The organism is Lysinibacillus sp. DFXJR4 (genome assembly GCF_057196045.1).
Genome location: NZ_JBXUNW010000016.1, coordinates 1 through 105,985 on the forward strand (window position 1 = coordinate 1; position 105,985 = coordinate 105,985).

Annotated in this window: 98 protein-coding genes and 8 tRNA genes; 86 read left to right on the plus strand and 20 right to left on the minus strand. The window is 36.5% G+C overall.

The genetic code is table 11. From position 1 onward, the window contains the following. Window positions 1–278: 278 nt before the first annotated feature. The 15 genes from AC2CGN_RS20900 to AC2CGN_RS20970 all read left to right on the plus strand — a co-directional run bounded on the left by AC2CGN_RS20900 (window position 279) and on the right by AC2CGN_RS20970 (window position 16,794). Window positions 279–1,664: an MATE family efflux transporter gene (locus tag AC2CGN_RS20900; RefSeq protein WP_484516026.1), complete on the plus strand. Its 1,386-nt coding sequence runs from the start codon at window positions 279–281 to the stop codon at window positions 1,662–1,664. Then, window positions 1,665–2,495 (plus strand): putative RNA methyltransferase, encoded by an 831-nt coding sequence (locus AC2CGN_RS20905; RefSeq protein ID WP_484516028.1) that lies wholly within the window; start codon window positions 1,665–1,667, stop codon window positions 2,493–2,495. A gap of 94 nt (window positions 2,496–2,589) precedes the next feature. Further along, a complete protein-coding gene (locus AC2CGN_RS20910; protein ID WP_484516030.1) occupies window positions 2,590–4,509 on the plus strand; it encodes a 3'-5' exonuclease in 1,920 nt (639 codons plus the stop codon). Window positions 4,510–4,594: 85 nt separating this feature from the next. Next, on the plus strand, window positions 4,595–5,203 hold the full coding sequence (locus AC2CGN_RS20915; RefSeq protein ID WP_286923290.1) for a lysophospholipid acyltransferase family protein: 609 nt from the start codon (window positions 4,595–4,597) through the stop codon (window positions 5,201–5,203). Window positions 5,204–5,310: 107 nt separating this feature from the next. Next, window positions 5,311–5,775 (plus strand): low molecular weight protein-tyrosine-phosphatase, encoded by a 465-nt coding sequence (locus AC2CGN_RS20920; protein WP_484516032.1) that lies wholly within the window; start codon window positions 5,311–5,313, stop codon window positions 5,773–5,775. A gap of 394 nt (window positions 5,776–6,169) precedes the next feature. Continuing rightward, window positions 6,170–6,889: a YebC/PmpR family DNA-binding transcriptional regulator gene (locus AC2CGN_RS20925; protein WP_054771039.1), complete on the plus strand. Its 720-nt coding sequence runs from the start codon at window positions 6,170–6,172 to the stop codon at window positions 6,887–6,889. A gap of 762 nt (window positions 6,890–7,651) precedes the next feature. Next, on the plus strand, window positions 7,652–8,947 hold the full coding sequence (locus AC2CGN_RS20930) for an arsenic transporter (protein WP_484516034.1): 1,296 nt from the start codon (window positions 7,652–7,654) through the stop codon (window positions 8,945–8,947). Window positions 8,948–9,278: 331 nt separating this feature from the next. Beyond that, the gene (locus tag AC2CGN_RS20935; protein WP_429986246.1) at window positions 9,279–11,021 is read left to right on the plus strand and encodes a methyl-accepting chemotaxis protein; all 1,743 of its coding nucleotides are present in this window, start codon (window positions 9,279–9,281) and stop codon (window positions 11,019–11,021) included. A gap of 86 nt (window positions 11,022–11,107) precedes the next feature. Further along, window positions 11,108–11,683, plus strand: coding sequence for a YdcF family protein (locus tag AC2CGN_RS20940; protein WP_429983274.1), 576 nt, complete (start codon window positions 11,108–11,110; stop codon window positions 11,681–11,683). 68 nt (window positions 11,684–11,751) lie between these two features. Then, window positions 11,752–13,449 carry a M3 family oligoendopeptidase gene (locus AC2CGN_RS20945; protein WP_484516037.1) on the plus strand — a complete coding sequence of 566 codons (1,698 nt, stop codon included), beginning with the start codon at window positions 11,752–11,754 and terminating at the stop codon, window positions 13,447–13,449. A 186-nt stretch (window positions 13,450–13,635) separates the two neighbouring features. Further along, window positions 13,636–14,745, plus strand: coding sequence for an AI-2E family transporter (locus AC2CGN_RS20950; protein WP_286923297.1), 1,110 nt, complete (start codon window positions 13,636–13,638; stop codon window positions 14,743–14,745). Window positions 14,746–14,756: 11 nt separating this feature from the next. Beyond that, on the plus strand, window positions 14,757–15,377 hold the full coding sequence (locus tag AC2CGN_RS20955) for an NUDIX hydrolase (RefSeq protein ID WP_286923298.1): 621 nt from the start codon (window positions 14,757–14,759) through the stop codon (window positions 15,375–15,377). 111 nt (window positions 15,378–15,488) lie between these two features. Beyond that, window positions 15,489–15,953, plus strand: coding sequence for a hypothetical protein (locus AC2CGN_RS20960; RefSeq protein WP_429983272.1), 465 nt, complete (start codon window positions 15,489–15,491; stop codon window positions 15,951–15,953). 22 nt (window positions 15,954–15,975) lie between these two features. After that, window positions 15,976–16,167, plus strand: a complete 192-nt coding sequence (locus tag AC2CGN_RS20965) for a hypothetical protein (RefSeq protein ID WP_286923300.1) — start codon at window positions 15,976–15,978, stop codon at window positions 16,165–16,167. 18 nt (window positions 16,168–16,185) lie between these two features. Beyond that, the gene (locus tag AC2CGN_RS20970) at window positions 16,186–16,794 is read left to right on the plus strand and encodes an alpha/beta hydrolase (RefSeq protein ID WP_429983271.1); all 609 of its coding nucleotides are present in this window, start codon (window positions 16,186–16,188) and stop codon (window positions 16,792–16,794) included. Between the two features lie 46 nt (window positions 16,795–16,840). On the opposite strand, the gene AC2CGN_RS20975 is transcribed toward AC2CGN_RS20970, so the two are convergent. The 3 genes from AC2CGN_RS20975 to AC2CGN_RS20985 all read right to left on the minus strand — a co-directional run bounded on the left by AC2CGN_RS20975 (window position 16,841) and on the right by AC2CGN_RS20985 (window position 20,960). Further along, window positions 16,841–18,952 carry an MMPL family transporter gene (locus AC2CGN_RS20975; protein ID WP_429983270.1) on the minus strand — a complete coding sequence of 704 codons (2,112 nt, stop codon included), beginning with the start codon at window positions 18,950–18,952 and terminating at the stop codon, window positions 16,841–16,843. Window positions 18,953–19,302: 350 nt separating this feature from the next. Next, window positions 19,303–20,319, minus strand: a complete 1,017-nt coding sequence (locus AC2CGN_RS20980; protein WP_484516041.1) for an anion permease — start codon at window positions 20,317–20,319, stop codon at window positions 19,303–19,305. Between the two features lie 20 nt (window positions 20,320–20,339). After that, window positions 20,340–20,960, minus strand: a complete 621-nt coding sequence (locus AC2CGN_RS20985; protein WP_283869854.1) for a DUF47 domain-containing protein — start codon at window positions 20,958–20,960, stop codon at window positions 20,340–20,342. Window positions 20,961–21,334: 374 nt separating this feature from the next. On the opposite strand from AC2CGN_RS20985, the gene AC2CGN_RS20990 reads away from it, so the two are divergent. Both AC2CGN_RS20990 and AC2CGN_RS20995 read left to right on the plus strand, forming a co-directional pair. Beyond that, window positions 21,335–22,021: an ABC transporter ATP-binding protein gene (locus AC2CGN_RS20990; protein WP_429986746.1), complete on the plus strand. Its 687-nt coding sequence runs from the start codon at window positions 21,335–21,337 to the stop codon at window positions 22,019–22,021. A gap of 1 nt (window position 22,022) precedes the next feature. Then, window positions 22,023–23,342 carry an ABC transporter permease gene (locus AC2CGN_RS20995; RefSeq protein ID WP_484516044.1) on the plus strand — a complete coding sequence of 440 codons (1,320 nt, stop codon included), beginning with the start codon at window positions 22,023–22,025 and terminating at the stop codon, window positions 23,340–23,342. Between the two features lie 58 nt (window positions 23,343–23,400). Here AC2CGN_RS20995 and AC2CGN_RS21000 read toward each other — a convergent pair whose 3' ends face one another. Further along, complete coding sequence (locus AC2CGN_RS21000) at window positions 23,401–24,561, minus strand: class I SAM-dependent methyltransferase (RefSeq protein ID WP_429989462.1); 1,161 nt, start codon at window positions 24,559–24,561, stop codon at window positions 23,401–23,403. Between the two features lie 162 nt (window positions 24,562–24,723). Between AC2CGN_RS21000 and putP the strand changes: the two genes are divergently transcribed. From putP to AC2CGN_RS21060, 12 genes are all read left to right on the plus strand, one after another. Beyond that, on the plus strand, window positions 24,724–26,208 hold the full coding sequence (gene putP / locus AC2CGN_RS21005; RefSeq protein ID WP_429983267.1) for a sodium/proline symporter PutP: 1,485 nt from the start codon (window positions 24,724–24,726) through the stop codon (window positions 26,206–26,208). A 124-nt stretch (window positions 26,209–26,332) separates the two neighbouring features. Further along, on the plus strand, window positions 26,333–27,616 hold the full coding sequence (gene hflX, locus AC2CGN_RS21010; protein ID WP_369593949.1) for a GTPase HflX: 1,284 nt from the start codon (window positions 26,333–26,335) through the stop codon (window positions 27,614–27,616). 375 nt (window positions 27,617–27,991) lie between these two features. Then, complete coding sequence (locus AC2CGN_RS21015; RefSeq protein ID WP_283869849.1) at window positions 27,992–29,479, plus strand: peptide MFS transporter; 1,488 nt, start codon at window positions 27,992–27,994, stop codon at window positions 29,477–29,479. A gap of 244 nt (window positions 29,480–29,723) precedes the next feature. Further along, window positions 29,724–30,869, plus strand: coding sequence for a M20 peptidase aminoacylase family protein (locus AC2CGN_RS21020; protein WP_369593947.1), 1,146 nt, complete (start codon window positions 29,724–29,726; stop codon window positions 30,867–30,869). Beyond that, a complete protein-coding gene (locus AC2CGN_RS21025) occupies window positions 30,869–31,693 on the plus strand; it encodes a GNAT family N-acetyltransferase (protein ID WP_429986241.1) in 825 nt (274 codons plus the stop codon). Before AC2CGN_RS21020 ends, AC2CGN_RS21025 begins: the two co-directional genes overlap by 1 nt. Window positions 31,694–31,715: 22 nt before the next feature. Further along, window positions 31,716–32,822 (plus strand): o-succinylbenzoate synthase, encoded by a 1,107-nt coding sequence (gene menC / locus AC2CGN_RS21030; protein ID WP_484516048.1) that lies wholly within the window; start codon window positions 31,716–31,718, stop codon window positions 32,820–32,822. A 97-nt stretch (window positions 32,823–32,919) separates the two neighbouring features. Further along, window positions 32,920–33,972, plus strand: coding sequence for a YkvI family membrane protein (locus AC2CGN_RS21035; RefSeq protein ID WP_429988209.1), 1,053 nt, complete (start codon window positions 32,920–32,922; stop codon window positions 33,970–33,972). A gap of 288 nt (window positions 33,973–34,260) precedes the next feature. Further along, a complete protein-coding gene (locus tag AC2CGN_RS21040; RefSeq protein ID WP_286923314.1) occupies window positions 34,261–35,211 on the plus strand; it encodes an ABC transporter permease in 951 nt (316 codons plus the stop codon). Continuing rightward, window positions 35,204–36,157 (plus strand): iron chelate uptake ABC transporter family permease subunit, encoded by a 954-nt coding sequence (locus tag AC2CGN_RS21045; protein ID WP_429983261.1) that lies wholly within the window; start codon window positions 35,204–35,206, stop codon window positions 36,155–36,157. The genes AC2CGN_RS21040 and AC2CGN_RS21045 overlap by 8 nt, the downstream gene beginning before the upstream one ends. After that, window positions 36,154–36,915 carry an iron ABC transporter ATP-binding protein gene (locus AC2CGN_RS21050; RefSeq protein WP_283869842.1) on the plus strand — a complete coding sequence of 254 codons (762 nt, stop codon included), beginning with the start codon at window positions 36,154–36,156 and terminating at the stop codon, window positions 36,913–36,915. The genes AC2CGN_RS21045 and AC2CGN_RS21050 overlap by 4 nt, the downstream gene beginning before the upstream one ends. Before the next feature lie 63 nt (window positions 36,916–36,978). Beyond that, window positions 36,979–37,986 carry a siderophore ABC transporter substrate-binding protein gene (locus AC2CGN_RS21055; RefSeq protein WP_484516051.1) on the plus strand — a complete coding sequence of 336 codons (1,008 nt, stop codon included), beginning with the start codon at window positions 36,979–36,981 and terminating at the stop codon, window positions 37,984–37,986. A gap of 1 nt (window position 37,987) precedes the next feature. Further along, complete coding sequence (locus tag AC2CGN_RS21060; protein WP_429989466.1) at window positions 37,988–38,302, plus strand: antibiotic biosynthesis monooxygenase family protein; 315 nt, start codon at window positions 37,988–37,990, stop codon at window positions 38,300–38,302. A 146-nt stretch (window positions 38,303–38,448) separates the two neighbouring features. Here AC2CGN_RS21060 and AC2CGN_RS21065 read toward each other — a convergent pair whose 3' ends face one another. After that, the gene (locus tag AC2CGN_RS21065; RefSeq protein WP_429989467.1) at window positions 38,449–39,105 is read right to left on the minus strand and encodes a hypothetical protein; all 657 of its coding nucleotides are present in this window, start codon (window positions 39,103–39,105) and stop codon (window positions 38,449–38,451) included. Between the two features lie 357 nt (window positions 39,106–39,462). On the opposite strand from AC2CGN_RS21065, the gene AC2CGN_RS21070 reads away from it, so the two are divergent. The 6 genes from AC2CGN_RS21070 to AC2CGN_RS21095 all read left to right on the plus strand — a co-directional run bounded on the left by AC2CGN_RS21070 (window position 39,463) and on the right by AC2CGN_RS21095 (window position 45,621). Further along, on the plus strand, window positions 39,463–40,365 hold the full coding sequence (locus tag AC2CGN_RS21070) for a polyprenyl synthetase family protein (RefSeq protein ID WP_484516053.1): 903 nt from the start codon (window positions 39,463–39,465) through the stop codon (window positions 40,363–40,365). A 12-nt stretch (window positions 40,366–40,377) separates the two neighbouring features. Further along, a complete protein-coding gene (comX, locus tag AC2CGN_RS21075) occupies window positions 40,378–40,536 on the plus strand; it encodes a competence pheromone ComX (protein WP_286923321.1) in 159 nt (52 codons plus the stop codon). A 17-nt stretch (window positions 40,537–40,553) separates the two neighbouring features. After that, on the plus strand, window positions 40,554–42,833 hold the full coding sequence (locus tag AC2CGN_RS21080) for a sensor histidine kinase (RefSeq protein WP_484516099.1): 2,280 nt from the start codon (window positions 40,554–40,556) through the stop codon (window positions 42,831–42,833). Window positions 42,834–42,843: 10 nt separating this feature from the next. After that, window positions 42,844–43,431: a response regulator gene (locus tag AC2CGN_RS21085; RefSeq protein ID WP_484516055.1), complete on the plus strand. Its 588-nt coding sequence runs from the start codon at window positions 42,844–42,846 to the stop codon at window positions 43,429–43,431. A gap of 434 nt (window positions 43,432–43,865) precedes the next feature. After that, entirely contained in the window at window positions 43,866–44,765 is a 900-nt protein-coding gene (locus AC2CGN_RS21090; protein ID WP_484516057.1) for a hypothetical protein, read from the plus strand. Between the two features lie 250 nt (window positions 44,766–45,015). Then, window positions 45,016–45,621 carry a phosphatase PAP2 family protein gene (locus tag AC2CGN_RS21095; RefSeq protein ID WP_429983256.1) on the plus strand — a complete coding sequence of 202 codons (606 nt, stop codon included), beginning with the start codon at window positions 45,016–45,018 and terminating at the stop codon, window positions 45,619–45,621. 69 nt (window positions 45,622–45,690) lie between these two features. Here the strand turns inward: AC2CGN_RS21095 and AC2CGN_RS21100 are convergent, their stop codons facing one another. From AC2CGN_RS21100 to thrC, 3 genes are read right to left on the minus strand one after another with little or no spacing between them, the layout of a single operon-like run. After that, window positions 45,691–46,374: an MtnX-like HAD-IB family phosphatase gene (locus AC2CGN_RS21100; RefSeq protein WP_484516060.1), complete on the minus strand. Its 684-nt coding sequence runs from the start codon at window positions 46,372–46,374 to the stop codon at window positions 45,691–45,693. 53 nt (window positions 46,375–46,427) lie between these two features. Then, window positions 46,428–47,321: a homoserine kinase gene (thrB, locus tag AC2CGN_RS21105; protein WP_484516062.1), complete on the minus strand. Its 894-nt coding sequence runs from the start codon at window positions 47,319–47,321 to the stop codon at window positions 46,428–46,430. Then, the gene (gene thrC, locus AC2CGN_RS21110; RefSeq protein ID WP_286923326.1) at window positions 47,318–48,370 is read right to left on the minus strand and encodes a threonine synthase; all 1,053 of its coding nucleotides are present in this window, start codon (window positions 48,368–48,370) and stop codon (window positions 47,318–47,320) included. Before thrC ends, thrB begins: the two co-directional genes overlap by 4 nt. Before the next feature lie 204 nt (window positions 48,371–48,574). Between thrC and AC2CGN_RS21115 the strand changes: the two genes are divergently transcribed. Both AC2CGN_RS21115 and AC2CGN_RS21120 read left to right on the plus strand, forming a co-directional pair. Further along, a complete protein-coding gene (locus AC2CGN_RS21115; protein WP_429988202.1) occupies window positions 48,575–49,804 on the plus strand; it encodes an MFS transporter in 1,230 nt (409 codons plus the stop codon). A 401-nt stretch (window positions 49,805–50,205) separates the two neighbouring features. Continuing rightward, a complete protein-coding gene (locus AC2CGN_RS21120) occupies window positions 50,206–51,069 on the plus strand; it encodes a MurR/RpiR family transcriptional regulator (protein ID WP_429983251.1) in 864 nt (287 codons plus the stop codon). Window positions 51,070–51,166: 97 nt separating this feature from the next. On the opposite strand, the gene AC2CGN_RS21125 is transcribed toward AC2CGN_RS21120, so the two are convergent. Further along, complete coding sequence (locus tag AC2CGN_RS21125) at window positions 51,167–51,970, minus strand: GNAT family N-acetyltransferase (RefSeq protein ID WP_286923329.1); 804 nt, start codon at window positions 51,968–51,970, stop codon at window positions 51,167–51,169. 412 nt (window positions 51,971–52,382) lie between these two features. Here AC2CGN_RS21125 and AC2CGN_RS21130 point away from each other — a divergent pair, with 412 nt between their 5' ends. Beyond that, window positions 52,383–53,306 (plus strand): manganese-dependent inorganic pyrophosphatase, encoded by a 924-nt coding sequence (locus tag AC2CGN_RS21130; RefSeq protein WP_429988201.1) that lies wholly within the window; start codon window positions 52,383–52,385, stop codon window positions 53,304–53,306. Window positions 53,307–53,343: 37 nt separating this feature from the next. Here the strand turns inward: AC2CGN_RS21130 and AC2CGN_RS21135 are convergent, their stop codons facing one another. Continuing rightward, window positions 53,344–54,723 carry an FAD-dependent oxidoreductase gene (locus tag AC2CGN_RS21135; RefSeq protein WP_429989470.1) on the minus strand — a complete coding sequence of 460 codons (1,380 nt, stop codon included), beginning with the start codon at window positions 54,721–54,723 and terminating at the stop codon, window positions 53,344–53,346. 129 nt (window positions 54,724–54,852) lie between these two features. Between AC2CGN_RS21135 and AC2CGN_RS21140 the strand changes: the two genes are divergently transcribed. From AC2CGN_RS21140 to AC2CGN_RS21150, 3 genes are all read left to right on the plus strand, one after another. Next, window positions 54,853–55,560: a DsbA family oxidoreductase gene (locus AC2CGN_RS21140; RefSeq protein ID WP_484516101.1), complete on the plus strand. Its 708-nt coding sequence runs from the start codon at window positions 54,853–54,855 to the stop codon at window positions 55,558–55,560. Window positions 55,561–55,720: 160 nt separating this feature from the next. After that, window positions 55,721–56,347 (plus strand): FMN-dependent NADH-azoreductase, encoded by a 627-nt coding sequence (locus AC2CGN_RS21145; protein ID WP_484516065.1) that lies wholly within the window; start codon window positions 55,721–55,723, stop codon window positions 56,345–56,347. Window positions 56,348–56,653: 306 nt separating this feature from the next. Then, window positions 56,654–59,014 (plus strand): bifunctional 2',3'-cyclic-nucleotide 2'-phosphodiesterase/3'-nucleotidase, encoded by a 2,361-nt coding sequence (locus AC2CGN_RS21150; RefSeq protein WP_484516067.1) that lies wholly within the window; start codon window positions 56,654–56,656, stop codon window positions 59,012–59,014. Between the two features lie 24 nt (window positions 59,015–59,038). On the opposite strand, the gene AC2CGN_RS21155 is transcribed toward AC2CGN_RS21150, so the two are convergent. Together AC2CGN_RS21155 and AC2CGN_RS21160 are read right to left on the minus strand one after the other, a co-directional pair. Further along, window positions 59,039–59,407, minus strand: coding sequence for a DUF2500 domain-containing protein (locus tag AC2CGN_RS21155; RefSeq protein WP_286923334.1), 369 nt, complete (start codon window positions 59,405–59,407; stop codon window positions 59,039–59,041). A gap of 34 nt (window positions 59,408–59,441) precedes the next feature. Beyond that, entirely contained in the window at window positions 59,442–59,969 is a 528-nt protein-coding gene (locus tag AC2CGN_RS21160; protein WP_429983247.1) for a YceI family protein, read from the minus strand. Between the two features lie 427 nt (window positions 59,970–60,396). On the opposite strand from AC2CGN_RS21160, the gene AC2CGN_RS21165 reads away from it, so the two are divergent. The 12 genes from AC2CGN_RS21165 (at window position 60,397) to AC2CGN_RS21220 (ending at window position 72,235) form a co-directional block, all read left to right on the plus strand. Beyond that, entirely contained in the window at window positions 60,397–60,702 is a 306-nt protein-coding gene (locus tag AC2CGN_RS21165; protein WP_054771027.1) for a winged helix-turn-helix transcriptional regulator, read from the plus strand. 202 nt (window positions 60,703–60,904) lie between these two features. Further along, complete coding sequence (gene murB, locus AC2CGN_RS21170) at window positions 60,905–61,819, plus strand: UDP-N-acetylmuramate dehydrogenase (protein WP_429983246.1); 915 nt, start codon at window positions 60,905–60,907, stop codon at window positions 61,817–61,819. Between the two features lie 54 nt (window positions 61,820–61,873). Further along, on the plus strand, window positions 61,874–62,629 hold the full coding sequence (locus tag AC2CGN_RS21175) for an exodeoxyribonuclease III (RefSeq protein ID WP_484516069.1): 756 nt from the start codon (window positions 61,874–61,876) through the stop codon (window positions 62,627–62,629). Between the two features lie 185 nt (window positions 62,630–62,814). Further along, window positions 62,815–65,178 (plus strand): penicillin acylase family protein, encoded by a 2,364-nt coding sequence (locus AC2CGN_RS21180; protein ID WP_484516071.1) that lies wholly within the window; start codon window positions 62,815–62,817, stop codon window positions 65,176–65,178. Between the two features lie 180 nt (window positions 65,179–65,358). Further along, complete coding sequence (locus AC2CGN_RS21185) at window positions 65,359–65,733, plus strand: ArsR/SmtB family transcription factor (protein ID WP_286926290.1); 375 nt, start codon at window positions 65,359–65,361, stop codon at window positions 65,731–65,733. After that, complete coding sequence (locus AC2CGN_RS21190; protein WP_484516073.1) at window positions 65,711–67,837, plus strand: heavy metal translocating P-type ATPase; 2,127 nt, start codon at window positions 65,711–65,713, stop codon at window positions 67,835–67,837. Before AC2CGN_RS21185 ends, AC2CGN_RS21190 begins: the two co-directional genes overlap by 23 nt. A 170-nt stretch (window positions 67,838–68,007) precedes the next feature. Beyond that, window positions 68,008–68,307 (plus strand): late competence development ComFB family protein, encoded by a 300-nt coding sequence (locus AC2CGN_RS21195; protein ID WP_376781256.1) that lies wholly within the window; start codon window positions 68,008–68,010, stop codon window positions 68,305–68,307. Window positions 68,308–68,493: 186 nt separating this feature from the next. Beyond that, complete coding sequence (mntR, locus tag AC2CGN_RS21200) at window positions 68,494–68,910, plus strand: transcriptional regulator MntR (protein WP_283869818.1); 417 nt, start codon at window positions 68,494–68,496, stop codon at window positions 68,908–68,910. A gap of 42 nt (window positions 68,911–68,952) precedes the next feature. Beyond that, on the plus strand, window positions 68,953–69,810 hold the full coding sequence (locus AC2CGN_RS21205) for a CvfB family protein (RefSeq protein WP_283869817.1): 858 nt from the start codon (window positions 68,953–68,955) through the stop codon (window positions 69,808–69,810). A gap of 165 nt (window positions 69,811–69,975) precedes the next feature. Next, window positions 69,976–70,890 (plus strand): DUF1002 domain-containing protein, encoded by a 915-nt coding sequence (locus AC2CGN_RS21210; protein ID WP_286926292.1) that lies wholly within the window; start codon window positions 69,976–69,978, stop codon window positions 70,888–70,890. A 109-nt stretch (window positions 70,891–70,999) separates the two neighbouring features. Continuing rightward, window positions 71,000–71,281: a GNAT family N-acetyltransferase gene (locus AC2CGN_RS21215; RefSeq protein ID WP_054771020.1), complete on the plus strand. Its 282-nt coding sequence runs from the start codon at window positions 71,000–71,002 to the stop codon at window positions 71,279–71,281. A 642-nt stretch (window positions 71,282–71,923) separates the two neighbouring features. Then, complete coding sequence (locus AC2CGN_RS21220) at window positions 71,924–72,235, plus strand: hypothetical protein (protein WP_283869815.1); 312 nt, start codon at window positions 71,924–71,926, stop codon at window positions 72,233–72,235. A gap of 16 nt (window positions 72,236–72,251) precedes the next feature. Here AC2CGN_RS21220 and AC2CGN_RS21225 read toward each other — a convergent pair whose 3' ends face one another. The 3 genes from AC2CGN_RS21225 to AC2CGN_RS21235 all read right to left on the minus strand — a co-directional run bounded on the left by AC2CGN_RS21225 (window position 72,252) and on the right by AC2CGN_RS21235 (window position 76,006). Further along, entirely contained in the window at window positions 72,252–73,394 is a 1,143-nt protein-coding gene (locus tag AC2CGN_RS21225) for an MFS transporter (protein ID WP_429983242.1), read from the minus strand. Window positions 73,395–73,515: 121 nt separating this feature from the next. Beyond that, entirely contained in the window at window positions 73,516–75,036 is a 1,521-nt protein-coding gene (scpC, locus tag AC2CGN_RS21230; RefSeq protein WP_286926294.1) for a succinyl-CoA:acetate CoA-transferase ScpC, read from the minus strand. Between the two features lie 319 nt (window positions 75,037–75,355). Beyond that, the gene (locus AC2CGN_RS21235) at window positions 75,356–76,006 is read right to left on the minus strand and encodes a LytTR family DNA-binding domain-containing protein (protein WP_054609424.1); all 651 of its coding nucleotides are present in this window, start codon (window positions 76,004–76,006) and stop codon (window positions 75,356–75,358) included. A gap of 504 nt (window positions 76,007–76,510) precedes the next feature. Between AC2CGN_RS21235 and AC2CGN_RS21240 the strand changes: the two genes are divergently transcribed. The 4 genes from AC2CGN_RS21240 to AC2CGN_RS21255 all read left to right on the plus strand — a co-directional run bounded on the left by AC2CGN_RS21240 (window position 76,511) and on the right by AC2CGN_RS21255 (window position 79,667). Then, the gene (locus AC2CGN_RS21240; RefSeq protein ID WP_283869812.1) at window positions 76,511–77,305 is read left to right on the plus strand and encodes a helix-turn-helix transcriptional regulator; all 795 of its coding nucleotides are present in this window, start codon (window positions 76,511–76,513) and stop codon (window positions 77,303–77,305) included. A 177-nt stretch (window positions 77,306–77,482) separates the two neighbouring features. Continuing rightward, on the plus strand, window positions 77,483–78,244 hold the full coding sequence (gene yidC / locus AC2CGN_RS21245; RefSeq protein WP_283869811.1) for a membrane protein insertase YidC: 762 nt from the start codon (window positions 77,483–77,485) through the stop codon (window positions 78,242–78,244). Between the two features lie 55 nt (window positions 78,245–78,299). Then, entirely contained in the window at window positions 78,300–78,551 is a 252-nt protein-coding gene (locus tag AC2CGN_RS21250; RefSeq protein ID WP_429983241.1) for a hypothetical protein, read from the plus strand. 342 nt (window positions 78,552–78,893) lie between these two features. Next, window positions 78,894–79,667 (plus strand): M15 family metallopeptidase, encoded by a 774-nt coding sequence (locus tag AC2CGN_RS21255; protein ID WP_429986230.1) that lies wholly within the window; start codon window positions 78,894–78,896, stop codon window positions 79,665–79,667. Window positions 79,668–79,719: 52 nt separating this feature from the next. Here the strand turns inward: AC2CGN_RS21255 and cls are convergent, their stop codons facing one another. The 3 genes from cls to AC2CGN_RS21270 form a co-directional block, all read right to left on the minus strand. Further along, the gene (cls, locus tag AC2CGN_RS21260) at window positions 79,720–81,177 is read right to left on the minus strand and encodes a cardiolipin synthase (RefSeq protein ID WP_286926297.1); all 1,458 of its coding nucleotides are present in this window, start codon (window positions 81,175–81,177) and stop codon (window positions 79,720–79,722) included. Window positions 81,178–81,316: 139 nt separating this feature from the next. Further along, window positions 81,317–82,108, minus strand: coding sequence for a YwqG family protein (locus AC2CGN_RS21265; protein WP_429983239.1), 792 nt, complete (start codon window positions 82,106–82,108; stop codon window positions 81,317–81,319). A 184-nt stretch (window positions 82,109–82,292) separates the two neighbouring features. Beyond that, entirely contained in the window at window positions 82,293–83,453 is a 1,161-nt protein-coding gene (locus tag AC2CGN_RS21270; protein ID WP_429983238.1) for an MFS transporter, read from the minus strand. A gap of 445 nt (window positions 83,454–83,898) precedes the next feature. Between AC2CGN_RS21270 and AC2CGN_RS21275 the strand changes: the two genes are divergently transcribed. Further along, window positions 83,899–84,036 carry an Lmo0850 family protein gene (locus AC2CGN_RS21275; protein WP_166672133.1) on the plus strand — a complete coding sequence of 46 codons (138 nt, stop codon included), beginning with the start codon at window positions 83,899–83,901 and terminating at the stop codon, window positions 84,034–84,036. A 73-nt stretch (window positions 84,037–84,109) separates the two neighbouring features. On the opposite strand, the gene AC2CGN_RS21280 is transcribed toward AC2CGN_RS21275, so the two are convergent. Then, a complete protein-coding gene (locus tag AC2CGN_RS21280; RefSeq protein WP_286926301.1) occupies window positions 84,110–85,297 on the minus strand; it encodes an FtsW/RodA/SpoVE family cell cycle protein in 1,188 nt (395 codons plus the stop codon). A 219-nt stretch (window positions 85,298–85,516) separates the two neighbouring features. Between AC2CGN_RS21280 and AC2CGN_RS21285 the strand changes: the two genes are divergently transcribed. From AC2CGN_RS21285 to AC2CGN_RS21320, 8 genes are all read left to right on the plus strand, one after another. Further along, complete coding sequence (locus AC2CGN_RS21285; protein WP_429986228.1) at window positions 85,517–86,269, plus strand: hypothetical protein; 753 nt, start codon at window positions 85,517–85,519, stop codon at window positions 86,267–86,269. Window positions 86,270–86,402: 133 nt separating this feature from the next. Then, window positions 86,403–87,482 (plus strand): D-alanine--D-alanine ligase, encoded by a 1,080-nt coding sequence (locus AC2CGN_RS21290; protein WP_429986227.1) that lies wholly within the window; start codon window positions 86,403–86,405, stop codon window positions 87,480–87,482. Between the two features lie 11 nt (window positions 87,483–87,493). Beyond that, window positions 87,494–88,858 (plus strand): UDP-N-acetylmuramoyl-tripeptide--D-alanyl-D-alanine ligase, encoded by a 1,365-nt coding sequence (locus AC2CGN_RS21295; protein WP_429989477.1) that lies wholly within the window; start codon window positions 87,494–87,496, stop codon window positions 88,856–88,858. A 62-nt stretch (window positions 88,859–88,920) separates the two neighbouring features. Beyond that, the gene (locus tag AC2CGN_RS21300) at window positions 88,921–89,610 is read left to right on the plus strand and encodes an alpha/beta hydrolase (RefSeq protein ID WP_484516081.1); all 690 of its coding nucleotides are present in this window, start codon (window positions 88,921–88,923) and stop codon (window positions 89,608–89,610) included. 354 nt (window positions 89,611–89,964) lie between these two features. Then, the gene (gene cshA, locus AC2CGN_RS21305; RefSeq protein WP_283869800.1) at window positions 89,965–91,482 is read left to right on the plus strand and encodes a degradosome RNA helicase CshA; all 1,518 of its coding nucleotides are present in this window, start codon (window positions 89,965–89,967) and stop codon (window positions 91,480–91,482) included. Between the two features lie 180 nt (window positions 91,483–91,662). After that, complete coding sequence (locus tag AC2CGN_RS21310) at window positions 91,663–92,142, plus strand: PH domain-containing protein (protein WP_484516083.1); 480 nt, start codon at window positions 91,663–91,665, stop codon at window positions 92,140–92,142. After that, the gene (locus tag AC2CGN_RS21315) at window positions 92,135–93,607 is read left to right on the plus strand and encodes a PH domain-containing protein (RefSeq protein ID WP_484516085.1); all 1,473 of its coding nucleotides are present in this window, start codon (window positions 92,135–92,137) and stop codon (window positions 93,605–93,607) included. Before AC2CGN_RS21310 ends, AC2CGN_RS21315 begins: the two co-directional genes overlap by 8 nt. Before the next feature lie 113 nt (window positions 93,608–93,720). Beyond that, window positions 93,721–94,296, plus strand: coding sequence for a GNAT family N-acetyltransferase (locus AC2CGN_RS21320; RefSeq protein WP_429983233.1), 576 nt, complete (start codon window positions 93,721–93,723; stop codon window positions 94,294–94,296). A gap of 77 nt (window positions 94,297–94,373) precedes the next feature. Here AC2CGN_RS21320 and AC2CGN_RS21325 read toward each other — a convergent pair whose 3' ends face one another. Then, complete coding sequence (locus tag AC2CGN_RS21325; RefSeq protein ID WP_429986224.1) at window positions 94,374–94,997, minus strand: rhomboid family intramembrane serine protease; 624 nt, start codon at window positions 94,995–94,997, stop codon at window positions 94,374–94,376. A gap of 64 nt (window positions 94,998–95,061) precedes the next feature. Here AC2CGN_RS21325 and acpS point away from each other — a divergent pair, with 64 nt between their 5' ends. From acpS to AC2CGN_RS21425, 20 genes are all read left to right on the plus strand, one after another. Beyond that, window positions 95,062–95,415 (plus strand): holo-ACP synthase, encoded by a 354-nt coding sequence (gene acpS / locus AC2CGN_RS21330; protein WP_286926309.1) that lies wholly within the window; start codon window positions 95,062–95,064, stop codon window positions 95,413–95,415. Window positions 95,416–95,632: 217 nt separating this feature from the next. Next, window positions 95,633–96,697 (plus strand): LolA family protein, encoded by a 1,065-nt coding sequence (locus AC2CGN_RS21335; RefSeq protein WP_484516089.1) that lies wholly within the window; start codon window positions 95,633–95,635, stop codon window positions 96,695–96,697. Window positions 96,698–96,905: 208 nt separating this feature from the next. Beyond that, a complete protein-coding gene (alr, locus tag AC2CGN_RS21340) occupies window positions 96,906–98,027 on the plus strand; it encodes an alanine racemase (RefSeq protein ID WP_484516091.1) in 1,122 nt (373 codons plus the stop codon). A gap of 239 nt (window positions 98,028–98,266) precedes the next feature. Next, window positions 98,267–98,554 carry a hypothetical protein gene (locus tag AC2CGN_RS21345; RefSeq protein WP_484516103.1) on the plus strand — a complete coding sequence of 96 codons (288 nt, stop codon included), beginning with the start codon at window positions 98,267–98,269 and terminating at the stop codon, window positions 98,552–98,554. A gap of 4 nt (window positions 98,555–98,558) precedes the next feature. Next, window positions 98,559–98,909: a type II toxin-antitoxin system PemK/MazF family toxin gene (locus AC2CGN_RS21350; protein ID WP_004232054.1), complete on the plus strand. Its 351-nt coding sequence runs from the start codon at window positions 98,559–98,561 to the stop codon at window positions 98,907–98,909. Window positions 98,910–99,207: 298 nt separating this feature from the next. Then, the gene (locus tag AC2CGN_RS21355; RefSeq protein ID WP_286926312.1) at window positions 99,208–99,609 is read left to right on the plus strand and encodes an anti-sigma regulatory factor; all 402 of its coding nucleotides are present in this window, start codon (window positions 99,208–99,210) and stop codon (window positions 99,607–99,609) included. A gap of 9 nt (window positions 99,610–99,618) precedes the next feature. Then, complete coding sequence (locus AC2CGN_RS21360; protein ID WP_484516094.1) at window positions 99,619–100,617, plus strand: SpoIIE family protein phosphatase; 999 nt, start codon at window positions 99,619–99,621, stop codon at window positions 100,615–100,617. A 74-nt stretch (window positions 100,618–100,691) separates the two neighbouring features. Further along, window positions 100,692–101,024 carry an STAS domain-containing protein gene (locus AC2CGN_RS21365; protein ID WP_286926314.1) on the plus strand — a complete coding sequence of 111 codons (333 nt, stop codon included), beginning with the start codon at window positions 100,692–100,694 and terminating at the stop codon, window positions 101,022–101,024. Then, the gene (rsbW, locus tag AC2CGN_RS21370; protein WP_283869792.1) at window positions 101,024–101,494 is read left to right on the plus strand and encodes an anti-sigma B factor RsbW; all 471 of its coding nucleotides are present in this window, start codon (window positions 101,024–101,026) and stop codon (window positions 101,492–101,494) included. Before AC2CGN_RS21365 ends, rsbW begins: the two co-directional genes overlap by 1 nt. After that, window positions 101,472–102,257 carry an RNA polymerase sigma factor SigB gene (sigB, locus tag AC2CGN_RS21375; RefSeq protein ID WP_429983230.1) on the plus strand — a complete coding sequence of 262 codons (786 nt, stop codon included), beginning with the start codon at window positions 101,472–101,474 and terminating at the stop codon, window positions 102,255–102,257. The genes rsbW and sigB overlap by 23 nt, the downstream gene beginning before the upstream one ends. Window positions 102,258–102,406: 149 nt before the next feature. Further along, a complete protein-coding gene (locus AC2CGN_RS21380; RefSeq protein WP_484516096.1) occupies window positions 102,407–104,581 on the plus strand; it encodes a Tex family protein in 2,175 nt (724 codons plus the stop codon). A gap of 65 nt (window positions 104,582–104,646) precedes the next feature. Beyond that, window positions 104,647–105,108: a SprT family protein gene (locus tag AC2CGN_RS21385; protein WP_286926317.1), complete on the plus strand. Its 462-nt coding sequence runs from the start codon at window positions 104,647–104,649 to the stop codon at window positions 105,106–105,108. Window positions 105,109–105,199: 91 nt separating this feature from the next. Continuing rightward, window positions 105,200–105,276: transfer RNA gene (locus tag AC2CGN_RS21390), tRNA-Asn, on the plus strand. 1 nt (window position 105,277) lies between these two features. Then, window positions 105,278–105,349 (plus strand) — tRNA-Glu (locus tag AC2CGN_RS21395). A 36-nt stretch (window positions 105,350–105,385) separates the two neighbouring features. Further along, window positions 105,386–105,461: transfer RNA gene (locus AC2CGN_RS21400), tRNA-Asp, on the plus strand. A gap of 5 nt (window positions 105,462–105,466) precedes the next feature. Then, window positions 105,467–105,541 (plus strand) — tRNA-Gln (locus tag AC2CGN_RS21405). 15 nt (window positions 105,542–105,556) lie between these two features. Continuing rightward, a tRNA-Lys gene (locus AC2CGN_RS21410) sits at window positions 105,557–105,629 on the plus strand. A gap of 66 nt (window positions 105,630–105,695) precedes the next feature. Further along, window positions 105,696–105,781 (plus strand) — tRNA-Leu (locus tag AC2CGN_RS21415). A 25-nt stretch (window positions 105,782–105,806) separates the two neighbouring features. Continuing rightward, a tRNA-Arg gene (locus AC2CGN_RS21420) sits at window positions 105,807–105,883 on the plus strand. A 26-nt stretch (window positions 105,884–105,909) separates the two neighbouring features. Then, window positions 105,910–105,983, plus strand: a tRNA-Gly gene (locus AC2CGN_RS21425). The last annotated feature ends 2 nt before the right edge of the window (window positions 105,984–105,985 follow it).

A 105,985-nucleotide genomic window follows, 5' to 3' on the forward strand; every position in this document is an offset into this window, starting at 1 on the left:
GAGTGAAGCGGCTCATCGGACGCCCCCAGGAAAGCACTCAGTCGGAACGGAGATCAACCCCTCGTTTTGAAAAAAGGATATACTTTTTAATTTGTCACCTTGATGTCATTGACATAATAGTATTTCAACAACAGGAACCCCTTTCACATGATGTGGTGAAAGGGGTTTTTAAGTGGATAGGCTGTTTTATTTTTTATTACACTAGAAAATTCTTTACAGTCACGAAATCTATGATAAGATACTATTTATTTTAATGGAAATAGGAGAAGTGAAATGTATTGGCAACTACAGTAAGAGAAAGTGATAGTAAAGACACAAACAAGTTAAGCTTATTTCATTTAACTTGGCCGATTTTCTTAGAAGTATTTTTATTTATGTTAATGGGCCTTGCTGATACTTTTATGCTAAGTGCTTTATCTGATAATGCTGTATCTGGGGTTGGTGCAGCTAATCAATATATTCATATTGCGATTTTAATACTTGAAGTAGTTGGTAACGGTGCATCGATTGTTGTATCTCAATATTTAGGCTCAAGGCGCTTTTTTGAAGCTGCGAAGATATCAGCTTTGGCAGTTACGATGAACATGGTTGTAGGAATCATTATGAGTGTGCTTTTTTTCTTCTTCGCAAGTCATCTAATGACAATGATGAACTTACAGGGAGAAGTACTTAAATATGCCCAAAGCTATTTAGTCATTATAGGAAGCTTTATTTTTTTACAGGCAATTATCAATGCATTAGCAGCAATAATTCGCGTGCATGGTTGGACGAAACAAACAATGTATGTATCACTAGGAATGAATGTGCTGCACGTTATTTTAAATTACGGTTTAATCTTTGGTAACTTAGGATTACCTGAGCTAGGTGTAAAGGGAGCAGCTATATCTTCTGTTATCAGCCGTGGATTAGCAGTTCTAGTATATTTCTGGCTGCTGTATCAGGTGATGGAGGTAAGAGTGAAGCTAGAATATTATTTTGAGTATTCAAAGGACTATATTCGAAAAATATTAAACATCGGTTTCCCTTCTGCATTTGAGCAGGTGCTTTATCAATTCTGTCAGATAGTTTTCCTATACTATGCAACATATTTAGGGGCAGAGACATTGGCAGCGAGACAATATGCAATGAATATTTCAATGTTTACGTATTTATTTGCCATTGCAATTGGTACAGGAACAGCCATTATTATTGGCCGTTATGTTGGAGCTGGCAATAAGGATCAGGCCTATCAACAGCTTTGGAAAAGTGTACGTGCAGCCTTTGTATTTACATTTGCAATGGTGGCGATTGTGACAATCTTCCGTAAGCCATTAATGCATGTTTTTACGAATAATACAGAGGTTATTGCTATTGGTGCCTCTGTATTAGCTTTAAGTGTTTTGCTTGAGACAGGACGTACAATGAATATTGTGGTTATTAACTCATTACGTGCCTCCGGTGATGCTAGATTTCCTGTGAAGATTGGCTTTTTATCAATGGTTTGTATGAGTCTTCCTTTGGGGTATTTATTCGTCTTTGTTTTAGATTGGGGTCTAGTAGGTATTTGGCTAGCGATATCAGCAGATGAATGGATGAGAGCGATTATCGTATACTTTAGATGGAAAAGTCGTAAATGGGAGCGTTATGCGCTTGTTTCGCCGACAGAACAAAAGGAGGAACATTAAATGGGGGCACTTTCTAAACGAGCTGCTGGAGCGGCTTTAATGAATAATAATCTATCACTTTTTGCCTGTCCAATTTGTCAGGAATCTATGACGATACAGGAGCAAGGGAGAATGGTATGTTCAGCCAATCATTCTTTTGATATTGCCAAACAAGGCTACATTAATATGCTGACACATGGAGCTGCTTCAAAATATAGCAAGGAGCTCTTTGAGTCTCGTAAGATGGTTATTGACAGTGGCATTTATGATGAAATTGAAGATAAAATTATAGAACTAATTGCTCCTGCACAAACCGTGCTTGATACTGGCTGTGGGGAGGGCTCACATTTAGCCCGTATAATGGCTGAGAAAAAAGGCATTGGTGTGGGGATTGATATTGCGAAGGAAGGAATACTTGCTGCATCTAGACATTATCCAGAGCAGATTTGGTGTGTGGGTGATTTGGCGAAAAGTCCATTTGCAAAATCGAGCTTTGATGCCATTTTAAATGTGCTATCACCCGCAAATTACGAAGAATTTAAACGTTTACTAACTCCAGGTGGTTGTGTAGTAAAAGTTGTCCCTCAAAGTAGGTATTTGCATGAGCTTCGAGCACAATTATATGCGGATTCGGACAAGGAGTCCTATTCAAATGACCAAATAGTTGCTCGTTTTAAAGAAAGCTTTATGGAAGTAAGTGTGAAGCGCATCACCTATACGACACCATTTGCTACTGAACTAATCCCCGCATTGCTTGAAATGACGCCAATGGGGTGGCATAAAAAAGAAGGCGCTGCTATCCGTTTAAATGAAATTACGATTGATGTTGATATATTAGTGGGCCGTGTATAACTTTGAAGAAATTTGGAAACTCCTGTGAAAAAAACAGGAGTTTTGTCGTTTCTGGAGAAGAAGTAAGTGAGGTAATAGAGATGGAGGTGTGCGTATGGCAATGACCATGCCGGAAACAATACGTTCCACTGCAACAATTGGTGAACGCTTACTTTTTCGAACATTAAAGGAATATTTGCCTGATGATTATATTGTTTACTATGAGCCTGAAATTTTAGGAAGAAGGCCGGATTTTGTTATTTTAGGTCCTGATTTAGGGTTAATTGTACTTGAGGTGAAGGATTATACTAAGCACACCTTATTGCATGTCAACCAGGATACTTGGATGATTCGTTCTGCTAAAGGAAATCAAACAACGGTTAAAAGTCCATATAAGCAAGCAAAAGACTATATGTTCCATTTATGTGATGCACTTAAAAAGGATAAAGGTCTTGTGCAATTGGAAGGTAAATATCAATTTAAACTTAAATTCCCCTGTGGAGCAGGTGCGGTATTTACAAGAATGACACAAAGTGATTTTATTGAACATGATCTTTATAGTATAGTAGAGCCCAATTTTTGTTTAACTAGAGATGAAATTGATCCAGACTATGAAGGCTTTTCAGAGGAAAATCTCTTTGAAAAAATTATGAATATGTTCAGCATGCCATTCCGATTAAAGGAACCTCTATCTCCAGAGGATATCAATAGAATACGCTATCACCTATTCCCAGAGGTTAGAATAAGTGCGGAATTTAAAGCACCTGTCCCTTATCAAGATCAGTTATTGCTGTCATTGCATGATATCAAAACAATGGATTTACATCAGGAAAAATTAGCTAAGCAGATAGGTGATAAAAATCGACTAATCCGTGGAGTGGCTGGGAGTGGTAAAACTTTAATTTTGGCAGCTAGAGCCAAGATTTTAGCAAAGCAGCATCCTGATTGGAAAATACTCATTTTGTGCTACAATATTTCTCTCGCTAGGGCAATAGAGCAAATGATTTTTCATATGATGCACACCCCTGATAGTTTGTTTGATTTTGATTTTTCACAGGGAATAGATGGCCTCCAAGAGAAATCTCATCAAATACAAGTCCGCAATTTTCATGCATTTTTAAGACAGGATTTAAAAACCTCTGAGGAAAGAATACCACTTTTACTAGAAAAGTTAGAAAAGGGCGAAGCTATATTACCAAAATACGATGCTATTATGATTGATGAGGGGCAAGATTTTGAGAGTCAATGGTTTAAATTAGTGGCAAATTTACTAAACCCTGATACCATGTCACTACTCTTAGTTGAGGACCGTGCTCAATCAATTTATAAACGAGCACGCTCTTATATTCAAGATACGGGTTTAAACTTCCAAGGTCGATCAAGGGTATTAAGTATTAATTATCGTAATACAGCCCAAATTGTGAAGTTTGCCTGGGATTTTTATCAACATTTCTCCATACTTAAAAATAAGGTTGTGTCAAAGGAGATAGAGGGCGAAATTATTGCTCCGCAAAGTACAAGACGTAAAGGAGAAGAACCAGCCATAATACGACGTAATAATTTCTTTGAAGAGGCTCAAATTGTAGCATTACAAATCCGGAAATTGCATGTTGAAAAGAAGATCCCATATCATGAAATCCTTATTTTATACAGGGTACGAAAGAGTAAGGGACAGGATTATGTAGCCATTTTACAGCAAAAGCTACGAGAATTAAATATTCCGTATTATTGGATTGCGGAATCGGCTGACAGCAAACGTGCCTTTGAGCGCAATGAAGAATCGGTAAAAATTAGTACAATTGATAGCAGTAAAGGCTTGGATTTTCAAGTAGTATTTATTGTGAATCTTGATAATACACCTTGGTATCTAGAGGAAGATTTAGAACAGGAAGCTTCACGTCTTTATATTGGTATGACACGTGCAAAGCAATATTTATGTTTATCTTATTCAGGTGATTCTGCCTATACACAATACTTTGATGAAATTGTTTTGACAAGAAGAAAGATAGATAATAAAGATAGCTATAGCGGATAGCGTTGAATGGACTTATGCAATTGCAGTATACTGGTCTTTTCGATTACAATGGGGATAACTATTGAAATAAGGTAGGAATGAAACAGTGTATAAATTAGCAGCAAATGTTGTCAAAGTGTTTTTAAAATTAATGGGCTCAAAGGCTCGGGTATATGGGGAAGAAAACTTACCAGAAGAAGGTGGGTATATTATTGCATGTACCCATACAGGCTATGTTGATATTTTAAATTTAGGGGTTGCGATGTATCCTAAAGAAATTCATTTTATGGCTAAAAAGCAATTATTTGAAATGAAGGGACTTGGCTGGCTTATTAAACGTTTAAATGCTTTCCCCGTTGACCGCGATAATCCTGGTCCTAGTGTTATTAAAATTCCCTCTCAATTATTGAAGGAGGGGAAAATTGTTGGTATATTTCCTTCAGGTACTAGAAGTGCAGAAGGTACAGATTTAAAGCAGGGTGCTATTACAATAGCACAACTGTCCAAAGCACAAATCGTACCAGCCGCATACGTGGGTGCGCGTAATGTTGGTGATGTTTTTAAACGTGGAAAAGGTTATCTAATTTATGGTGAACCCTTTTATGTTACGGGGAAAGGCAAAGAAGGACGCGATGAATTCACACATCGATTAGAGCATGAACTAATGTCTTTAACAGAGGAATTAGAACAGCGCATTGCAGTTGTGAAAAAATAAAGTCACTGTTATTTTGAGAAGATTTACTGAACGTTAGTATATTCAATTAAAAGAGCACTCAGAATCACGTTTGATTTTGGGTGCTTTGTTGTAGGAGGATATGGAAAATGATTCATGTACTTTTTGTATGTTTGGGGAATATTTGTCGCTCTCCAATGGCGGAAGCAGTTATGCGTAATTTGATTGAGAAGGAGAGCTTGACTCATAAAATAGCAGTGGATTCAGCCGCTACAAGTTCTTGGCATATTGGTGAACCTCCTCACAAAGGAACTCAAGAGAAGCTTAAAGAATACGGCATCTCCATAAAAGGAATGCAAGGACGCCAATTGCACAAGACAGACTTTGAAAAATTTGATTACATTATTGGTATGGATGAAAGTAATATACGAAATATTCGAGCAATGCTAGGCAATCCGGATTCGTCAAAGATTTTTCGTTTTTTAGATTTAACGATCCATCAAAAAGATGTACCTGATCCATACTATACAGGGAATTTTCAAGAAACCTATGATTTAGTTTTAGAGGGCTGCTATGCTTTACTAGAAAAAATCAAAGGAGAACAAAAACTGTAGGAAATTGATGGTCAGCCGCCTTAATAACGCAAAATTTCATAATTTATTTTTAGTGTTAAACATTGGTACACCTAGCTTTGCAAGCGTATTTTGTGTTATTATTTGCAGAGTAAAGATACGATAAGTATTTAACTTCTTTCAGCAGAAGTTTCCCACCTCTATAGGTGGTGAGATGAATACGAATTTTATTTACTTTTTAGAGGGTGTCCAAACACCCGCTGAAAGAAGTTAAAGCCTCCGGCGGATGTCACGGAATCGAAAAGGAATTCTTTGTGTAGCACAAAGCCGATTCCAGACGCAATTATGCCTAGGCATAATTGATTTACCATATACAGATGTGTAATTTCGCATCTATGATTTTGATAAACTTACATGTTGAAAGAGAGTGGAAACAATGGGTCGTAAATGGAACAATATTAAAGAAAAGAAAGCGTCTAAAGACCAAAGTACGAGTCGCATTTATGCAAAATTTGGACGTGAAATTTATGTGGCAGCTAAATCGGGCGAACCAGATCCTGAATCAAACCGTGCGCTTAAAGTTGTTCTTGAACGAGCAAAAACATATAGTGTTCCTAAGCATATTATTGAAAAAGCAATTGAAAAAGCAAAAGGCGCTGGCGATGAAAGCTATGATGAATTACGTTATGAAGGATTCGGACCAGCAGGTACAATGATTATCGTTGATGCTTTAACTAATAATGTTAATCGTACTGCTTCTGATGTACGTGCAGCATTTGGTAAAAATAATGGGAATATGGGTGTAAGTGGGTCAGTTGCTTACATGTTTGATTCTACGGCCGTAATCGGTTTAGAGGGCAAGTCAGCAGATGAAGTTCTTGAAATTTTAATGGAAGCGGATCTTGATGCACGTGATATCCTAGAAGAAGAGGATACAGTTATTATTTATGCAGAGCCAGATCAATTCTTTGCTACACAAGAAGCTTTAAAAGCTGCTGGTGTACAGGAATTCACTGTGGCAGAGCTGTCCATGCTTCCACAAACAGAAGTAGCATTAACGGGTGACGATATAGCGAAATTTGAAAAATTAATTGATGCATTAGAAGATTTAGAAGACGTACAAAATGTTTTCCATAATGCAGATTTAGGTGAATAATTAAGAAAACCAGTAGCATAAACGCTACTGGTTTTCATAGTGTTGAAAAACTAAATGGTCAAGGGACCCTTTGTGAATATTTAGTCAAAATGAAGGTGATTTCCGTTCCAGGCTACTCGCTTTCCTGTGGGCGAGCGACGAGCCGCTTCCTGCGCTGACGCTCCGTGCAGGGTCTCGTCTGTCTCGCTATCCCACGGGAGTCGAGTAGCCTTGCACTCCAATCAGCAATAGTGTAGAACTTTAAATATTTTCTTCCCTCAAAAGTAAAGTAAAAGCATATTACTCACCAACATTAAATGGATAGAATAGTGATACAATTCTATAGCTGTCAACCTACATTTTTGTACATAAAACTACTTTATAAATAAACATAAAGCTACTTATTGCTGGACTGCTTTCGCATAGAAAAATGTTATCAGCTTCATTTTTGCGAAAAATAGTGATGGCTAAGACTTCAATTTATCACTATACATTTATGTGAAATGCCAATGAAAATACTATGAGCAGTGGTTGATTGGAGTGTAGACTGAGTGACTCCTTGGGGATTCAGCGTCACAGATGAGACCCTGGAGCGAGCATGCGAGTGAAGCGGCTCATCGGACGCCCCCAGGAAAGCACTCAGTCGGAACGGAGATCAACCCCTCGTTTTGAAAAAGGGCATACTTTTTAATTTGTCACCTTGATTTCATTGACATAATAGTATTTCAACAACATGAAAACCAGTAGCATAAACGCTACTGGTTTTTAATTAGGGGGAGACTTGTGCAAACGGTTTTAGCAATTGTTTTATTTTTAATAACGTTATTTTTTGTTATAGTCCAGCCACGCCAATTATCTATAGGTTGGTCTGCCTGTATAGGAGCTCTGTTAGCATTGGCTTTAAAGATTGTTACTTGGCATGACGTTTTAGAGGTTACAGGGATAGTTTGGAATGCCACTTTATCATTTATTGGCATTATTTTAATCTCTCTTATTTTAGATGAAATCGGTTTTTTCGAGTGGGCAGCTCTACATATGGCACGACTTGCTAAGGGCAGTGGTATTCGGTTATTTATTTATATTACCTGTCTTGGAGCCATTGTTGCAGCTTTATTTGCGAATGATGGAGCAGCATTGATACTAACCCCGATTGTTTTAGCTATGGTTCGTAAGCTCCATTTAACTGAAAAAATGATTTTCCCATTCATTATTGCGAGTGGCTTTATAGCAGACACGACTTCATTACCCTTAGTCATTAGTAATTTAACAAACATTGTGTCAGCAGATTATTTTGATATAGGGTTTATGGAGTATGCCTTACATATGTTTCTGCCCAATATCATTTCTTTACTGATAAGCATTGTTGTACTTTATATTGTTTTTCATCGTTCCATTCCTAAAGCCTATTCTCTAGAGGCAGTTGAAAACCCGAAACTGGCAATTCGTGATCAAAAATTATTTTCACTTTCGTGGTATGTAATAGCTATTCTATTAATTGGTTTCTTTACGAGTGAGCTTTTAACAATTCCAGTATCCCTTATTCTATGTGGTGTAGCGGCAATCTTTTTCTGGCTTGCGCGCAAAAGTGATACGGTAGATACAAAGCGGGTTGTAAAAGGAGCACCATGGAATATTGTGTTCTTTTCTATTGGGATGTATGTGGTGGTTTACGGCTTGAAAAATGTAGGGATGACGGGGTTGCTTGCAGATTTATTAGATCATGCTATTCAGCAGGGATTAGTTGTCTCGACAATTACGATGGGGCTTGTTGCAGCGGTATTGTCAGCTATCATGAATAACTTACCTACTGTCATGATTGATGCGTTAGCTATTGCAGATACAAATGCTACAGGGATTATAAAAGAAGGGCTAATTTATGCAAATGTCATTGGCTCCAATTTAGGTCCAAAAATGACACCGATTGGCTCACTTGCAACATTATTATGGCTTCATATATTGGCGCAGAGGGATATTCAAATAAGCTGGGTACAATATATGAAAATAGGGATAATTCTAACAATCCCCACTCTTTTCGCTACTTTACTAGCTTTAGTTGCGTGGATAACCCTAATATCATAGAAATGCTGTCGAAATAGTTAAAAGGCTAGCACAATGAGTAAGTAATGCCGATCAAACGAATTTACTAGCATTAACATGGAACGAAGGAAGTAATAGAGAAGCAATCAATACATGTAAGTTAGCATAAAAGTCAAAAAACTATCTTTCAATGGGGACTTCCCCTGTGGAAAGATAGTTTCTTTATTAGCATAAAAGTATGAATATAAGCATATTTGTGTAAATAATCAAATAATTCGTGCATAAATGCGTTTTACCCATTGTGAAAATTTTCAAACCATAACATAATATATAATAATACATCTGATGAGCGAGAAAAAAAGGGGGTCAAAGCATGAAGTTTTTACGTTCGATACAGGGGAAACTGATTATCATTTCACTAGCATTATTAATAATACCTAGTTTAATTATAGGTTTAGTTAGCTACGGTAAAGCTAAAAATGGTATGGAGGATATTGGGGAACAAGTTATTAAAAATAGTGTTGAATCTGCTTTGCAATTAATTGAGCTCGCAAATGAAAGTGTAGAAAAAGGAGACATCCCTTTGGAGGTGGCTCAGGAGCGAGTGCGTGAGGCATTTCTCGGGCCAAAGGATAGTGAGGGAAAGCGGCCAATTAATTATCCTGGAGATTTAGGAGAGTACGGCTATATTTATGTCTTAGATGATAAGGGGACATTAACAACTCATCCAACTAGAGAAGGGGATAATCTATGGGAGGATCAGGATAGCAGCGGTAATTATTTTATTCGTGAAGTAACAGAAAAAGCACTTGCGGGAGGAGGTTTTACGGAGTATGAATTCGAGCTACCTGGTCAAGATGTATTAGCCGATAAAATTATTTATTCTGCTAAGGATCCTAATTGGGGATGGATCATAGCATCAGGTACATATATGCAAGACTTTAATAAGGAAGCTCATTCATTATTATTTGTTATTGGCATAACATTATTGGGGGCCGCCATTATTGGAACTGCAGTTGTCATAATGGTTTCTAGACATTTAGCCGTACCTGTTCAAAAGCTATCTAAGCGTGTGCGTGAAGTAGCTAAAGGGAATCTAACAGTAGAAATTGAAAATTTACAACGCTCAGATGAAATTGGGCAGTTAAATGAAGGCTTCAATGAAATGGTCGATCAATTAAAAACGTTAATTACGGATGTAGAAGAAGCCATTGTAGAGATTCAATCAACATCATCAAATTTAACATCTGTCGCTGAGGAAACAAATGCTTATGGGGATGAAATAGTAAAAGCAATTAATGAGGTTTCAAAAGGGGCTGTAAAGCAAGCTTCGGATTCTGAGGATACAAATCGAACGGCTATTAATTTTGCGCAGCAGATTGAAGTACTGCATGATAAGAATGAATTAATATTTGACGCCTCCCAACATATGAAACAATCCAATCAGGAAGGGCTTGTCAACTTAAATAGGTTAAAAGAGAAATCACAAGAATCTTCAACATTAATTTACACTGTACAATCAGTGTTCAGTAGTTTAATTGAGAAGGTAAGAGAAATTGAAGGAATTGTCGGTACGATTACGGAGATTTCGGATCAAACAAATCTTCTTGCATTAAATGCATCCATTGAGGCAGCTAGAGCTGGTGAACATGGTAAGGGATTTGCAGTTGTGGCTGAGGAGGTAAGAAAGCTTGCTGACCAAACATCTGTTGCAACTGAACTAGTTCGAACAACTTTAAAGGGAATTGAAAGCGAAACCAATTTAGTAAACGACGAGATGAAGAAAACAAATGTCATCGTTCATCAGCAAAATGACTCTGTGGCTATTACTGAGTCCTCCTTCAAGGAGATTGAATTAGCGGTAGAGAAAATAATTGCAGTCATTGGGGATATGACTGAGGGCGTAGCGTATTTGAATAGCTCGAAGAATCACATTATGCACTCTATTGAAAGTATTGCCTTGATAAGTGAGAAAAATGCCGCTGCATCAGAGGAGGTAACAGCCTCAGTGGATGAACAACAGCGTGCGATTCAATTGGTTAGTGAATCTTCTAATGATTTAACAGACGAAATAACAGCATTACAGGAATCGATTAGACGCTTTATATTAAGATAATTGAACAGGATGTTTGTACCGTAGCACCGGACAAGCATCCTTTTTTCTTTCCTAAACGTTAATAAAAGGTAGGGGAGGAAAATATCATGAAAAAATGGGTGATGAGACTAGGCTTATTAAGCATTGTCATAAGTATTGGCATGTATATTTGGCTAGGTGAAGAGATGAAGGAAGGCGTTCAGCCAGCTGCAAACGGAAAAGCTGCGTATATGATTGTGCTAGGTGCAAAGGTAAAACCAGGGGGCATTCCATCGCTTTCATTGAAAAATAGATTGGAAGAGGCTGTGAGGTATCTAAAGAAATACCCTCATGTCCAAGTAATTGTTTCTGGCGGACAAGGGTCCGATGAAGATCAGACTGAGGCTTCAGTTATGCTTGAATATTTACTAAACAATGGCATCGAAGCTAGCAGAATAATAGCAGAAGATCGATCTACATCAACCTATGAAAATTTACTATTTTCAAAGGAACTACTACCGAAGGAAACGAAGCATGTTACGATTGTCTCCAATGATTTTCATTTAAAGCGAGCAAAATATTTAGCTGAAACATTGGATCTAGAGGTAGATGTGGTGGCGGCCAAAACACCAAAATCAGTAGAAGCAAAGTTAAAGCTACGTGAAAGAGCAGCATTATTAAAAACATATATAATTGGCTATTAAATTGTTTCTTAATACTAGATATTTGGCATATAATAGAAATATAACGGTGTATGAAAGAGGGGACTTCTATGAAAACGTTTAAAGACTATGAATACCGTCGACCAAATATTGAAGAAATGAAAGAGCAGCAATTATCTTTAATTGAGCAATTTAAACGTGCGCAGACGATGGACGATCAAAGTAGCATCATTCAGCAACTCAACGCTTTAAGTAATGATTATGCTACAATGGCGAATTTAGTGTATATACGTGCATCAATTGATACAAATGATGAATTTTATCAAGCAGAGCGTGATTATTTCGATGAGGTGGGTCCCGAGCTAGAAGAGGTAACTACAGAATATTATAAAGCATTGATAGCTTCACCATTTCGTGAACAATTAGAGAATAAATGGGGTCAGCAGCTATTCGATTTAGCAACTTATCAAATTAAAGGCTTTTCACCAATAGTCATTGATTTAATGCAAAAGGAGAACAAGCTTGTATCTGAATATAATAAACTAGTAGCCTCCGCACAAATTGATTTTAATGGGGAAACATTAACACTTGCTCAGCTTGGACCATTTGCAGAGTCCACTGATCGTGAAATACGTAAATCAGCAACAGAAGCACGCTTTGGCTTTTTTGCTGAGCATGAAGAAGAATTTGATCGACTCTATGATGAGCTTGTAAAGGTACGTCATGAAATTGCCGTTAAACTAGGCTATAAAAATTATGTGGAGCTAGGCTATGTTCGCATGAACCGCATTGATTATAATGCAGATATGGTGAAGAAATTCCGCGATCAGGTTCGCGATTTAATTGTACCAGTTGCTTCTGAGCTGTATGAGCGTCAGGCAAAGCGAATTGGTATTTCTGATTTTAAATTCTATGATGAAGCATTAAACTTCTTATCAGGAAATGCAACTCCAAAGGGTGATCCAGCTTGGATTGTAGAGAACGGTAAAAAAATGTATGAGGAATTATCACAAGAAACGGGTGAATTCTTCAATTTCATGATTGATCATGAATTAATGGACCTAGTCGCGAAGAAAGGGAAAGAAAGCGGTGGGTATTGTACATTTATCGAAAACTATCATTCACCATTTATCTTCTCAAACTTTAATGGTACTTCAGGTGATATAGATGTATTAACACATGAAGCTGGACATGCCTTCCAAGTGTATTCAAGTCGTGACATCGGTATTCCAGAATACTTATGGCCAACATTTGAATCTTGTGAAATTCACTCAATGAGTATGGAATTCTTCACATGGCCTTGGATGGAGCTGTTCTTTAAAGAGGACACAGAGAAATATAAATTTACACATTTAAGTAGTGGTCTATTATTCTTACCATATGGTGTTGCGGTAGACGAGTTCCAACATGTAATATACGAAAATCCAACAATGACACCTGCTGAGCGCAAGTCAGCATGGAAGAAAATTGAGGAAACGTATTTACCACATCGTGACTATGATCATAATAATTACCTTGAAGCAGGAGGAATTTGGCAACGTCAGGGTCATATTTATGCAAGCCCGTTCTACTATATTGATTACACGCTAGCACAAATTTGTGCCTTCCAGTTCTGGAAGCGCTCAAGAGAAGAGTTTGAGGAAGCGTGGAAGGACTATTTACATTTATGCGGCTTAGGAGGTTCTATGTCCTTCACAAAGCTTGTAAAAGAGGCTGGCTTAATATCACCATTTGAGGATGGCTGTGTCGAATCAGTTATTGGTGAAATCAAGGCGTACCTAAATTCAGTAGACGACGCGGCACTATAAATCTTATACACACTTGATTATTTAAATTCGTGACACTTTCACTGAGTAAATACTTGTGAAAGTGTGCGAATTTTTTAGTTGTGAATGTATGTATAGTAAATTTTATTTTAACAATCAATACTAGGATACTTGCGAAATGGTTAATATATCAGTAGTATTTTCAGTAACTGTGAAAAAAGGAAGTGAATGAGAGTGACAAGAAAAGTTTGGTTTCAAGTAGGCGTAGGGATATTATTAACACTACTAATCATTAAATATTTTGTGGAGATTCATTGGATTTTTTCACCGCTAGTTATCCTATTAAAAGCGATTTTTGTGCCTCTATTACTTGGTGGTGTTTTATACTATGTGACAGAGCCAATTCAGCGATTTTTGGAAAAACGTAAATTCCCGCGGTGGGCAAGTATATTAACAATTATTATAGGGTTGATTGCTATTGCAGGCATCTTTGGATGGATTGTAGGAAATCCGATTGCAGAGCAGGTCAATAAATTAGTAAAGAATGCACCTATGATTAGTGCGAATATAAGTGCAAGTATTAGCACAAGTATTCAAGATGCAACGGACTATCTGTTGCAAAATAAGGATAACTTCCCAACACAGTTAAAAGATATTATTGATAAAATGGCAAATTCTGTACAGGATATTGCTGTAGTTGCGAGTAAAGGGCTTGTCTCCTTCTTACAATCTATAGTGTCTGTCTCCTTATTAGCTATTTTAATTCCATTCTTCTTTATTTTTATGTTGAAGGATCACGAAAAATTTGCGCCTTCGATTTATAAATATTTCAGTGGTGAACGTCGTGAATGGATTAAAAAAACGTTAAGTGAAATTGATGATGTTCTACGTAGCTATATTCAAGGACAGCTGCAAATTAGCTTTTTATTAGCGCTTATTATGTACGTTGGGTATTTAATTATTGGTTTAGAGTATTCATTGCTCCTTGTCATATTCGCTTTCTTTATGAATATGATTCCGTTTATTGGACCTTGGATTGCCTTTACACCAGCTTTAATTGTTGCAGTAATACAGGATCCAGTTCTTGTAATATGGGTATCAGTTGTAACACTTGTTGCGCAGCAAATTGATAGTAACTTTATAACACCAAATGTTATGGGAAAAACACTAGATATACATCCATTAACAGTTATTACGATAATTTTAGCAGCAGGTAATATTGCGGGCTTTATCGGAATTATTATTGCTGTGCCATTTTATGCCGTATTAAAGGTTATCGTATCCAATATTTATGATCAACGTAACGCAATTAAGAAAAGGGCTACGAAGTCAGTATAGGAGTCGAAAAAATGGAACAAGAAATTGTGAAGGTTTTTAATGAGCAGCATGAACAAATTGGAACAGCAACGAGAGCTGAGGTACATGAGAAAGGGCTGTGGCATGAAACATTCCACTGTTGGCTTGTCAATGAGAATTATATCTATTTTCAAATCCGTAGTGCACAGAAAAAAGACTACCCAGGCTTGCTGGATATAACAGCAGCAGGGCATTTATTAGCCGTTGAGACAGTTGAATCAGGAATTCGTGAAGTAAAGGAAGAGCTGGGTCTTGCTATCAATGTAGATGATGTTGTAAAAATGGGCATGACATCCTGTAGTATAGTTTCGGAAAATATGATCGACAATGAATTTTGCCATGTTTACATATATCCATTCAAACATGATTGGGATTCTTTTGATCTTCAATATGAGGAAGTGTCAGGGGTTGTAAGAGCCGATTTAAATGAGGCAGAGGCCTTCTTTTTAGGAAAAACAGCCACTCTTAATATTGAAGGCTATGAATACTTCCCTGACGGTCAACGAGCAAAAATTGTGCGTCCAGTTAGTGCTGCACAGTTTGTTCCATATCGAGAACTATATGTAGCACATGTGATTCAGTTTGTAAAAGACAAGATGTTTAAAACAACATAAGTAAAATAGGACAAGAGCTATTCATTAATAGTGCTTGTCCTATTTCGCTTCGTTATAACAGAAAAAATAAGTTATACTGTAGGAAGATTGTATAGAAAAGGAGCATTTTATATGCTAACATTTGAACAAAAACAAGGTATCATCGAATCATTTTCTGAGCTTACTAAGAAGGAAATTTCTTTAAAGCGCTTAAATTATCATTTCATGGACAGCCTGTATGAAAAGACCATTGTTGTAGAAAAGCTTCATCCAAATGGCAACGGATTTGTCTTTGTTGGAGATTTATTGCGTTATGAGGAAGAGGCGAATGATAAAGGCTTAGTGAATATACGTGATTATGATGAGCAACGACTTCGTGAAATTATTGAAGATGCTATTCAATATTTATCAGAGGAAGAGGATGAACAAGAGCCGATTGTTGAGATATGGCAAAGTAGAGATAATGTACAATTAACATTAGCCTTTGAGCAGCGTTCTTGGAATGTTTATCATGGAGAAAATTTAGAAGAAGCTTTTGGTACGTATGATGCTGCAAAAGAATATTTACTAGAAGAAGGTTTTCGTAATAAGAAATAAGTAGTTCGGGGGAACAGGGTCAATGAATGGGAAAAAATTAGTGGGAATAGTAATTGTAGTTGTTGTTGCAGCTTGTTTATTTTCAGTTTTCACGATTACTAAATTTTACAAAGACCACGAGAAACAGCCAAATAGTGAAAATCGTGAAATAAATAAGTCAAAGAGCTTGAATTTAATTTTACCACAAGCTACAATTATCTCGAATTCAAGATAATTGGAAGGTGGACTGTTTATGCAGCACGTTTTTTATAAAGGAACAGATGAAACAAAGCCTGTATTGTTGTTACTACACGGTACAGGTGGAAATGAGGAGAGCCTAATTGGTCTTGCAAGGGAAATTGATGAAACTGCAAGCATTTTAAGCGTTCGTGGGAATGTGTTAGAGAATGGCATGCCACGCTTCTTTCGTCGTTTAGCGGAGGGTGTTTTTGATATGGAGGATTTAATCTTCCGCACAAAGGAATTATATGACTTTTTATCAGAGGCAGCACAGCAGCATGGATTTGATCGCCAACTAGTTGTAGCTATTGGCTATTCAAATGGTGCAAATATTGCAGCAAGCCTATTATTCCATTATGAGAATGCTTTAGCAGGTGCTATTCTTCATCATCCGATGGTACCAAGAAGAGGCATAGAACTTCCGAAACTTTCATCTATTCCTGTCTTTATCGGTGCTGGTACAAATGATCCGATGTGTACTGCACAGGAATCAGAGGATTTAGGGGCACTTTTAACTTCAGCGGGTGCAAATGTGACAACTAAATGGTTTAATTTTGGTCACCAGCTGACTATGCCAGAAGTAGTAGCAGCAAAAGAATGGTATAACAATATTTATGCATAAAAGGAAAAATCCGCAGCCCATACACAGGAAGCGGATTTTTTTGATCTTACTTATTTTTTTTAGCAAAGGGTAGCCACCAGTTCCAGTCACCGAACAGCTTCATGAGACTAGGTACAAGCATAAGACGGATAATGGTCGCATCAATTGCAACGGCAATGGCTATACCTACACCAATTTGTTTAACAGGCATTACATCCGTAAAGGCAAAGGCACCTGTAATAACAATCATAATAAGTGCTGCAGATGTAATAATACGACTAGTAGAAGTAAGTCCATCAATTGTGGCACGTGTATTATCTACGCCTTTTAAATATTCCTCTTGAATACGTGAAATTAAGAAGACTTCATAATCCATACTTAAGCCAAACACCAGACAGAAAACAATGACTGGAATAATCAGGACAATTGAACCTGCATCGATACCAAAATGTCCATATTGGAAAATATAGACGAGTATTCCGAAGGCAGAAGAAAGACCAATAATATTCATAATAATCGCTTTTAGTGGAATTAATACGGATCTGAAAGCGAGCATTAAAATAAAAAATGTTGAAATAAGAATAATAGAAATAGCCAATACAATTTTATTGGCAATTTCATCGAAGATTTCTTGATTGAATTTTGCCTGCCCACCGAGTGCAAAATCAACGCCTAAATCCTTATCTTTCCATGTTCGAGCAAATTTTTGCGCAGTAGATGAAGAACCGGCTGCATCTAATGTAATTGGGATAAATAGCTGAGTTTCTTTAGTAAACGTACTTAGAACGGGCTGTAATTGCTCTGCTACCTGTGGAATTTCCAAGGAAGCATTCAGTTCCTCAGGTGTGTTGATGTTAGCAGCCGTATAAATCGTTGACACATTCGTTACTAATGGATCAGCAAGTAGCTTTTCCTGAATCGTATAAATAAGCTCTCTCGCCTCATGATTCTCCCAACCTTCCTTTCGATCAGCGAGTAAGTATAATGTCGAGGTTTCACCAAGCCCAAATGTGTCATCTAATTTATCATAGGCTGTACGTGCATCATATTTAGTCGGTAATGAATCCACTTGAGGTATTTTAAGTTCAATATCCTTCAATGGAATCATACCAATACCTAGTAGGAATAATGCTGCAATAACAATCGTTACTGGATACTTCATAACAAAGCCTGCAAAGCCGCGCCATCGATTAGCTCCACCGGGCTTTACACGTATTAAACGCCATTTATTTAAGCGATCTCCTAAGAGCATCATCGTAGCAGGTAGTAGCGTAAGGCCAGATAACACTGCCAGTAATACCACAATAGTGCCACCTAATGCAATGTTATGGAAAATTTCAACGTCTATAACTATCATCGCTCCCAAACCAATCATCACACATACGGCTGAAAAAATAATAGATCTTCCAGCGGTTTGTATAGCGATTTGTATGGCCTCAGGGATGGAAGTATGAGCCCGTTCCTCACGATAACGGTTAATAAACAATAGAGCAAAATCGATACTTAAAGCTAGTCCAAGCATAGGTACTATATTTAATACAAAAATAGATAAGTTAACATTACCGCTAAGCAATGTCATAACGCCAAATGCAGTGACAACTGTGACAACACCAATAATAATTGGTAGTATAGAGGCTACAACAGTCCCAAAAGCAAGTAATAGGACTATAATTGCAATTGGCAAGCCTATTGCTTCTGCGGACGCTAAATCTTTTTGACTGGCTGTATTAATGTCTGCAGAAATAACGGGTCCACCTGTTACAGTAACACCGTCTTTTTCAATCAAAGAACGAATATCCTCTACAATATCAGTTTGATTATCAATATTATTTTTCAGATGAACCATAGCATAGGCAATGCCGTTCTTTTGTAAAGAGGCATCATCAAGTGGTGACTGAATGGAGTGGATTGCCTTGATGGTATCCAACTTCTTTAAAGTATCTTGAATTTCCTTATCTTTAGCTGGATCGAAAACAACCAAAATTGTATCTGAAGGCAAATCAAAATTTTCGGCTAGCTCTTTTGTGACATAGGTATGATCTCCTTCCACAAAAAAGCCATCTCCTTGCAACTTACTTGGCAATTGTATGGCAAAAACGGCCATAGCAATAAAAATCACAAGCCAAATAGCTACAATGGCTTTTGCATGTGCTGTTATAAAAGCTGAAAAAATTTTCATAGTTGTGTAGCATCCCCCTTTTCAAATAGTGTAAAGGATGTGTCTCATTTTGTCGTGTGACAATGTTAAGACTCCTGTCTACTAGCGAACAGGAGTCTTAAAGTGTTGAAAATCAAAATGGTCAGTGATACCTTTGTGAGTATTTAGTCAACATGAAGGTGAATCCCGTTCCGAGCTACTCGCTTTATTGCTGTCCCTTCGCTTTCGCACGGAGCAAAGCTTCCAGTGGGAGGCAACATGAGTGAAGAAAGCATTAAGTCGGAACGGAGATAGACCTTTCGTTTTGAAAAAGGGCTATACCAACAACAAGAGACTCCTGTCCACCAATGAACAGGAGTCTTAGATGTAATTTAAAAGAATAAAGATAATAATAAGTAAATAACAGCAGCCATTACTGCAGAAATTGGCATTGTAATAATCCAAGTAGTGATTATTTTACGAGCCATTCCCCAGTTAACACCTCGTACACGTTGTGCAGAGCCTACGCCCATAATTGAGGAAGAAATTACGTGAGTTGTTGATACTGGTAGATGGATTAAAGTAGCGCCAAAAATTACAGATGCAGATGCTAAATCTGCAGCTACCCCGTTTACAGGGCGGATCTTCATAATTTTACCGCCGACTGTTTTAATAATTTTATAACCGCCTATAGAGGTACCAAGACCCATAGCAGTTGCTGCCGCTGCACGTACCCAAAAAGGAATTTCATCCCCTGTATGTATGCCTCCAGCAATTAAAGCCATGGTCATAATTCCCATTGCCTTTTGAGCGTCGTTTGTCCCATGTGTAAATGATTGAATAGCTGCTGTGAAAATTTGCATCGTACGGAATCCTTTATTTGTACGATATAAATTCAAATTTTTAAATAATAGTTTAAATAGTGTCATCATCAGAAAGCCGGCACAAATAGCAAGGATTGGCGAAAAGACCAATGCCATGATAATTTTAGTAAAACCGCCATAGTTTAAAACGTTGAAACCCGCAGATGCTACAGCAGCCCCTGCAATGGAACCGATTAATGTGTGTGATGAACTAGAAGGGATTCCAAAATACCATGTTAGTAAATTCCAGATAATTGCCGAAATTAATGCAGCTAAAATAACAATTGAGCCTGTTGTGTCTCCTTGAAAGGCATTTAAAGAGAAAGGATCTACAATGTCTTTTGTAAGAGCTTTTGCCACACCAACAAAAGTAATAGCCCCGATAAAATTCATCGTTGCTGCCATTAAAATGGCTGCTCGTGGTGGTAATGCTCTAGTGGAAACCGAAGTTGCGATAGCATTTGCTGTATCATGGAAGCCGTTGATAAAGTCAAATGTTAGGGCAAAGATGACGACCAGTACGGTTAGTATAATGATTGTGTTCATTGTAAGTGCCCATCTCCTAATTACGCGTTACGCATGATAATTGTTTCCATTGTGTTGGCAACATTTTGACAATAATCAGCGATATCTTCTAATTGTTCATATATATCTTTAAATTTAATAATTCGAATTGGATCTTTCTCATTTAAAAATAATTGTTTGATGGATGAACGTTGTACTTCATCACATTCACGCTCATAATCTTTAATTAGAATTGCGTGTGGACGCATACCAATAAGATTCTTTTTCTTTAACTCTTCTGTTGCTTTAACAATTTCATCAGCACTTTTTGAGATGTATCCTAAGAAGATACGCATTGATTCATCGACTTCTGTTAGGGAGAACATTTCAAAATGAGCGATACAATGCTCCGTACCATCTAATACATCATCCATACGAATCGCAAATTCTAAGATGTCTTCACGCTCGATAGGTGTCATAAATGATTTATTTAGCATGACGATTAGATCATGAATGAGCTTATCGCCAGCCGTTTCGTAATTTTTCATAGTAATGCTAATCTCTTTCAGGTCAGCTACACTGTTGATACGAAAATCATTTGCGTAATGTACGGCCTCTCTCATATTTTCAGCAATTTTATGCAGGGCAATAAAGAAAGGGTCTTGTTTTTTTGAGTTAAGCATGCAAATCGAATCCTCCTGGATATAAATAAATTAATCGACCTCTAAACTTTACTATCATAACAAAATCTTTAATTTTTCTACATAAAATTCATACATTCTACACAAAACTTTACATTCCTGTAATATACAAAATGTTCACAAAATATAAGCTGGAAACTGGAAATAGTAATAAAAGAGCTTTTAAATAGGGGATTATAATAGCCAGTATTATACAAAGAACTTTCAATCGTCAATGTAATTGTAAAGATAATGTAAAGAACGGCTTTCTATTTAGTGTGCCCTTTTTCTTAAGAATATCTTCATTTTTATCCTTTAACTTTTTTAAGAATTTTTTTCTACAATAGAAAGAGAATGAGAAAGGGGCGTTAATGACAATGATTCAAGTCGAGAACTTACAACATACATTTTTAATCGGAAAAAAGGGCAAGGAAAAACAAATTCCTGTATTGAAAGGAGTTAACTTTGAGGTTAAGGAAGGAGAGATTGTTGCAATTGTTGGCAAAAGTGGGTCTGGGAAATCAACCCTATTACAAGTTTTAGCGGGATTCATGAAATCTGAGCAAGGCTCTATCAAGATTAATGGAAAGGAAACAGCTCATCTTACAGAAGCAGATAGTGCAGCTTTTCGTTTGAGCCAATTTGGCTTTATTTTTCAAAACTTTCAATTAATGCCTGGATTATCTGCGTTTGAAAATATTGAACTTCCTTTAAAGTTACAGGGTGCTAGGAAGGCTGTGCGAAAGGAAAAGGTTAAAAAAATAATGGACAAGGTTGGCTTATCAGAGGTATCAGACCATTATCCAAATGAATTGTCTGGTGGGCAGCAACAGCGTGTAAGTATTGCTAGAGCTTTGATCACTAATCCACCTATTCTGTTGGCAGATGAACCTACAGGAAGTCTTGATTCGGAAACTGAGCAAGATATTTTGTTGCTTATCCAAAGCTTAAATCGTGAGCTTGGTTTAACATTTGTCATCATTACTCATGACGAAGAAGTAGCAACAATAGCGCATAGACGTTTCCGTATGTACGACGGTGAGCTTGTTAAGGAGGAGGCTTAACATGTTATTTAAAGATCAGATAGATTTTGTTACACAACATATTAAGAAAAATAAATTACGTGTCTTTATGACGGTGCTAGCAGCAACAATGGGCTGTGCATTTTTAATTGTCCTTGCATCTGTAGGATTTGGTCTACAGGATTCATTACGCAATGATATATTATCAAATGAAAAGGTAACAAAAATTCAAGTATTCGATAATGAGCCATTTACGGATGAGCAAATACAGGAAATAAAAGGGGTTGAACATGTAGAAACTGTATTAGAAACGATTTCAGTGAATGCATCTGCACACTCATTTTTTGAGGGGCGAGATACAAGCTCTACCCTCTATATTGCGAATATGCAGGATTTTGAGCAAGTAAATGGCAAGCTTTCAGAAGGGAAGTATCCATCAAAACCAAATGAAATTATTGTTGGCTATCATTTTGCTCAAACCTTATTAAATGATGCTGAGCGTAAAATTATTGAAGAAAAAAATAAAGAAGCCGAGGTAGAAGGCACAGATTATGATGGTAAAGAAGAAGGGTATAAGGAATCTTTAATTGGCAAAGAAATCGAATTGTCACTCGCACCTAACCTTAGTGCAGCTAAAGAGACAGAGAAAATGAACTATACAATTGTGGGTGTGATGAAGGAGCCCTCCTATGATTGGATGATTAATAACGCTGTCTATATGGACATAGAACAAAAGCCAGTATTAGCATCTAATTTGGCTACAAAGGTAGATGTTAAAGAGGATGAAATGTTTTTCTCGGAATTTAATATTTTTGCTGATACGTTAGAAAATGTGAAGCCTATATTAGATAGTCTTAAAGATAAAGGCTATAGCGTGTATTCTATTACTGAACAATTAGATCAAATGAATGTATTTTTCCTTGTTCTAAAGATTGGTCTTATATTTGTTGGAACAATTGCCGTATTAATTGCATCAATTGGTATTTTCAATACTATGACAATGGCCGTAACAGAGCGTACTCGTGAAATTGGTGTGCTAAAGGCCATTGGTGCTAGTCCTAAGCTTATCCAACGATTATTTTTAATGGAAAGTACGTTCATTGGTCTCGTGGGTACTGTTATTGCAGTAGCAATATCATATGCTATAAGCTTCGTAGCTAATGCCGCATTACCGTTAATTTTAAAGGCTGCAACAGGTGAAGATGCTTTTAGTAATAACAATATTATATTTTCCTTAATTCCTTGGCAGCTTGTTGTTATTGCAGCAGCTATCAGTATTGGAGTGGCTATGATTTCAGGCTATCGTCCAGCACGTAAAGCCACTAAAATCGATGTTATCCAAGCGTTACGACAAGAACTATAATAGAGAAGGCGATCCAAATATATTGGACCGCCTTTTTTTCTGTGTTTACTATAAAAAATTATAAGTATGTTTCTAATTCTTTCGCTAAGAATGGCTGGGCATTTAGTAAGGCTAAAAAATTATCGTAACGAGCACGCTGCTCGGAGCTCGTTTTTTTACCAGTGTGATAAGCACGGATAAGAATGTTTTTTGGTGTGTTTTCCATGTCAATAAACTCCAGTAATTGTGCCTCATAGCCAACAAGAGATAAAATTTCGGCTCGAATAGCATCCGTAGCAAGTGCAGCAAATCGTTCGCGTACAAGTCCATGCTGAAGCATGATGTCAAGTGCTGGTGTATTTAATTGGCGATTTAATTCATGCTGACAGCAAGGAACGCTTAAAATAACTCTTGCTCCCCATTTCACAGCACGTGCTAAAGCCATATCTGTAGCAACATCACAGGCATGTAATGTCACTACCATATCTACATTTGACTCATTATTATAATCATTAATATCCCCTACTAAAAACTCAAGCTGCTCGTAACCTAAATCACTTGCGATTTTGGAGCATTCTTCAATGACTTCTTTCTTCAAATCTAAGCCTGTAACACGAATATCTAAACCCTTTTCAACTTTTAAATAATGGTAAAGCGCAAAAGTTAAATAGGATTTTCCAGAGCCAAAATCTAAAATACGCACCTGACGATCCTTTGGTAAATAAGCAAGGGCATCATCAATAAATTCAATAAAGCGATTAATTTGTTTGAATTTATCATATTTTTGTTTTTTAATTTTTCCTTCTTCTGATTGTACGCCAAGACGGATTAAAAATGGATATGGTTGCTCCTCTTTAAGTAGGTAGTTTTTTTGGCGATTATGAGCTAAATTAATTTGCTTGGGAGTGACTGATTTATCTGATTTCCATAGTACTTTATTCTTTTTGGATAGTTGAATTTGTACTTTTTCGTCTATAAAATCAATATGCGCTTGACGGTATTCATTAAAAAATAATGCAAGTCTTTGTGGAAAATTTTCTAGATGGACATTTTCATGTTTTAAAATTCGTTCAAATTGGTATTCAATTTGTATATGATAAACATCCTTAAGCAAAATAGGCTTTAGCTTGATACGCTTAACTTCATTTGATTTCATTCGTGGTTGACTAATGGTCGCGGTCACAAGTTGCTGCTGTAAAATTCTCTCTGTCAGTTGAGTTTTCATTTCTTCAAATATCATACTTTTTCGCCTTCTTTATTCTGTAATAGATGGCACTAGTTTAACACAGTTTATATAGAGCGATGATACTTTAAGTACTATACAAAATTTAGGGATATAAGTATATTTATGGTATATCTACTTTAAGTAGAATAGATGAAAAAGCCACAAGGAGGAGAAAATATGTCAGGTAACATGTATCAATTACTGGCGATTGTTATTTATATGGTAGCAATGCTAGGAATCGGCTGGTATGCATTCGTTAAAACGTCCAATTTAACAGATTATATGCTTGGTGGTCGATCACTTGGCCCTGCTGTAACAGCCCTTAGTGCAGGAGCAGCGGATATGTCAGGCTGGCTCTTAATGGGCTTGCCAGGAGCCATTTATTTATCTGGTTTGGTGGAGGCTTGGATTGCTATTGGGTTAACCGTAGGAGCCTATTTGAATTGGTTGATTGTCGCTCCACGACTGCGTGTCTATACACAAGTAACAAATGACTCCATCACCATTCCAAGTTATTTGGATAATCGTTTACGTGACCATACAAAGCTGATAAGAATTGCATCTGGTATTATTATTTTAATATTTTTTACATTTTATGTATCATCGGGAATGGTAGCAGGGGGTAAGTTTTTTGATAGTTCATTCGGCTATGACTATCATACAGGTTTATTAATTGTGTCTGCAGTTGTTGTAGCTTATACACTATTCGGGGGTTTTTTAGCGGTTAGTTATACCGATTTTTTACAAGGACTCATTATGTTTTTGGCACTCGTAACTGTACCATTATTTGGTCTATTTTTAACGGGGGGTCTAGGGGATACGATAGCATCTATTAAAGCGGTAAATCCTGAGCATTTAAATTTATTGCCAGCAACTGCAACAGCAGCAGGAGTTATTTCTTCGCTCGCATGGGGGTTAGGTTATTTTGGACAGCCACATATTATTGTTCGTTTTATGGCCATTAGCTCAGTGAAAGAGACGAAGCAGGCTCGACGTATTGGTATTGGCTGGATGATGCTTAGTCTATTTGGTGCGATTGGGACTGCGCTGGTTGGTGTAGCCTATTTCGAACAAAATGCTAGTGAGTTAAAAGATGCTGAAACCGTATTTATTGTGCTTGGTCAAATTCTATTTCATCCCTTTATTGCGGGGATTATGCTAGCCGCCATATTAGCTGCGGTAATGAGTACAATTTCATCGCAATTAATTGTTACTTCTTCAGCACTTGTAGAAGATATTTATAAGGCATTATTTAATAAAACAGCAGAGGATAAGCATTATGTATTTGTTGGGCGTATTGCTGTTTTAGTTGTAGCCATTGTAGCCGCCATTTTAGCTTGGAATCCAGAAAGTTCTATATTGGACTTGGTTGGCTTCGCATGGGCTGGCTTTGGTGCTGCTTTTGGTCCCGTTATATTGCTTTCATTATACTGGAGAAAGCTAACAAATTTCGGGGCGTTAAGTGGAATGGTAGCAGGAGCTGCAACAGCCTTTATTTGGGGTAAGATTAAAGTTTTAAGTGGTGCACTGTATGAAATTGTACCAGGCTTCGTTGTTTGTTTAATCGTTGCTGTTATTGTCAGTATGTTGACATATAGACCAAACAAAGAAATAGAAGAGGAATTTGAACGTACCGAAGAATTACTAAAACAAGAGAAATAAACAAAATGCGCCTTTTACAGGGGCGCTTTTTGCTATGAAAAAAACGGCATGATTTAGGGCATTATATGGTAAGATGAAGAAAATTTATCGTAAGAAGCACCAGGTATTGGTGGGAGGATTGTGGATGAATAGAATCAAGGATGTCGATATATTGTTAGAAAAGGCCATATTAGTTGGCGTCAATTTACGAAATGATGAGCATTTTGATTATTCAGTGGAGGAGCTAAAAAATTTAGCAGAAGCTTTAAATGTTGAGGTAGTAGGGGTTATTACTCAAAATTTAGAGCGTATTACGCCATCTCATTATGTAGGCACAGGCAAAATTCAAGAAATAAAAAGCTTTTATGATGAAGCAAATGCTAATTTAATCATTTTCAATGATGAATTGTCTCCTTCACAAATTCGTAATTTAGAGCGTGATTTGGAGACTAAGGTCATTGATCGGACAATGTTAATTTTAGATATTTTTGGACGCCGAGCTAAAACACGAGAATCACAGTTACAAGTAGAGTTAGCGCAGTTACAATATATGCTGCCTCGATTAGTTGGCTTACATGCCTCTTTGAGTCGCCAAGGGGGTGGCACAGGCGGTGGCTTTAAAAACCGTGGAGCTGGTGAAACGAAGTTAGAGCTAGACCGTCGAAAAATTGAGGATCAAATTGCAAAAATTAAGAAAGAACTAGAGCAAGTAAAGGAACAACGAGAGACGCAGCGTAAACAACGACGCAAAAATGCTGTCCCTGTCGTTTCTATTGTTGGCTATACAAATGCTGGTAAATCCACTATTATGAATCAACTACTCGCTAAAATCGGGCAGGAGGATCATAAACAAGTATTTGAAAAGGATATGCTATTTGCTACGCTTGAAACATCTGTCCGTCAAATAGAACTACCTGATAGAAAGAATTTTTTATTAACAGATACAGTTGGGTTTGTTAGTAAATTGCCACATCATTTAGTAAAGGCGTTCCGTTCTACGCTGGAGGAAGCGCGTGATGCAGATTTATTGCTACATGTGGTAGATGTATCAAATGCAGAGCATGGTTTTATGATGCAGGTAACGAATGAAACACTTAAAGCTGTGGGTGTTGAAGGAATACCAACAATTTATGTTTACAATAAAGCTGATTTGGCAAACGTTCCATACCCAGTTGTAAGTGGAGATAATATTTGGATCTCTGCAAAGCAGGGAGTTGGTTTAGAGGAATTACTACAATTGATACGACAACATATTTTCGCTAACTATGTGACGTGCAAAATGCTCATACCTTATGAACAAGGGAATATTGTGTCCTATTTAAATGAACATGCTTCTGTCTATGACACAGAATATGAAGAAAATGGAACACTGCTTACTCTTGAGGTCAAGGAAGCTGATTATACGAAATATGAGGGATACGTAATTTAATCGCCATACTGATGTAAAAGCATGCTATTTCTAGCATGCTTTTTATCATGGCACCGTTCGAAATGCTTTGTGGATAATCCTAGCATATATGTTAAAACTATAAAAAATCTGATTATAAAATATTTTAGAATAATTTAATAACTATTTATAGTTTTATTGTAATGGAAGAGTAAGAAAACTTAGATATATCAAAGGATTTAATATTATTATATAAAAATAAGTCTGAAATTATAGAAAAATGATAAATTTTCAACATTTTTTAAAACTCTTGATAAAGTTTTTAAAACGCTTTAGTATGATGAAACAAAGTTTTTTATTCATGATAATGGGTAATAATATTTTTGTTGAATAATGAAATCGGGAGAGGATATTGTTATGTCTACTAAAGATGAAATTGTAAAATCCGTCCCTCAAAATGGCTTTGTTGGACACCCTAAAGGGCTCTTTACATTATTTTTTACAGAATTTTGGGAACGATTCTCCTACTATGGTATGCGAGCAATTCTCATTTTCTTTATGTATTATGAATTGAACCAAGGCGGACTTGGTTTAGATCGTGGAACAGCAAACTCTATAATGGCTATTTATGGTTCACTCGTATATATGTCGGGGATCATTGGGGGCTGGATTGCCGATCGACTGTTAGGTACACGTAAAACAATCTTTTATGGTGGCGTGTTAATCATGGTTGGTCATTTACTGCTAGCATTACCAGGTGGTATAGCCATGTTATTTACTTCAATGGCCTTTATTGTTATGGGGACAGGCCTATTAAAGCCAAACGTTTCAAGTATTGTTGGCGATATTTATGCAGAAACGGATAGCCGTCGTGACGCAGGGTTCTCAATTTTCTATATGGGTATTAACATGGGGGCATTCATTGCACCATTTATTGTCGGAACAATTGGACAAAAATATAATTTCCACCTTGGCTTCGGTTTTGCTGGGTTAGGTATGCTAATTGGTTTAATTGTTTATAAATTAACAGAGAAAAAATATTTGGGGTTAGCAGGCTTACAAGTCAATAATCCGTTAAAGCCAGAAGAACGTAAAAAAGTCTTTACACAATTCGGTATGGCAGCATTAATTATTATCATTTTAGGTGCAATCGGCATTAAAACGGGTGTACTGACAATGAATGTATTCAGTTTAATCATTACAGCTTTAGGAATTATCATTCCAACGCTGTTCTTTTTCTTCATGTATCGTAGTAAAAAAACAACACAGGATGAGAAATCTCGTCTGCTTGCCTATATTCCATTGTTTTTATCTGCAGTTATGTTTTGGGCAATTCAGGAGCAAGGTGCTACTATTTTAGCAACATACGCAGATTCGCGTACACAGTTGAATATTGGTGGCTTTCACATTCAATCTTCATGGTTCCAATCATTAAACCCATTATTCGTTATTACGATGGCTCCGTTATTTGCAATGCTATGGTTAAAATGGGGAGATAAACAACCAACTACTCCTCGAAAATTTGCCTATTCTTTATTCTTTGCAGGGCTATCATTCCTAGTAATGATGATTCCGGCATATTTATCAGGTGGAGAAGCATTAGTAAGTCCATGGTGGTTAGTCTTATCTTTCTTTTTAGTCGTTGTCGGAGAGCTTTTGTTATCACCAGTAGGGTTGTCAGCTACGACAAAATTAGCACCAAAGGCATTCGCTGCACAAACAATGTCTCTATGGTTTTTAACTAGTGCCGCAGCGCAAGCGATTAATGCACAACTTGTTAGGGTATATGAAGTTGTAAGCGAATTCACGTATTTCGGCTTCTTAGGTTCTTTATCAATTGTTATCGGGATTATTTTATTAGTACTTTCGCCAATCATTTCAAAAGCTATGCGAGGTATTAACTAAATTAAGGGATGTAAGTACAGTTTAATCGATGACTGTACTTACATCTTTTTTTATTGATTTTGATAGGGAAGCAGAAGTGAAGGATAGAAGTATCAAAGTGGAGGATAAAACACATAAAGTGACTGATAGGAAAGAGCTGTCGCTATCGTTTTATTTGCTAAATGTGGGTATAAGCTTCTATGAAAAGATTTTTTTTTAGTTATAATAATCTTACTAGTATGAAAATTAAAGGGGGCTGGTTGCTGTGAAGGAAGCATTGGATCGTTTGAGGCCAAGATTAATGGAAATTTTCACATATTTACATGCAAACCCAGAAGTAAGCTGGCATGAGGTTGAAACCACCAATTATATTTTTGATTTATTAACAAATGAAGGATTTTCACCTATACGCTTTAAAAACAGTACAGGACTTTATGTTGACGTAGGAAAAGGCAGTCCCAAGGTTGGCTTGCGAACAGACATAGATGCGTTATGGCAGGAGGTAGATGGTGTTTTTCGAGCAAATCACTCCTGTGGGCACGATGGACATATGACGATGGCTATTGGTGCTCTGTTGCTGTTAAAAGAGCAGGCTCAGTCGTTAAAGGGTACCATTCGTGTAATATTCCAGCCCGCTGAAGAAAAAGGAACAGGTGCTTTATCTGTTCTAAAGGAGGGAGTTATTGATGATTTAGACTTTTTATTCGGTGTCCATGTAAGACCGGTGCATGAACTTGAAGATGGTACATATTGTGCTGCATTGTATCATGGTGCCTCACGATTAATGGAGGGAGAAATTATTGGTGAAGATGCACATGCAGCAAGACCACATCTTGGTGTAAATGCTATTGAGGTAGGAGCAACAATTATTGAAGATTTAAGAACCATTCATACCGATCCAATGGTTCCAGTGTCCATCAAAATGACTAAATTCCACGCGGGAGGTGAATCTGGCAATATTATTCCGGGGAATGCATCCTTTACGATTGATATTCGCGCGCAGAAAAATGATGTCATGGATGCACTTGCTCAAGGTGTAAAACGGGTGATTGACTCCTCTAAAATCTTGCATAAAGTACAAATTGAATTAAGAACAGTTGCAAATATAGTCGCAGCTGAGGTAGACCCTGCCGCTCAGTACATCATGGAACAGGCGATCGTCCAAGCGACCGGATTGTCGAATTTAAGAAAGCCAGTTCATACACCAGGTGGCGAGGATTTTCATCACTATGCAGTGCAACGCCCCCATTTAAAAACAAGTATGCTCGGTTTAGGATGTGGATTAACCCCAGGGTTGCATCATCCAAAGATGAGATTTAAACAGGCAAGACTTGTAACGGGAGTTGAAATTCTGACAAGAGCGGTATTGTTAGCTTTGGAGTCGGGGAATACGAAGGAGGCATCGGCATAATGTTAGAAAGAGTGCGAATTCAAAAAATAATGACACCTACTGAGATTGCAGAAGTGCAGAGTTTAAATGCAGAGATTTGGGGAACTCAGGCTATCCCCTCACATCAATTATTGGCAGCAGTCCAAAATGGTGGACTAGTACTTGGAGCTTATTTAGAGGAAAAGCTTATTGGCTTTAACTATTGTTTTGTAGGCTATCGTGAAGGGATAATGTATTTGCACTCACACATGATTGGTGTGGAGAAATCATATCGTGAACAAGGTGTAGGAGAATTATTAAAGCACGCACAACAGGAATATGCAAGGGATCATGGGTTTCAGCTTGTGCAATGGCTATTTGAACCATTGGAAGCGCGTATGGCTAATTTGTCATTTTTGAAATTGAATGCTTTTAGTTATCAGTATGAAAATGATTATTATGGTCAGCTCCAAGATGATTTTAACGAGGGGCTGCCTTCAGATCGAATTGTTGTAGAATGGTGGATTGAGCGTGATCGAGTAGAGGATAGTTTGGATGAGCTGGAAGAGGGAGCTGAAGAAGTTGTACCGTGGTCATTGACAGTGGATGGCTTACCAGTACTAGATATCGATGGTACATTCCAGCAAGAGCAATCCTTTTATAAAGATGCTTATTTATTACCTATCCCTCAATTTTTACAAAAGATGAAAGTGGAAAGCCCTAAGCTTGCAGAGGACTGGCGTTATAAAGTTCGTACAATCTTAACAACATTATTTGAACAAGATTATGCCATTGTAAGAATGAAAAAGCACAAGGAATATGTGCATAGCTATCTGTTAGTAAGACGCTCCTTATTAGCTTTATAATAAGGTTAAGGAGTGAATATGCGTGAAACTAAAGGAAATTATTGTTAGACATATAAAAATGCCAATGAAAGCGCCTTTTGCAACGAGCTTTGGTACCATTCACGACAAAGAATTGCTACTAATAGAAGCCAAAGATCAATCAGGCACGATAGGATGGGGAGAAGCAGTTGCCTTTGTAGCACCTTGGTATACAGAGGAAACATTAAAAACAGCATGGCATATGCTGGAGGACTTTTTGATACCTATCTTGTTACATAAAGAGATTGGGCATCCAGATGAGGTTAGTACTTTATTTTCCTCGATTCGCCGTAACTGCATGGCAAAGGCCTCAATTGAAGGTGCTGTATGGGATATATACGCGCAGCAAACAAATCAATCATTGGCTAGAGCCTTAGGCGGTAAAAAGGAGCGAATAGAGGTAGGAGTTAGTGTGGGTATTCAGCCTTCAAAAGAAGTTTTACTCACTGTTATACAGAATCATCTTAAGAAGGGTTATAAACGAGTGAAAGTGAAAATTAAGCCGGGCCATGATGTGGAGGTGGTACGTGCTATTCGTTCTGAGATGCCTGATCTCCCGTTGATGGTAGACGCTAATTCAGCCTATTCATTAAATGATTTAGATGTATTGCAGCAGCTTGATGCATATAATTTATTAATGATAGAGCAGCCATTAGCTGTAGATGATATTGTGGATCATGCTAAGCTGCAAGGGAAAATAACAACACCTATTTGCTTAGACGAAAGTATCACCTGCTATGAGGATGCCCGCAAGGCAATAGAGCTTGGTAGCTGTGGTGTTATAAATATCAAGATAGGACGAGTTGGCGGATTAACCGAAGCCAAGCGAATCCATGATCTATGTAAAGAGAATAATATTCCAGTTTGGTGTGGTGGCATGCTAGAGGCAGGAATCGGACGAGCACATAATATAGCATTAACATCACTTAGCAATTTTATATTGCCTGGAGATACTGCGGGTTCTAGTCATTATTGGTATGAGGACATTATTTTTCCTGAAGTGATTGTGGAAAACGGCTATATAAGTGTGCCGCAGGCTATAGGAATAGGGTATTCTCCTAATATGAAAGTAATTGAGAAGTTGACACTTAGCAAGAAAGTTTACCAATAATTAGAGTAGGGCGTTGGCCGATTTTCCCTCTAAATTCCATATTTTTTGTGATATGCATCTCTTAGTGATTTAACATCATAAACGAGGAGAGGACTGTTTGAAGAAAAGCTTGCAAATCGGTGGTGCCTATGTAGGGATTATCGTCGGTGCAGGATTTGCATCAGGACAGGAGATCGTACTATATTTTACGAGCTATGGCTATAAAGGAATTTACGGTGCATTTCTTGCTGCTTTTGGGTTTGCTTTAATTGGTATGTGCATTGCCCAAATTAGTTCAAGATACCGTACAACATCACATAAGGATTTGATTTATCAAATATCAGGGCAATCTATGGGATTTGTGATGGATTATTTACTGTCACTCTTTCTATTTGGTGTAGCGGTTATCATGTTTGCTGGAGCGGGTGCCACATTACAGCAAATGTTTGGGCTACCTGTTTGGCTAGGAAGTATTTGCATGATTGTTCTTACGATCGCAACAGTCATGATGAATGTCAAAAGCATCATCAACATTATTGCGATAGCTACCCCTTATTTGCTAATTATAGTATCCATAATAGCGGTCTATTCATTAGCCACAATGGATTTAACCTTCGTTGAGCAGTCTGTGATTGCACAGCAGGCACGAGTAAGTTCAAAAAGCTGGTGGATGACGGCATTACTTTATATGTCTTTTAATATAGGTGTTTGTTTTTCCCTATTAACAGTAATGTGTGGTGCTATTCGCAATGAGAAGGTTGCAGGTATGGGGGGCATTATAGGTGGGATTTTGCTTGGAGCTTTAATATTGCTAATTAATCTTTCCCTTCTTGCTAAAATGAATGTCATAGTAGGATTAGACATACCGATGCTAGCATTGGCAAATGAAATTCATCCATTCGCTGGTCTTCTAATGTCCTTTTCTTTATTAGGAATGATTTATAATACTGCCGTAGGAATGTTTTATTCCTTTATGGTTCGTTTTTTTAAACCTAGCAAACCCAGTTTTAAGGTTGCGAGCGTCATTATTGGCATCTTAGGTTTTTTTGCAAGCCTCGCCGGATTTACGACGCTTGTGGCAAAGCTATATGCTGTTATGGGATATGTAGGTTTTATGTTAGTAATTTTTATTATTTTTGCATGGCTAAAAAGAAATCAACGTATTGCTTAATTAAAAAGGTGATTGAGGAAAGATAAAATATTATATTCTCAATTACCTTTTTCCTTTGTATAAGAAATTTGAAGAATAAGTGAATATTTTCAATTTACGTAATAGTAGAAAGTGTTGCTATTTTGTTATTTCTGCTCGTTTTTAAAGAATTCTAGTAAAAACGAGAACAATTCTCATTTATAGGTTGACTGAGAATGAAAACACACTTATAATGGGAATCGTGAGTAATGATAATCATTTTCACTAGAGAATGGATTACGAGCTAAAATGAATCTACCGGGGATTACAATGAAAATAAGATATCTTTTAACAGCAACTGTAGTGTTGTCGATTGTGTCACTGTTTATCGGAGTAGTGAATATTAAACCGAGTGATCTATTAGACTTCCAATCAGAAGAAACTAGACTATTTTTAATTAGTCGTGTACCTAGACTTGTAGCAATTTTACTGGCTGGTGCAGGTATGAGTATTGCTGGTTTAATTATGCAAAGCTTAAGTAGGAATAAGTTTGTGTCACCCACAACAGCAGGTACTTTAGATGCTACAAAATTGGGCGTGCTGATTTCGATGATGTTTTTTACAAATGTCACGTACTTTCAAAAAATTTCCTTCGCTTTCCTATTTGCTTTAGCCGGCACACTATTATTTATGCAAATATTAAATCGGATTAAATTTAAAGATGCAATCTTTATACCGCTTATTGGCTTGATGTTTGGGAATATCCTTTCGTCTATTACGACATTCTTTGCGTATAAGGCAGATATTATCCAAAACATTTCTGCATGGTTACAAGGAGATTTCTCATTAATGATGAAAGGTCGTTATGAACTTTTATACATAAGTGTACCCGTGCTGATTTTTGCTTACATTTATGCAAACCGTTTCACAGTCGCTGGTATGGGTGAGGACTTTGCTAAAAACCTTGGTCTCTCCTACAAGTTTGTTGTGAATTTTGGTTTAGTGTTAGTAGCCCTTATTTCAACAACAGTGGTGCTTACTGTTGGTGTGATTCCTTTCCTTGGGTTAATCATTCCAAATATCATTTCGCTGTTCAAGGGGGATAATCTTGCAAAAACATTGCCTCATACTGCTTTGCTAGGGATGTCATTCTTACTATTATGCGACATTTTAGGGCGTGTGCTGATTTACCCTTATGAAATTCCAATTAGTATGACAGTTGGTGTCATCGGAAGTGCGATCTTCCTAATTATGTTGTTTAGGGGGAAAGCATATGCGTAACCATACAAAGATGTTGATTTTAATTGGTCTTGCAGTAGCTTCTATCTTACTGTATGTATTTTATGAACTAAATGGAAACTATCATTATGCGTTCCCTCGCCGCCTTATTAAAGTCGTAGCGATGTCGTTAACGGGAATAGCTATTGCATATTCTACTGTGGTTTTTCAAACAATTACACATAATCGTATTTTAACGCCAAGTGTAATGGGACTAGATGCATTATATATGATGGTTCAAACATGTATCTATTATTTCTTTGGTTCAATGTCGATATTTGTGATTAGCGCTCAATACAATTTTTTACTTGCTGTTTCAGCAATGGTTGTCTTTGCATTAATTTTCTATCGCGTATTGTTCAAAGAGGGAAAGCGCCCAATTTACTTCTTACTGCTTGTCGGTATGATAGTAGGAACGTTTTTAGGAAGTGTGACAACGTTCTTCCAAGTTTTAATTGATCCGAATGAATTTTTAAGCTTACAAAGTAAAATGTTTGCAAGCTTCAATAATGTGAATTCGGATTTAGTGTGGCTTGCAGCTATTGCAATTATCGTTGCCTTTCTCTATGGCTGGCGACATATGAGCCAGTTAGACGTAATGTCTCTTGGTCGTGATACAGCTATTAACTTAGGAGTGCCATACGATAAGCTTGTACAACGCATGCTTATACTGTCCTCGGTATTAATTGCAGTATCTACTGCTCTTGTTGGACCCATTACATTCTTTGGTTTAATCGTAGCGAATTTATCTTATCAATTTTTCAAAACGTACAAGCACTCTGTGTTAATAGCAGGTTCTTGTGTGATGAGTATTGTTGCTTTAGTCGGTGGTCAATGGATGGTTGAACGAATTTTCAACTTTGATACAACACTTAGCGTTATTATTAACTTTGTAGGTGGCGTGTACTTCATCTACTTATTATTGAAGGAAAGTAGGTCAGCAGGATGATCCAAGTAAAGGAACTCTCCAAGTTTTTTGGCAAAAAACCGGTCATTCAAGATGTCAGTGTGGACGTTGCCCCAGGGAAAATTACGTCATTTATTGGACCAAATGGTGCAGGTAAATCAACATTACTTTCAATGGTAAGCCGTTTACTAAATGCAGATACTGGAGAAGTATTACTCGATAAATCAGATGTACGTCGTTGGAAATCAGATGACTTTGCAAAGCGAGTTTCTATTTTGAAGCAATCAAACTATATGAATGTACGTCTAACTATTCGTGAGCTTGTGTCATTTGGCCGTTTCCCTTATTCAAAAGGAAATTTAAAGCCAGAAGATGAGCTAAAGGTAGATGAAGCTATTCAATATATGAATTTAGAAGATATGCAGCACAATTATTTGGATGAATTATCAGGTGGTCAGCGTCAGCGTGCTTTTATAGCTATGGTTATAGCTCAGGATACGGACTATATACTGCTTGATGAACCACTTAACAATTTAGATATGAAGCACTCTGTGCAAATCATGAAAATTTTACGAAAGCTAGTTGATGAGCTAGGTAAAACGGTTGTTATTGTATTGCATGATATTAACTTTGCATCCGTATACTCCGATCATATCGTAGCCTTAAAAAATGGGCGTGTTGTAAAAGACGGGCCAACAAATGACATCATCAACTCGGATGCTTTGAAGGAAATCTATGATATGGATATCCCGGTTCAGGAACAGAATGGCTGTCGTATTTGTGTGTATTTTAACTCTTAGTAGTAATAGATGGTCCAACCATCATCAAACAATAAATTTTAATTTTAAAGGAGCAATTTTACAATGAAGAATTGGAAATTACTTACTGTATTAATGGCGATGATGCTATTAGTATTAGCTGCTTGTAGTTCTAAGGAAGAAGATAAAGAAGATGATAAAGGAACAACAACTGATAAACCAGCTGAAGAACAAAAGGAAGAAGCCTCAGCATATCCAATCACAATCCCAGGTAGCACAAGCGGAGAAAGCACATTTAAAGAAGTAACACTTAAGGAACAACCAAAAAACATTGTCGTATTTGACTATGGTTTCCTTGATACTTTAGATGCTTTAGGAGTAGAAGTTGCAGGTATTCCTCAACAATCTGTTCCTAGCTATTTAAGCAAATATACTGATACAACTTATGTAAATGTTGGTTCTTTAAAAGAGCCTGATTTCGAAGCTATTTCTTCAATGGCTCCTGATATTATTTTCATTTCTGGTCGTCAAGCTTCTGCTTACGAGGAACTTTCTAAAATCGCGCCTACAGTATTTGTTGGGGTAGATAACGCTAATTTTGTAGAATCATTCAAAACGAATACTGAATTAGCTGGTAAAATCTTTGGTAAAGAAAAAGAAGCTGCTGATGCATTTGCTGCATATCAAGCTAAAGTAGAAGAATTAAAAGCGAAAACTACTACATCAGAAGAGAAAGCTTTAATTGTTTTAGGCTCTGAAGGCTCATTATCTGCATATGGTCCTGGTTCACGCTTTGGTGTGATTCATGATGTATTTGGTGTAAAAGCTGCTGATGAAAACATTAAAGTTGATACTCATGGTGACAATGTAAGCTTTGAATATATTCGTGATACAAACCCAGATATTTTATTTGTAGTTGACCGTGACGCTGCTGTAAACCCAGAAGGTGAGTCAGGTACAAAAGCTGCAATTGAAAACGAAATCGTAGGTGCTACTAAAGCCGCGAAAAATAACAAAATCTTCTACCTTGATCCTCAAGTATGGTATTTATCAGGTGGTGGATTAACTTCTGAAACACAAAAAGTTGAAGATGTCTTAAAGGCGTTTAATTAATATGTTTGTACAAATTAAACGAATTGTAGTGACGGAAGGGAATTCGGATAAGGTTGTGGAACGTTTTGGTGCTAAGCCAGACGGGCCATCGCTTCTTGAGCAGCAACCTGGCTTTATTGATAAGCAGGTACTTGTTAAAAAAGTGCGCCGTGGTGATGAAGAAGTGCTAATCATGGTTCGTTGGGAATCAGAGGAAGCATGGAAAAATTGGGAGAAGAGTCCCGAGCATATTGCAGGTCACAAGGCAAGCGCAGGCAAGCCGAAGCCTGAACACGTTATTGAAAGCGGACAAGAAGTTTACTATGTAAAAGGCTAATAAAGGTAAGGTGTCTCAATTTGAGGCACCTTTTTTGATGTAAAAGAGGAGAAGGAAGGCAATAAGAAACCTTCCAAAAGACAGATAAGTGAGCGAGGGATTTGCAGATTATTAAATGGATCGTTCAATCTAGCATCAAAATTAAGTTAATGTTTAATTGTCGTTTTATTCCATGTATTAAAGGCCTTAGTAATATTAAAAGATATACCACTATCATTAATGGAAACGCCCGCTAAATTGGCGGTAGGTTGATATTGTGTCCAATTCTTTTCCTTCATCGTTGATAAATTACCAGATGAGGAGATATCCATTGCCAAATCGGTATTACTATGATAAATGGAGGAGCCAATTAAATTTTCCTCTTTTCTAATAACTGAAGTATTAGAATCACTATTAGTCATAGATGCACCTCTTGCATTAATAATGGTGCAATGTGTAGTTGTATATAGGATTGGTGCATTAATATTTAGCCCAGAGGTAAATGGAACGACTAAAGGTGATACAGACCAGCCTTCTTCAAAAACTCTTATAATTCCGTAAGGTTCAATAAACATGTCCAACCTCTGTTGAAAAGTATCCTCAAATCCAGGTATCTCACTAATAAAATTCGATAATGTAGTATTATTTTTATATTCTGCCAAGGTTTCCAAATAAGCTTGTTGCTCGGCTTTAATAATAATCTGTTCAATGCTTTGTTGTTCATATGAAGGTTTTTTGATGATAATTTCTTCTTCTGAGACAGAAATTGCACAAGAAAAAGTAGCCGTAAGGATTAGAACATTTTCATTTACTCCATTTTTCATTTCAATCACTCCCAGTTTCGGAGAATCCTTAATAGATTTAAATTCTTCCTATATTTAAATTAAATACCTTATGCCCAAATGCTTAATCGTAGCTTTATTTAAGCGTAACATCAGTAAGGACGCCATTTCAATGGTGAGTTTACGCCAAAAAATGGCGGTCGGTTAAACAACACCGCCACTTTTTTTACTAATTCTTAACAAAAAAATGGCGTGATGTCTATGAATACCGCCATTTTTTGGCGGTAATTACGTTTGAATAAAACATGGTAAATATTTACTGAAAAATAAAAGTATGTAGTATTATTTCCCATTAAAATGTATAATATTTATTAATATATTTAAAGGGGGAAGGGACTATTGAAGGGTCTTGATGAACATATTAATGAATCATTGGACATTATTTTGGAAAACGAGACTATTTTGGGCTATGATTTAAAATCGATGTTAAAAAGCTTTAAAGAGGAAAAAAGAACAGTAGGTTATTCATTTGGGAGACTCTGTGTTTTGCATTATGAAGCATTTACAGAGCGTTTAGATAAGGATATTTATAAAGTAGCCGCGGCTATTGAGCTTCTTATTTTGTCATTTGATATTATAGATGATTTGCAAGATAAGGATTCAGACTATAGCTGGAGTAAAACACCTGAGTTATCATTAAATGTTGCATTGGCTATGCTAGTAATGGCTTCTAAAATAATACGTGAAACCTCATTTGAACACAAAAATAGGGCTATTCAAATTCTTGAGGAGTACGCATTAGGTAGCATTAACGGACAGCAGCTTGATTTACTCAATACCTGTAGAGATGAGCAGTCCTATTTACAAATGATTGAACAAAAATCAGGTTCATTAACAGCTCTGAGTTGCCTAATTGGGGAAGTACTTGCGAAAGGGGAAATCTCTTCTCAGGTGAAGGAATATAGTAAATACATAGGCATTATTCAACAAATCAAAAATGATATTCAGGGTTTAAAAACCTGGGGCCGGAAAAATGATTTGCTAAATAAAAGATACTCATTGCCTATTATTTATCTTTTATCACAGAAAAATGATGTTTCAAATTCTGTAAAAAACTATTATAATGATGATATAGTTGCAGTTTTGGATAATAATGCTGCAGAAAACGAGTTGACAAATGGTGGTGCGATACGTTATGCCATTACCATTAAAAATGTCTATAAGTTTAAAGCATTGAGCTATCTTGAAAATGTAGCTATAAAAGAAGTAGGTAAAGATTACCTAAAAAAACTTATGAAATGAGGAGAGATTATTATGATGAACGTAATTCAGTATCTAGAACAAAACCCAGCCCTAGTTACACTTTTAAAGGAACAAAAAGCCTCATTGATTGGAATTTCAGCTGTGGAACAAAAAGCAATTTTAGATGCATTTAATAATGAAATTGATTTAGAGGGCGGAATTTGGAACTAAAATTATTATCAGGTAGGATTTTTTGGCGCGCTATAAGTCTCTATTTAGCAATTGGTCTTTTTTTGCTATATGTGAATTATAGCGGGCCTTTTTTGAATATAGGGCTTAAGGAAGAGGAAGGACAATGGGTAATCACTGATTTCTATTACAAAGAATGGGCAATGAATCAAAATATATCTACAGGTGATATTGTTGTAAATGTTAATGATACACCGATTGAAGATTTGGATAATGTTAAATATTTATCTACAATATTATCTGCGCATGATTTAACGATCATTAAACAGAACGGGGAGAAAGTAAATGTAAAGATACATCATTTTGATATCCCTCAGCAATTTTACTATCTTTTGGTGATGCCTGCTTGTTATTATTTTATAACTTTAATTATCACTTCTTACCTTTACTTTAAACAAAAAAATACAAAACTTATAAATCTACTAATTCTTTTTATGCTCACAGTTTCTATAGCATACGTTAGTAGCGGAGCTTCGGGAAGATTGAATTCTGCTGGGATTATCATTAACCGTGGAAGCATGTTGTTATGCCTAGTGTTATTACTACACTTTTTAAGGAATTATTATACATTTTTAAAAACAAACTGGTTGCTTTCTAACAATATTAAATTATTTTATTTACTACCCGTGATAGCCATGATTTTGGGCTGTATTGGCATTATATATCCATCTTCTCATAATTTACTTTCTAATGTTGTATTAGCTATTTTCTTCATTTTCCTAATTATCATACTTAGTATATTATTGCTAAGCTATTTCAAATATAAATCGCCTCAGTTGAAGATGTTGCTGAATAGTATTATGATTCCTTTTCTGCCATTCCTATTTCTATATGCATTCCCTAACATCTTATTTCATCGATACATTCTTTCAGCTGAAATTAGTGCTCTATTTTTATTATTAATTCCTTTTAGTTTTATTTTTACACAGCTAGCTGAACGATTATTTGATATTGAATATCATATTACAAGACTTCGTTATTATGTGATTTTTTCATTATTGTTTACTGTGTGGTTTACAGTTGGCTTATATTGGATTGCAGGTAAATACTTAACGATGACTGTCGTATCAGGTGTTTCATTCTTTACCTTTGTATCTGTAGTTGTACTTTTTTACATAAAAGAAAAGGTTGATTATCGAAAACGAAAAATCCTATTTTCAACAAAAGGTGATTACATACATCAGCTATATACTGCGGTAGATCGAATTGGTAAAACTATTAAAATAGATGAACTATTAAAGAAATTTGCGCAAGAGGTTTCGCTGCATCTTGAGCTAGAGGATGTATTTGTATTAACCTATGACTATGGTATCCATCAATTTACTTCAACGGCTGAGGGAAAAAGGCTTTCGTTTAATCCTATAGTTATAGAGGATTTGAAATTGGGAGAGATTCGAAAAATCGACAAAGTCTACATAGCCTTTCTCCATCAAGATGCTCATTGTAAAAGAGCCTTAGTATTGGGGCATAATAATTCGATTCATTTAAAAGAAGAAGAGCTTTTATGGCTAGAATTGCTCCTGCTTTATGTTAATAATTTTATTGAAAATACAAAGATGGTGGAAGAACTGTTAGAGGAATTAAAGCATATGAAGCAAGCAGACGATAGTCATTTACCGTGGTTAAACAAACTACTCTGGCTACGCTTTGAAGAAGAAAAATATCAATTGGCACAGGAATTACATGATACCAATTTGCAAGAGCAACTGCATATTGCTCGAGAGGTTGATGCTCTTGTTAATGCAAAGAACACGGCAGAAATTCAAGAAAAACTTGCAAAAATTCATAAGCAGATGGTTGCTTCCCTACATGATTTAAGAACCTATTGTGAAAATTTGAAGCCTCCATTACTTGATACGTTAGGATTAAATGCAGCTTTAGAGAAGCTGATTCGAAAGGTAACAGAAAGAGCTAATTTTATGTTACTTTATACGATAGATCGCCTTTACCTAGAGGATGAACGTATGAACTTAATGATCTATCGACTCTTTCAGGAATTGCTCAATAATGCTTTAAAACATTCCTACGCTAGAACGGTTGAAATACATCTTCAAGAGACTGATGATGGATTTGAAATTTTTTACAAAGATGATGGTATTGGCTGCAATGTTGATGATATTATTATTGCAGAATCAATGGGGATTCGTGGTATGCAAGAGCGTGTAAAAGCCTTTAATGGGCAATTTTATATTGAGTCGCAAATTAATGAAGGGATGTCGATTAGAATTACAGTAAAAGAAGGAAGTGACACACTTGATTACGATGCTCATAGTGGATGATCACCCTATTGTGTTAGAGGGAACAAAAAATTTATTTCAAGAAAACGAAGACATTATCGTTGATACAGAATGCGATGCAACAAATGTTATCCAGAGAATTAGAAATAACCCCTATGATATTTATTTGATAGATATAAATATGCCATTAGAAAATGGTATAAATTTAGCCCGTAACATTAAAGCTATTCAGTCAAAAGCTTCAATTATTCTTTATACAGGTGATGATATTACGGATTATTATCCGCTTATCTTAGAAAGAAAAATAGAAGGAATTTTGGCGAAAACAGCTTCCAAGGAACAAATATTACGGACTGTACGCGCTATTGCTAATGGAGAAATTGTTTTACCTCAAAATTTCTTAGACTTTCTCGATAATAGATTTAAATTGCAAGATGCTAAGCTTGATATTCATTTAAATGAAAAAGAAAAGAAAATTTTAAGATTAATTGCCGAAGGACATACGAATAAGGCGATAGCAATTGAGCTAAATATTCCTCAGCGAACAACAGAAAGATATTTAACACAGTTGTTTTCTTTGCTAAATGTTGACTCACGTACAGAGGCTGTAAATCTTGCTGAAAGAATGAATTTACTCTAGTGCAACTATATGTTATAATAAAATGGAACTGGTATATATTTCAATAAAAAGGGAGACATTAGGTAGTTTCAAACTCCCATATATTAACTTAGGTAAAATTTCCTTATTAACAATACTAAATGCCTATATTTTTCTTTTGACACCGCCAAAAAATGGCGGTGTTTTTTATATATACGCCAAATCACGCCAAAATTTTCATTAAAGACCGCCATAAAATTGGCGTAAACCTAACATTGAAATGGCGGTATAAGTACTGGTACGCTTATGTTAATCGTGGTTAAGTAAATTTTGCTGTAGTAAGTAATAATAGACAAAAAATTTGTAAAAAAGGTACCTTGCTATCTATGAATAAAGTAGAAATTGTAGATTTTTTAAAGTTACTAGCTAGTCAACGTACTTCACCATAAAACTTTATATAAAGGTAGGCGTGTATTTTGAAAGTAGAACTTGAAAATTTATTTTCTATAGATGAATCTAATCAAGATCAAGTCATTAAAGTGTATAATCGCTATGGAATTTTTATCGGTGCGCCTGAAATTAGAAAAAGAAATTTAAAGGCATCATTTAATCCAATTTTTACATTAAATGAAGAAGTAACATATGAACAAGTAGCTGCATTATATAAATCTTTGGAGCGCGAATTAGGGATTGTTTCTATTGGAGAACGTTTTTACTTTGATTTTTCAGATAATGAATATGAGCAAGCACCATTGTTTACGTTAAATTCAACAGGCAATTCACCTGATATGTTTGTTGACGATAAAGGAACTCTATTTTCCATAAGTACTTATTGTCAACATTGTGGGCTAATGGAAAAAGAGCAACTTTCACCAATTGTTATTGATACAACAGAAATGAAAGATCGCCATCTTGTACACGTGAGCGGATATTGGATAGCTTCACAGGAATTAGTAGCATTAATGGAGCAGGAGGACATTCAAGGTTATGAGCTACTTGAGGTAATCCATCAGGGGACAGAGGAAGGTAAGCAAAAGGCATTTCAAATTATACCTACACAAGTATTGCCCCAATGTAGTAATGAAAGAGTGAAATTATATTTTGCAACGGAGCAACCGCCATGTCGATGTGGATTAAGTGGTGTTATTAATGGCCCAGATATATACAAGAATGAAGACTTGAAAGATCTGACAGGTGATGTATTCTACTCAGCAGAGTGGAGTCATGATGGCAGATATTTGTACCGAAAAACTTTGTTTAGTAGAAAGTTCAGAGAAATTATTATTAAAAACAATATTTCTCGTGAGGTAAGAGGCGAAAAGGATAAAAACTTTGGACCTAGAGATTGGTTATTTGACCCTGTACTTTTAAAATAAGCTTTCTGACAATGATATAAAGATGAGGAAGTGTTTATTTTGTTTAGAAAAATAATACCTATCATTGCAATATTGTTTATCGTTGCATTAGCTGTTTCCAATTATTTCAATACAACTAATAAAATAACATTTGTTATGGTTCAAGAAAATGAAAGCAGTTGTTCATTGATCTAGACAAATGGAATATTTACCCCTTGCTAATTAAAATATGATATGATGTGGAAAATAAAATAGCAGGGTGAAGTAAGGAATGAAAACTTTGGTATATCCATTAGCATTATTAACAGTAATTATCTATTGTTGGCTACAGGCTAATTTTCAAAGTCATTCGATTGAAAATTTTGATACAAAAATGGCAGAGTTTTTTTTCGGGAATCGTTTTATTGAATTTTTTCATTATATCGGTGAACCTGTATTTGTAATTTTTGTAGCTCTTATTTTAATTGTTTATTTAGCTTGGCAGGCAAAAAATTATCGAGGTATTTTATTTGTTTTATTAACAATAGCGGGTGGTAATGTACTGAATCAAATTTTAAAAAAATGGGTACAACGACCACGACCTGAAATCGAAGAGCAACTTACTTCTTTCAGTTTTCCATCTGGACATTCTATGACAGGGATTTTATATTTATTCACAACAGCCTATATTTTATCGGAAAACAATAGTAAAGGACGTAAAATCTTGCTTTGGATTGGCGCAATCATTTTAACTGTTCTTATTGGTTTGTCTCGAGTTGCTGGTGCTCGTCATTTTGCTTCCGATGTGTTGGCTGGCTGGAGCATGGGCTATACGTGGTTCATCATTTGTATGTTTTGGTATGGACGTCGAAAGCGATATTTTCAAAGAAATCAATAATGGCATGTATAGAGGGAGCTGGCATACTAAGCATAGCTCCCTTTGTTATATAAAAATTTAAGTAGCTTATTATAAGGGAATACCTTGCTCAACCTCTATAAGCTTTTTTACAACCTCTAAGCAGTCATAAAATGTTTCGAATGGTTTATAGGGAAGATCGAGTTCTTTACAGCGTGTTATAAGATGATCTCTAGCAAGTACTAAGTCTGCCTGTTTAGCAGCCTCAAAATCAGATAGGGAGTCTCCAATCACAATTTTAAAATAATCACTATGTGTAACTTTGCGCATGACACTTGGCTTACAGCAGCCACAACCCTGCGTATTAAAATTAGAACATTCCTCATCACAACTGTTTGGAAAGACAAGCTTAATTTGCCGCCCCGAAAAATCAGCACGATTACAATATATACCCGAAAATGGCCCGTAGCTTTCTAACAGTGGGTCTATGAAAAAATCAACTCCGCTACTAACGATATAAAATGGAATCTGCTTTTCCTGTGCAAAGCTCACAAAATCCCCAAAGCCGTCACGTATAATGACCGTATCTAATAAATAGTCGATGATAGCTTCTTTTTGGTTAGCTAACAATAGCTCGAACATGGCTGAAACACCTTCTTTAAAGGATATGGTTTGTTCCATCATTGCTTTTGCGATTTTCTCAGAATCCTCTGGTACGAATTGAGTCATGAGTGAGACGATATTATCAGTTTCTGTTATGGTGCCATCGAAATCACAGAAAATAATTGGTTTCAAGCTACTTCCTCCTTCAAGAAAAAACGTCTACCTTTTCAGTAGACGTTTAAACATTACTTTACTTGTATACCATGTTCATCGGCTTTTGTTAGGATAATTTGATGATCTGGAAATTTATTTTTCATAGCTTTTACAAAATCGTCAGCAATAGTGGTTGGAATAATGGAAATAAGCGTTGGTCCAGCTCCACTTAATGCTGTTCCAAATGCACCATTCGCCTTAGCCTCTTTATGAATTTCTGTATAGTTTGGAATTAATTTTGCCCGGAATGGCTCATGGAATAAATCAGCTTCCATATAGAGACCAGCTCGCTTGAAATCACGTGCCATTAATGCAGCGGCGAGCATATTGGCATTTGCTGAAGCATGCACTGCATATGTGCGTTCAAATTGCTCTGGTAGCACAGAACGAGATTCGCTTGTTTTTAGTTCAACATCCGGTACAAAGACCACAAAGGCAGCGTCAATATCATTGACATGGAATGTATCGACAATGCCGTTCTCATTCATTGAAGAAATGGTTAAGCCACCTAATACTGATGCGGTTGCATTATCTGGATGTCCTTCAATTTGTGAGGATAAATTAAGTTTATCCTGCACAGATAAGCCTAACTCACAGACCTGGTTAGCAAGCTCGATGCCAGCCACAATAACGGCTGCGCTACTTCCTAAACCACGTGCTAATGGAAGCTCACTTGCCATCTCTACACGACACGCAGGGAGCTGTTCTCCGAATTGATCAGCAATTTTTTTAGCAATTACGTATAGTAAATGCTCCTCTAACTCAAACTCTTTAGGACCATTATCATCGAGATGGATAATTTCCCAGTTTTCTTGAACAGAAACAGTTAGCTTTAAGTAAAGGGACAAGCCAAGTCCTATCGAATCAAAGCCAGGGCCTAGATTGGCTGTGCTCCCAGGAACTGAGATTTGCCACATTTTACTCATAGTACGCCCTCAATGTATTGGCGAATTTCTTCTTCATTATTTTTAAGAGAAACAACCTCTACTGTTGAAACATTCATTGCAGTATCAGGATCTTTTAGTCCATTACCTGTGAAGATTGTAACAACTTTTGAGCCTTTAGCGATTTTGCCATTTTCAACAGATTTAATAACACCAGCTAATGATGCAGCAGAGCCTGGTTCTACGAAAATGCCCTCTGTACCAGCAATTAATCTATAGGCTGCAACGATTTCTTCGTCTGTAACGGAATCAATAATGCCACCAGACTCATCTCGAGCTGCCTCTGCTAATTTCCAACTTGCTGGATTTCCGATACGTATTGCTGTTGCTACAGTTTCTGGTTCAGCAATTGGTTCTCCTTTTACAATGGCTGCGGCACCTTCCGCTTCAAAGCCATACATCTTTGGAAGACCACAGCTTTTTGCAGCGTTGTATTCTTTAAAGCCCTTCCAGTATGCAGTAATGTTGCCTGCATTACCAACAGGGATGCATAGATAATCTGGTGCTGCTCCTAAAGCATCTACGATTTCGAATGAGGCTGTTTTTTGACCCTCAATCCGGTATGGATTTACTGAGTTTACAAGAGCTACAGGAGTAGTTTCACTTACTTGACGGACAATGTTTAAGGCATCGTCAAAGTTTCCGTCGATTTCGATAATCTTTGCACCATACATTGTTGCCTGTGCTAGCTTACCTAGAGCTACTTTGCCCTTAGGAATAACTACAATTGACTGGATTCCAGCGCGTGTTGCATAAGCAGCAGCTGCAGCTGAAGTGTTACCTGTAGACGCACAGATTACGCATTTGCTTCCATCTTCAATGGCCTTTGCAACGGCAAATACCATACCTCTATCTTTGAATGAGCCTGTTGGATTTGCTCCTTCGATTTTTCCATAAAGCTCAATCCCAAGCTTTTTGGATAAGTTTACTAAATGTATAAGAGGTGTATTACCTTCGTTTAAAGTTAGGGCAGGTGTATTTTCTGTTACGGGTAAAAATTGTTTATATTCTTCAATTAAGCCTTTCCACATAACGTTTACGATCTCCTTTTGTTCTTATAGAAAGAACAGTTGTTTTTGTATAAAAGACATTTTAACGCAAATCGTACTATATTTTCAATAGCATTTAAGAAATTGTCGAAACAATTCGGTAATTTGAATATTGCTTGTCACTTTCTTGAAACAACTGTATAGTATACACATAATGTAAAGTCAAGTGTAAAGACAGGTGGTTATATGACAACAAACACAGTTAAAACAAATAAGACTCAACAATCTATCTCGCGTAATAAGCTTTTAGGGGTAGCGGGTGTTGGCTGGCTTTTCGATGCAATGGATGTAGGAATTTTATCGTTCGTGATTGCAGCTCTAGCAGCAGATTGGGGGCTAGCACCTAATCAATCAGGTTGGATAGGGAGCATTAATTCTATCGGAATGGCTGTAGGGGCACTCGTTTTCGGTGTATTTGCTGATAAAGTAGGCAGAAAACAAATTTTTATGTGGACATTGGTATTGTTTTCGATTGCAAGTGGTTTATCCGCGTTTACAACTACTTTATTTGCATTTATGGCCTTACGCTTTTTAGTAGGCATGGGGCTTGGTGGAGAGCTTCCTGTTGCCTCAACATTAGTTTCTGAAAGTGTTGAAGCTAAGGAAAGAGGAAGGGTAGTTGTTTTACTAGAAAGCTTCTGGGCAGCAGGGTGGTTAATTGCAGCACTGATATCCTATTTTGTTATTCCTACATGGGGCTGGCGTGTTGCTTTATTGTTAACAGCGCTTCCAGCAGTATATGCAATTTATCTTCGCTGGCATTTACCAGATTCGCCTCAGTTTACGGTAAAAGCAGAATCGAAGAAACGTAGTATAGGACAAAATATTGTAGAAGTATGGTCGAAGAAATATGCGCGTTCCACTTTTATGCTGTGGGTGCTATGGTTCACGGTAGTATTTTCTTATTACGGAATGTTTTTATGGCTTCCTAGTGTTATGGTTGGTAAAGGATTTGATATGATCTCAAGCTTTAAATATGTGCTCATTATGACGCTTGCTCAGCTGCCTGGCTATTTCACTGCCGCGTGGTTTATAGAAAAATTTGGGCGGAAATTTGTACTTGTTTCCTATTTAATTGGAACGGCTGTAAGTGCTTTCATTTTTGGGAATGCTGAGACGCTGGCAGTCTTGTTAACGTCTGGGATGTTTTTGTCATTCTTTAATTTAGGAGCATGGGGTGCTCTTTATGCTTATACTCCTGAGCAATATCCGGCTGTGATTCGTGGTACAGGTGCGGGGATGGCGGCAGCAGTTGGACGTATCGGGGGTATTTTTGGTCCTCTTCTGGTAGGTTCATTATTAACAGCGGGGTATGATATTGGTTTTATTTTTGCAATTTTCTGCGGAGCTATCATTATTGGCGTTGTTGGAGTGCTATTTTTAGGAAAAGAGACAAAACAAATCGAATTAGATTAATTAGAAATGTCTTGGGCTATTAATAGTCCAAGACATTTTATTTTTGGTAAGTATAATGCTGTTTTACAAAAAGGCTATTAATTATTGCTCTTTTAATACATAAAAATTAGAATTTGTTAATTTTTATACAATTAATTTCTTGAATCTGTTAAAATAAAAAATCAATATAAAGTTCCTTTCAATTAATTAAGTTGATAAAGATACTAGGGTTAATAAAAATATAATGAATTTTTGTCAATTTATTGCGAACTATTATATTAGCAAGTTAAAGCGCTAAAGATTTTTCTGAAAAGTCATTGTATTCAAATTGTAATCGTGATACTGTATTTTTAATCGAATTTAGAGTCAGTAGTAAACAATCTCCATTCGTGATAATTTCATTGAAAGAAAGGTTGTTAGGGATGAGCATTAATGAAGAAATAAAAAGAAGGTTTGTTAGGTTATCGAAGGGACAACGCAAAGTTGCACAATTTGTTATGAACAACCCCACGGCTGTAATTGGTAACGGTGCGGCTGAAGTTGGGAGACAAGCAAATGTGAGTGAATCGACAGTTATCCGTTTTTGCTATGCGATGGATTTATCGGGTTATGTAGAGCTTCAGGAAGAAATTAGAGGTTATTTATTGTCTCAAAATGGGACTAGTCTTCAACCTACATATACTTCAAATAAACAGCAAAACACAGGCTTTGGTAAGATTATGCAACGTGATAGTCAAAATATTCAAGATACAATCCATCTGATTAATGACAGTATGCTGCAGAAAAGTTCGAAATGGATGCATACGGCAGATAATATTTATATTTTAGGTACTCGTCAAGCTGCATCTATTGCAAACTGGTTCTCATATACACTAAGAACTTTACGCTCAAATGTTAAGCAGCTTCGTTCAGATTCCGATGATATTGTTCAGCAAATTAATAGCATGGGAGAGCATACAACACTAATCGTTTTCTCATGTGATAAGCATACTAATGATATAAAAACTATCGTTGAAATTGCAAAGATGAAAAAGGCAAAAATAATTGCCATTACAGGTTCAGCTTTGTCACCTATTCGTGATTATGCAAGTGCAATATTTGCACTTGGTATGAAAAACCAAACGTCTCTTGATATTGTTCCCGTTTTATTTTCGTTTCTACATGCGTTAATTGAGGAAATGATTAGTCAGGATAAGGCGCAATATGATAAATATCAGCAATCCTATGAACAAGTAGAAAATAATTTATTATTCTTAGATGCAGCAAGAGAAAAGCAAGTTTTTTAAGGCATTAGGCGCGTAGAACATTACTGTTCTATGCGTTTTTTGGAGGAAACAGAAAAAAAAGATGCCCAAATAAGTTTTAGACACCTTGAAAAGAAGCTTATAAAATTTTACTGAAGCTGTATTCGTTCATGTAGCGATTGTTTAACTTAATGGCGTTTTTTCGAATTCCTTCTTGCTGAAAACCTAATTTGTTGAATAAGTTTAAGGCGATATCATTATGCTCCATAACAGACAATTCTAAGCGTGAGATTTCTCGCTGTTTAGACCATTTCTCAACTGCCTCCATGAGTGCTAAACCAATTCCTTTTCCTTGGTACTCTTCCTTAACAGCTAGGTGAATAGATGCAACGTGTTTATTTTTAGAATGCTTGTGGCCATGGATAACTGCATAGCCAGCAAAACTACCATTTAATATACAAAGTAAAATTGTTCTGTTTTTTAGTTGCTTCCAGTAGGTTAAATTTTTACGAAGCTGTTGTACAGTTAAATCTAATTCATCTTGGACGTTATACATAAAGTCAGTTTGTTCAAAGATCTCTTCCTGTAAATGTATAAATGATCTAGCATCTGATGCTTCGATTGCTCGGATTATGTAGGCAGATGGGATGTCATCATCATTAGAGATATTATTCGCTGTAGCCTTCATTTGTGTACGTGAGAAAGTTACACTAGTTCCAAGTTTAATGTCAATGACGTAGTAACCTGCATTTGTCCATGTCAAATAGTGTGTAAGAGGAGGCTTTGTTTTTTTCCACCAGCTTTTATTCAAATAAGCTGCATTTGGTAAGGCTTGTCCCATAATATTTTCGAGTTCGCTAAAGGATAAAGTAATTTCTTGTTGTAAAGCTACTTCAAAATAATTTGCTAAAGGAATATACTTTTTTTCCATCTTCTTTGTCATTGTTATCCCCATTTCCTGTATATCCTAAAATATAGACTATCTGATAATAGCATAAACTTATGGTTTCTTAAATATAAAAACGCAACTATATATCTATTTATTTCAATTATTTTTAATGAAGTATTAATAATTAATAATAAATGTTAAAAATAGGATGGTAAAAAAATATAAAAATATAGTTATTGAGGAAAATATTCATCTACTAGCTTGCCTATGTATCTTCTTTAACCTATGGGAAAAGTAAGATAAGTAATATGTAGAAGTTATTTTGATATACGGAAAATATCAAAGGGATTTTTAAAGCAAGTATATTGCAAGCACTGATAGACAAAGTTTTACTTTCTATCACGATAGTTCATAGGGTATGATAAAATAAAATAAATGTTATTGCTATTTAGGAGGAGTAATTTTAATGAGTAAAGTTTTAGTTTTTGGTCATAAAAATCCTGATACAGACACAATTACATCTGCCATTGTCTATGCATATTTAAAGCAACAGTTAGGGATAGATGCTGAAGCAGTTCGTCTAGGTGAAGTAAACAACGAAACACAGTTTGCTTTAGATAAATTTGGCTTTGCGGCACCACGTTCCATCTCATCAGTAGTAGGAGCAGAAAAAGTAATTCTTGTAGACCACAATGAATTCCAACAATCTGCTGATGGCATTGAAGAAGTACAAATTACAGAGGTAATTGATCATCACCGTATTGCCAACTTCCAAACAGCTGATCCTTTATACTATCGTGCTGAACCTGTGGGCTGTACTGCTACAATTTTAAATAAAATTTTCAAGGAGAATAGCATTGAAATACCTGCAAATATTGCGGGATTAATGCTTTCTGCTATTGTTTCAGACACATTACTATTCAAATCACCTACATGTACAGAGCAAGATATAAAAGCTGGTGAAGAATTAGCGTCAATTGCAGGAGTTGACATCGCAGAGTACGGTTTAGCAATGCTGAAAGCAGGTGCCGACCTTTCAGATAAATCATTAGAGGATCTTTTATCATTAGATGCAAAAGAGTTCCAGTTTGGGGAATATAAATCTGTAGTTGCTCAGGTGAACGCTGTTGATATGAATGACGTGCTTGGACGCCAAGAAGAATTAGAAATTTTATTAAATAAAAATGTTGCAGAAAATGGATTAGATTTATTCTTTTTTGTTGTGACAGATATCTTAAATAATGATTCAACAGCTGTTGCAATTGGACAAGTAGCAGAGGCTGCAGCAAAAGGATTTGGAGCTGAGTTAGTAAATAATCGAGTTATTTTACCGGGTGTAGTATCTCGTAAAAAACAAATTGTGCCAGTTTTAACGGACGCATTGAAATAATAGAGAAAAGAGGCTGTCTTCGAAAAGACAGCCTCTTTTATTCTAATTTCAATGGTTGTACAGCAGGACCTTCAAGAACTTCTCCCTTGGCATTGAAGCGAGACCCATGACATGGGCAATCCCAAGTTTCATCAGCTTTATTCCATTTTGTTTTACAGCCTAAATGCGTGCAAGTTGGTGTATTGGCATGTCTAAGATAGCCACTGACAAATTCCTTGGCTACAAATCCTCCAACCTTAAGCATTTGCATAAATTGAGCACCAAATTTTGTACGTGCTGGTGAATAAAGAGCAATTGCACCGTCTTCACTCCTTGAACCTGTAATTAAGGAAGACAATATATCTCCAGCTACAAATGAGTTAGAGATTCCCCATTTACGGTAACCAGTTGCAATGAGGACATTAGGCTGCGATTTTGCAATTCTTCCTACATAAGGAATCATGTCAGGTGTTTCAATATCTTGTGCGGACCAACGATAGATTGGTTCTTGCTCGAAATGTGCCCTCATTTCTCCTTCGATGGCTTCATAATAGGGTTCTGTGTTCGCTTTTTCACCTGCAATATGGTTAGCACCACCTAACACTAAATAATGCTCATTGTTTATGGTAGCTGTACGAATTGAACGAGATGGGAAATCTACACAGAGATACTGCCCTTGCATTGTTTCATTAATTTTGCTAGCGACCATATAGGAGCGGCTGTTAGAAAGCTTAAAAAGATGTAGCCCTTTAAAGGCTTCAATGGGGTAATGTGAACACAAAATAAGTTTGTTATATTGAACCGACATATTATTTTCGGTATGTAAATTATTTTGTGATATGTTTAATTGCTGCACACGAGTATTTGTATAGAGTTTTGCACCCATTGATAATGCTTCTTTTGCAAGAAAATTACAAACCTCCACTGGATTTATTTGCGCCTGCTGCGACATATTAAGTGCTTTTGTAATTGGGAAAGGAAGCTCTGTTTCAGAGGTGATCTTTGCTTTGATATTTAAAACTTTGTAGGCATTCCATTCTTTTAATAGCTGTGCATATCCTGTTTTTGTTTGGCAATAAAGTAATGATTCCACTTGCTGGACACTATTCTTTGGAAGTAATTGCATCGCTTTTTCAATAGCGAGCTGATTGAGCTGATAATAAAGCCTGGCTTCCTCTACTGATAGTTTTTCAATAAGTTCTGAATAAACTAGGCTATGCTGTGCAGTTAATTTTCCTGTTGAATGACCAGTCGTACCATGGCCTAAATGTGTATTTGCTTCAAGTAAGACTACGTCAACACCCGATTTAGCCAAGGTATAGGCTGTATAGAGACCTGTCAAGCCTCCTCCAATAATGCATACATCACAAGTTGTAGAAGCATTTAGAGATGTTAAGGAGATGGAATCAGATGTTGCAAGCCAAAGAGATTGTATCATACATAAAATCCTCACATTGTTTTTACGTTCAGTATGTAGATAGGTTTGAAAATTTATGCAAAGAAGCATAAAAATTGCCTTGCTATAAGGTCTATCGCTACAATGTAGCAAAAAGGAGTGTGTTGGATGATGAAAATTGAAATATGGTCAGATTATGTATGTCCATTTTGTTATATTGGAAAAAAACAGCTTGAGCAGGCAATAGAGGATACAGGTTTTACAGGACAGGTGGAGCTTGTATATAAAAGCTATCAACTTGATCCAACTACACCTGTTGATACAAATGTATCCACGTTTGAAGCTTTAGCGAAAAAGTATGGTATGTCTTTAGAAAAAGCAAAAGAAATGACGCAAGGCGTGGCAGCTAGGGCCAAAGAGGTTGGCCTAAACTATAATTTTGATAGGCTTATGGAAGAAAATACTTTAAAGGCACATCGTCTAGTGAAATGGGCGGAGCAGCAAGGGGATGCTACAGCACTTGTAGAAGCCCTTTTACATGGTTATTTTATTGAAGCAAAACGGATTGGACACGATAATGTATTAGTCGATATTGCTGAGCAAGTAGGTTTGAATCGTGACGAAGTTGCGAAAGTTCTTGCGTCTGATGAGTATAAAAGTGAGGTAGAATCGGACATTCAGGAAGGGCTAGAACTTGGTGTACGTGGTGTACCGTTCTTCGTTGTCAATCGTAAGTATGGTATTTCAGGTGCTCAACCACAGAAAGTATTTGAAGATACTTTGCGTAAAGTGGCACAGGAAGAGGGTTTACAGCCAACATTGAAAATGGCTGGCACTGACGAAACTGGAGTATGCACAGACGAAAGCTGTAAGTTTTAAATTAAGCTAGACGGATATTAATATGTCTATATGAGTATTTCAGTCAAAAGTATGAAATTAATAATGTTGACTTTTGACTGAAAATTTTTTAGACTAAGGAAGTCATATATCTCGAAATCGAGATATACTAAATTATGATTTTAAAGGGAGATTTTATATAATGAACGTATTAGTAGTAAAAGCTAACAACCGACCAGATGGTATTTCAACAAAAATGTATGAGACATTTATGGAAAATGTAAAAGGTGTTAATGTTACAACGTTTGACGTGTATAAAGAAGATATGCCTTATTTTGGTCAAGATCTTTTCAATGCTTTTGGTAAAGTACAGAATGGCGGAGAGCTAACTGAAATCGAATCTCGTCTTTTAGCTGCAAAGCAAAAAGCAATGGATGCTTTAACTGCAGCTGATGTAGTTGTATTTGCTTTCCCACTTTGGAACCTAACAATTCCAGCTACATTACAAACTTTCATTGATTATGTATACCAAGCTGGATACACATTCAAATATAATGAGCAAGGCCAAATGGAGAGCTTAATGACAGACAAAAAAGCAATTATTTTGAATGCGCGTGGTGGTTACTACTCTTCACCAGAAGCTCAACCACTAGAAATGGCAGTGAACTATATTAAAAATATTGCAGGTGGCGTATTCGGTATGGAAATTATCGAAGAAGTTGTTATTGAAGGACACAATGCTTCACCAGATAAAGCTCAAGAAATTATTGCAAATGGCCTAGAAGAAGTTAAGAAAGTAGCTCAATCTTTACAATCTATCCATGCATAACCAATATTTTTTTAACAAAAGTTCTCTCTAATCTGAGAGGACTTTTTTTTATTGGTGTAGTGGAGGTACGGTGGTGGTATAGTGGTCTGACATATTGAAGCTATACACTTAATGTTAATTTACATTAAATAACATCATATAGTGAAGAATAAGAGGAATTGGTATTAATCTATGATTTTCTAGTAAAGTGCTTTGCTAATCATTCAAAAGTACATACAATTAGGACTATTTAGTCAGTAAATATATGAATTAGTATAATATAATAGAAATTGTAGGAAAATAATAGATTTCTAAGGAGGTTGTTACATGAATAAGAAATTAATGACTAATTTTTTTGCGATGTTACTTATTTTATTCACATTGCTTCCATTTGGACTGTCTGCAAATGCTGCATCGAACGATGTGACACGTGGAGATTTCGTGAAAGAATTAGTGGGAAAATTAAACGTTGAGCTAGGTGGTGGTTCAAATCTGTCCTTTACTGATGTTCCAAAGGATTTAGCTCCTTATGTGGAAAAAGCAGTAGAACTGAACTTGATTAAAGGTAAAAGTGTCACATCGTTTGGACCAAATGATAAATTAACACGTCAACAGGCTTTTGTTATATCTGCTCGTGGACTAGTTAATGAAAACGCTTCATTCTCAGTGTTAGATAAATTCAAGGATGCTCATTTAATTGCTAAGACACATAAGCAAGATTTAGCAAATGCTGTTGCAGCAAATATTTTACAAGGCTTTGATGATAACACAATTCGCCCCCGCGACTATGTGACATCAGAGCAAATGCAAAGTATTGTGGAACGTTTTGTAGCTGAATATAAATCACCAGTAGCTAAGACTACAATGGATCTACAAATTTTAGGGACGACAGATATCCATACAAACCTAGCTAATTATAATTATTACTTAGATGCTGAATCAGCCGATGTAGGATTAGCGAATACTGCTGCATTAATTGAACAAGCACGTGCTGAGAATCCAAACACATTATTGTTCGATAATGGCGATTTAATTCAAGGAACGCCATTAGGCTCTTATAAGGCGTTGGAAAACGTATTAAAGCCTGGTGAAGTTCATCCAGCGATTGCAGCACTTAATGCATTGAAATATGATGGTGGAACGTTAGGTAACCACGAATTCAACTACGGTTTAGCGTTTTTAGATGAGGTATTAAATGATGTACAATATCCAGTCGTAAATGCAAACACTTATGATGCTAAAACAAAAAAGCATATGTATACGCCTTATGTCATTTTAGATAAAGAGGTTGTAGATCATACAGGTAAAAAGCACACACTTAAAATAGGTGTTACAGGTATCGTACCAACAAAAATTGTTGAGTGGGATGCGATTCATTTAGCAGGTAAAGTTGATATGCAGGAACCTGTTGAAGCGGTAAAAGAAATTGTGCCAGAAATGCAAAAAGCAGGTGCTGATGTAATCGTCGTTCTTTCACATTCGGGTATTGGTGAAGATACGTATGTGGAAGGGGTAGAAAACGTTGGTTATCAAATTGCTCAAATCGAAGGTATTGATGCGTTAATTACAGGTCACTCTCATTTAACATTCCCAGGTGACTATAAGGATCTTAAAAATGTAGATCAAGAAAAAGGGACAATTAATGGAGTACCTACTGTTATGGCAGGTAGCTATGGTAGTCATCTTGGTGTTATTGATTTAAAGCTAGAGCTACAGGGCTCAAAATGGATTGTTGTGGATGGACAAGGTTCTATTCGCTCTATTAAGAAAGAGGGATTACAGCCTTCTAAAACAGTTTTAAATGCGATTAAGGAAGCCCATGAAGGTACTTTAAAGTATATTCGCCAACCTGTTGGTGAGACAACTGCACCAATCCATAGTTACTTCTCTATGGTGCAAGATGATCCTTCTATTCAAATTGTTACACAGGCTCAAAAATGGTTTATTGAAAAGGAATTAAAAGGTACTGCTGATGAAAAGACACCACTGCTTTCTGCTGGGGCACCTTTCAAAGCAGGTTCTCGTAATAATCCTGCCGATTATACAAATATTCCTGTAGGTCCTCTTGCAATTAAAAATATGGCAGATATTTACCATTATGACAACACTGTTGCAACGATTAAAGTAACAGGTGCTCAAGCTATTGAATGGTTAGAGATGGCTGCAGGCATTTTTGCAACAATTGATCCAAATAAAACAGAAGAGCAAAATATTATCGATCCAGAAGCACGTTCTTATAATTTCGACGTGCTAGATGGTTTAACTTATCAAATTGATGTGACATCGCCAGCAAAATATGATCGTCGTGGTAATCTTACTGATGAAAAGGCAAATCGTATTAAAAATGTGCAATATGCTGGTAAACCGATTGATTTAAAACAAGAATTCATCATTATTACAAACAATTACCGTGTTGGTGGCTCATATGGGGCGACATTCAAAAATGCTAATGGCTCTAATGTAACAAATTATGCGTATGAAAATCGCCAAGCTGTTATTGATTACATTATGGACAATAAAACAATAAATCCTGCTGCTGACAATAACTGGTCGTTTGTACCATTCCCAGCAAATACAAAGGTTATTTACCAAACTGCTAAGGATGCTCAAAAAGTTATCCCAGCAGGTAGCTCTATTAAATATTTGGGAGATACAGAGGGTGGCTTTGGTAAATATTTAATTCAATAATGAAAATGAAAAGAAGAGCGCGCGTTAATCGCTGCTCTTCTTATTTTGCCGTTCAAATGTTTGATAACGTGTGCCTTGAAACGTTAGTAATCCAAAGTCGCCCTCTGCAAGTAGTCCAAAATCACGACCATTCATTTTTAACTCTAACCGATCACCGCTTTGTACCTCAAACGTTACATAATAGGATGTATGGGCACTAGTGTTACCAGAACCTCCACGAGTATTAGATCGTTTCGTAACGACTTTAGCTGGAACTGTTAAAATAGGTGAATTATTGTTCTTTGACCACTGTAAAATGCCGTTAAAAACAGTGAACACGATACCTCCAATAACAATTAAAAAGATTATTGAAATAAATATAGAAGCAAATGAAAAATCATTAAACACAAACATAAAATCCTCCTTACCTACATTACAGCTAAAACCATTATATTGGATTTATTTCAAGGTCTACAACAACATCAATTTCATCACTAATTAATACACCGCCTGTTTCAAGCAACGAGTTATACACTAAATTAAATTCTCGACGGTCAATTTGTGTCTTTGCTTGGAAGCCATATACCTCTTGTGCCCAAGGGTTTACCCCGTTCCCGGTATATACTGTAGTAAATATAATAGGCTTTGTTATGTTTTTAATAGTTAAATCACCATGAATAGCATATTCTTTATCTCCAAGTTTTTTAATATCTGTGGATGTAAATAATATTTTAGGATAAACATCAGCATCGAAAAAGTCAGGAGATACAAGGTGAACATCTCGATCGAAATTTTTTGTGGAAACACTTGCAACTGCGATGGCAAAGGAAATGCTTCCACCTTCTACTTGTTCAATATCTGGTAAAGCTATTTCTGCATTGTACGATTCGAATGTACCATGTATTTTTGATATCATCATATGTTTTACAGAAAAGCCGATCGTTGAATGGCTAAAATCAATTGCATACTTTTTCACTGGAAAATCCCCCTAAAAATAGTATCTTACACCGAATGATAGAGTAAAAAATTCAATGATTCAATGGATTACTAATAAAAATGCCTAAATATACGTTAAATAAACGTGTAATTTGTGAATATTTAAAATTATTATAAGAAAGTAAAGATTCATATTGAGAAGAGAGAAGGCATATAGTGAGTTGTCTTGTGCAAAGATTATTTTTCGACTACGGTCATTTTAAATGAAGATAAAGAAAAGGTTTAGTTTTTTATATCATTTAATGTAAATTTCTGTATGGTAACTAAAATAATTCATAATCAAGCTTAAACTTACTTTTAGTAATTAAATATACATATGTAAATTAATTACTTGGTGTAAATAAGTTACTTCAAATTTACTTTTATAAAAAGAATCGTTACAATAGAGTACATAAGAGGTGAAAAAAATGAATGAGACAACTTTATGTCCTCGTTTAGCTAAAGCAATGGATTTAATTGGAAAGCGCTGGACAGGGCTAATTTTATATCAACTATTAGATGGGCCACAGCGATTTAATGAGATTGAGTCTGCTTTACCTGTAAGTGGCCGTTTGTTATCAGAACGTTTAAAAGAGCTGGAAAAAGAAGGGCTTGTGGAGCGAAAAGTATATTCAGAAGTTCCAGTACGTGTCGAGTATTCGTTAACGGATAAGGGTAAGGCGTTAGAAGGAGCTATTCGCAATATCGAATCATGGGCAACGAGCTGGCTTTAAAAGAAGCCTATATATGGATAAGTTGCTAAAAAAGTTTATTGGAATGGTCTTGAATTTTCTTTATAATATTCAACATCTCTGCACAGGGTGCTTTGCAACCCATGAAAACGAGATAAAATACCCTTCATTTTACTTGTCAAATCGAGGTTCTAAATCCATACTAGTGTAGAGTAAGAAGGATGTTAGAAAGGAATTAGCTCTCATGACAAAAGAACAATGGGCATCGGATTTAGCGCAAAGCATAAATCCAGCCAATATTAAATTAAATGAATCATTACAGCGATATACGATGACTAAATTAGGCGGTAAGGCAGATGTTTTTGTTTTACCTGAAACAGAAGAAGAAGCGATATCCGTTATTCGCTATGCGCATATAAATAATATTCCATTATTAATGTTAGGTAATGGGTCCAATATGGTTGTTCGTGATGGCGGACATCGAGGGATCGTTGTTACATTTTCATATTTAGATGAAATTCATATAGAAGATGACCATGTTTACGCGCAAAGCGGCGCACTCATAAAGGATGTATCTAAACTAGCTGCTGCTGCCTCTTTAACAGGCTTTGAATTTGCTTGTGGTATTCCAGGCTCAATTGGTGGAGCGATGGCTATGAATGCGGGCGCCTATGGTGGAGAAATTAAGGATATTATTATTTCCTCTAAGGTGCTAACTAAAGATGGGAATGTTTTAATACTAAACAAAGAAGAGCTTGAACTAGGCTACCGTAAAAGTATTATTGCTAAAAAGGGTTACTATGTACTGTCATCCGAATTTCAGTTAGCTAAAGGTGTGCAGGAAGAAATTGACGCTAAAATTGCAGATTTAACGTTCCAACGAGAATCCAAGCAGCCATTAGAATACCCATCTGCAGGGAGTGTTTTTAAGCGTCCTCCAGGTCACTTTGCAGGGAAGCTTATTCAAGATAGTGGCCTACAAGGAAAAGGCGTAGGTGACGCTGAGGTTTCAACGAAGCATGCAGGCTTTATTGTGAATAAAGGCAATGCTACAGCCTCTGATTATATCGCAACAATCCAAATGGTACAGCGGGTAGTGAAGGAAAAGTTTGGTATTGATTTGGAGACAGAAGTTAAAATAGTTGGTGATGACTTATAGCATACTACGCTCTTCGCTAATGGCGGGGGGCGTTTTTTTGAGGGAGAGAAGAAAATGAAATTTATATCTTGGAATGTTAATGGAATTAGAGCCTGTGTAGGCAAAGGTTTTTTAGATTTCTTCAATAGCATGGATGCTGATTTTTTCTGTATACAAGAAACCAAATGTCAGGCAGGACAAGTTGAGCTATCTCTTGAAGGTTATGAGCAGTATTGGAACTACGCACAGAAGAAGGGCTACTCGGGCACGGCTATCTTTACAAAGCATACGCCACTTTCTGTACATTATGGTGTAGGTGAAGATATTTCTCAGGATGAGGGACGAATTATTACGTTAGAGTATGAAGATTTCTACCTTGTAAATGTTTATACACCAAACGCTCAGCGTGATTTAGCACGATTACCTCTACGTTTAGAGTGGGAGAGTAGGCTAGTTTTATATTTACAGAAGCTAGATGCCCAGAAGCCTATCGTATACTGCGGAGACTTAAATGTTGCACATATGGAGATTGATTTAAAAAATGCAAAATCGAATATTGGAAATTCTGGCTTTACATATGAAGAACGTGCTAAAATGTCAGAGCTTTTAGCAAGTGGTTTTATTGATTCCTTCCGTCACCTATATCCTGAAAAAACAGACCACTATACTTGGTGGTCTTATATGAATAAAGTCCGTGAACGCAATATTGGCTGGCGTATTGATTATTTTATTGTTTCTGAGAGATTAAAAGACAGTATAGAAGAGGCGAATATTCATGCACATATTTTAGGAAGTGATCATTGTCCAATTGAATTACAGCTTCATATTTAGAATTAAAAAATCGTATTTTTCTATTAGGGAAAATACGATTTTTTAACATTCCTCAGTAGTATGGATGATTCATATTTTTTATACTGTCCGTGTTCTATAAATCGCTAAATTTCGCTAATTTTTTTACACTTAAAAGGATTTGGCAGGCGAAAACCAGAATATATTGCAAAGAAGGGGGTTGGCATGTGAGAAAGTTTACATGGAAAAGGTGGCTGCTGGCTACTATCGTTTTTTTAGCAGTAGTTGCGATTGCGCTATTTATCGGCTTTACGTGGTTCATGAATAAATCAAAGCCAGTAATTGATGGGGAGCTTGCTGTAAATGTGTTGGAGCAGGATGTAAGTGTCACAAGGGATGACAAGGGGGTCCCTCATATATTCGCTCAGACAGATGCAGATTTGTATCGTGCACAGGGCTATGTACAGGCACAAGATAGACTGTTTCAAATGGATTTAGCTCGTAGACAGGCAAGTGGTCGCTTGTCAGAGATAATTGGAGAGGCAACCATTAATTCAGATAAGCATTTTCGAACGTTTAGTTTACGAGATGCAGCTGAAAAATCATTATCTGCCTACGATCCAGAAAGCAAGCAGGTACTTGAATGGTTTGCAGAGGGTGTAAATGCTTTTATTGCAGAGGCAAAAGAAAAAAATACGTTAAGCTATGAATTTGCATTATTAGGCTATGAACCAGAGGATTGGTCTGTGGAAGACTCTCTAACAATTGGAAAATATATGGCTTATGATTTAGGCGGAAATTGGAACGCACTTGCATTCCGTCATTGGGCTTTACAAAACTTCGGTGAAGACAAAGCGAAAGAATTATTTATGAAATATCCTGAAAATGCGTCATCTATTATTGAAGCCAATAAGGAAAATCCAGTTGCAGTAGCAGGGCAATTTCAAGCTGATTTATTGCCAAACGAATTTAATGGTAGTAATAACTGGGTAGTATCAGGTGAAAAAACAGCATCAGGCACACCCATTTTAGCAGATGATCCACATCTAGGATTAAGTACACCGTCAATTTGGTATCAAATGCACTTAAATTCACCTGAACAAAATGTTAGTGGCGTAATTTTTGCAGGTATTCCTGGCATTATTTTAGGACACAACGATGACATTGCTTGGGGAGTTACCAATGTTGGACCTGATGTACAGGATTTATATATTGAAATACCAAATCCAGATAATCCAACTCAATATCGCTATGATGGCAAATGGGAGCAAGCAGAGGTACGTGATGAATCAATCAAGGTAAAGGATGGAGATACAGTAGATTTTGAAGTAGTTGTTACAAGACATGGTCCGATTATGACTAATTTAGCATTTAAGGATACGGAGCCGACAGCACAATTTGCCATGCAGTGGACGGCACTTCAGCCAACTGCAGAGTTAAGTGCGATTTTGGGTTTCAATAAGGCGAAATCGTGGAATGAATTTGAAAAAGCGTTAGAGGATTTCAAAGCACCCGCTCAAAATTTTGTATTTGCTTCAAAGGATGGAACGATTGCATATAAAGCCAATGGTCAAATACCAATTCGAAAGCAGGGTGATGGACAGCTGCCAGTTCCAGGGGATTCTAGTGACTACGGCTGGGAGGGCTTTATCCCATGGGATGAGCTACCGACTATAATCAACCCAAAGGAAGGCTTTATCGCAACAGCAAATAATGAAGTTATTGGAGAGGAATATCCTTATCATATTACGAACTTTTGGGCGCAACCTTATCGTTTTGAGCGAATTAAGGAAGTGTTAGCTGCAAATGATTCCATCACAGTGGAGGATATGATGCGACTACAAATGGATCAGCAGAATCTATATGCACGCGAGTTTTTACCAAATTTATTAGCATCAATTAAATCAAAAGATCACGATGGAAAGTACGCAGATATTATTAAATTGTTAGAAGAATGGGATATGATAGATGCCAAGGAATCAGGTGCTCCGCTAGTCTTCCATACATTGATGATAAAGCTTCAGGAAGTATTATTTAAAGATCAGATGCCGGAAGATATGTATAAATTAATGTCTGGGAAGTTTAATATTACTGATCAGCTTTTACGTTCAGCATATGCAGGAGATAAGAGCATTTGGATGGAAGAGCAAGGTGGTGTGGATACAACTGTTTATAAGGCATTCGAACTTACCGTAGCGCAATTAGAAGACCAATTTGGTCAAAATGTATCGAAGTGGCAATGGGGCGACTTCCATCAGCTTACTTTTGATCATACATTAGGCAGTGCTTCACCAATTCTTGCGGCATATTTTAATGCTAAAAAGGTTCCTATTGGCGGCTCCAAGGTTACTGTTCAAGCTGCCGATAATGATGGGGCAGGAAATGTAGACCATGGTGCATCATGGCGTTTTGTTGTAGATGCGGGGGATTTAAGCTCAGCCTATCATATCGTTGGTCCAGGACAAAGTGGGCATGTAAAATCAAATTGGTATCAAGACCAAGTAATGGATTGGGCAAATGGAGTTTATCATCAAACCTTTGTGAGAAAAGATGATATTAAGGGAAAAACATTACTATTAAAAGCAAAATAAACAAAAATCAGCGTACAAGAATGTGCGCTGATTTTTATTTATTTCTTCGTAAGCGTATGATTGAAATTTTTTTATGGAAATAATGATATAAATCCTATACATTCAAATAATCGTTTGAATAAGATGGAATATTATGTTATAGTGAGAACAATCAAACCAATATTTGAATGAGGTGAGGAAATGCCGAAAGAAGTATGTGAAGTAACACTGGTTCATGAGGAAGCGGTCATAAAGGTGCAAAATCAAATGCCTGATTTATCAGGAGTAGCAAAGTTTTTGAAAGCATTATCCGATGAAACAAGATTAAAAATTGCTTTTGCCTTAACGGTAGAGGATGAGTTATGTGTGTGTGATGTTGCTTCAATTATTGGTTCATCTGTAGCGACTGCATCCCATCATTTACGATATTTAAAAGAAAATAATTTAGCGAGATCGTATCGTAAAGGGAAGCAAATGTACTACTCTTTAGCGGATGAGCATGTGTATCAAATTGTAACGATTGCCTATGAACATGCGAAAGAGGGGAAAGCTAATGACAGCAACGACACCATCTAAACAAGAATATAGACTACAAAACTTGTCATGTGCTAGCTGTGCAGCGAAATTTGAAAAAAACGTAAAAGCTATTCCAAAAGTACAAGATGCACAGGTTAACTTTGGTGCTTCTAAAATAACAGTTATTGGAGATATTAGCGTTGATCAAATTGAGGAGGCGGGTGCTTTTGATGGCATAAAAGTGTCACAATCTCCAACTAGGTCTCTGGAAAAATCAATACCCTTTTATCGAAAAACGGAAAATATTTTAGCTGGCATATCATTATTATTTGTAGTGCTTGGTTATATTTTTGGAGCATGGCGTGGTGAAACAGACCCACTACCGATTGGAATGTTTATTATTGCGATTCTAGTTGGAGGTATGGGGATTTTTAAAACAGGCTTCCGCAATTTAGTTCGATTTGAATTTGATATGAAAACACTTATGACTATTGCGGTTATAGGTGCAGCCATTATTGGTGAATGGGAAGAAGCCGCTGTTGTTGTCTTTTTATTTGCAGTAAGTGAAGCATTAGAAGCTTATTCAATGGATAAAGCGCGTCAATCCATTCGACAGCTAATGGATATAGCTCCGCCAACGGCAACGATAAAACGAGCACATGGTGAACATTTCCACGAAATGGAGTTACCAACTGAGCAAATAGAAATTGGAGATATTTTAATTGTTAAGCCAGGTCAAAAGATTGCGATGGATGGCATCGTTATAAATGGGTTATCTGCTGTAAATCAAGCAGCAATAACTGGTGAATCGATTCCAGTTAATAAAACAATTGATGATGAAGTATTTGCGGGGACGTTGAATGAAGAGGGAGCACTAGAGATACGTGTTACGAAGCGAGTGGAGGATACAACCATTGCCAAAATCATTCATCTCGTTGAAGAGGCACAAGCAGAAAAGGCACCCTCACAGCAGTTCGTTGATCGATTTGCCAAATATTATACGCCAGCGATAATGATAGTTGCATTACTTGTAGCAGTTATCCCACCTCTTTTTGTGGGGGATTGGCAGCATTGGATTTATCAAGGATTAGCAGTTCTGGTTGTTGGTTGTCCATGTGCACTTGTTGTTTCAACACCAGTAGCAATCGTTACGGCCATTGGAAATGCTGCTCGACAAGGCGTTCTTGTTAAGGGTGGTATACATCTAGAGCAGTTAGGTCATATTGAAGCGGTAGCTTTTGATAAAACAGGTACCCTTACAAAAGGTCAACCTGCTGTAACAGATATCTATACAGCAGAGGAACTTTCTCAGGATTACGTTTTACAGCTAGTAGCAGCTGTTGAAAAACAATCACAGCATCCATTAGCAAAAGCAATTTTAAAGAAATTACATGATGAAAAATTAACAGAGCTGAACCCTACTGATTTCCAATCTGTCACAGGTAAGGGTGCTTATGCAACGGTTGATAAGCAGATTATCTATGTTGGTAGCTTAAAATGGATTGCAACACTAGCAGCAGTTGATGAAAAAATAACGGAACAGGTTAAGAAACTACAAAAACAGGGTAAAACAGTAGTAGCAGCTGTTAGTAATGATCGATTTATTGGCTTGATTGGAATCGCTGATCAATTACGACAAGAAAGTAAAGATGTGCTGAGTAAATTAAGTGCTCTAAAAGTGAAGCATACAGTAATGCTAACAGGTGATGCAGAGCCTACAGCTCAAGCGATTGCAACCTCTTTAAATATGACAGATGTGCGCGCAAGCTTATTACCTGCTGATAAGTTGATGGCTATTAAAGACTTACGAACGGAATTTGGTGCAGTAGCAATGGTAGGTGATGGGGTTAATGATGCCCCTGCCCTAGCCTCTGCTAATGTCGGTATTGCGATGGGTGGTGCTGGCACAGATGCAGCTCTAGAAACTGCAGATATAGCGTTAATGGGTGATGACCTAACGAAGCTTCCTTATACAATTGGTTTAAGCAGAAAAACATTACGCATTATTAAAGAGAACATTATATTTGCCCTAGCCTTAAAATTAATAGCATTGTTACTCGTCATTCCTGGATGGTTAACCTTGTGGATTGCCATTTTCGCAGATATGGGTGCAACATTATTAGTTGTTTTTAATTCATTACGATTAATTAAAATAAAAAAGTAGTAAATAGGATTTAAAATGTTGAGGTTGTATAGGAATTTTATCTTACCGAGGAACTAGTAATTTTGTTGATATAGATGCTACTAGGGATTCTTGAAAAAGCCCGCCGTTAACGCTATTATAATTTCAGGAACAATGTAACAATTAAACATAAATGAGGCGAAAGTTTGAATATGTCAGATCCTATTTTAGTAAATGTTACAGAGGAAATTGTGCGTGGTTTAGTTAGCTTTCTATTACGAGGACCAGAATATCAAACATTTTGTAAATGTGAAATGTGTGAACTTGACACAGTAGCACTAACATTAAATGCATTGCCTAGTAAGTATGTTACATCTATGGAAGCCCGAGATGAAGCATTTAGAGTCATGAATACACCTGAAAATATAGAGCGTATTAACAGAGAAATTATTCATGCATTACATGTGGTCAATAAGCATCCTCGACATAAAGAAGAGCCCACTTCTATCTGAAGTAGGCTCTTTTTATGCTAGATATAGGAGGATGAAATATCAGTGGTCGAGTAAGTTACGCCTTCTCAGGAGATACAATTTGTATTATACATGTAACGATTTTCTGGCATATGTATTTTCAGTTAACTTTTAAGCCAAGCTTGTAGTAAACTAGAGAGTAAGAATAGGAAAGAGAGGGAATAAGATATGCCAACACCTAGTATGGAGGACCATATCGAACAAATATATCTATTAATCGCTCATAAAGGATATGCTCGAGTGTCTGACATTGCTGAAGCATTATCTGTTCTTCCTTCTTCTGTTACAAAAATGGTTCAAAAATTAGATAAAGATGGTTATTTAGTTTACGAAAAATACCGTGGTCTCACATTGACAGCCAAAGGAGAAAAGCTTGGAAAACGTCTTGTACAGCGCCATGAGCTTCTAGAGCAATTTTTGCGAATCATTGGTGTAGATGAAGAGCGTATTTATGATGATGTAGAGGGAATCGAGCATCATTTAAGTTGGAACTCAATTGACCGCATTGCAGATCTTGTGCAAGTAATGGAAGAAAACCCAGACATTGCGAAAAAATTAGAGGCATCTAGAACACACAATTTATAAAATTTTTTGCGAAAATGATGGTGTGGAGGAAAGGAAGACAATATGAACGAATTAAAATCAGGTGAAGTTGTTACGTTAACAATATTAGAACAACAAGCATCGAGATGGATTTTAACAAATGGAGTTAAAGAACTGCCTTTAAATGCTTCAGAGGTAACAGAGCCACTTGCTGTAGGTGATCGCCTTGAAGTATTTTTATTTGTAGATCGCCGTGGAGAATTGGCTGCTACAACAGCCATCCCGTCTTTTGTACAGGGCGAGTATGGTTGGGCTCGTGTCCTGAAAGTGGTAGAGCGTGAGGGTGCTTATGTAGATATCGGTACTTCACGTGAAGTGCTAGTAAAGGCTGAGGACTTACCTGCATTAAAAGAGCTTTGGCCAATACCAGGAGATCATTTATTTATGACATTACGTACCGATCGCAATGGTGAGTTATTTGGACGCTTAGCAACAGAGGAAAAGGTTTCTGAGCTATATGAAGGTGCATTTGAAGAGATGCATAATAAAAATGTAACAGCACGCCCTTATCGATTGCTGCCAGTTGGTTCGTTTTTACTAGGTGTAGACATTCCTTACCGTATTTTTGTCCACGAATCAGAACGTAATACAGAGCCACGACTTGGACAAGATATAGTTGTACGAATTATTGATGTAAAAGATGATGGTTCCCTGAACGGCTCTCTATTACCACGTAAACATGAACGTATTTCTGATGATGCACAACGAATTCTAAATTATCTACAAGAGGTTGGGGGTAGAATGCCATTTGGCGATAAATCCTCCCCAGAAGAAATTCAGGAAATGTTTAATATGAGTAAAGGTGCTTTTAAACGTGCAATAGGGACTTTAATGAAAGCTGGTAGGGTAAAACAAGAAGATGGCTGGACAGAAGAAATATAATGTTTTGTTCCTAATGTAAGGTGTGGTAGATAATTTCCATACGAAGTAAAGAAATGGACGAGAGATACGATTGAAACCTTCTCGTCTTTTTTTCGTACTAATTATTGTATAATGACATACATTATACAGGCCAAATGAGTTTTCGAGCGAAAGGGGTCGCACAATTTGAAAAAAGCATGGATGAAAATACTAGCCGCAACGATGTTAGTATTTGCTGTGATGGCACCAACAACAGGCTTTGCAGCCGACAATACGCCTCCAAAAGCAATTGATGAAAAACTAGGTGTTCCAATTGTTGTATACGGTGCAAACTTATCTGAAGATGAAAAAGAGTCCGTTAAAAAATCTTTAAAAGTGAAGGAAGAGCCTGAAATTGAAGAAATTACTGTATCAGGTGAAGATTTAGTTAAATACATTAAAGATAGTAATTCAAGTTCCCGTATGTATTCCTCTGCAAAAATTACACGTAAAAATGCAGGAGAAGGCTTGGTCATTGAGATTGTTACGCCATCCAATATTACACAGGTGACATCAGAAATGTATGCGAATGCAATGCTAACGGCAGGTATTGAAGATGCAACTGTACAGGTGGCTGCACCAAAAGCAGTAACTGGACATTCAGCGCTTGTAGGAATTTATAAAGCTTATGAAGTAACAACAGGTGAAACACTTGACATTGATCGTACAGATGTAGCGAATGAGGAACTCTCAGTGGCTACTACTCTTGCAAAGTCAGCAGGGGTTGATGATGCTAAGGTTGCGAAGCTCCTGACAGAAATTAAAAAGGACATTGCAGAGTTAAAGCCAGCGACTCGAGAAGATGTTGAAAAAATTGTAAAAGAGCAGTTAAACAAACTTGATATTAATTTAAGTGAAAAAGATCAACAATTACTTGTTGATTTAATGGACAAAATTAGTAAATTAGATATTGATTTTAGTAAATGGTCTGAACAACTAGATGATATTAGTAATACCATTAAGGAGAAATTCGGGTCACTTATGGAAGATGAAGGCTTCTGGACAAGTGTAAAAAATTTCTTTGCAAATTTAAAAGATACGATTTCATCATGGTTTAATTAAATGATTCTGCAAAATTTCTTCAACATTGAAATCACCGAAATTCCTTATCTGCTATCTTTGAAAAAATAGAAACAGCTATGATACTATTGAAGAAAAGGAGTGGTGAGAAATGGAATTTCAATTGCAGCAATTGGCAGGAAATCAGTTTGCTTACATCTATGAGCAAGAAGGTGAGAAGTTAGCGGAAATTACATGGCAGCAAAATGGGCAAGTAATGGTCATGGATCACACTTATGTATCAGATAAATTACGCGGTCAGGGTGTAGCTAAAGAATTGTTAGATCAAGCCGCAGCATATGCTCGGGAGCATGATTACAAAATGGACGCTGTGTGCTCTTATGTAGTAGCGGCCTTTGAAAAATCAAACGCTTATGATGATGTAAAACAATGAAAAATAAGGCAATCCGCTTGGAAGATAAGCGGATTGCCTTTTCACTTTTTTCAAACTGCTTCTTACAATTGAATAACACTGTAGATTAATGCTGTTAAGAGGCCTGCTCCACCTATTAATGAAGCCATATCTATCCAATCGTATATTAAGTCTAAATTTTTCATATCATCACTCTCCTAATAAATAGTATTAATTCATTAATTCCCTTCGCTTGTCTTTTATAATCATAAATAGTTACAAAATTATTTTTCGTGTTAGAAAATATTTACGTTTTATCTTGATTCAGCAAATTTTACTGTGCGAAAGCGCAGCGACAAGAATACTTCCACCTCTATAGGAGTCGGATGAATGCGTTTTTTTTTCCTATTCAGTGGACGTACAAATGCCCATGAATTAGAGGAACTCAGGCTACGCTAGGGCGTTATTGATACAAAAACAGCTGGTAGGAGAATAATATATATTTGAAGTTATGACATATAATAAAGTAAGCAATTGAAGTAGTGAAAAGACTAAGCAAAGAGTACAGTTATTTCTCACTAATATATATGCGAATGCGTTAAAAAAAATTTATGTTTAGTCGTCTTGAAATAGGGAAAAGATAAACTACACAGCTAGTTTTTATAATTTTAGGAGGGATTTTTAATGGCAAAACGAAAAGGAAAAGGTGTTGTAATTGCAGGATTAGCAGGATTAGCAGCATCTTATTTAAGTAAAAAAGAAAACCGTGAAAAAGCATTAAATATGTTTAATAATGTAAGGTCGAAATTTGAATCGTATTTAAATACTTCAAATATTGATATGGATAACAGAGTTGCAGAGCGAGTAACTACTGAGGTAGCTACAGAGGCTGGGACTTCGCCAACGAAAATCGCTTCAAATGAAATGGTTGCTGAGGGCGGCGGTCATACAGGAGTTCATTTTTATAATGAACAAATTCAGGAGCAAGAGAAATAAAGCTAAAACCTTCTCATTAAGCATGAGAAGGTCTTTTGTACGGTATAAGAATCATACTAGCAAATACTAATAAGACTATTCCTGTAAAGATAAAGCCACTGACAATGCCTAATGATAGCCAACCAAGCAATGATGAGCCAAGGACAACACCTAGTGAGAAAAAGGCATAGAAGTAACCATATGCTTTACCACGAATATCAGCAGTTGTAGAGTCAATTAAAAGAGAGTTAATGGACGGGAATAAAAAGCCAAATCCAATGCCATAGCAGGCCATAGCTAAATAAAGCCATGTACTTGAATCAGCCTGGCTAATCAGTAATTGGCTTACGCCCATTAAGCCTATACCTAATGATAATGTCTTTATAGGGGCAACCTTATCAAAAATTCGGTTAGTGGGTAAAATAAACACAAGAACAGCAATAATTCCAAATGCACTCATCAATGTTCCACTTAAACGTGAATCAAAGCCTAAAGATTGCACTTTTAGGGGAAGTAGATAGGCAATAACACCCTGAGAGAACATTAAAAAAAATGCACCCGCAAATGCTTTCAATGTGCCTGAATTATTGAAAAATACACTTATTGGTATATGTGTACTAGGTGTAGATTTCTCCTTTTTAATTTGATTGGACTTTAATATAAAGAACGTAAGAATACCTAATAAAAGCATACAGCTGGCTGTAATATTGAAGACGAACGGTACACTAGTACGACTTGCTAAAATACCACTGAATGCAGGACCGATGATGGCAGCAATACCGACAAATGCACCAGAAATAGCACTACCTTTTCCTCTTTTTTCCTGTTCTGTTGCGTTAGCTAAAAATGTGAAGGCAGCAGGGACAATAAAACCTGCTACTAATCCATGAACAAAACGAACAATTAGTAAAGTAGTAGGATCCTCGACTAAATTGTAGAGAGAAAGAGATAGACCAGTTGTCAAAAGACCCAGAACTAAAATTACAAAAGGTCCCTTACGATCTGTTAAAAAGCCAGAAATAATATTACCAAATGTATTGGATAGAGAATACATACCTACTGCTAGACCGGTTAAAAAGGCAGATGCCCCTAATGATTCTGCATATGTACTCATAACAGGAAGCTGGGTAAAAAGATCAAAAAATGAAAAGAAAATAATGACGTAAATAAATTTTTTCATAGCTCCTCCGATGATCTATTATGTATTTACAAAATAACTAGATTTTATTATATCATTTTCGACAAAAAAGAACGTCTAATAAGTTTTTTCAACTTATTAGACGTTCGCGGAATCGCAGTTATTAAGCTTGAGCCACTTCTTTTTTCATTGTTTTGTTTTTAGCAAGATTTACATGCCAAGAAAGTGCTTCCTCTAAAATATGAGGCGTTTGATGGTTACCAGTTGCTTCTACAGCACGGTTATAGTAATCCCATAATTGCTCTTTGTAATCAGGGTGCGCACAGTTTTCAATAATTAAAGGTACACGTTCTTTTGGTGCAAGACCACGTAAGTCAGCAATACCTTGCTCAGTCACAATTACATCAACATCGTGCTCAGTATGGTCTACATGAGAAACCATTGGTACGATTGATGAGATTGCTCCGCCTTTCGCATAGGATTTTGTTACAAAAATACCTAAACGAGCGTTACGTGCAAAGTCACCTGAACCACCGATACCGTTCATCATACGAGTACCTGATACATGTGTTGAGTTTACGTTACCATAGATATCTAACTCAAGAGCAGTGTTGATTGAGATTAAACCCAAGCGACGGATAAGCTCTGGATGGTTAGAAATTTCTTGTGGACGTAAGCAAATTTTATCAGCATATTTCTCTAAATTACCATATACTTTTTTCTGTAATTCTTCAGTAAGAGTAATTGATGTTGCCGCTGCAAATTTAACTTTGCCAGCATCGATTAAGTTAAATACAGCATCTTGAAGTACTTCAGATGCTACAACTAAATCTTCGAATTCTGAATCAGCAAAGCCATCTAATACAGCATTTGCTACGGAGCCTACTCCAGATTGTAATGGCATTAATTGGTTTGTTAGACGACCAGCTTTAATTTCATCACGGAAGAAGTCTAATAGAATGTTTGCCATTGTTTGTGTTTCTTCATCTGGCGGAACGATTAATGAAGGAGCATCAGGCTCTTCCGAAATAACGATTGCTTTAATTTTAGCTGGATCAACTTTAATACCAATATCACCAATACGCTGCATTGCATCAGTCATTGGGATTGCTTCACGTTTACCTTGCTCTGCTGGTACATAAATATCATGGATACCGATTAAAGCTTCAGGGTGTGAAATATTTAATTCAATAATAATGTTTTCTGCGTATTCCGCAAAGATCGGAGAGTTTCCCACTGAGTTTGTTGGAATGATGAATCCATCTTCTGTAATAGCAACTGCTTCAAGAATTAAATATTTAATTGGTCCAATAATTCCTTGGCGAACTAATTCAGCGTTATGGGAAAGGTGAGCATCTACATATTGGATATCTCCAGAGTTAATTAAATTACGAATACCAGCGTCCCCTTGGAATGGTCCACGTTTACGGATAACACCAGCTTCAGCTAAGTATTTATCTACCTCTGGTCCTAATGATGCCCCTGTATAAACATCGATTTTGAAATTTTCGTTTTTAGCGCGCTCTACTAATGCCATAGGAACAACTTTTGCGTCCCCAGCACGAGTGAATCCACTCATACCAACTACATCACCGTCAGAGATAAGTGCTGCAGCTTCATCAGCAGTAACAATTTTACTTTCTAGTTCTTTTAAACCTAGGCGTTTTTGAACATTTGCATCCATTAAAAAAATCCTCCCCTAAAAAGTTTTGATGGAAACCGATTACAAAACTAGAAAAAACGTGCAAGAATTTTCTGTTTATTTAGTTGTAGTATAACTCCAACCATTTGAATAATACTATCACCAATTTGTCACAAAAACTTTAGGATAAGCATTAAATTGAGAAAAAATAGGAAAATCGAGCATAAATGTGAATTTTCGACAGAGAAAACGTTTTAATGTAGAGCTATACAATTTTTAGAGAAAACCTCATTCTAAAAATATAAAAATGAAATAAAAAGTACAGCGGGCGAATAAATTAAATGCTCGCTGTACTTTTTAATTAGAAACCTAAAGAACGACGGAAGTAACTTGCATAGCGCTGACTTACAGGAATACGAGTACCATCTTTCATGATTAATAAAAACGTTGAGTGTGAATCTGGTTGAATTTCATCGATATAGTCAATATTAACAATATAAGAGCGGTGACAACGAATGAATGAGTCAGGTGCTAAAAATAACTCTAAATCACTTAGGTTTAAGCGGTGGTAGCCTTCACGACTCATAGTTTTAACAAATGTTTTTCGGAGCTGTGTTTCAAGATAAATAACTTGATCATGTTTAATCGGGTACCAACAATCATCTATCTTGATTGTGATGTAGTTCGTTAAAAATGCTGATGGTTTTTGTGGGAAGATCGCAGTAATAGCCCCCTTCGTTTCGCCTTCCTCCATAAGAGGAATACTCATGCCGTAGTAGGCTACGCCAAATACATCCGGCTCAATATAAGAGCTAATTTTTTGCCCATAGCTTAATGCTTTGTGGGCTGCTGAGCCTTCTTTAATTGGATCACCCGGCTTGATTTTTAAATCAACTTTCTTGCTTGGCTGGTAATACAAGTATTCGTTCGTGTCGGAAATTGCGATTGAAGTATTTTCGGGAAAGAACTCCTTAATAATCTCCATAATCTCTTCTATTTGTTTTGGATCCACTATTAACACCTCGTCTAAACTTTTAAAAATAGTATTATCATCTATTTTACTACATATTCGTATAAATTATATAGAGAAGATTTCGGAATAAAAAAGAGATATGTTGATTGTTGAAAAAAAAACGTGCAAAGTACCTAGCATAATTTGTCACAAAATTTAATTAATTACTAATTTTTTTTAATATGTATATGGTAAAATTTAATTGTGCGAAATAAGTTTACGAGGTTTCTACTGTGCATATATGATAAATTAGAACTAGAGTGCAGCGTAAAATGTGGTTGAAAGGAAATCGCAGAATATGGTAAAATTCACTGTATAGTCTATTTTTTTAAAAACTGGTGTTTTAGTTGGGTTATTTTTAAGTTGTATTCAATATATATTTGTGAAATAGGACTCAATTCATACAATAAATAAAGAGATACTATTTTCTTATTTAAAATATGTAATTTGATGTCTAATTTTGTAAAAGTAATTCGTGCAATCTGAGGAAAGATGGGGAAGATTATGCAACTACATCAACATTCTATGTCAGAAACGATATCAAAAAGATACTTCCAGGAAATCGATAATATTAATCAATACATCGGTGTAGAAGAATTTTTTAATATTGAGTCGAAATTAATATTTGAAATTTACCATTTAGAATCTGCAAAGGCTAAGAAATCTTTGCATGAGTTAATTGATATTCTTTCAATACGTTTTGGCAAGCAAGTGATTAAAATGGTTCGAAGTTATTTTTCTGTGCTGTCGTCAATTGTTGCACGTAAATTGCTAGACAATCAAGTTCCTTCGAAAAAAGCCTTTGCCTTTAACATTGCTTGTAATGATATGATTGAAAATCAGATGAAAGACGCTGAATTTTTACAATTCGCTGATGATTTAATTGATTTCTTTGTCTATTTTATCGCAGATCGCAAGCAACCGACTTTCCGTCATCAGACAGTTAACAAAGTGATTATGTATATAAATGATGAATTAGAAAATGACCTAACAGTTGAAAGCATCGCAAATAACTTCCATATTAGTACTAGTCACTTATCACGTATTTTTAGAGAACATGTCGGTATTACACTAGTTGAATATTTAAATGTTCGCCGCGTAGAAGAATCGCAATATTATCTACGACATACAAATAAAAGTATCACTTCTATTTCAGATCAATTCCATTTCTGTAATCAAAGCTACTTTACTCGTATTTTCAAAAAATACACTGGGGTTACTCCCAAGCACTTCCGTGATGAGCTACATCATGAGTTTTATCGTTTTGAAATGGCAGAGACTGAGCTTCAGAATGTTTAATGACATTAATAAATAAGGTATGAATGAATAGGATGCGGACGTGTTAGCGATGCTAAAGCTCGCATCTTTTTTATGCTCTGGCAATAATGAGGTAATTAGGAGCACCTTGCTATTTGATAAAGATAGACTCAATAATGTATACTTCATTTTAGTTGATAAATAATAGTAGGTGGAAAAATGAAAAATTTGAAGCTATTTTCAATGCTTGGACTTGTCGTTTTTGTTCTTAGTGGCTGTCAAGCTGTGCAAAACAAAGAAGGTTTTTTCTATAGTATTTTTGTGAAGCCTATGGAATTTTTATTGGAGTTTTTCGGAAATACTATTTTTTCAGGTAGCTATGGTCTGGCGATTATTGCTATTACAGTGCTGATTCGTTTAGTTTTAATGCCGATTATGTTAAAAAATTATCGTCAGCAGCAATTAATGAAAACGAAAATGGACGCGTTTAAACCTGAAATGGAAGCTGTTCAGAAGAAAATGAAGGAAGCAAAGACAAAAGAAGAGCAAATGCAGCACCAGCAAGAAATGATGGCATTATATCAAAAGCATGGCATCAATCCACTAAACATGGGATGTTTACCAATGTTAATTCAAATGCCAATTATCATGGGTCTTTATTTCTCAATTTTATACTCAGCTGATGTGAAATCACATGAATTTTTATGGTTTAGCTTAGGATCACCTGATATTGTTATGACAATTATTGCGGGGATTGTGTATTTAGTTCAAGCCCGTGTGTCATTATGGACAGTACCAGAGCAACAAAAAGCACAAATGAAAATGTTTATTTATATTTCACCGATTATGATTGTCTTTATCTCGATGTCATCTATGGCTGCACTACCACTGTATTGGTCTGTCAGCGGTGCTTTACTGATTATTCAAACCTATATCGGTCGAAAGTATTATTCGGAACATCCAGAAAAAGCAAGTTCATAAATTATTCTATGTCGAGGCGCCTTAGTAGCCTCGATTTTTTTAGGAGGACAACAGGATGAACATTAAATGGCTATCATCTATTTTAGTGGCACTTTTTAGTATTGTAGCTATAGTATTTATCATTATGGGGAATTTTAATTTTGCAGTACTGGCAATGACGATTATGTTTGCTTTATCTAATGGTTTCAGAGCTAAGAGCTTTAAAGAACAGGGCTATTTGAAAGAAGCGAAATGGATGAAGTATATGGCTATTTTTTTCTCTATTGCTTCTATAATTGTCATAATTATCATTCTTACTGACAAATAAACTAAATTAATAATCTATAGTGCACCCTAAATTGTGAACAGTGCTAAAATGAGATTATACCAATAAAGTCGGATACAGTTAATTCAAATGTACCTGCAAGAGTTAAAATGTTCAGTACTAGGTAAGGCATTCCTGAATATCAATTTCTATAGAGGTGGGAGTCTTCTGTTCTGCGGCTCCGCTACGCTTACGCGCAAAAAAATATCTGCGGCTGCCGCTACGCTTACGCGCAAAAAAATATCTGCCGCTATGCTTTCGATGCAAAAAACATTTGCTGAATGAAGATAAAAGGGATATTTAAAACCACATAGTACTTGAAAAATTACAAAAGGGGTAAAAATAGTGAAAAAAAGTCGTCTATTACTCATTATTGGTGCTATCATTTCAGTAGCACTAATTGTTTCTATTTTCGTAGTTTATAACTATAAAAATAAGCAAGTAAGTAATGAACCAGAGAAGCAGTCATTAACAACCGAACCAACAAAAAATGATTCAGTTGCAACGGAAGAGCCGAAAAAAACAACAGAAAAGCCTTCGGAACCAGAGCAACAACCTGATGAAAATGGATATTTACCAAATCAAACATTACCCACTGAACCTACGTATATTAATGGTATTTTACTAGCAAATAAAATATATCCACTCCCGTCTACCTTTGCGCCAGGAGAAAATAAGGAAGCACGTCAAGCATTAGATAAAATGCTAGCTGCTGCTAAAAAACAGGGTTTTGATTTTGTGGCATTTAGTGGCTATCGGTCCTTTGACTATCAAACAACATTATATAACAATTATGTGAATCGTGATGGACAGGCAGCAGCAGACCGGTATAGTGCCCGACCAGGTTACTCAGAGCATCAAACAGGTTTAGCCTTTGATATTGGAGAGCGTGGCAAAGAGAATCTATGGCTGACTGAGGAGTTTGGAGAAACACCAGCAGGGCAATGGTTATTGACAAATGCCCAAGATTACGGATTTATATTACGATTCCCAAAAAACAAGGAAGATATTACTGGGTATATGTATGAATCATGGCATTATCGCTATGTGGGTGTAGATATTGCAAAAGAAATTAAGAAAAAAGATATAACTTTAGAAGAATATTTAGGTGTAAAATAAAAGAAGGGTAGCTACCTCATAGTTATGGGGCTAGCTGCTCTTCTTTTTTGTTTTACAATATAGGTGTTAGTAGGCGAGAAATGGATTCTTTAAATTTTATTAAATTGGAACGGTTCTGATACATTTCCCATGTTAATTCGGTACAATCAAAAATATCCTTTTCAAATAGCTCAGCTAGCTGGTGTGAAATGGTTGGGTCATAAATGAATGCATTCACTTCAAAATTCAAACTGAAACTTCGAACATCAATATTGGCAGTTCCAACAGTAGAGGCTTCATCGTCAATAATAATGGCTTTCGCATGAATAAAGCCTTTTTCATAAATATATACTTTTGCTCCTGCACGCAATAATTGTCCAACATATGAATAAGTAGCCCAATAAACAAACATATGATCAGGCTTATTCGGAATCATAATACGTACGTCAATACCCGATAATGTAGCAATTTTAATAGCATCTAAAAAGCTAACATCAGGAATAAAATATGGTGTTTGAATATAAATGTATTTTTGGGCCATGTTAATAAGCTTTAAATAGCCAATTTTAATCTGTTCCCAGTCAGAATCTGGCCCACTTGAAACGATTTGTAGACCTACATTGCCCTTTTTTGGGATAGCCGGAAAGTATCTATCTGAATACCCCATTTTTTGCTGTGCACATGCCTGATTCCAGTCTAATAAAAACCGTGTTTGTAGTGGATGTACAGCACTACCCTCAATACGTAAATGTGTATCTCTCCAATAGCCAAACTTCTTTTGTAGGCCTAGGTACTCATCACCTACATTAAAGCCACCAATAAAACCAATACGTCCATCAATAACAACGATTTTTCGGTGATTTCTAAAGTTTAAACGAGGGTTTAGAAGGGGGAAGATGGATGGGAAAAATACTTCTACCTCGCCACCTGCATTAAGTAATTCCTTGAAATGGCGCCTTTTAACATTTCGGGAGCCCATTTCATCATATAAAAGACGAACCTTTACACCTTGTTTTGCTTTTTTAATCAGCTTATCGACAATACGTGTACCTAAGTCATCTAAACGAAAAATATAATATTGGATATGGATATGATCCTTTGCTGCTTCAATATCTTTTAGTAGCTGTTCAAATTTATCTGCACCATCGTCAAAAATTTTAATGGAGTTGTCCTGCGTTAGCACTGCATTATTTGTTTTCAGATGCATATAAATCATTTCTTTATAATTTTCCGCATTCTCGATACGAAACTCGAATGTATCATCTCGAATCGCATCCATTTGATAGCTGATAAGATTATCGATCCCTATATCCTTCCGTCCTTCCCAACGGAATAAATGCTTTTTTCTTAGCTGTCGGCCAAGAAGTAAGTATAGAATAAAACCAGCTAATGGAAGGAAGAATAGTACGAGAATCCATGCCCATGTAGAAGTAGCATCTTTACGTTCTAAAAAAATAATTGTCAATGCTGCTAAAATATTTACAAACATAATTAAAGGTACTAGATATTCCACATCTGTAAAAATGCTCATTCCTGCACCTGCCTTTACTATATTTCACAATATATCCTAGTATAGCTTACTTCATTGGTGGAAAGAAGAGAAGAAATTTATCTGTAGGCACAAAAAAGGATTACTCCGGAATATGGAACGAAGTAATCCTAAAAAATGATTAGTAATGCTCCCATTGAAATAAAATATCAGAAAAATCCTTTTGAAGTAGCTTTTCACGATTGATAAAAAATTTCCCTACACCACTATCTGCCCACATAATACCGAGTTCATCGTTTGAGTCAATTTGAAGTAACAAGACATCATAGCGTTGAAGGAGCTTTGATTCATGACGGATATCATCCTCTAAAAAATAACCATAGCCACCAATTTTAGCACCGGCTCCTAAAAAATGTTGCAGATAAATTTCCTGTAAATCAATATCCACCTGTGAAGGTATTAAATTAGGCAAATAACGTATAGCGCGATAATCTAAAGCTGATACAGGTTCCTGTGATGGTCTGAATTGTAATGCTAATTCTTGACGAATAGGGAACCAATCTTTTGAATATGTTATAAATTCTTGTTCAGGCATTGCCACTTCAGAATTTACAGTAGGGTAAAATCTAATTTTATAAAACTGCTGAAAAATGTCTTCGTGGTAATGATCTGCATTCACAAAAATATTCGACGAAATATAAAACTGAAGAATACCTTGAGTTGGAAAATCCCTTAGTGGTGGCATTTCAGCAAAGTTGATTTGCGCTAATAGCCGCATTGGCTCACCTGTAATGTCTTTAGGATATGTCTGATAATACGGTAAATACGGTACACCAGCAAATTTACTTTCTGTTAAGGTCGTTGAATGCTTATAAGGTGTAATAATCATGGATGAAAGCAGTGTATTTTCAATTTCGAAACGAAGCAATTCTAGCTCTTTTGGAAGTAAAAGATTTGTGGTTTTATTCATCATGCAGAGCCCTCCGTTATTCCTCTTAAGCAGTAAATTATTTCTTATCAGTTCTTTATATTAGAGATTCTATGAATTTATAGCTTTAGTAAAGTATCATCTGAACAGTGTTATGGTTTATTTGAATTTTCTATGCCTTTAGGTATTATTTATGTTTCGTATTATGTTACGGCTTTTTTTGAACATTTTATTCAAGCCGTAAAGATTTATTTGAAGCTTTATAGATAAATATGATACTTATTGAAATTACAGCTATTGCTGCTGAAGTATAATAACCAAGGCTGGATTGCACTGTGAATAGCCAAGTGAAGAATAATGGACCTAGAATGCGTCCTAGATTATCCATGGAATAGGAAAGACCTGCAGCAGTTCCGTATTGGCCTCCTGATTCTTTCGATGACAGTGATACAACACACGTTCTTGCAAGTGCATTGCCTGCAGTAAAGACAGAAAGGGCAAGACCAGCCATAAATAAGTTAGCTGTTAAAGTGAATAATAGCATACCGATAGCAGTTACGATTTGGGCACCTATTATCCAGGCTGTCTCACTCCCATTTTTAATTCTTCTTACAACCCCACCTTGAATAGCTGCATCTACAAAACCACTAAACATAAATAAATAACCAATTTGTAATGGGGTAATTTGAATGCGATCGATTTGAAACAGCTGGAATGTAGCCTCTACTCCAGCCAGCATAAAAGTAACTAAAAAAGAGAACATAAACAAATAACGCACTCGATATTGCAGCATTTTTCCAGCGCCTTTTGGCACAATGGCGCGTTTATTTGTATCTTTTCGTTTTTCAGGTTCTTTTAAGACGAAGCTTGCATAAATAAATAATAGTGCAATTAATAGTGCTGAACTAGTAAAGGGTAATTGTAAACTATAGTGGCCTAGCATACCACCGATTGCCGGACCAAAAATAAAACCAAGCCCGATGGACATGCCCATTAGACCCATATATTTATTGCGTTCTTCCTCACTTGACATATCACCAACGAAGCCTGTTACTGCTGTATATAATGCGCCTGAGAATAAACCACCCACAACACGCGAAACGTATAAAATTACTAGATTATCTATAAATAAAGAGAAAATTACAAAGCTTAAACTAAAACCAACTAGACCCATTAAAATAAGCTGTTTACGTCCTACCTTATCAGAGAGCACGCCCCAAAGTGGTGCAGTGAAGAAACTTGCAAGGGAGTAAACTGTTAGTAAGCCGCCTACATGTAATTCGTCCCAATTATGCTGAACAATAACCTCTGGTAAGACAGGTATTATAATCCCAAATCCTAAATACACGAGGAATTGAACAGACATTAATAATAAAATTGCTTTTTTCATACAGTCCCTGCTTTCATACGATATTTCAGTATATATATTCTACCTCTCTTGAACTTGTTATTACAAGAAAACGGAAGGTAGAACATTGGAAGAAATCAGTAAAAGTTGTTTTCTCTCTGAACTTGTACACTTCCAGGTCAATAGGTGGCGGCGAGTACATGCACTTGTCTAAGTTTTTATATCCATTGTCATATAGAATAGGAATTTAAATTTAGGGTATACTACTATAGGGTATATAAATCAAGTTTTATTTTTTTGATTTGGTGGTAATAGTGTAGGGAAGAAAAAATTTACATTGTAACATAAATGAAAAATTTTAAAGGTAAGTTAAGTGGTATGATAAGAAGTGATATACTCGTCGGACATCATACACGTAGAAAGAAAAATGAAACTTTTTTGGAAATAAAACGTTATATTAATTCGAGGAAAGATTGAGGTGGAATGTATGAAAAAAGAAGTAGATTTGAAAAAGATTGTTTCGAATTTATCTAAGTTGGGTGTAACAGCCACTGTAACAAAGTCTCGACTTGAACTTTTAAAAGTGCTCACACCACCAACGCAAACACCGCAAGTTCAAGCTTAACTCGTACAAATGAAAATGGGTAGTCTCTCTGTAACGGAGACTACCCATTTTCATTATCTAAATAAGTTTGATCTCAATCATCTTCATCATGAGTAGTAAACATGTAGGTACGATAGTGGAAGCGCATGCTAAAGACCAGACCGATAGCGAGGGCGTTCCCCATTAATGAACTACCGCCATAACTAATAAAAGGTAGAGGAATACCTGTTATCGGTAATAACTGAATCGTCATACCAATGTTTTCAAATACGTGGAACGTAATCATGGCAATAATTCCAGCACATACATAGGTTGAAAACGGATCTTTTAATAATAACGTCGTTTTTGTTAAATGATAAATTAATAAGAAGAAAATACAGATAACAATACTAGCACCAACAAAACCCCATTCTTCGCCAATAACAGTGAATATGAAATCGGTATGGTTTTCGGCAACGTAAACTTCTCGTCCTCTGAAACCTTTACCAAAAATTTCACCAGAGCCAATGGCGTTGAGGGAAGTAATTAAATGATAACCTTCACTTGAAGAATACGAATAGGGATCTAACCACGAATAAATTCGGGCAAACTGATACGTCTTAAAGCCGAATGTTTTCTCTAAAAAATCCTGCATATAGAGCGCCATCCATAAAAGGGTGCCACCAGCGATAGCTCCACCAAAAAGGGTTGGTAAAATTATTTTCCAGGATATACCTGCTACAATAATGATCGCAGCTGTAATGGCAAAAAATACAAGGGCTGAACCAAGGTCAGGCTGTTGCATAATCAGTGCTAACGGAACTATCAATGTAGCAGCAATTTTTGCTAATAATATAAAATCTGTTTTTAATGACCGTAATGAATAAAATTCATGATGCTTACTAATAAGACGGGCAAGTGCTAAAATGTAAAAAGTTTTCATAAATTCAGAGGGCTGCATATTTCCCATTGGAGTATGATACCAGCTTTTTGCACCGTTTACAGGTTCACCTATTTGTCCTTTGCCTTCAGGCATGAAAATAAGAAGTACTAACAGAGCGATACCTGCACCATACATATACCATGACATTTTTTTATATTGATCAGGCTCAAAAAACATAACTATACCAATTATTATTGCACCAATTACGTACCATTGTAGCTGTTTAGGAATATAGTTGATGCCGTACTGCCCGGATGTTTGTGCCGATGCAATGGCTAGCAAACTAATGACCAGGAAGGTAAAAAGTATAAAAGCAAGCGTCCAATCAAAACGATTCGCGAAATTTCGTTTATTTTCCATACAAGCCACCTATTAAAATAGTATCTCTTTATGAGTAAATCTGGTTTTATCCTATTTACTAAATAAGAGTAGTTGAACATCCATGCAATAGCATGTTTAACATTCACATTATAACGCAAAAAACACTTTTACGCCTGTGAATATTGTTAAGACGATATTTAACATAAAATGTTTCAAAAAATTCAAGATTAGTCTTATAATGTAGTGAAGAATGGGGTGATGATTGTGGCTAAAAAATTGAAGTCAGCCGAGGATTTTATGTTCCATATTTATGTTCATATGAATGATGTCGATAAATTTGTCATTTTTAGCGGTCTGAAATTCTCGCAATTTGTGGCTGCTCTTGAACCACTGCATCACTTACTGTTATTAAAACATTCCTATGAAGACGGTTCTTTTAATATGCATACACAGTTTGATTATATACCCGACGGAGAAGTACCTCAGTTTGTAAAAAAAGCTGCGGAGTCTAAGGAATTATGCTGGGTAGATTTTATGGATGAAAAGAGGCTAGACCAATTAACGCCGATGGAGCAAGGGGAATTGTTGTATATAAGTCATAAAAAGGAACCCATTACTTCGCCTTTTTTTAATAAATTACAAAATAGATTTGTTTACTACTCTTCTGACCTAGAAAAAATGACTAAAATTTATTTTCGTCATTTAAGTGATTGGGACTTACTGATGGCTAATGTATTTAACAGTTTAATTCGAGAAAAAGAACGAAGCTCAGGCTTTTGGCGAAGGAAAGTGAAATCAAGTATTCCTTCTATTTCTCCTGAATTTTTACGTGCCTACCGGTCTTTTGCTAAAGATGGAGCACTATTGTCACTGTATAGAATTGAAAAACCAAAATTAGCCTATGGTATTGAAATTCGAAACCTATCGGAATATTCATTCCCAGATGAAGTGTGGGATGATTTAACCACAATTTTGAAAAATGAGCACGATGAATTGATTTATATTATTTAGCGATTCTTTCTACACGTAGAATGAATATAAACTTAAATCTCACCGTCAAAAATACGGTGAGATTTTTATGTCATTTGTCAAGACATTTCATGATAAACTAATAGTACTCAAGAAGTATGTGGAGGGCACAAAAATGAAAAAAAGAATCGGTTTATTATACGGCGGAAAGTCAGCAGAGCATGAGGTGTCATTGTCGACGGCTCGTGCAGTCACTGGAGCTTTGAATTTCGAGGAGTATGAAGTATATCCGATTTTCATTACACCTGAGGGAGAATGGCGTCGAGGTGAACGTCTAGAAAAACCCGCAAGTACAATTGAAGAACTACAATTTGGTGACGAAGCCACGATTCTAGAAAATAATATTACAGATTTCCTAATTGATAAAAACGGAGAAGCTACACAGTTTGATGTTATTTTTCCGCTGTTACATGGTACAAATGGGGAGGATGGAACTGTCCAGGGGTTACTTGAAGTTCTGAATTTACCGTATGTTGGTAATGGTGTGCTAGCTTCATCAGCAGGCATGGATAAAGTAATCATGAAGCAATTATTTGAAATTGCTGGCTTACCTCAAGTGCCGTATACGTACTTCATTCGTAGCGAATGGGTGAACGAAAAGCATACGATTTTAGCTCGCTGTGAAGAACAATTGAATTGGCCAATGTTTGTAAAACCTGCAAATCTGGGTTCAAGTGTCGGGATTAGCAAAGCAACTAATCGTGAAGAGCTGGTAACTGCAATTGACATAGCCCTGCAATATGATCGTAAAATTGTCGTTGAACAAGGAGTTGCAGCCCGGGAAATTGAACTAGCAGTGCTTGGAAATGACTTCCCAGAAGTTTCTGTACCTGGTGAAATTAAACCTATGACTGATTTTTATGATTACGATTCAAAATATAAAGATGGCTCAACAGCTCTTATTATTCCAGCGGAGCTACCTGCTGAAACAGTAACAAGCTTACAGGAGCTAGCAAAGCGTGCATTTAAAGCAATAGATGGAAGCGGGTTAGTTCGTGCGGATTTCTTTGTGACAGCTGAGAACAATATTTATATGAATGAAGTAAATACAATGCCTGGTTTTACCCCTGTGAGTATGTATCCGCTACTTTGGCAACATACAAATGTAAGCTATCCAGTGCTTATTGATCGTCTCATTACACTAGCAATCGAACGTTATGAAGAAAAACAACAGCTTCACTATAAAAAAGACTGAGTGGGATTATTGTGAAAAAAACATTAAAACAATTAGCTGCATGGTTAAATGATGGAGTACCAGCTTTTGGTGATACAGAAGTAACAGGTATTTCGATTGATACAAGAACGATTCAGCAGGGAGATTTATTCGTGCCATTTCGAGGTGAACAGACAAATGGTCATAAATTTGTTATGCAGGCCTTTGAAAAGGGAGCTGGTGCCTCCCTTTGGCAGAAAGATGAACCAAATCCACCTCAAGATGTACCATTACTATTTGTAGATGACCCAGAACTAGCCTTACAGCAAATGGCACATGCTTATAGAAGTGAGCATAAGGCGAAATTTATTGGGATTACTGGTTCGAATGGTAAAACGTCAACGAAAGATATTTTAGCAGGAGTGCTTACACCATTTTTTAAAGTACAAAAAACAATTGGGAATTTTAATAATCAGCTTGGACTCCCGATTACAATTTTACAGCTTGATGAAGATACGGATGTTGCAGTGCTAGAAATGGGAATGAGTGGCTTTGGGGAAATCGAATTTTTAACGAAACTTGCTCGCCCACATATGACGGTGATTACAAACATTGGAGAAGCTCATATGCAAGACTTGGGTTCACGCGCAGGGATTGCAAAAGCAAAATTTGAAATCGTTCAAGGGATGGCAGCAAATGGCGTGCTATTTTATGATGGAGATGAACCTTTGCTTAAAGAATTAGTTGAAAAAGAGCAAAATCTTCATGCGGTGGCATTTGGTTTAACGCCAGGGAACCTATTATATGCAGAAAATGTCGAAGCAACTACTAATGGCAGTAGCTTTACAGCACATGGTGTGATTGAAGGAAACTTCTTTATTTCAGTTCTTGGAAAGCATCAGGTGAAAAATACATTAGTAGCCATGTTAATTTCTCAAAAATTAGGTTTAAACGATGACCAAATTCGTGCATCCTTAAAACAAGTGACCCTCACAGATATGCGCATGCAGCAAGTGCAGGGAACAAATGGAGCATTATTTATAAATGATGCCTATAATGCTGCTCCAACATCTGTAAAGGCAGCTATCCAATTTATCGCATCTTCAACAATTCGTTCAGAAAAGTGGCTTGTGTTAGGTGATATGCTGGAACTTGGGCCAAATGAAAAGGTATTCCATGAGAATTTATCAGAGGATATTCAAGGTCAGGAAATTTCCTATGTTTGCTTGTTCGGTCCACGCATGGCTTATTTATATGATATTTTAAAAGAGCGTTTTGATGCGGAGCATTTATTATATGTTAAGGATGATTATGCCCCAATCATTGAAAAGCTACAGCAAGCTAACAAAGAATCTATTGTTTTACTAAAGGGTTCTCGAGGGATGAAATTAGAAACAATATTAAAGGCTTTTACGTGATAAATGCTACAAGGAATCGGTGAGACAACATTCTCACCGATTTCTTTATAGAGGTGAAAGAAATGTCAGTAGGTGTATTATGTATACACGGATTTTCAGGAGGTCCCTATGAGGTAGAGCCTTTTACTTCCTATTTACGAGCTCATACAGATTGGCTCATTGAGGAGCCCACTTTATCAGGTCACGGTGAGGAATTACAGATGCAAGGCTTTACTGCTAAGCATTGGCTAATGGATGCGGAACTCGCCTTTCGAGCATTGGCTAAGAAGGTAGATGAGGTTCTAGTAGTTGGGTTTTCAATGGGAGGGATTATTGCGCTATATCTTGCTAAACGCTATCAGGTGAAAAAGCTTGTGTTACTAAGTGCAGCTGCCAAATATGTTAGTCCCAAGCAATTGGTTAAGGATTTTAAAATGCTTGCGACGGAGGCGTACCATCGTAATTTATTTAATAACGAGTTGTTTATGCGATATCGACATAAGTTTAACAATGTACCTTTATCATCAACTATAGAATTTATGAAGCTTGTTCGAATGGTCGAGCCATATTATAAAGATATTGATATCCCTGTCTATATTGTTCAAGGAAAATTAGACGGAATAGTGCCTTATCATACAGCTCAATTCTTATTTGATGAATTAATCTCAAACGATAAAACATTGTATTTTTCTGATAATGGTAAGCACCATATATGTTTCGACAAGGATTGTACTAAGTGGTTTTCTCAAGTTTTGACGTTTTTAAAGGGATAATGAAATAGTCAGATTATTACGACTCATGCGTTATCGTTGCATACGATTTAAAGCCATGTTAGACTAGTGTAAGCAATGGATACATTTTGTGCGAAGACTCTTCATATTTGGTTGAAGAGTACTTTTTTTTGAAACACAACGGTTTTATTCTAAAGTGATTATTACGACAGAATCGAACCGCTCGGTAAAGACCGGGCTTTCCTTTTCATATAAGAGAGCTCTATGTGACCATCATATAGAGAAAATTTTTAAGTAACGGAAACGTTCCACAACACAGGCTCGAATTTGCCGACAACTTCATCTGAAAATGTAACCATTTGTCAACTTAAAAGCAAAAAAAGGAGAATGAGAAGTTTGACAAATTTTTCAGAATTAAATATTAGTGAATCTACATTACGCTCTGTAAAGCGTATGGGATTTGAAGAAGCAACACCAATCCAAGAAGGTACTATTCGTTTTGCTATCGAAGGCCGCGACGTATTAGGTCAAGCACAAACTGGTACTGGTAAAACTGCCGCTTTCGGGATTCCACTTATCGAAAAAATTGACCCAAAAAATCCAAATATCCAAGCATTAGTAATTGCTCCAACTCGTGAATTAGCAATTCAAGTATCAGAAGAGCTTTATAAAATTGGTTATGATAAACGTGTAAAATTATTATCAGTTTACGGTGGGCAAGAAATTGGCCGTCAAATTCGTGCACTGAAAAATAGACCTCAAATCATTGTTGGTACACCAGGACGTATTATTGATCATATTAATCGTCGTACGTTAAAATTAGAAGATGTGCAAACATTAGTACTAGATGAAGCAGATGAAATGTTAAACATGGGCTTTATCGATGATATTAATTCAATCTTAGAAAACGTGCCGACTGAGCGTCAAACATTACTGTTCTCAGCAACAATGCCACCAGCTATTCGCAAAATTGCTGAAACATTCATGCGTGATCCAGAAATCGTAAAAATTAAAGCAAAAGAATTAACAGTTGATAATATTGATCAATATTTTGTGAAGTCTGCTGAACGCGAAAAGTTCGATATTTTATCTCGTTTATTAAACGTTCACCAACCAGAGCTTGCTATCATCTTTGGACGTACAAAACGTCGCGTGGATGAGCTTGCACAGGCCCTATCAATTCGCGGATACTTAGCAGAAGGTATTCATGGTGATTTAAGCCAAGCAAAACGTATTTCAGTATTACGTCAATTTAAAGAAAATAAAATTGATATTCTTGTTGCTACAGATGTAGCTGCACGTGGACTTGATATTTCTGGTGTAACACATGTTTATAATTTTGACATTCCACAAGATCCTGAATCATATGTTCACCGTATTGGTCGTACAGGGCGCGCAGGTAAATCAGGTCTTGCAGTAACATTTGTAACACCTCGTGAAATGGGTTATTTACGTATTGTTGAGGAAACAACGAAAAAACGTATGACACCACTTCGTCCACCAACTTCTGATGAAGCTCTTGAAGGTCAACAACGGTTAGCTGTAGAGACGCTAGAAGGTCTTATCGCGAATAATAATCTAGGTGATTATCGTACATTTGCAGCAGAATTACTTGAAAATCATGATGCGCTTGATGTTGTTGCTGCTGCTCTTCGTACATTAACAAAAGAGCCAGATGATACACCAGTGACTATTACGGAAGAAAGACCATTACCGATGCGTCGTGAGCGTTCTTCTAACAATCGTGGCGGAGATCGTGGACGTAATAACCGTAGCTTTAACGGACGTCGAGATAGTGGACGTAGCGGAGACCGACGTGGCGGAAGTCGTCGAGATGGCGGACGCCGTGAAGGTGGTGCTCGTCGTGAAGGTGGACAAGGGCGCTCTCGTGCACCACGACGTCACGAAGATTAATTTCAGACTCCCACCTCAACAGAGTGGGGTACAATTCAAAATCTGGACGCATTTACGCCAGGGCAAAATTGATTATTACGAACCTTACAGTCAAAGTGGCTGTAAGGTTTTTTTCGTATATTTTGAAACAAAAGGAGCATTCAACTCGTATACGTAATTAAAGAAAGTGAGGGAACAACTTTGAGAGCAGAACCAATTCATAAAATTTCCCGAAAAGGGTTAACTGTGTGGCGTTTATATGGTGTATTACAAACAATGTTGCTATTGATTGTGGCAGTAATTGCTTCCTACTGCACGTATTATTTTGAGTGGCCATCATTTATTTATTTCATTGCTGTAGCAGTAGTCTTACTGAGTGCTATTTTATCAGTTTACCTATTTCCAAAAATAAGGTGGGAACGCTGGCGTTATGAGGTCCGTGAGAATGAAATTGAAGTACAACACGGTTTATTTGTTGTTAAACGTACCCTTATTCCAATGGTGCGTGTACAGCATGTAGATACAACACAAGGGCCAATTTTAAAAAAATATGATTTAGGTAATATTTCAATATCAACAGCAGCAACTGTACATACGATTCCTGCGCTTGTGATGGATGAAGCTGATGGACTTCGTGCACGAATTTCGGAATTAGCAAGGGTGGCGGAAGATGATGTCTAAGGAAATTAATCGTTTACATCCAATATCAGCTATTATAACAAGTGCAAAAGTATTAAAAAGCATGATTTTACCTGTTGCTATTATTTTTGTTACGAATGGTTTTAAATTTTCGTTTAATTATAATAGTGATCATTTTTTAAAAACACTGTTATTACTCGGTGTTTGGGTAGTAGTAGCTGTACTTGCGGTTGTTAGTGGGATTATTAGATGGCGTACTTTTGTCTATTGGTTTGAAGATGGCGAATTACGTGTAAAGTATGGCCTGTTTGTTAAAAAGAAGCGTTATATTCCATTTGAACGTATTCAAAGTTTAAATTACAATGAAGGAATTTTTCACAGGTTATTTGGTTTAGTAAAGGTACAGATTGAAACCGCAGGAAGTAAGGATGGAAAGCCCGAGGCAGAGTTAACGGCAATACGTAAAGCGGCGGCTGATGCAATAGAGCTGGAAATGCGTCGAGCAAAAAAACAAATAGCGGAAGAAACTGAAGATGAACAGCCTGCTCAAATGACAGAGGAAGTGGTAGTTCCGCAGATTTATCATATGTCCATCCGTGATTTACTAGTTTTGGCAACGACCTCGGGTGGAATTGGCGTCGTACTGTCTGGTCTTGCAGCAATTGTCTCTCAGTTTTCAGATATAATTCCTTATGAAACTGTATTTCATGAGTTAGCTGACTTTGTTAAAATTGGAGCCTTTTTAGTTGCACTAACAGTAATGTTCATCTTAATCGTTGCATGGTTTGTTTCTGTAGTAATCACATTAATTAACTACTATGAGTACACTGTTAGAATTGAAGATGAAAAGTTAATCATTACAAAAGGGTTACTTGAGAAAAAACGAATTACTTTACCCTTAAATCGAATTCAGGCAATTCGTGTGGTAGAGAATCCATTACGTCAATTATTTGGATTTGCAACAGTGGTTGTTGAGAGTGCTGGAGGAAATGGTGAGAGTGGAAAAGATAAGAAGATTATTTTATTTCCACTTATAAAAAAACAGGCTTGTCTAGAAACGTTAGAGCAACTTTTCCCAGAAATGAACTGGCATCCAGAATTTATTCATTCTCCAAAACGTGCTCGTCCATTTTTCTATCGTATCGATTTTATTTGGCTCATCCCTATAATTGGGGCATGTAGTTACTTCTTGTATCCGTATGGTTTACTTTCACTGCTGCTGGTTCCACTTACAATACTTCTTGGGATTTGGCAGCATAAAACGGCTGGTTATATGATTGATGGAAAGCAGCTTACAATGCAATACCGAGTATTTAATCGTATTACATTTTTTATGGAGAAAAAACGTATACAATCTATTGAAAGCACTCAAACGTATTTCCAAAAAAGAAAAAATGTTATGTCTATTAAAGCTACAGTAATGTCTGGAATGACTGGAATGACTGGAAACGTTCCGAGCTTAGAACAGAAGGATGCTGAAACCATCTTATCCTGGTATGAGCATTAATCATATGGAAGGCTAACCATTTACAATTTTTTGTAATGGTTAGCCTTTTTTAGCTATAAATAAACAATAATAATTTATATAATAGAATATATCTAACAAAAGGGGTGGATTTTTTGTTTAAATATGATATTAGCGAAAACACGTATTTGAAATTGTTGGATTTAAACGATGTAGATGAGTTATTTACATTAACAGATCGGTCAAGGGAAACTTTGCGAGAGTGGTTACCTTTCGTAGATGATGTGAGAACCGTAGAGGATACAGAAAAATTTGTAAGAAATGCGATGCATCAATATGCTAATAATAATGGTATACAAGCAGGGATTTATTATGAGGGGAAACTTGCAGGAGTAATTGGCTATCATCAAGTGAATTGGCAGCATAGATGGACGAGTATCGGTTATTGGTTAGGAAACGATTTTGTTGGTAAGGGGTTAGTTACTAATTCAATGAAAGCTTTTATTGATTATGCTTTTAGCTATTTAAAGTTAAATCGTATAGAAGTACGTGTCGCTGTAGGGAATATTCGAAGCCGTACAATACCAAAAGTGCTTGGTTTTAACGAGGAAGGTCGTTTAAGAGACGCTGAATGGTTATATGATCATCATGTCGATCAGGTTGTCTACGGATTAACGGCAGCTGAATGGAAAAAACTAAAATCAACGAACGAGAATACTATCGTTTTATAATAAAAAATTGGTCGTTATGATAAAAGATAAAGTAAGAGGAGCATCCGTTTTCATAAGGATCCTCCTCTTTGTGTCTGCTATTTACCTGCCATTTTTTGTTTACGCCAGCTTAAAATTCTTTTGGGGTGTAAATAAATCAACCCAAGAATGAATCCAGTGACTAAGCCTCCTATATGTGCATAGACATTCACATTTGGCTGTATAAAAGTCATAATGACACTGATTACAATGATTGGTAAGATTAGCTTGCGGAGCATAGGCATTGTGCGGCGTGTATAATAAACAAGCGCCCCAAAAGCACCAAAAATGCCAAAAATAGCCCCACTTGCACCGAGACTACCATAGCCACTATCATTATTAAGTAGATAGGTAGCCATGTTTCCTACAATGCCGGATAATAAATAAATTGTTATAAAACGTGCCTTACCCGCAATTTTTTCAAGCTCTGGCCCGAAAATATACAATGAAAACATATTAAAGAGCACGTGTAAGAAGCCGGCATGTAAAAACATTGCAGAAAAAATACGCCACCATTCACCGTTCTGGATTAGGAGATTTATTTGAATTCCGTAATTCAATACAAGTACCCCAACACCAGGTAAAATAGTTAATACATAAAAAATTAAATTAATCGCTATAAACATAGAAACAACAGGGTAATACTTTGTGTATTGCTTAAAATTTTCTGTTCTACTAAACATGGCTCCACCTCAATTTACAATTATTATACATGGCTTTTTAGCAATAGGAAAAGGAGAAGTTCAAATGATTAAAGGAATTGGTCTTGATATTGTAGAAATTGAACGTATTGCCAAAGCATTGACGCGAACAAATAAATTTAAAGATCGGATTTTATCTGAAAAGGAAAGAGTTTTATTTGATGCACATTCAGAAACTCGTAGAATAGAATTTTTAGCTGGGCGATTTGCTGCTAAAGAGGCATTTTCCAAGGCTTTAGGAACGGGTATTGGCGAGCAATGCAAGCTTCATGATATTGAAATTTTAAGAGGAGAAGCTGGGAATCCTGTTTTATATTTTAAAGGAAAACTTGTAAATGGTTTTGTTAGTATCACACATACTAAGCAATACGCAGCAGCGCAGGTAATATTGCTGCTGTAAGTAATAGTGAATATCGTGCTAAAAGACGCTCTACCTTCTGTAAATTCTTTGAACATTAAAGATCAATTTCGCCCTGGCGTAAATGTAGCTATGCTTTCGATACAAAAAAACATTTGCTGAATGAAGATAAATATATTGCCTGCTCTTCTGATGACATAACTGACAAATAAGGTTCATATATTGTCGTAGTGGATTTGAAAGAAGAAAGGGTGAAAGCGTGGGCAACCGTATAGTTAAATGGCTCGTCTTAATTTGTACAATATTACTTCTGTCGGCGTGTGGTACAGCCTCACAGGAAAAAGTGTTGAAGAAGGTTAATGGTAAATGGGCAGAGACAAATGGTTATGAGTTAAATGCCTCGATGGAGATTAAATCGGGTGGAGAGCCAAGAAAATATGATGTAACAGTTTGGCATACTAAACCTGACTTTTATCGAGTAGAAGTAGTAGAAAGCGGGAAAGATGTTTCGCAGATGATAGTACGAAATGCAGATGGAGTGTTTGTAGTTACACCGACATTGAACAAAATGTATAAGTTCCAAAGTGACTGGCCAAAGAAAAACAGTCAGGCATATTTAATAGGTGCTCTAGCAGAAGATTTAGCTGAAGATAAAAATGTTGTCATGAAAGAGCAAGAAAAAGCATATATATTTGAAGCGGCTACTAGAAATAGCTATAAAAATAGTATGCCTCATCAGGTGATTACAGTTAATAAGAAAACATTGCTTCCAACTTCCGTGGTCATTATGAATGATGTAAAGGAAGAACAAATTCGTATCACATTTAAAAATATCAAATTAGGTGTTCAGCATGCAGCCAAGGAATATGCAGTTGAGCAATTTACGGAAACAGATCAAACAAAAGGTGAACAAGCTGCTCCTACAGAAAAGGATGACAAAGGCGAAAAAGACGGTAAAGAAGCAGTAGGTGCTGAAATTGAAAATAAAGAATTCCAAACAAATTACCCTGTTGTTAATTTGGAAAATACGAAGATGACGGAAGAAAAGGTTATTCGTGAGAACGGTATGGATCGTGTCATCTTAACATTCGAGGGTGACAAGCCATTTACAGTCATGCAACAACCAGCTACCAAAGAGAGTGCGATGTTACCAGTATCTTCACCAGGTGATCCGGTAGATTTAGGCTTTACAATCGGTGCGATAACAGATACATCTATTAGTTGGGAAAAGGATGGGGTTGCATTCTTTGTTGCATCAAGTAAATTAACTCGTGATGAAATGATAGAAGTTGCTACTTCTATGACGATAAGTAGTATGAAGTAATTTATTGTAGCTACAGCTTTCAAATCACTGAAAGCTGTAGCTTATTAAGCTAAATAGTGATTAAACACTGTTTAGAAAGTGTTAAGTTGTATAATATATTCTAGAAGTTATAAAAAGCAGTTAAGTACAATAACTTGTCAATTAGAAAGAATTAAACGAATTTATGGCAATACATAATGTTTTAATAAAAAATAAAGAGGGTATCCTAATGATGACACAGCAGCATTTTAGACCAACAAAAGCAATTATAGACTTACAAGCAATCCAACAAAACATACAAAATTTGAAAAAACTACTTCGACCAAATGTTCAAATTATTGCTGTAGTAAAAGCCAATGCATATGGTCATGGAGATGTAGCTGTTGCTAAAGCAGCCTTAGAAGCAGGCGCTACTATCCTTGCCGTAGCAACACCAGACGAAGCATTACATATTCGAGCACATTTTGAAGAACCTGACATACTAGTTTTAGGTGCATCTCCAGTTTCGTTTGTCCCTTTTGCAGCTCAAAAGCGCATTATTCTTACGGTATTTGCAAGTGAATGGGTCAAGCAGGCTGCTCCGTTAATAGCGCACGAAGCAGACCCGTTACGACTACATATAAAAGTAGATAGTGGAATGGGGAGAATCGGCGTTCGCTCTGAACAAGAGCTTTTGGAGCTTTCTAACACAATTCTAACAGCAAATAATATGAAACTTGATGGGATATTCACGCATTTTGCAACAGCAGATGAGGAGGATACATCCTACTTCGATAGACAAGCTCATTTCTTTGAGCAATGCCTATCCGCTTTACCTGAAAAACCTAGACTTGTCCATGCCTCAAATACAGCTACATCTTTAGTTAAAGGCGCTCATTTCCAATATGACGCTGTCAGATATGGTATTTCAATGTATGGATTATCACCGTCGCCATATGTGGAAGGTATTCTACCTTTCCAATTACAGCCTGCGTTTACACTTGAAAGTGAGCTTGTCCATGTGAAGCAAGTACGAGCAGGAGATTCTGTTGGCTATGGAGCTACGTATGCTGCCCCTTCAGATTTGTGGATAGGAACGATACCAGTAGGCTATGCAGATGGGGTAATTCGTAAATTAGTCGGTCAAGAAGTATTAATTGATGGTCAAAGAATGCCGATAGTTGGACGAATTTGTATGGACCAATGTATGGTTGCCTTACCAAAAGCATATGCTATAGGGGAGAAGGTAACACTTATTGGTCATCAAGGGAAAGATGTCATCTCAATAGATGAATGGGCTGTTAAACTTGAAACCATTAATTACGAAGTACCATGCATAATTACAGCAAGAGTACCACGGGTATACGTTTAGTTGATTATAAGCAGGCACAATAAACAAAAAACTTTCTTTCATAATTGGTGAATGATAAACACTGGAGAAAATATCACCAAAAATTTAATTTGCTGATTGGACTAATAAGGTAAATCGGCATATACCTTCGACAACCTACATATTTTTACAACTTGTCCTTCAAATTGTCAGATATTTTGTCATTTCATGTCTTTTCAACAATATCTTTCAATGATAGAATGAGTAGTAATGAAAAGTGGATGGTTCCGTTGGAGGTGCTTGCTGTGTACGAGAAAAAGTTAAGAGAAGCTACAATTGCTGTTCAGGATAGACTATTTCTACAAACAAAGGAAGTAATTGAAGGTGAATCGTTTGCGCGTGTTTTGTCGCGCAATATTTTAATGCAGGAGCAACCAAATCAAATACGGGAAGCTATGATGAAAGGATATGTTGAAATGTCTCATATAAATCTGATGATTGCAAGTGAATGCTTGCATGCGGAGTATGAAGCACAACATATGGTGGAGCGTCTCGTTAGCGGGGGATGACACTTTGAATGTAAAACGTGGTGACGTTTTTTTTGCAGATTTATCGCCGGTAATTGGATCCGAGCAAGGAGGGACTAGACCGGTGCTGATTATTCAAAATGATATTGGCAATCGATTTAGTCCGACTGTCATCATCGCAGCTATAACTGCACAGATTCAGAAAGCAAAGTTACCGACTCATGTTGAAATCAATGCTGAAAAGTATGGTTTTGAACGTGACTCGGTTATTCTGCTCGAGCAAGTGCGAACAATCGATAAGTCAAGATTGACAGATCGTATTACGCAGCTTGATCATGCAGTAATGGAGAAGGTTGATGGTGCACTGATGATTAGTTTAGGGCTTGTCAAATTTTGATATACATATATGTATAGAGGCATCGAGATGATTTTTCATCTCGATGCTTTTTTGAATGAAACTCTCAAATACTACATTTCCATAAATTGAATTTGTTATTTGAAAATGGTATTAATAGATTTAAGGGGAAAATAAAATACTATTCAAAATAGATTTTTGAAAAAATTAAAGAAAGGTTTATGAAAATATACATAGAATATACCATTTATAAGATTTATGAAATGAGATTAAAACAAATAAAAATTCAGGTCGAATATAAGTGTACAGAATAACTCCGAAAGGAATTGGGGGGACAACGGTGGCAAAGAGGTCTTCGGTTGAAATTATTACTGAATGGGATATAGTTACAGCAAGACAACTGGGGCGCAATGAAGCAAGGGCACTTGGATTTGGCACTGTTGATCAGGCTAGAATAACTACAGCTATTAGTGAATTGGCTCGAAATATATACTTATATGCAAATGTTGGCTTCATTGAAATTGAAAAAATTGAAACGGACGCAGAAAAGAAAATAATTATTATTGCAACTGACCAAGGTCCGGGAATAAAAGATGTTCGCAAGGTGATGGAGGATGGTTACTCTACTTCTGGAGGACTTGGAGCAGGTTTACCAGGCGTGAATCGTTTAATGGATACAATGACCATCCACTCTGTTATTGGAGAGGGTACTACCATCAGAGCTGAAAAATGGCTGCGATAGGATGTGGTAATGTTGGATCGATTAGAGTCACAGTATAAGAAAATTTTGTCGGATTACTTGACTGACCAAACAGAGAGAAATTTATATATAGCTCAAAACTTCACACGGCAGCTAATCCAAAAAAATGTTTCTCCAGAGGATGTTGTAAGTATTCACAAAAACGCAGTCAGCAAAATATTACCTGATAGAATGAGAGAGGAACAACCAGCATATGATTTTCTAATTGAGGTAATGGTCCATTATGGCATGGCACATAGGGAGCACCAAAGCTTATTGCAAAAACAGGCTGAATATGAATTGGAAATGAAAATCGCTACAAACATTCAAAAAACATTACTCAAAACGGTTGTACCGCATTTAACGGATGTTGACATAGGAATGGTATCGATTCCAATTCGCAAAATGAATGGGGATTATGTACATTTTTTACATGGTCGGGAGGATTATTTGAGTGTAGCGGTGACAGACGTAGTAGGAAAAGGGGTTCCGGCTGCTTTATGTATGTCTATGGTGAAATATGGTCTTGAAACATTAGAATATACGTATAAAGATCCTACATATGTGCTAGAAGTTATTAATCGAGTAATTGAAAAAGGCGTGGATGATAGTATGTTTGTTTCCATGTTTTATGGCTGTTTGGATCTACAAAAAAATACTTTTTCCTACGCTTCAGCAGGTCATGAGCCAGCGCTACATTATTGTGCTAGACGAGATGAATTCTTTACTTTGGAGGCAAAAGGTCTATTACTGGGTGTACTGCCTGAAACAAAGTATATATATAAAGAAATTACTTTAGAGAAAAATGATATCATCCTGATGATGACAGATGGTGTTACTGAATTTAGATCACATGAAGAATGGAACTCGCGAGAGATTATTACAGTATTGATTGCAAAGAATAAGCATTTGACAGCCCAAGAGCTATGTAATCTTCTTTATAAACAAATTGAGGAGCTACAGGATTTTAAACTATCGGATGATTTTACAGTTGTTATTTTAAAAAAATAGGATGTAGAAGGTTTAATTTTTTTTATAAGTGGGAAATGAAGTACAGTCTAACAAATATGGTGGAGGTGTGCTATATGGACGTGGCAATACATTTTAAAGAAATTGATTATAAATTATATGGATTTGTAGAGGGTGAAATAGATACCTTTACTGCTTCAGTTCTACGTGAGGAGCTAGAGGCTATAAAAATTACTGAAGGATTAGAAATAGAACTTAATTTATCAAAAGTAAATTATATGGATAGTACAGGTTTGGGTATTTTTGTAGCCTTTTATAAAAAAGCATTACGTGAGAATGGAAAAGTAAAACTTGTTGGTTTATCGAATAGATTACAACGGCTATTTGAAATTACTGGATTAAGCGATTTAATGGATATTGAAACTGATAAAAAGGTGGAATTAAAATAATGAAGGAATTTGATTATATTGAAATAAGGGTTCCTGCAAAACCGCAATTTGTCAGTGTAATTCGGTTAACGGTTTCTGGCTTAGCTAGTCGAGTTGGTTTTAATTATGATGATATCGAGGATTTAAAAATCGCAGCAAGTGAAGCAGTTACAAACGTAGTACATCATGCATATAAGGATGATGAAGAAGGTGAAATCGTTATTGGATGTGCTCTGTATGAAAATAAACTCGAAATGATGGTTGCGGACTATGGAAATAGTTTTAATTTTGAAGAGATTAAGTCAAAAATTGGGCCATATCATCCTGGAGATTGTATAGCTGGTTTACGTGAAGGTGGTTTGGGACTTTATTTAATGGAAACTTTGATGGATGAGGTGATGATTAATAACGATGGTGGCGTAACTGTCTTTATGACAAAGTATGTCACTAGGGAGCAGGTGGAAAAAAATGTCGAAAGAATCACTACATAAGTCTTCGTCTAATGAAGATGTATTAGAGTGGATTGCATTGTACCAATCAACTGAGGATGATGAAGCGCAAACAAATTTAGTGATTCATTATCGATATTTAGTTGAATCCATAGCACGCAAGTATTCGAATGGAAAATCTTATTATGATGATATTGTTCAAGTAGGTATGCTAGGATTACTTGGTGCAATTAGACGTTTTGATCCCAATGTTGGTAGAAGTTTTGAGGCATTTGCTGTACCAACGATTGTTGGAGAGATTAAACGTTTTTTACGCGATAAAACATGGGACGTTCATGTACCAAGACGTATAAAAGAGCTGGGACCGAGAATTAAAACAACAGTGGAAGCGCTGACCATTGAGTTGCAGCGTTCTCCATCTATTAAAGAAATTGCAGATCAATTAGAAGTGGAAGAGGAAGAAGTTCTTGAGGCTATGGAGATGAGTCGTAGTTATCAAGCTCTTTCTATGGATCATTCAATAGAGTCAGATTCAGACGGAAGTACAGTAACCTTGTTTGATATAATGGGTAAAGTAGATGATGGCTATGAAATAACCAATAAAAGATTAATTGTTTCTGATGCCATGAACGTTTTAAATGATAGGGAAAAACAAATCATTCAGCTTACATATTTAGAGCAACTTAGTCAAAAAGAAGCTGGAGAACTATTAGGAATTTCTCAAATGCATGTATCTCGAATACAAAGAAAAGCAATAAAGAAATTACAGGAGGTTATCTTAGCAAGTGGTGGCGTTTCGCTCTAAACGTTTAAATAAAGGCATTTTTGCTAAAATTACAAAGGTTATCATGTCAGTGTCGTTGAAATAGTTTACTCTATGTTTAGAGTAGACTATTTTTTTGCATTTTTAGTAAAGTGTAATGGTAAAATGAAAAGAAAAAAGGTAGTGATGATGTGGATCAAAAGCAATTGTTACAGCTTATTGCAAAGGATGTTGCAATCAAGCCAGGCCAGGCAGAGGCTGTTATTAAATTATTAGAAGAGGGAAATACCGTACCGTTCATAGCACGCTATCGAAAAGAAGCTACTGGGTCCCTTGATGAGGTGCAAATTAAAGCTGTAGAGGAGCGTTATCACTACATACAGCAGCTTGAGCATCGCAAAGAAGAGGTTATTCGATTAATTCAAGAACAAAATAAGTTAACACCGGAATTAGAACAAGCTATCCAAGCAGCAATTGTTTTACAGCGTGTAGAAGATCTATATCGACCGTATAAACAAAAGCGTCGTACTAAGGCAACAATTGCGAAAGAAAAAGGATTAGAACCTCTTGCGGATCTTTTATTAGAATATCGCTCTGATACATTAGCGCAATTAACTGTCCAATTCATAGATGGGGAAACCGTTGCAAACACAGAGGATGCATTAGCTGGTGCAAGAGATATTTTAGCCGAGCGTTTTGCTGATGACGCAGCAATTCGTGAGAAAATTCGTGCGTATTCATGGAAAGACGGTCTACTCGTAACTAGTGTGAAAAATGCGGAGGCAGATGATAAAAACGTTTTTGAAATGTACTACGAATATGAAGAACCTGTAAATCGTATTGTTCCTCATCGTATTTTAGCGGTAAACCGGGGAGAGAAAGAAGAAGTTTTAAAGGTAGCCATAAATGTTCCGGTAGAGCGTGTATTAATGATTATGTGGAAAGAGTGGATTCCGGCAATTGGTTCTTCTCCAGCAATTGCTGAGGTAAAGCTTGCGATTGAGGATTCTTATAAACGCTTAATCCAGCCTTCAATTGAAAGAGAATTACGAAATGAGCTTACTGAAAAGGCTGAAGCGCAGGCTATTCATATCTTCTCAGAAAATCTGCGCAATCTGCTTTTACAACCACCTATGAAAGGGAAATATGTATTAGGTGTAGACCCTGCTTATCGTACCGGTTGTAAGCTAGCAGTTGTTGATGAAACAGGGAAAATGTTAGAGGTTACAGCTATTTATCCTCACCCTCCTAAGCCTGACGTAGCAAAATCAAAGGCTGTTGTAAAGGAATTATTAGCAAAATACCCAATTCAAATAATTGCTATTGGTAATGGGACTGCCTCACGTGAAACAGAACAATTTATTGCTGATGTTATAAACGAGCTTGCTACCGAAATAGCCTATGTAATTGTCAATGAAGCGGGTGCATCTGTTTATTCTGCCTCAGAGATTGCACGGGCAGAGTTCCCAGATTTACAGGTAGAGCAGCGTAGTGCTGTTTCTATTGCACGTCGTCTACAAGATCCTTTGTCAGAGTTAGTGAAAATTGAGCCTAAGGCGGTTGGGGTAGGTCAGTACCAGCACGATGTATCACAAAAGAAATTGACTGAATCCTTAACATTTATCGTAGAGACAGCCGTTAACCAAGTTGGTGTAGACGTTAATACTGCCTCAGCCTCTTTATTACAACATGTTTCTGGGTTATCAAAAACTGTTGCAGAGAATATTGTGAAGGTGCGAGAGGATAATGGGCAGTTCACCACACGTGCTCAATTAAAGAAAATTCCACGACTTGGGGCAAAAACGTACGAACAAGCAATTGGTTTCTTACGAATACCTGAAGCAAAAAATCCGTTTGATGCAACGGGTATTCACCCAGAAAGCTATAGTTTGGCTGAGCAAATATTAGAGGTTGCACAAATAAATAAAAGTGAACTTGGTACACAGAAGGCAGAAGAGGCGATTGCTAACCTAGATGTGCAAAATTTAAGTGAGGTACTTGATATTGGGGTGGTTACAATTCGTGATATTGTCGATACATTAATGAAGCCAAGCCGTGACCCACGTGATGCATTCCCACAGCCACTATTAAAAACAGATGTATTAAAGATGGAAGATTTACAAGTTGGCATGGAACTACAAGGGACAGTCAGAAATGTTGTTGATTTTGGAGCTTTTATTGATATTGGTGTGAAGCAGGATGGGCTTGTGCACATTTCTAAATTGCAAAAAAAGCGTATTAAGCATCCTCTAGAAGTAGTTGCGCTAGGAGATATTGTAACAGTTTGGGTAGAACAAATTGATGTGAAAAAAGGGCGCATTTCATTAACTATGTTGCCTCCTGAAAATCAAATAATGGAAATGTAATAAATTCAAACCACACTGTCTATACTACGCAGTGTGGTATTCTTGTTGTTAGAGGTGATCGTGATATGAACAATGAGGAACTTCAAAAGCTTGTCAGCAGAATATCATTAGAAAGTTTCCAAAAGCCTTTCATGCATCTAGCATATTTTAATGCAAGGTTACGCTCTACTGGTGGGCGTTATCTCTTACAATCACATAATATAGAAATTAATCCAAAAGCATATGAATTGTATGGTCTTGAGGAAGTAAAGGGTATCGTTCGTCACGAGCTTTGCCACTATCATTTACATTTAGAGGGTAAGGGTTACCAGCATCGAGATAAAGATTTTCGAGAATTATTAAAAAAAGTAAAAGCTCCCCGGTTTTGTTCGACTCTTCAGACACCTAATACTTTGCGAAAAAAGCAACGTCGACTTTATACATATTCGTGTGTTAAATGCCAACAGATATATGTAAGAAAGATTAGAATGAATGTCGAGAAATACTGCTGTAGCAAATGTTTAGGACGTTTAAAATTACAAGAATAAAAAAACTTTAGAAAAAGGGTTGACGTTTACTTGATGTGTCACTATAATAGTAAAAGTCGACAAGATAACGACAACAAATTACATGAATTATTCCGAAGTAGCTCAGTTGGTAGTAGCACCTGACTGTTAATCAGGTTGTCGCAGGTTCGAGTCCTGCCTTCGGAGCCATGGCCCCTTGGTCAAGTGGTTAAGACACCGCCCTTTCACGGCGGTAACACGGGTTCGAATCCCGTAGGGGTCATTTCATTCGTAATATTTTTTAAAATGTAGTAATATTGGTCCCGTGGTGTAGCGGTTAACATGCCTGCCTGTCACGCAGGAGATCGCCGGTTCGATCCCGGTCGGGACCGCCACTTATTGGGGTATAGCCAAGCGGTAAGGCAACGGATTTTGATTCCGTCATGCCTAGGTTCGAATCCTAGTACCCCAGCCATTCATTTCTTAATTAGAGCCATTAGCTCAGTTGGTAGAGCATCTGACTTTTAATCAGAGGGTCGAAGGTTCGAGTCCTTCATGGCTCATCTTTTTAAGAAAAAAGGTTGATTTTTCGGATTATCATAGTATAATAAGAAAGTTCCTAATTGAATGCGGTCGTGGCGGAATGGCAGACGCGCTAGGTTGAGGGCCTAGTGGGGGCAACCCCGTGGAGGTTCAAGTCCTCTCGGCCGCACCAAGTCGATTTTGAATTAATATTATTTGCGCCCGTAGCTCAATTGGATAGAGCGTCTGACTACGGATCAGAAGGTTGTGGGTTCGACTCCTGCCGGGCGCGCCATTTTATAAAAAACTTTAATATTTTGTGCGGGTGTAGTTTAATGGTAAAACCTCAGCCTTCCAAGCTGATGTCGTGAGTTCGATTCTCATCACCCGCTCCAAA

Bases quoted from the DNA above. Each gene is read 5' to 3' on its own strand.
- AC2CGN_RS20905 (WP_484516028.1), top strand. From the start codon at position 1,665: ATGGGGGCACTTTCTAAACGAGCTGCTGGAGCGGCTTTAATGAATAAT.
- AC2CGN_RS20910 (WP_484516030.1), top strand. From the start codon at position 2,590: ATGGCAATGACCATGCCGGAAACAATACGTTCCACTGCAACAATTGGT.
- AC2CGN_RS20920 (WP_484516032.1), top strand. From the start codon at position 5,311: ATGATTCATGTACTTTTTGTATGTTTGGGGAATATTTGTCGCTCTCCA.
- AC2CGN_RS20925 (WP_054771039.1), top strand. From the start codon at position 6,170: ATGGGTCGTAAATGGAACAATATTAAAGAAAAGAAAGCGTCTAAAGAC.
- AC2CGN_RS20935 (WP_429986246.1), top strand. From the start codon at position 9,279: ATGAAGTTTTTACGTTCGATACAGGGGAAACTGATTATCATTTCACTA.
- AC2CGN_RS20940 (WP_429983274.1), top strand. From the start codon at position 11,108: ATGAAAAAATGGGTGATGAGACTAGGCTTATTAAGCATTGTCATAAGT.
- AC2CGN_RS20945 (WP_484516037.1), top strand. From the start codon at position 11,752: ATGAAAACGTTTAAAGACTATGAATACCGTCGACCAAATATTGAAGAA.
- AC2CGN_RS20950 (WP_286923297.1), top strand. From the start codon at position 13,636: ATGAGAGTGACAAGAAAAGTTTGGTTTCAAGTAGGCGTAGGGATATTA.
- AC2CGN_RS20955 (WP_286923298.1), top strand. From the start codon at position 14,757: ATGGAACAAGAAATTGTGAAGGTTTTTAATGAGCAGCATGAACAAATT.
- AC2CGN_RS20960 (WP_429983272.1), top strand. From the start codon at position 15,489: ATGCTAACATTTGAACAAAAACAAGGTATCATCGAATCATTTTCTGAG.
- AC2CGN_RS20965 (WP_286923300.1), top strand. From the start codon at position 15,976: ATGAATGGGAAAAAATTAGTGGGAATAGTAATTGTAGTTGTTGTTGCA.
- AC2CGN_RS20970 (WP_429983271.1), top strand. From the start codon at position 16,186: ATGCAGCACGTTTTTTATAAAGGAACAGATGAAACAAAGCCTGTATTG.
- AC2CGN_RS20975 (WP_429983270.1), bottom strand. From the start codon at position 18,952: ATGAAAATTTTTTCAGCTTTTATAACAGCACATGCAAAAGCCATTGTA.
- AC2CGN_RS20980 (WP_484516041.1), bottom strand. From the start codon at position 20,319: ATGAACACAATCATTATACTAACCGTACTGGTCGTCATCTTTGCCCTA.
- AC2CGN_RS20985 (WP_283869854.1), bottom strand. From the start codon at position 20,960: ATGCTTAACTCAAAAAAACAAGACCCTTTCTTTATTGCCCTGCATAAA.
- AC2CGN_RS20990 (WP_429986746.1), top strand. From the start codon at position 21,335: ATGATTCAAGTCGAGAACTTACAACATACATTTTTAATCGGAAAAAAG.
- AC2CGN_RS20995 (WP_484516044.1), top strand. From the start codon at position 22,023: ATGTTATTTAAAGATCAGATAGATTTTGTTACACAACATATTAAGAAA.
- AC2CGN_RS21000 (WP_429989462.1), bottom strand. From the start codon at position 24,561: ATGATATTTGAAGAAATGAAAACTCAACTGACAGAGAGAATTTTACAG.
- putP (WP_429983267.1), top strand. From the start codon at position 24,724: ATGTCAGGTAACATGTATCAATTACTGGCGATTGTTATTTATATGGTA.
- hflX (WP_369593949.1), top strand. From the start codon at position 26,333: ATGAATAGAATCAAGGATGTCGATATATTGTTAGAAAAGGCCATATTA.
- AC2CGN_RS21015 (WP_283869849.1), top strand. From the start codon at position 27,992: ATGTCTACTAAAGATGAAATTGTAAAATCCGTCCCTCAAAATGGCTTT.
- AC2CGN_RS21025 (WP_429986241.1), top strand. From the start codon at position 30,869: ATGTTAGAAAGAGTGCGAATTCAAAAAATAATGACACCTACTGAGATT.
- AC2CGN_RS21040 (WP_286923314.1), top strand. From the start codon at position 34,261: ATGAAAATAAGATATCTTTTAACAGCAACTGTAGTGTTGTCGATTGTG.
- AC2CGN_RS21045 (WP_429983261.1), top strand. From the start codon at position 35,204: ATGCGTAACCATACAAAGATGTTGATTTTAATTGGTCTTGCAGTAGCT.
- AC2CGN_RS21050 (WP_283869842.1), top strand. From the start codon at position 36,154: ATGATCCAAGTAAAGGAACTCTCCAAGTTTTTTGGCAAAAAACCGGTC.
- AC2CGN_RS21055 (WP_484516051.1), top strand. From the start codon at position 36,979: ATGAAGAATTGGAAATTACTTACTGTATTAATGGCGATGATGCTATTA.
- AC2CGN_RS21060 (WP_429989466.1), top strand. From the start codon at position 37,988: ATGTTTGTACAAATTAAACGAATTGTAGTGACGGAAGGGAATTCGGAT.
- AC2CGN_RS21065 (WP_429989467.1), bottom strand. From the start codon at position 39,105: ATGAAAAATGGAGTAAATGAAAATGTTCTAATCCTTACGGCTACTTTT.
- comX (WP_286923321.1), top strand. From the start codon at position 40,378: ATGATGAACGTAATTCAGTATCTAGAACAAAACCCAGCCCTAGTTACA.
- AC2CGN_RS21095 (WP_429983256.1), top strand. From the start codon at position 45,016: ATGAAAACTTTGGTATATCCATTAGCATTATTAACAGTAATTATCTAT.
- thrB (WP_484516062.1), bottom strand. From the start codon at position 47,321: ATGAGTAAAATGTGGCAAATCTCAGTTCCTGGGAGCACAGCCAATCTA.
- thrC (WP_286923326.1), bottom strand. From the start codon at position 48,370: ATGTGGAAAGGCTTAATTGAAGAATATAAACAATTTTTACCCGTAACA.
- AC2CGN_RS21115 (WP_429988202.1), top strand. From the start codon at position 48,575: ATGACAACAAACACAGTTAAAACAAATAAGACTCAACAATCTATCTCG.
- AC2CGN_RS21120 (WP_429983251.1), top strand. From the start codon at position 50,206: ATGAGCATTAATGAAGAAATAAAAAGAAGGTTTGTTAGGTTATCGAAG.
- AC2CGN_RS21125 (WP_286923329.1), bottom strand. From the start codon at position 51,970: ATGACAAAGAAGATGGAAAAAAAGTATATTCCTTTAGCAAATTATTTT.
- AC2CGN_RS21130 (WP_429988201.1), top strand. From the start codon at position 52,383: ATGAGTAAAGTTTTAGTTTTTGGTCATAAAAATCCTGATACAGACACA.
- AC2CGN_RS21135 (WP_429989470.1), bottom strand. From the start codon at position 54,723: ATGATACAATCTCTTTGGCTTGCAACATCTGATTCCATCTCCTTAACA.
- AC2CGN_RS21140 (WP_484516101.1), top strand. From the start codon at position 54,853: ATGAAAATTGAAATATGGTCAGATTATGTATGTCCATTTTGTTATATT.
- AC2CGN_RS21145 (WP_484516065.1), top strand. From the start codon at position 55,721: ATGAACGTATTAGTAGTAAAAGCTAACAACCGACCAGATGGTATTTCA.
- AC2CGN_RS21150 (WP_484516067.1), top strand. From the start codon at position 56,654: ATGAATAAGAAATTAATGACTAATTTTTTTGCGATGTTACTTATTTTA.
- AC2CGN_RS21155 (WP_286923334.1), bottom strand. From the start codon at position 59,407: ATGTTTGTGTTTAATGATTTTTCATTTGCTTCTATATTTATTTCAATA.
- AC2CGN_RS21165 (WP_054771027.1), top strand. From the start codon at position 60,397: ATGAATGAGACAACTTTATGTCCTCGTTTAGCTAAAGCAATGGATTTA.
- murB (WP_429983246.1), top strand. From the start codon at position 60,905: ATGACAAAAGAACAATGGGCATCGGATTTAGCGCAAAGCATAAATCCA.
- AC2CGN_RS21175 (WP_484516069.1), top strand. From the start codon at position 61,874: ATGAAATTTATATCTTGGAATGTTAATGGAATTAGAGCCTGTGTAGGC.
- AC2CGN_RS21185 (WP_286926290.1), top strand. From the start codon at position 65,359: ATGCCGAAAGAAGTATGTGAAGTAACACTGGTTCATGAGGAAGCGGTC.
- AC2CGN_RS21190 (WP_484516073.1), top strand. From the start codon at position 65,711: ATGACAGCAACGACACCATCTAAACAAGAATATAGACTACAAAACTTG.
- AC2CGN_RS21195 (WP_376781256.1), top strand. From the start codon at position 68,008: ATGTCAGATCCTATTTTAGTAAATGTTACAGAGGAAATTGTGCGTGGT.
- mntR (WP_283869818.1), top strand. From the start codon at position 68,494: ATGCCAACACCTAGTATGGAGGACCATATCGAACAAATATATCTATTA.
- AC2CGN_RS21205 (WP_283869817.1), top strand. From the start codon at position 68,953: ATGAACGAATTAAAATCAGGTGAAGTTGTTACGTTAACAATATTAGAA.
- AC2CGN_RS21215 (WP_054771020.1), top strand. From the start codon at position 71,000: ATGGAATTTCAATTGCAGCAATTGGCAGGAAATCAGTTTGCTTACATC.
- AC2CGN_RS21220 (WP_283869815.1), top strand. From the start codon at position 71,924: ATGGCAAAACGAAAAGGAAAAGGTGTTGTAATTGCAGGATTAGCAGGA.
- AC2CGN_RS21225 (WP_429983242.1), bottom strand. From the start codon at position 73,394: ATGAAAAAATTTATTTACGTCATTATTTTCTTTTCATTTTTTGATCTT.
- scpC (WP_286926294.1), bottom strand. From the start codon at position 75,036: ATGGATGCAAATGTTCAAAAACGCCTAGGTTTAAAAGAACTAGAAAGT.
- AC2CGN_RS21240 (WP_283869812.1), top strand. From the start codon at position 76,511: ATGCAACTACATCAACATTCTATGTCAGAAACGATATCAAAAAGATAC.
- yidC (WP_283869811.1), top strand. From the start codon at position 77,483: ATGAAAAATTTGAAGCTATTTTCAATGCTTGGACTTGTCGTTTTTGTT.
- AC2CGN_RS21250 (WP_429983241.1), top strand. From the start codon at position 78,300: ATGAACATTAAATGGCTATCATCTATTTTAGTGGCACTTTTTAGTATT.
- cls (WP_286926297.1), bottom strand. From the start codon at position 81,177: ATGAGCATTTTTACAGATGTGGAATATCTAGTACCTTTAATTATGTTT.
- AC2CGN_RS21265 (WP_429983239.1), bottom strand. From the start codon at position 82,108: ATGATGAATAAAACCACAAATCTTTTACTTCCAAAAGAGCTAGAATTG.
- AC2CGN_RS21270 (WP_429983238.1), bottom strand. From the start codon at position 83,453: ATGAAAAAAGCAATTTTATTATTAATGTCTGTTCAATTCCTCGTGTAT.
- AC2CGN_RS21275 (WP_166672133.1), top strand. From the start codon at position 83,899: ATGAAAAAAGAAGTAGATTTGAAAAAGATTGTTTCGAATTTATCTAAG.
- AC2CGN_RS21280 (WP_286926301.1), bottom strand. From the start codon at position 85,297: ATGGAAAATAAACGAAATTTCGCGAATCGTTTTGATTGGACGCTTGCT.
- AC2CGN_RS21285 (WP_429986228.1), top strand. From the start codon at position 85,517: ATGATTGTGGCTAAAAAATTGAAGTCAGCCGAGGATTTTATGTTCCAT.
- AC2CGN_RS21290 (WP_429986227.1), top strand. From the start codon at position 86,403: ATGAAAAAAAGAATCGGTTTATTATACGGCGGAAAGTCAGCAGAGCAT.
- AC2CGN_RS21300 (WP_484516081.1), top strand. From the start codon at position 88,921: ATGTCAGTAGGTGTATTATGTATACACGGATTTTCAGGAGGTCCCTAT.
- AC2CGN_RS21315 (WP_484516085.1), top strand. From the start codon at position 92,135: ATGTCTAAGGAAATTAATCGTTTACATCCAATATCAGCTATTATAACA.
- AC2CGN_RS21325 (WP_429986224.1), bottom strand. From the start codon at position 94,997: ATGTTTAGTAGAACAGAAAATTTTAAGCAATACACAAAGTATTACCCT.
- acpS (WP_286926309.1), top strand. From the start codon at position 95,062: ATGATTAAAGGAATTGGTCTTGATATTGTAGAAATTGAACGTATTGCC.
- alr (WP_484516091.1), top strand. From the start codon at position 96,906: ATGATGACACAGCAGCATTTTAGACCAACAAAAGCAATTATAGACTTA.
- AC2CGN_RS21345 (WP_484516103.1), top strand. From the start codon at position 98,267: ATGGTTCCGTTGGAGGTGCTTGCTGTGTACGAGAAAAAGTTAAGAGAA.
- AC2CGN_RS21360 (WP_484516094.1), top strand. From the start codon at position 99,619: ATGTTGGATCGATTAGAGTCACAGTATAAGAAAATTTTGTCGGATTAC.
- AC2CGN_RS21365 (WP_286926314.1), top strand. From the start codon at position 100,692: ATGGACGTGGCAATACATTTTAAAGAAATTGATTATAAATTATATGGA.
- rsbW (WP_283869792.1), top strand. From the start codon at position 101,024: ATGAAGGAATTTGATTATATTGAAATAAGGGTTCCTGCAAAACCGCAA.
- sigB (WP_429983230.1), top strand. From the start codon at position 101,472: ATGTCGAAAGAATCACTACATAAGTCTTCGTCTAATGAAGATGTATTA.
- AC2CGN_RS21385 (WP_286926317.1), top strand. From the start codon at position 104,647: ATGAACAATGAGGAACTTCAAAAGCTTGTCAGCAGAATATCATTAGAA.